This window comes from Corynebacterium sp. HMSC074A09, assembly GCF_001811545.1.
Taxonomy (GTDB): Bacteria; Actinomycetota; Actinomycetes; order Mycobacteriales; family Mycobacteriaceae; genus Corynebacterium; species Corynebacterium hiratae.
In genome coordinates this window covers 57009-169278 of the sequence record NZ_KV805155.1, presented here as the reverse complement: position 1 = coordinate 169278, position 112270 = coordinate 57009, and the positions used below count along the sequence as shown (strand labels likewise).

The following is a 112270-nucleotide window of genomic DNA, read 5'->3' as shown; positions in this document are numbered from 1 at the left end:
CGAACTTCCGCACTAAATTGGCCTAAGTCAGGGGTGGATATGGCGGTGGAGCTGAACAAGGGGCAGCTGCTGGCGTTGAACCTGGGCCGCGCCAAGGATGCGGGCACGCTGGAGCCCCACCAAATCTCGGTGGGCAAGCTAGCCAACTGCCGCACTGCGATCGACATTTGCCGCCAGGCCCGCACCATCCTGGGCGGCAACGGTATCACCGCGGACTACTCGCCGCTGCGCCACGCCGCCAATCTGGAATCAGTGCGCACCTACGAGGGCACCGATGAGATCCACACGCTGATTCTGGGGCGGGTGCTGACGGGGGAGGCGGCGTTTAGCTAACCACGTGGCGTCGTACCGGTGCCGCCGCACGGGCGCTACTGCGCAGATGGTCTTATTCGTTTGGTCTCTCTACTTTGGTCCCTCATCTGGGATGAGGGACCATCTGTGTGCTGAAAACCAGAGAAAGATGGTCCCTTTACTCTGCTAAGAGACCAGAGTAAAGGGACCATCTAAAGAGGAGAGGCTAAGCAGTGCGGGCGCCGTGTTCGGGGCCCGAGCATTGTCTTGCACTCAGGCCTGTTCACAGGCACTGTGTCGCGCTGTTTAGTTTCTGGGTGTCTAGCTTCTGGTGTCCTTCGGCTTCGGGGCGTTCGGATCGATCGGGCGTCCCTCAGCGTCCAGATCGTTGAGCTCAGCCAGCTCGGTGAAGTCCGCTTGGGCGTCGGCGAAGCCCTCTTCCGGATCGATTTCATCGAAGTTGCGGATGGTGCCGTCGCGTTCGTCCTTGAACATGTCCTTGCCGTAGATGACCAGAACCATGATGATGCCGGCGGCGAATCCCCATGCGGCACCCTGGGTGGCCAGCACGCCGGCGGTAACGCCTGCGATACCCAGATCCTTCTGGTTCTTGGCTTCCATGATGCCCACGCGTACAGACACGAAGCCCTGAATGATGAGCGTCAGTGCCAAGCCCACCGGCAGGATGGGCTCCACGAAGGAGGTAATCGGCAGCAGGAGGAGGCCTGTGTTGGTACCCCAACGGAAAGAGCCCGCGCCGCCAAAGATGGTGCGCATGGCGCGCTTGCCCTGCTTGTAGCGTTCAACGATGACCACGTGCATCGCCGCCCACAGCGGGCCACACATGGCGATGTCCGGGCCGATGATGGACATCAGCATGTTGCGGCCGCCGAAGAGCAGGTGCGCGCGCGACGGACTGTAGACCACGGCCTCGTCCGTGCGGACGTGGTCGGCTTCCTTGAGAACGGCGTTAGCCTGCAGGACGTCACCGAAAACAACGATGTACGCAGCCAACACCGTGGGGATAGCGGTGAGGAACATGTGCGCCGGCGGAAGACCGACACCGAAGACGGTGTACTCAGACCACAAGGTCATGAAGTCAGGTTTTGAAAAGCCCCACTCCACGTCCGGCCAGGGAGCCTCGCCAGCCAGCGGTGCGACGAAGACCGCGACGAAGATAGCAGGCAGGATGCCTAGCGAAGCCAGGAAGCGCCAACCGGCGGCCTTCTGTCGCAGGGCTTGGAAGCCACGGGAGTACATGAGGAAGAAGGCCACAGCCACCGCAATGGTGATGGTAATGGGGAAGGAGTGGAAACGCCCGCCTTCCTGGAACACCGAGATGATGGCAGCGATACCAGCGCCAAGGACGATGCCGGAGCGCAAGCCAGAGGGAATGAGTCGGACGACCTTCGATGCCCATCCCGTTATGCCTAGCGTTAATGAGAATATGCCTAGCAAGAGCTGGAAGCTGATGAGCGCCAACACACGCTGCTCACCCTCCGGGAAGGTCTGGATGTAGACCGTCAGCAACGGAATCGCCGGGGTAATCCAGCCCGGGACAACCGGGTCGCCCAAGAGGTGGTGGGTGAGGTAGAGCAGGCCGTTGAGCATAACGACGGCCAGTGCCGCCTCGTAAGGCATGCCGAGGGCCTCAGTCATCAGGGGGATAGCGCCCAAGTCCACCACACACATGAACAAGCCTTGGGCGAAGTCCGGCCACTCCATGCGGTAGTGCACGAAGGGGAGGCGGACATCGAAGGGCCCCATCTTCCAGTGGGGTGAAGCTTGACCGATGCCCTGCTCTTCGGGTTCGGTGGTTTCGGCCATGACGGCCTCCTTTCAAAGAAAAGGGACCAAGCCCAGCGGGCGTGAAGCGCGCGGGGCTTGGTGAGGAAAGGTGAGAGGTTCGTTGAGGTTTAGTGCTTGAAGTTTAGTCGAACCTTGGTTAGTCGAACTCGATGATCTGGCGCAGTGCTACACCGTCGGATAGGCGGTCCATGGCGGTGTTGATGTCCTCGAGCTTGATGTGGTCGGAGATGAGGGCCTCAGCGTTGAGCTTGCCCTCACGCCACAGCTGCTCGTACTTCGGGATGTCCTTCGACGGGACGGAGGAGCCCAGGTAGCAGCCGTGGACGCGGCGCGCCTCGGCAGTCATCACCAGCGGGTCGATGGTGATGGTGGAGCCCGGTGCCGGCAGGCCGACGGTGACGGTCAGGCCACCCGGTGCGGTGACCTTGTAGGCGGTTTCCAGTGCCTTCGGGTGGCCGGCGGCCTCCACGACAGCGGTGAACTTCTTGCCGGACTCCTCAGCTTCCTGTGGGGTCATCGCGGAGGTAGCGCCGATTTCGATGGCTTTCTCGCACTTGTCCTTCTGCATGTCGATGCCCACGATCTCCTTCACGCCGAGCGCAGCGGCGGTAATGATGGCGGCCATGCCAACGCCACCGAGGCCGACGACGGCGATGCTGTCCTCCGGCTTTGGATCGATCTCGTTGAGCACGGCGCCGCCACCGGTGAGGATGGCGCAGCCGAGAATAGCGGCGATGTCCGCCGGGACATCGGAGCCCACTGGCACGACGGAGAGCTCGGAGACCACGGCGTGGGTGGCGAAGCCGGAGACACCGAGGTGGTGCTGGATCGTCTCACCGTTGCGGGTGAGGTGGCGGGTGCCGCGGATGAGGGTGCCCTCGTTGTTGGTCTTGGAGCCAACCTCACACGGCATCTTGCCGTCGGTCTTGCAGCCGGCGCACTCACCGCAGCGCGGGAGGAAGGTCATGACCACGTGGTCGCCGACCTTGACGTTGGTAACACCCGGGCCGATCTCTTCGACGATGCCGGCGGACTCGTGGCCCAGCAGCATCGGCAGCGGACGGGGGCGGTTGTTGTTGACCACGGAAAGGTCAGAGTGGCACAGGCCAGCAGCGGTGATCTTGACCAGGATCTCGCCCTCGCCGGGAGCGGAGAGCTCGAGCTCGCTCACGGTGATCGGCTTGGAGTCGGCGTAGGGGCGCTCGTCGCCGGAGCGCTCCAGAACGGCGCCGCGAATGGTAATCGTGTCAGACATTGATACCTCCAGACATCGGATGGGGTTAATACATCGCAATGTACGCCACGTCACGTCGGGAAGGGCGGGAATGGTGTGGGAAAACCTACACTCAATAGTTGTATGGGTGGGGAATTCTCTACCTGCTGAGGGAGTGGGCGCGCAACGCCACAAAGACATCGAGGCCGCGCTGGCCCACGGCCCACTCCTCACCCATGAGCTCAGCGATCCGATCGAGGCGTTGGCGCACTGTGTTGGGGTGGATGAACATCGCCCGGGCGGTCTGCGGGATGCTGTGCCCGGAGAGCAAGTAGTGGTGCGCGGTAGCAGTCAACTCGGTGGAGTGTTCCTCGTCGTAGTGCACCAGCGGGCCGATGGTGCGCGTAGACAGCGCGTTCAGTGCCTGCGGGTCCGCGCCCAGGATGAGGCCTACCGTGCCCAGGGAGTCCTCGGTGACCAGCTGGCCGCGCAAGCCCAAAGCGAGTGCTGAATCCAGGTAGGCCATGGCGGAATCGTGGGCGCTGCGCGCGGAGCTCAGGCCGTCGAAGCCGATGGCGGAGACTGTCAACTCAGAGAATTCAGACAGCAGTGGGGCCAGCGCCTTATCGATATCCCGATCCGGTTGGTACAGCACGCACACGTGTTGGTCGTGGTGCGTAATGGCGGCGTTACCCGGCAGGAGGTGCTCCAGCTGCGGGCGGGTGGGCAAGTTCTTGGCCGAGTGCAGGCCCACGAAATACAGCTGTGTCGAAGAGTTCAGGCTGATGCCTGTGAGGTGGCGCAGGCGGACGATCTCTTCGCGCCCGGCGTTGCCTAGTGCTACGGCGTAGACGAGGTCATCGACTTTGCGCGCGGTGGCGTCGACAAGCGCTTCGGCAAAGAGCGCAATCGCGGTAAAGGCCGCAGAGGCGTGGCTGATGACGCGCAGTTCGGCGTCGCTGAGCTCCTTGTCCACACCAATCGTGCCCAGCGCCCGCCCGTTAAACTCCACGGGGAACGTGCTGGTTGGGGGAGTGTCCGGGGCATCCTCCGCGGTCCACAGCGTGACCGGCGCATCGAGGCTTTTAGCTAGCACGCGCTCGAGCTCCTCGAAGCTGGGATTGTTCATCAGCACGTGGAGCAGCTGCGTGTTGACGTCGTTGAGCCACTGCAATTCGTCCACGTGGCGGCTCAGCGCAATTTGGGAGCGGGTAAGCTCCGCGACGGATTCGCCCTGGCTCTCAATGACTTGGGCATTCTCCAGCGCCACGGAGGTAATAGAGCCGAGCACCTCGAGCGCTGCGATCTCCTCGTGCGTGTAGTGACGCGGGTGGCGATCCCCCACGAGAAGCGCGCCGATGGTGCGCCCAGAAATGCGGATCGGGGCGCCGAGGATCCCGCGGATTCCTTCGGCTTCTACCGCACGGTCCACGTAATCCACGTGCGTGACGTTGGGATCCACAGAATGGTCATAGGTCCACGCCGGGCGGTTAGTGGCGGCCACGATGCCGAGGATTCCGGAGCCCATCGGCATGTTGATGGTGCGGAATTCCTCAGTTACGACACCGCTGGTGGCCAGCACCTTGGTAAAGCCGGTGTCCTCATCGTTGAGGCTGAGGTAGCCCACCTCCGTGCCGATGGTGGAGCGTGCGTGGCGCACAATCGCCTGGAGGATGTCGGTGGATTCGCGGCCTGAGTTGAGCATCTGGGAGACGTCGAGCAGCTTCGTCGACATCACCCGCCACGTGTGGTTGGCGCGCATGGTTTCCTCAACGGCCCGAAGCGCGCCAAGCTCCTCGGCTGCCAGTTGCTCGCGCAGCTCGTCGGGGACACGGGTGCCAGTGCTTAGGTGGTTCAGAATCTCGCCAAACTCGCTCATGATTACATGCAGTGTAGCTGGGATTGGCGCTACTGTGCTTATCTATTCGCGCAGCTTAGCCCGCAACATCTTGCCAGTTGCAGTCTTGGGGACCTCGTCGATGAATCGCACCGACCTTGGGTATTTGTAGGCCGCCATATTCTCCTTTGCCCAAGAGATGATTTCCTCCTCAGAGGTCACTCCCTTGTATTCAGAACGCAGCACAATGAAGGCTCTGACGGATTCTCCTCGGCGGTCGTCTTGGTAACCCACCGCCACAGCCTGCTGGACGGCTGGATGGTCTTGGAGGTATTTTTCCACTTCTTCTGGGAAGACCGAATAACCATTGGATTTGATCATCTCTTTGAAGCGACCTTCGAAGAAGAGGTAGCCATTCTCGTCCAAATATCCCATGTCGCCTGAGAAGTACCGCTGACCGACCTTTGCAGCGGCCGTGGCTTCTGGCTTTCCCTTATAGCCGAGGAAGACCGCTGGGCTTTCTATACTGATTTCGCCTAACTCGCCGGGGCCAAGCTCACGGCTGCGGTCTTCCGGATCAGTGATCTTGATGTCGGTCTGGAAAGTAGGCCGCCCAGTGCTTCCCCAAACGATCTGCCCAGGAGGGGTCATTGCATCTGCTGTATGAGTCTCACTCATTCCGTAGGCAAACTCAAAGAAGTCTTGACCGGTTTGTTCTTTCCACTGATTGGACAGTGATTCCGTGATTTGTGAGCCAAAGCTCGTGCCCATGCATACACGAAGCTTGTCCATTTGAGAAGCGCGATCCGTAGCTAGGATTTCAGTATTCATCGGTGGCGTTGTGTATGAGACCGTCATCCCGTACCGAGATGCCATAGTTACGAAGTCCTCACCATCGAAGCGCGCTTGAAGAATCATCGAAGCACCCGCAACGAAGACAGCAGACATTCCAACGATTTTTCCAGCCACATGGAAAATCGGCATTGAGGCTGAAACCTTGTCAGACGATGTATATCCAAAGTTAGCTGCGACGCAGTTAGCTTTGAAAGTGCAGTTTGTGTAAGACAGCATTGCGCCTTTGGGCAATCCGCTAGTACCAGAGGTGTAAATGATTAATGCGCAGTCTTCATCCAGATTGATTTCTGGGCTCAGGAAAGACTCTGCTTTGTCCACAAGCTTGCTCTGAGTAGTTGCCCTCTCCCAAGAAATATGGTCGAGAGCAGGAGTGCGCCGGTCCGGCATGCGGAAGTTGAATTCCTTTGAGTGCTCTTCACGTTCCAGAGCATCGTCGAAAGAAGTAACAATTAGAGTACGAACTGAAGTGTCGTCTGCTTTTTCGTATTCAACGAGTAGTTCTTCGCTAGCGATGAGAGCAACTGCTTCTAGGTCATTGAGCTGATACGACAGTTCCTTTGCTTTGAGCATGGGGTTACAAGGACTGACAACCGCGCCTAGCTTCTGAACAGCGAGATAGGAAATTACAAACTGCGGGCAGTTTTGCATGTACAGCGCGACTACGTCTCCAGCCTGGATCCCCTCTTGCGCCAAGGTGGTTGCTAGTGCCAGTGCCTTTTGCTCAAGCCATCCATAAGTGAATTCAGACCCGTAAAAGTAGATTGCGGTCTTCTCTGGGGTATTTTCGGCGTGCTCCGAGAAATACTGAGCCAAAGTTTGTGGCTTAAAGAAGGTCAGTCCTTCATCCGGAACGTATGTGGTCAATGGCTTGGTCATGGCGATCCTTTCTTGTTTAGCGGCCGGTGAAACAGGGGTCTCTTTTTTCTCGGAACGCAGTACGACCCTCGACGTGGTCTTCCGTCAGTGTTGACGAGACCGTGGAGTGGGCCTGCATAAGCCACGCTGCATTTTCGTCGAGATGCTGCGTTGCGCTCATGGTTTGCTTCATGAGCGAGATGGACTTTGTGGGCAGTGACGATAGCTGCTTGGCAAGAGACTTTCCTTCAGAATCCAAGTCTTCGGGCTCGCAGATTGTTGTTACGAGTCCAAAAATTGAGAGTTCAGATACCGGTACAAATTCACCGGTCAGCAATAGCCTGTTTGCGAAAAGCCGGTTAGTTAGCCGTGGGAGCAAGGTTGTTCCTGAAGAGAAACCGCGGAGCACGAAGGGGAGTCCAATCTTGGTGTTCGAAGATGCGACGATGAAATCAGAGGCAAGCGCCAGCTCTAGCCCGGCTCCCATGGCGAATTTGTGTAGTACCGCGACAACAGGCTTCGGACATTCACGAATCGCAGTACAGACTTTAGGGTAACCATCCAGGAATTCTCGGATCTTGTCTTCTGGCACGGGACAGTTGTCTGTGCCCATATCGATGAGGTCATCACCTGCACAGAACGCTTTACCTTCTCCGCGAAGAATAATTGCTCGAATATCGGGATTATCACCCAGTTCCGTGAACGCAATTTCCAGGCCCCGCAGCATTTCAAATGTTAGAGCGTTGAGGGAGTCCGGTCGGTTGAGCGTTATTGAGGCTATAGAACCTTCAGTTTCAACCACCACGCTATCTGTGAAAGATTTAAGCATCGCTGGCTCCTTCTTGATTATATTCGTTTCGTTTGGTGCTAAGGTGCGCGGACAGTTTTTCCCGAACAGGATTGGGTACTGCCTCTGGTCTTCTGGTGCGCGGGTCAACGTTTACATAGGTCACCTCAGAAACAACGCATAGTTCACCTTCTTGGTAGAGCTTTTCATGAAGGGTCACTGAAGTTCTGCCAAGACGGGAAATCGACGTGTGGATTGTGACTTCCGGTACCCAGTTCACTTCTTTTAAGAAGTTCAACTCGTAGCGGACAACGAGAAGCGTCCAGGGATCTGTAGCAAGATCAGGGTCAAACTCGGCGAAGAAATCTCTGCGAGCAGCTTCGAACCAGGCAGGAAACTTCGTATTGTTTATGTGCCCAACCGCGTCAGTTTCGTTGAAGCGCGGCGTGATAGTCGTCTTATACATTGTTTCCCTCTTTTGAGACTGATCCAGAATTCGACGTTTCGAAGGAATTCTCGCTGGCACCGGCGTAGGGCTGTGTTCCATTCAGCTCCGCCATGGCGATGCGATTAAACTCCTCGGCTTCAGCGTCAGTTACCTCACGGCTGTGAGCGATTGTGATGCGTCGAATTTGCTCTGGAGTCGCAGGCTCGAAGATATAGGCGCTAATGATGCAAGCAACAGCGGACAAAGGCAGGGCGAAGGCAATCTCGGATAGCGGTGGAAGATCGAATCCAAAGAGAAGTACAAGGTATGCGATACCACCGACGCTGGCACCTACGAAAGCAGCACTACCGCTAATCCTGCGCCACCAAATTCCGAGAAGTGTCGGGAAGAAGAGGGAGGAAGCGAGGAGGCCCATTGCTGCGGAGTACAAAAGCGTAAGGAATTCCGGCGGATTGAGAGAAAGTACTAGCGTGAGTACTCCAAATCCTAGAATTCCGAACTTGGTAATCTTGCGCTTCGTTGCATCGGACGTGCTCGGCTTAAGCTGCCCGATCAAGTCGTAGGAAAGAGCCGCTGCCAAGGCAAGAAGCATGGCTGACACAGAAGACATAACAGCGGCAAAAATGCCTGCGAATGCTAGACCTCGAAGCCAATTAGGCACCGCCTGGTCTAGGAAGAGGAGGAAAGCACCGTCGCTTTGTTCAATGTCCTGTCCACCAGTGAGGATAATGGTTCCTGCGATGACGAATACACACGTGGCAATAGACGTAATGACATACAGCCCCAGCCCCAGGGCCAATGATGCGCGACCTGTTCGCTCGTTCTTCGCAGCAAAGATACGCATTACAGTGTGAGGGAGAACCGCATTACAAGTTGCCCAAATCAAGAAGGCGCCGATATATGCGATCGGAGGATAGGTCTCAGCACCTGTCCATTCCGGGCGAAGGCCTTGGGCTACCTCATAGACCGAAAAACCGCCGTTTGAGTTAACCGCAATGAACCCAGTCGCAACGACCACACCGATCATCATGACTCCTTGAAGGAAATCAGTTAGTGTGACCGCCTTCATGCCTCCGGCAAACGTGTAAAACACGTAGACAGCACCGATGAGGATAACGGACCAGTTGTACGGGATTCCGAAAATCTGTTCTCCAATCAAGCCGCCAATTTTCATCTGCGCGACGATGTATGCGGTTAATGTACCGATGAGAACAATTGGTACTACTAAGTTCATCGCCCGGTGGTTGTATCGAGCCTTAATAAGTTCTGGAACAGTAGCTACGTTCATATTACGAAGGACTTTTGCTAAGAAGAACGTCGTAATGAGGTAACCCAAAGCGACACCACCGTTATAAGCGGTGATGTAACCCCAGCCTGCTGAATAGGACAGGCCGATGTTTCCGAGCATAGTTCCGCCGGTGGCGAAAGCAGCGAAGATTGCGAAACCATTGATCCAAAGGCCGACACCGCCGCCTCCCGTCAGGAATGACTTTGCGGAAGAGTCTTCGGTTTGGCGGTGGGCATAAATGCCAATACCGACAGTGATGGCCATGTAAAGGATTAGTATGGCCAGAGGCAAGATATTCTCTTTAGGCATTGTTAACACCCCCGTCGTCATTCTTGTTGACGAAAAGATCGACGAGCAGAATGATGAGACTCAGAACCATAATGGCCACGAGTACGAAGTTGACTAGAGCCGTACCACTGATCATCGTGTTAAAGCTCATCGGCAGGAAGGCGACGACGGAAAGCGCGATGATGAAGACCGTCGAACCAAGATGAAATTTCGATGGCTTAAAGAATCCAAGGTCATTGGTGTTTGGACTATTTTGTTGGGGCATGAGATTCTTCCTTTTCAGTTGAGACAGAGACAGAACTGTTGAAATTGGGGGTCCGCTTATCGAGGAATGCAGACAGCCCTTCAGAACTGTCAGGATGGCTGAAGGCCAATCCCTGCGAAAGCTGTTCCTGTTGATGTCCGCCTAGAACACCTGCTTTGATGGACTCTCGGGCAACACGTTGAGCGAGCGGTCCGTTTTCATTAAGTACGTGGCAGATTTCCATCGCTGCGGCGACTGGATCATCACTGATGCGGGTGATGACTCCCCATTGCAGTGCAGCTTCAGCATCGAGTTCTTTGCGCGTCAGAATGAGGTCCAAAGCGATAGCTTTACCGGCGACCTCGCGAAGCCTTTGGGTACCACCTGCACCCGGAATGATTCCCAGTCCTAGCTCTGGAAAGGCGAAACGAGATTCTGGATTCGCAATACGAATGTCACACGATAGAGCTAGTTCGAAACCGCCTCCTAGCGCCAATCCGTTAACTGCTGCAACAGTTGGTTTAGGGTAGCTCTCAATTCGGTTGTAGAGCTTTGCCATCGGATACTCATTGACAACCTCCCAAGGCGTCATCTGAGAAAGCTCCTTGACATCTGCTCCAGCGGCAAATGCCTTTTTGCCAGCGCCGGTGAAGATAACGGCTTGCACTGCGTCGCAAGATTCCCACTTTTCCAGTACCGAGTTAATCGCATTAAGTACTTCAGTGTTTAATGCGTTGAACTGCCGGGGCCGGTTGATAGTGATGATCCCGACTCCGGATTCATGTGAATGCTCGACTACGTTAGCTGGGTTCGTTGTGTTCTCGTTGTCAGACATACTCACTCACTTCTCCTTCTCGTACACGTAGAACCCTTGGCCAGACTTACGTCCAAGGCGTCCTTCCTGATAGAGACGCGTAAGGGTTTGAGAAGGGCCCTTAGAAGGGTCACCGGAGTCCTCAGCTTCTAGAACCTTGATGCCATAATTGACATCGATTCCGGTTAGGTCAAGCAATTCGAAGGGGCCTAGCGGGTGGTTAAGCCCTGCCTTGACAGCAGTGTCGATCTGTTTGAAGTCCGCAATCCCGTTTTCGTATAGGGAGATTGCTTCATCGAAAATTGCTGCAAGGATTCGGTTCGTGATGAAACCGAAAATCTCCTTCTCCAAACGGACCGGCGTTTTGTCGATGCTCTCGACAAATTCGACGGCTCTGTCAACAGTATTCTCTGAGGTGTGGTCGCCTTTGACCACCTCCACAAGAGGCAGAACCAAGGCCGGATTGAAGAAATGAATGTTGCATAGACGAGAAGGATCGTGGACTTCGCTAGCTAACTTCGAAGAGACGATGCTGGACGAGTTAGTGGCCAGAATCGCTTCCTTCGGGGCGTACGATGAAATCTCTGAGAAGAGCTTCTTCTTTGCTTGCAGGTCTTCGATGATTGCTTCAATGATGAGGCTGGCGTTGGAGCAAGTTTCTTCGAGACTGGTTTCGTACTTTAGCCGAGCGAAAGCTTGGTCAACTTCGTCTTGTGTGATTTTTCCCTTAGATAGCTTCTTTTCCATCAGCTCGTGTAGAAGGGAATCGGCACGGTCGAGTTGGTCAGTATCGATGTCGTAAAGCGTTACTGTGTAGCCCTTGAGTGCGCAGTGAAAGGCAATCTGTGCACCCATAGTCCCTGCTCCGCAAATGGCGACTTTAGATTCAGCTGGATTCATTGCTATTTCTCCTCCACGATGATTTCAGTAGCGATTCCTTGACCGCCGCCGATGCAGGCTGAGACGATTGCTCGGCCTCCGCCTCGCTCGGAAAGCTCGGTGATTGTCTTCTGGATTAGGACGGTGCCTGTGGCGGCAATAGGATGTCCATGGGCAATTGCGCCGCCCAGTGGATTTATGTTGTCCACTGTGATGTCAAGCTCTTTTGCACAGGCAAGCGCTTGACTCGCGAATGCCTCATTGATTTCGATGAACTCGTAGTCAGAGATGCTCCGGCCAGCTTGTTTTAGTACTGACTGAATGGCAGGTACCGGTCCAATTCCCATATAGTTCGGGTCAACGCCAACGACAGAACTTTCTCCGATGTGTGCCAAGGGAGTGAGGTCGTGGTGCATTGCCTTATCTGCTGAAACGATGCAGACTGCTGCAGCGCCGTCGTTAATTCCCGAGGCATTCCCTGCAGTAACAGTGCCTGAGGAAATAAAAGCAGGACGTAATGCTGCTAATTTTTCTGCGTTGGTATTAGGCCGAGGGTGTTCATCGTGTTCCACTGTCCCGTGACTAGAAGTCTCAGTCGGAATTAGGAAATGCGAGTATTTCCCTTGTGCTTTCGCTTTTGCATAGTTTTCCTGACTTCGTAGAGCAAAGTCATCCTGCTCTTCGCGTGAGATGGAGTACTTTTCCGCAAGGTTCTCGGCTGTTATTCCCATTGTGGGATCGCCAACTTCTGCTGTAGAGAGCTCGCGACGAAGGAAGCTTGGGGGTGTGGAATCGTATGCCCGTTTAGCGCGTGATAATTGGAATGGTTCGTTAGTCATACTTTCCATTCCTCCTGCAATGTAGACTCCGCCTTCAAAGGCCACGAGCTTTCCAGCAAGCGTTACAGCATTAATTCCTGACCCGCATTGCCGGTCGATCGTAAGTCCCGGAGTATTTACAGGCAGTCCTGCGCTGAGCGCCGCGACGCGAGCAGGATTCCCATAATGGGAAAGCGTGTTTCCCATGATGACGTCGGTTATAGCCTCGTCATTCAAAAGTGCGTTAATGCTTGGATTGTCGATTAAGGCTTTGATGGCACGTGCACCAAGCTGTACGCCATCAAATTCGGCCAGGGTTCCTCCCTTTCTTCCGATAGGGAGGCGTGCGCCGGCGACAATAACTGCATCGTTGGGGCTCGACAAGATTTCTCCTTCCTTGATGTGAGGTAGCACGAATACTCGGGTGATTCGAATCACTTGAGGAAGAGTATCGCAGCATAACTCACACCCGTAAAGTGGTTAATCACACAGTATCGGCCTCGGTATTGTGGGAAAGGACAATCAATGTCGGAATTGGGGATTGAAGGCGTGGTCCAGCTGTGCCGTAAAGCATTGCAGTTGACACCGGTTAGCTTTCGGGAGGAGCTTCAAGATGCTGTTGTTTCATCTAGCTTTCCGGAACTCAAAGAGGTCCTGCTGGAGATTAGTAACCGTGCCGAGTCCTCGCGGAAGCTCCGTTCACTGGTTTCGGAAATTGCAGATCTGTCCTTAGATATCAATGGCGACGAGAATGTAGATGTGGCTTTCGGCAGAATTTTGTCTTTGGCCCGTCAAATGTTGGGGACAGATGCGGCGTTCATTATGGAACTTGATGAGCCTTCCGGCAGCGCAAGCATTATTCTTTCCAGCGGAATCTGGACCACGGAATTGCAAGAAGTTGAGCCCCACGAGAAGGGGTTCTTTTTTGAGATTTATCAGGTCGCTGCGCCATTGCAGGTGGCAAACTACTTGAGAGACGATGGCTTTGAGCATGATCCTGTGTTGGATACTGCAATAAAGCGAGAAGGGATACGGTCCTTATTGGGGATCCCCGTCGAAGCTGAGTCAGGGTTTCAAGTTCTTTTCGTTGCGGATAGGCATGAGCGTATTTATCACACGGGGGACATCTATATTCTTGAGCAGCTAGCAGTCCAAGTGTTAGCGGTAGGGGTCCGTGGGGAAGAGTCGAATCGCCACCACAAGGAGGTGAATAGCCTCAAGACGGTTGCGGAAGAATGCCGTGTAGAGCTGGCGAACTCTGCAAAAGCGCTAGAAACTATAGAAACGGTCATTTCAATGGTCAGTGATTTGCTGACCGAGTCGCGTGTAGCTGCTTTTCTTGCAGAACACATGGGGGTTCAAATCCACATTTCAAGTTTGGAAGACCTCATGCTCGATAGTGTTGGAGGCTGGCTTCCGGTAGATGGTTACGCTCCTATCGAGAGTTATGTCCGGAGGACGTCCTCGCCGGGACGAGGAGAGTCCTTATCGTTGGGTGAGCGCGAGGTTTATGTCTCTCCCGTAATTCGTGGTGGGAAGCCCTGGGGAGTGGTTGTTGCCGACTTGATCATGCCTAGCCCTGAAACCCGGATTATTGACTTGGTAGCACGCGCCTTGAGTATTAAAGACGTCATTGGATTGGAGGCTGATTCACAGCGAGTGGTCGAGTCCTCAAATCTCTTCTTTTCATTGGTGAGTTCTGGAAGAACGCAGCTGACGGCACGCCAACAAGGCTTGCTAACCGAAGCGGAAATCGTAGAGGATGGCTTAAATCGTTTACTTCTTTTTTCTGGCGACGAAGCAGGTCTTCGACTGATTGCACAACGGTGTTCTGAGGTCTCTAAGGGGAAGCTCCTGATTGGTGTATCTACTGATCAGGTTGGCGTCTTAGGGGAGGCGAGCATTCTTGTATCCTTTTTTGAAACCTTTTCAAAACTTGTTGATTTGCGAAGATTAAAAGTGCACGGGTATCTGTCAGACAAATTTACTGGTTTTCGTAGAGCAGCAGAAGTATATCGCTCTTGTATACAGTTTCTTGATGATATCGCTTCCCTGGGTTTATCTAGTGAAACAGGGTGGTATACCGACGCTGCACTTCCGCAGTCTGTGCGTCTATTGGCGCGAATGACTAATGCTCAGCGAAAAGCATTGGTGGACGAATCAATAGGTAATTTGCTTCGCTATGATAGGGAAAATTCAAAAGAGCTAGTGCCTACTATGCAAGCCCTTTTCTCGCACCACTTTTCAGCATCCACCGTAGCCGAAGAACTTGATGTTCACGTCAATACTGTTCGCAACAGGATGAAGAGAATTGATGAAATACTAGGTGAAGGCTGGAACGAGGGGGTGCGGTTGCTAGACGTACAGTTAGCACTCGCAGCACTGCGCATCGAGTCTGGCATGCCGACCGTCTTTAACGATGTCACCTGGACAGGAAACCAATAGCCTAGAATTTTCCAGACACTTCAAAAACGAAATTCCCCGCGCCGTTAACCACTGTTGGCTAACGGCGCGGGGCTAGTCAGAGCGCTACCTACTTCCAGTGGGAAGAGGAACGCTTGGCCATCTGCTCGCGGTACTGCTGGGTGGTGGTGGGCAGGAGCTCACCGGTGGCCCAGTCGAGGATGACGCCGTAGTGGCGGACCAGGTCGAGCTGGTCCAACTCGCCGGCGTTGTAGCGCTCAGCCACGGACTCCGGGGACTCCGCCAGCTTGTCCAGGCGGGTAGAGCGCAGCTCCTCACGCAGCTTCGCGGTTTCCTCCTCGTCGAGCTCGTACTCGTCGATCTCTGGGTCAACGGGGCGGATGACAACGCCGTAGTCCTTGGCGGCACGGCTCACGGAGACGTAGCCATCGATGACGTCCTCCAGCACGGCCTTCGGGTCGCGCTCCAGGGCATCGCCGAAGCCGCCGCCACCGGCGGAGGGGCGCTCGAAGGTATCGCCCGGGCCGACTGGAACATTGGAGAACAGCGCGCCGAGGTACTGCTCATCCGGGGTGCCGCGGTTGAGCCACACGCCCTGCGGGATGGACGGCAGACCACCCTCGATGCCCCAGGTCACGGAACGCGAGCGGTCACAGCAGTAGCTCATGACGGTCTTGTTCGCATCCGTGAGTACACCGCCCTTGGTTACACCCACACCGCCGCGGAACTTGCCGGGGCCCGCCGAGTCAGTCACCAGTGCGTGGTGGCTGGTGATGACAGGGGAGAGACGCTCCTGTCCTTCGACCGGCTGGACCGCCAGGCCCGGGCCGAAGACCGGTGCGGTGGCAGAGGAACCGTCGCGGTCGACGCGGCCGCCCCAGCCGCCAGCCATCCAGTCGTACCACATGAAGAACTCGCCCTTGTCCTCTGGTTTCTTCGCGTCACGGGTGTCCCAACCACCGATGAGCAGGTACTCCAGGTTGAAGGCACAGGCCATGGCGCGCTCTTGCATGAGTTGGGACCACAGCTCGAAGACCGCGTTCATGATCTTCTCGAAGGGGCCGGAACAGAAGCCGGTCACCGCGTGCGGCATTCCGGCGTTGACCACGGTTCCCTCCGGGCCTAGGTCGATGTCCATGGCGCGGTAGAGACCGGAGTTAAGCGGCACGTCGGGGAAGAAGGTCTTGGTGCCGGCGACGATTCCGGAGAACGCGGAACCGTAGCCCGCGTTGAGGAAGCTGGCTACCGCCGGCGCGGAACCGTCCAGCGAGTAGGAGAGGCGTCCGCCCTTGATGCGCATCGTTACCTTGATGGGAACGAGGCCCTCTTCCTTGGCCGGGTCGAGGTCGATGTAGTCGATGGTGGACCACTCGCCGTCGTCAAGCGCGGCCACACGGGAGGTGACGATGTCTTCCACGTAGTCCTGGACCTCACGCAGCGCGGTGCGCACGGTGTCGAAGGAGTACTTGTCCACGAGGCGGTGGATTTCACGCTCACAGACCGCGGTGGCCTCGGCCTGGGCCTTGAGGTCACCCATGACGATCTCGGGGCTGCGGGTGTTGCCAGCCAGGAGCTTGGCGACGTCCCTGAGGAACACGCCCTTGGACCACACGCGCACCGGGGTGATGCGCAGGCCCTCGGTGTAGTAGTCGGTCGCGGAGACATCGAAGGAGCCTGGGACGGAGCCGCCGGCATCGGCCCAGTGGCCTTTGTTTTGCGCGAAGGCCAGCAGGGTGCCCTCGTGGAAGATGGGGCGCAGGAAGGACACGTCATTCATGTGCGTGCCGCCCTGGTAGGGGTCGTTGATGGCGAAGACGTCGCCTTCGTGGATGTCATCGCCGAATTCCTTGAGCACGGCCTGGCACTGGAAGTGCAGGGTGCCGACGTGCACGGCGATGTCCTGGTTTCCCTGCATCACGGTGTTGCCCTCGGCGTCACACAGCGCGGAGGAGAAGTCACGCGAGTAAATGACGAAGGAGTAGCAGGTGCGCAGAATCTGCTCGGACATGAGGTTGACCGAGGTGGCAAAAGCGTTCTTGAGAACCTCGAAGGTCACCGGGTCGAGCGTGCGGCGGCCGGAAGAGGACGGCGACGGTTTCTGTGGCTGTGTATGAGTCGTAGTCATGTCGATTCCTTTCAAAGGAGAGTCTGAAGGCGAGGGTCTTAGGCGTTGGTGGCCTTGCCGATGTGGATACGGATGTTGGACCACTCATCAATTTCTGCACGGTCTCCAGGCGGAATGACGGTGGTGGCATCGAACTGGTCGATGATGGCCGGGCCGTTGAGCTTGGCGCCGGCCTTCAGGTCGGGGCGGTGATAAATCGGGACATCGGCCCAGCCGCCGTGCGCGGAGAAGTAGACGGGGCGGGTGGTCTCCGGGAGCTCTGCTTCGTGCTCTTCGACCTCGTAGTGCTTGAAGGGCGGGTTCTCAAGCTCGCCGATGGCGATGAGGCCAATCTGGTAGAACTCCACCGCGCCGTCGCGGTCGGCGAAGGAGTACTCGCGCTCGTGCTCATCGTGGAACATGGCGACGGCATCATCGAGCGGGTTATCGGACTCGGGGATTTCCACCGTCAGGGAACGCCACTGGCCGCGGTAGCGCATGGACGCGGTCAGCTTGAACTTCATGCGCTCCTCTGGGACGTGCTCCTTCTCCAGGCGCTCGCGGGCCTCGGAGATCAGCGCCTGGAATTCCTTGCGCAGTTCGGTGGTGTCCACCTCGTCCACCGGTGCTTGGTACATCTTGGTGATGTCGTGTCGGATGTCCACGAGCAAGCAGCCCTGGGCGGAGGTCACGCCTGGGTGCGGCGGGACCACGACGGTGGGGATGGACAGATCGCGGGCGACCTCAGCGCCGTGCAGGGCGCCGGCGCCGCCGCCGACGACAAGGACGAAGTCACGCGGGTCGTAGCCACGGCGGATGGACAGCAGGCGAACCGCATCGGCCATGTTGGCGTTGGCGACCTGGATAATGTTCTCGGCTGCGGCTTCGAGCTCAAGGTTGAGCGGCTCTGCAACCGTCTTGTTGACGGCCTCGCGCGCGGCATCCGGGTTCAGCTTCAGTGCACCGCCGATGAGCTCGGTGCCGAGGCGGCCGAGGGTGACGTTGGCATCGGTGTTGGTGGCATCGGTGCCGCCGCGCTCGTAGCAGACCGGTCCCGGATCCGCGCCCGCGGACTGCGGGCCGTTGCGCAGGGAACCTGCCTCATCGATCCAGGCCAGCGAGCCGCCGCCGGCGCCGATGGTGCCGACCTCGATGGACGGGAAGCAGATGGGGAAGCCGTACTCGACCTGCCACTGCTTGGTGATGCGGATATCACCTTCGTAGACCAAGGCGATATCGGTGGAGGTACCGCCCATCTCCAGGCCAATCGCGTTGGAGTAGCCACAGCGAGTGGCGATGTCCTGCACCGCGATGGCGCCGGCCGCAATGCCGGAGGCAGCCAGGCGGACCGGGTAGCGGGTCACCATCTCCGGGGTCATGGAACCGCCGCCGGAGTGGAGGAGGAGCAGGTCTCCGTCGTAGCCGCCTTCCTCGAGCTGGCGGGACAGACGGTTGACGTAGCCGGAGACGAGCGGGGCCAGGACCGCATTGGCGACGGTCGTGGAGAAGCGGTCGTGCTCGAAGATCTCCGGGAGGATTTCGGAGGAGGTGGAGACGGTGGCGTCGGGAAGCTCCTCGCGCAGGATCTCCGCCATGCGCTCCTCGTGGGAGGCATTGGCATGGGAGTTGATGAAGCAGACCGCGACAGTCTCAATCTTCTTTCGGCGCAGGATCCCGGCGATGCGGCGAGCCTCTGCCTCATCCAACGGGGTGATCTCGGCGCCATCGAAGTCGATGCGCTCTTCTACTTCGTAGCGATCACGGCGGCGGATGTAGGGATCCGGAACGTCCTTGTAAGCATCCCATAACTCATCCTTGGTGCCGTCGCGGATTTCCAGAACATCGCGGAAGCCCTTCGTGGTGATGAGCGCTGCCGGTGGGAAGCGGCGCTGGATCAGCGCGTTGGTGGCCACCGTGGTGCCGTGGGAGAACACCTCGACCTGGTTGAGCTGGACGTCGGCCGACTTGAGGCCGTTCATCACCGCCTTCATCGGGTCATCCGGGGTGGAGGGAACCTTGGCCACCGACAACTCGTGGGTCTCGGTGTTAACAATCGCGACATCGGTGAACGTTCCTCCGACGTCGACGGATACGCGAAAAGGTTTATTTCCCGTCATGGTGGGAACCTCTCTTTCAAAGGCTGGTGAATTCGGTTGAGAGGAATCTTGATATGGCACGAGGAGGGGAGCAATGGAGAAACGGTGAATTGAGAGTGAAGAAGGTGGAGGAAACTCCAAACAAGCAGGTTGGGGCATACTAGAATTAGCCGGAGAAAAGTAAGATAGGACACTATTTTCCGGAGGGATAAGTGGCGTCACAGGATAATCCGGTGCTCCGGATCGCCGATCTCGTCGTGATGGAGCCGCGGCTGCGCCGCTTGAGTAAGGCGCTCGAGGATGAGAATTTTGTGGGGCTGTGCGCCGAGGGCGATGGGGACGTGGCAGGTTGGCTTGTCCTTCCCCGGCCGGAGGGAAGCCCGCGCGCCATCCAGCGCCGGCTGGTCGACGCCGCCGGGGTCATCTTCCTCGACTCCGAGTTCGATGAGCAGGAAGTCCTGGACTCGGTGGAGGGAACCGGCGCCGTCCTGTACGGCACCGACGGGATCACGCGCCAAGATATCCGGCGCGCGGTGGATGAGCTTTTGCGGCGCCAACCCAACCTGGCATCCTGGCGCAAGCTCAGCACCATCGGGCAATTAAGCCCCGGGTTGGTCAACCCAGCGCCAGAGTCCGAGATCCTCGCGCGCTTTGCCAGGTTCAGCGGGGATTCCCTGCTGCTGTTGACCGTTGATGGCCGGGTTATTGCCGCCGCCGGCGAGTTGCCCGCGCGGAGTATCGCGCGTTCCCTGTCGGTGGTGATAAACCACAGCACCACGACCATGCACGTGGGGCGTTGGAAGGTCTTTGCCCGGTGGCTCGACATTGCTGGCGAAAGCCCCTCCTTCGACCACGGCTATTGGCTGATCCGGGGGCGGCAGACCAGTCAGGATGCAGACTTCGATGACCCCGCTTTCGCGGCGCTGGAGGAGCTGCTCACCGCTTCTCTGGTGGCGCAGAGAAACATCCAGCGCAACCACGTCGCCGAATCGAGCGCGCTGATGGTGGCGTTGTGCGATGAGAATTCGAATAGGGAAGAAGTGGCCACCACGTTGCGCAGGCGGGGCTTTTCGGAGCATGCCAAGATGCGGCTCATTGTCTCCGATTCCGTCAAGGACTCTTACCGCAGCGATGTGCGCGACAAGGCCTTCGCCTTGGCCCAGGACGCGGGCGTGCCGCTGGTGCTGGGCTACGTGTCCGGCCGCACCTGCGTGTTGACTACCCATTCGGGAGCGGAGGGGAAGATCGCGGACGTGCTCTTCGGCTCCGTCGGGCTTTCTGATCCCTTCGATACCGTTGAGGAAGGCCCGGCAGCGTGGCTCCAGGCCCTGCTTGCCGCCGTGGTGGTAGAACGCACGCATTCCTTGCACCTGCAGAGCCTGGAGTTTGCTCACTGCAGTGCCATCGAGAAGGCAGCGGCCTACCTGGGCCAGCGCGGCTTGGAGGACGCGGTGGGGGAGCTCGACCGCGCGATTGAGGGGATTAAGGATGGCGAAGAGATCTTTCGCGCCTATGAAGCTGAAAGCTTCTCCGTGGCCCGGGCCGCGAAGGCCGTGGGCGTGCACGCCAATACGGTGCGGCACCGGCTGGAAGCTCTGGAGGAACGGATCCGGTTCTCCGATGCGGATCTGGTTTTGTGGGCGCTGTGGAAAGCGCTGCGCCCCCGCATGCAGCGCTAGGCGGCTGGATGCGGGGGCACGGAGAAGGTGTGAGAGTAGAGAGTGAGAGGGGGAGTGGAGAGAACTACACCTTCTTCTTAGTGCGCGGGATGGGCTTGCCGGTGATCAGCGCGTGGAGCTTGCCGTCACCGATCTGCAGCTCTTCCGGAATGTCCTCGGAATCAACCTCGGTCATGATCTCTTTGATGAAGTCAGATTCCGGGATGGAGGAGTTGCGAGCGATGGCCACCAGCTCACGAGCCTCCTCATCGGAGAGGTGGTTGTCATTCTCAAAGCGCTTCTTGAGTAGCTCACGCGCGCGGCGGCGCAGATCGGCCTCAGATTGCAGGTCCTTGCGGTTCTTCAACCATGCGAAGCCGATGATGAACATGATGGCAATGCCCATGTATCCAAGAATCGGGTAGACCCAGCCGATGAGGTTGGAGAAGCCGATGAAGGAAAGCACGAAGCCGATGAGCACGGAGATGACATAGACCTTGTAGAAGTTCTGCGGCTTGCCGCGGGTGAGGCGCTTGGCAAAGGCATAGAACATACCAATCGCGGTGTTATAAATCATGCCGTAGATGGCGACGGACATGGCGATACCGAGCGTCGGGTGAATCTGCTCAATCATGGCCAGCGTTGGCATCTCGGCCTCGGTGATCGGGCCTACGGAGACGTAGAGACCGCCGACCAGGACCGCCAGCAGGAAGAGGAAGCATGCGCCGCCGAGAATGCCGCCGTAGCCGACCTCCTTGGCATCGAGGAAGTTGCCGCCGATGACGATCATCATGGAGACCACCACGATGACGTTCAGTCCCAGGTTATTGATGGCGGAGACCCACCAGTTGGGCAGCGTCGTAGGAAGCTGCTGCGCCTGCTCATTGAGGTGTGACCAATCTGGGTTGGAGGTGAGCACGGTGTAGACCGTGCCGATGGTCAGCAAGACGATGATGAACGGGGTAATGGCGCCAATGGCGATGGTCACCTTGTCCACGTCGAGCAAACCCGTCAGCAGGGTGAGGACGAGCATGAGGACGGCGCCGATCCACACTGGCCAGCCCCATTGCTGGTTGAGGTTGGCGCCGGCACCGGCAAACATGGCGAAGCCGATGCAGAACAGACAGGTTAGCGTGGCGAAGTCGAGGATTTTCGACACGATGGGCGTGGACACGGCGTTAAAAACGGAGGTGTGCTCCTTGGCGCGGTGGTAAGAGCCCAACTGGAGGATCGTGATGCCGGAGATGGTCATGGCCAGTGCGGTGACGATGGCGCCGACGACGCCCATGTTGCCGAAAGCAACGAAGTATTGGAGGGCCTCGCGGCCCGAAGCGAAAGAGGCACCCGCGAGCACGCCGATGAAGGCCATCGCGATGCCGAATGAGCGCTTAAGCATGGTGAACCTAACTTTAGATGGATAGAAAAGTGTACTTATGCAAACGGGGCAGGCGGCCTGTGAAGGGTGCCTGCCCCGTGCGTGATGGAGCGGAAGCTTCTAGTTCGCTGCCGCCTTGATGAACTCGGCGACGACTGCGAGCTCCTCCTCGCCACGGTCAATGACCGCAGCTGAGGTAAACAGCCCGTGGTGGTAGCCCAGAAGGTGCTTGTGCGTGACGTCGACGCCCGCCTTCGCCAGCTTGCCGGCGTATTCGATGCCCTCGTCCGCGAGCGGATCGTTATCTACCGTGATGACGAGCGACGGGGGCAGGCCCTCCGGTAGCTCTTCTAGCAATAGCGGGGAGAGATCCGTTGCCGTGCGCTGTGCCTCCTCCGTGACGAAGGTATCGATGAACCAGCGCATGGTGTCGGCGGCCAACGGGAAGCCCTCCTCGAGGCGCTTGTAGGAGGCGCCGTTCTCGGTGCGTTCGCGGGAGCAATCCGTGATGGGGTAGAGCAGGACCTGGGAGCTGAGCTTGGCGACGTCTTCTTCGCCCACGAACTCGTTCGCCAGGGTGGCGGCGAGCTGGCCGCCGGCCGAGTCACCCGCTACCGCGATGGAGGTCACGGTCAGGCCATGCTCAGCCGAGGAGTCGGACAACCAGCGGTAGGCGGCGCGGCAATCGTCGATAGCCGCCGGGTAGGTGTGCTCCGGGGCAAGACGGTAGTCCACCGCCACAACCGGGAACCCGGTGAGCACCGCGATACGGCGTACCGAGGAGTCGTGGGTCTCCAGGTTACCCATGAGCCAGCCACCGCCGTGCATGTAGAGCACCGCCGGGGTCTCCTGGCCGCGCTCCGCCTCCGGGCGGGGGTCGTAGAGGCGAACCTGAAACTCCTCGACCTGGAAGTCGGTGGTTGTCGGTTCCTTCTCTTCGTGGAGCGGGTTGGCGTGGGCCGAGGCTACGTAGTTCTCACGCACCTGCGGGATGGGGAAGTTATGGAAGGACTTCGCCCCACCATCGCGGAATGGCTTCAGCGCCTTCCACGCATCCTCAGCGACGGGACGCCCGGAGAATTCGTCGTGCAGAGTGTGCATTGTGAAACTGCCTCCTAGACCAGCTCGTAGTCGTTGAGCTCGAGCTTGTCGGTGAGCTCGTAGTACTCGGCGACGTTGCCGGACCAGTTGTTGATGACGCGGCCTTCCTCGTTCTTGTACCAGGAGGAGCAGTCAGCGGAGAACGCAGATTCCTCAAGCTCCTTCTGGATGCGGGTGTTGAACTCGTCGATGACGTTCTTCTTCACGTCGAGGGCTGCCTCCGGGTTCTCGCGCAGGTAAGCAACGGCCTGGGAGATGTAGCGGTCCTGTGCCTCGAGCATGGCCACCACGGAGTGGTGGTTGAGGTTGGTGTTCGGGCCATAGAGCATGAAGAAGTTCGGGAAGCCGTCCACGGTCATGCCCAGGTAAGCCTCCGGGGAGTTACCCCAGCGTTCGCGCAGGTCGACGCCATCGCGGCCAGCAATCGGCAAATCACCCTGGAACTCCTGGGAGTGGAAGCCGGTGGCGTAGATGACCACGTCAAAGTCGTGCTCGGCTCCGTCATCGGTGCGGATGCCGGTCTCGGTGAACTTCTCGATGCCAGCGGTGATGAGCTCTACGTTGTCACGGTTGAAGGTGGGGTAGAAGTTATCGGAGCGCAGGATGCGCTTGCAGCCGAAGGCGAAGTTCGGGGTGAGCTTCTCAACCAGCTCCGGGTCGTTGACCTGGGAGCGCAGGTGCTCCATGGCCTGCTCAACACCCTCGGCAGCGGAATCGGTGCCCTTGCGGGTGCGGTCGAATCCTTCCTCGCGAACCTCGTGGATCTCCTGGCGGATGGCGCGGTAGGAATCCGGGTTCTCCTTGAACTCCTTGAGCTCTTCCTCGGTGAAGATGACCTGGTTGCGCGGCAGGATGTAGTTAGCGGAGCGCTGGAACACGGAGAGCTTCTCCGCAACCTCGGCGACCTCCGGAACCAGCTGAACTGCAGAAGCTGCATTGCCGATGACGGCAACCTTCTTGCCGGCCAGGTCGACGTCGTGGTTCCACTCAGCGGAGTGGAACTGCACGCCCTGGAAAGCCTCGCGGTTCGGGAAGTTCGGGATCTTCGGCTTGGAGAGCTGGCCCCACGCGCCGACGAAGACGCGGCCGTAGTAGGTCTCGCCGTTGGCCTCGATCTCCCATGCCTTGAGGTCTTCCTTCCACTCGGCGCGGGTGATGCGGTGGTTGAACTTGATGTGATCGTAGAGGTTGAATTCCTCGGCGAGAGCCTTGAGGTAGCCCTGCATCTCGTCCTGGCCGGCGAACATGCGGGAGACGCCGAGGTTGAGGAAGTAGGAGTAGCAGTAGATGAGAGCCTGGGTATCGCAAGCAGCACCCGGGTAGGTGTTGTCGCGCCAGACTCCGCCGACCTCATCGGCAGCCTCGAGAATGAGGAAGTCCTTCTGCTCGTCGCGGACCAGCTGGGCGCCCATGCCCAGTCCGCCGTAGCCGGTGCCGAGGATGATGCAATCGTAGATCTTCATGGTGGTGTGTCTCCTTTAAGTCGGTGGTGGTTCGGGTTAGTTTGCGCGGATGGCTTCGGCCAGGACCTGGAGGCCGTCGCGCAGGGTGGACTCGTTGATGACCAGCGGCGGCAGGAGGCGGATGACGTTGCCGTCCAGGCCGCAGGTGAGGATGAGCACGCCCTGCTCGCGGCAGGTCTTGGCCACCTTGGCGGTGAGGTCAGCGTTCGGCTGGTTGTTGTCGTCGACCAGCTCGATGGCGATCATGGCGCCGCGGCCACGGACCTCGGCGACGGTGGTGAGCTCAAGCAGCGGCTCCAGCTCTTCGCGGATGATGGCCTCGATCTCGCGGGCGCGGGAAGCCAGATCCAGCTCCTCCATCTCCTCGAAGGCTGCCAGGGAAGCAGCACAGGCCACCGGGTTACCGGCGTAGGTGCCACCCAGGGAGCCCGGGTCCGGGGCATCCATGATTTCTGCACGACCGGTCACGGCGGACAGCGGCATGCCGCCGCCCACGCCCTTGGCGGTGGTGATGAGGTCCGGGATGATGCCCTCGTCATCGCAGGCGAACCAGGAACCAGTGCGGCAGATGCCGGCCTGGATCTCATCGGCGATGAAGACGACGCCATTGTCGGTGCACCATTCCTGCAGTGCCGGGAGGAAGCCCTTGGCCGGCTCGACGAAGCCGCCCTCGCCCTGCACCGGCTCGATGATGACGGCAGCCAGCTCCTCGGTGCCGACGTACTGCTCGATGTAGCGCAGGGTGCGCGCTGCAGCCTGCTTGCCGTCGAGGCCGTCGCGCAGCGGGTAGGACATCGGCGCGCGGTAGATATCAGCGGCCAGGGTGCCAAAGCCCTGCTTGTAGGGCTTGTTCTTGGCGGTCATGGTCATGGTGAGGTTGGTGCGACCGTGGAAGGCGCCGTCGAAGACTACGACGCGGTTCTTGCCGGTGTAGCGGCGAGCGATTTTGATGGCGTTCTCCACTGCCTCAGCACCGGTGGAGAAGAGGCAGGTCTTCTTCTCGTGGGTGCCCGGGGTCAGCTCGTTGAGCTTCTTGCAGACGTCAATGAAGCCCTGGTACGGAGCGTTGAGGAAGCAGGTGTGGGTGAGGTGGCTGGCGGCCTCGGCGACGGCCTTGGCAACGCGCTGGTTGGAGGCGCCGACGGAGGTCACGGCGATGCCGGACGCGAAGTCGACGATGGTGTTGCCGTCGACGTCGACAAGCACGCCACCGTCACCGTCGGTGATGTAGGAGGGGTAGCCCGGGATGACGCCAGCGGCGACGTCTGCTTCACGGGCGGCATTCAGCTCCTGGCTGCGGGGGCCAGGGATTGCGGTGGAGACATTCCGCTCCTGGGGGAGGCGGTGCTTGAGATCCTGCATGCTGTCTGCTCCTTAATACTCGGAATTTTTTATGACGTGGGTCATTCTGACGGCTAGACTTCAGAAGGGCCATAGACAATCTGGTGAAAGAATGGTGAGAAATTGTCCACATTGGATAAGGGGGTAGCTGCCGGACTAGAAGAAGGAAACGTTTCTCTCAGATGGTTGGCTAGCCAACCCGATCTGGGGATTGACGTGCTGCACGATTGCGAGCGGCCGTTTTCCGTGATGCACCCATGTGAGCTGCGCGATCCCCGCGAGTTTGTGGGCTCGGGGGCTGTCATCCTGCTCACTGGTATGGCCTTTGAGGGGCAACCCGATCAGCTGGTGGAGTACGTTCGCAGGGTGGCCGCGGGGGGAGTGACGGGGGTGGGCTTCGGCGTTGGTTTAGCCTTCGCCGAGGTTCCACCCGGCATGGTGGAGGCCGCCCGGGACTGCGATATTTCACTCTTCACGGTGGCGCGGCGCGTGCCTTTCGTCTCCGTGCTCGCGCGTTTGCACGACGAGTTGCAGCGCCAGCGGGAGGAAGGCTTGGAGCTCTTCATTGCTCAGCAGGGCGCGCTCAACGACGCCGCCGTGTCCGGCCTCGACGCCCTCGTGGACAAAACCAGCCGCCTGCTGGGCGCGCATACCTGCCTAGTGGATAAGGATGGGCGGGTCTTCGCGCAGTCGAGCCACCCCGGGCTCCCACCGGTGGAGTGGGGTCCGGTGATTGCCGATACCCGCGCCCAGAACTTCTATGCCGCTCGCCGCGTGGGCGGGTGGAATGTCTTGGCCCAGCGCTTGGCCGACCACGGTGCGCGCTCCTTCGGGCTGCTGGCGGTGGCGCGTGAGAGTTTCGGTGTGAACGAGCGCGCGCTGCTCAAGCAGGCCGCCGGCCTGGCGGAGCTTACCGTGAAGCGCCCGCAGGAATTACGGCGCACCCAAAACGAACTCAACTCCATGGCGATGGCCATTCAGTTGGGTATGGACCAGCCGGAGGATCCCATGCGCCGCATCTTCCGGCTCGTGGGCGATGCACAGGGCCGCGTGCGTCCGGTACTGGTGAAATCGGAGGGGGAGCGTGCCCACCAGCGCTTCCTCCACGCCTTGGACGCCCGCCTGCAGGACCACGGGCGCTTGCTTTTCGAATACACGCTGGATAAATCCTCTAGCCTCCTGCTTTTCAGAGGAAGCCGCACAATGAAGAACCTGCAGGACTTGTTGCGCGATATCCGCGGTAGCAAGCGCATCGTCGTGGGTCAGCCCATGCCGTGGGCCGAGCTGGGCGTAGGCATTGTCCGCGAACTAGAGTCCTTCGCTTTCGGGCTTCAGCCCGGGATGTTGGCGGGGCCAGAATCGCGGACGTTGAGCTGGACCAGGGATCCCAGGGTCAAGGGCGCGGTGCACAACCGCGCCGAAGAAACCTGGGGCAAGGTGCGCGCATACGACGCGGAGCACGGCACCGAGTTGGCGGAAACCCTGGAGGTCTACCTGCGTGCGGGCGGGCACGTGAGCCGTACCGCTGAGGAGCTGCAGTCGCACCGGCATACCGTGCGCAAGCGCATCGCGGACTTGGAGGATCTCCTCGAGGTAGATCTCAAGGACCCGCTCGTGGCAGCGGAGCTTCTGATTCTCGGAGTGAGTGTTACGGACTGAAGCCCTAAGAGTCGATGCTGAGTAAGAGGAGTTCCGCACGGGTGACGGGATTGCTCAGGTCCACCCCGCAGAGGTTTTCTACCTTGTCTAGCCGGGCGCGCACGGTGTGGCGGTGAACGCCCAGCTCCGCCGCAGCGGTGGCCAAGTTGGCGTTGCCCACGAGGAAGGCGCGCAAGGTAGCGAGCAGCTCGGTGTTGTGCTGCACGTCGTGGGCGGCCAAGCGGCTGACCGTGGCCGCGCGCCGGGCGCCGAGGGCCTCCGAGACGCCGGGTTCCACCAGCCAGGTAGGCGCAGCAGAATCAAAGGCCGCTACGGTGCCAAGGGGCAGGCTGCGCGCATGGCTTTGAAGAGAAGACAGCAGTGCTGGGTTCAGCTCCTGCCACGCAACACCCCGAAGGGCGGAGACGCGAAGGTAGCGCGACTGTTTCTTGAACAGGTGTGAGGTTGCGGTTCCCGGAGGAAGCATGAGAAGTGCAGAATCCTGTTTCGGGCGGACGAAGCTGTGCGGCTCGGCCTTGCCGATCTCACTCACTGTGCGCGCGAGGCGCGACGGGGTCGAGGCCGTGACATAGAGAACATCCACGAGATCGTGGCCATCAATCAAGTGAAAGGCCGCGTGCAGGGCGGGGGAGTCAACGCCGGCGAGCTGGGCATCAAGCGCTAGCGCCCCGAGAATAGCGTGGTTATTGCCATCGGGGTGATCAAGCAGCAGGCTGGCCAGACCCGAAAGATGCCGGATGAGCGCGCGCGAATAAGAATCGAACTTCTCCGAGCGCCTGGCGGCGACGGCCCAACGCCGGCCCGCGGAGCCGAAGGTGCTGGTGATGGTGGCGCCCGTGCTTGTCGACGTCCCCGTACCCCGCCCAGCCTGCTCCGCGGCCTCCACCGCGGCGTCGGCCGCACTGAGCTGGCCGCGATCGCTGCGGCTGAGCACCGCTCCGGAGGAACTGGCTACTGCTACAGCGGCGCTGAGTTGATTGCTCGCCTCATCGATGAGCGCTTGGATGCCCGACACAGCTGCGTGATTGAGGCGCTCTTGTTGGCGGTGGAAGGTGAAGTGCGCATTGTTTTCGAGGCGCGCTTGTTCCTGGGCTACCGCAGTAGTGATGGACACGAAGCGGGTGGCGCGCGGGATCTCAAAAAGGGTGAGGTGGTGCTGGGAACAAGCACGGGTCAGCACGGGTGGTACCTCGGCGAAGGCGAGTCCGGTACCGAAACCAATGCCGTGTACCCCGGCTGCGGCGAGGGCGGCGGCATAGTGCTCGAAGCCTTCCGGATCGTCGCGGAAAACGAGTCCCAGAGTGAGCATGAGCGCGCCGGGGGAGGTGAACTCGGTGGGGTCCGCGAGCTCTGAAGCATGGATGGTGCTGAACGCGGGTTTGCCCTCAACGAGTGGGCGCAGGTTCAGCGAGTGCTGGTTGGTGAGCCAGCGGAAGGAAATCTCACTCATGGTGGACAGGCTACACAGTTGTGGGCTCAAAATTTATACACCCTGTCGATAGTGTCGCAAGGGTGGTAGGGGCCACACTAAGTGGCATCCTATTCATCCCAACACAAAAGGAAGACCATGCAGGAACTTCAGTACCACATTGAGCAGTCCCGCCACCTGGGCCAGCAGGTCCCGGGTCCGAAGAGCGCCGCCCTGGATGAGCGTCGCAAGAATGCTCTCCCCGCGGGCATGGCGCCCTCGCTTCCGGGCTACGTGGTGGACGCGGATGGCGGCATTCTTGCCGACGCCGACGGCAACCGCTTCATCGACCTTGCCTCCGGCATCGCCGTGACCTCCGCTGGTGCTTCTAACCCGGCCGTCGTGGCCGCGGTGCAGGAAGCTGTTGCACACTTCACCCACACCTCCTTCACCATTTCCCCGTACGAGTCCTACGTGGCCGTGGCAGAAAAACTCAACGAGGTCACCCCGGGTGATCACCCGAAAAAGACTGCGCTGTTCAACTCCGGCGCGGAGGCTGTTGAGAATGCCGTGAAGATTGCCCGCAACTACACCGGCAAGCGCGGCGTTGTCGTCATGGACCGCGCCTTCCATGGACGCACCAACCTGACCATGGCGATGACCGCCAAGCAGTCGCCCTACAAGAATGGCTTCGGTCCCTTCGCGCCGGAGATCTACCGCGCCCCGATGTCCTACCCGCTGCGTGACGGCCTGAGCGGCGCCGAGGCTGCCAAGAAGACCATCACCATGATTGAGCAGGAAGTCGGCGCAGCCAACCTGGCCTGCGTTGTCGCTGAGCCGATCCAGGGCGAGGGCGGTTTCGTCGTCCCTGCCGAGGGCTACCTCACAGCAATCCAGAAGTGGTGCAACGACAACGACGTGGTCTTCATCGTCGACGAGATCCAGGCAGGCATGATGCGCACCGGTACGTGGTTCGCCTCTGACCATGAGGGCATCGTTCCGGACATGGTGACCATTGCGAAGGGCATTGCTTCCGGCATGCCGCTGTCTGCGGTAACTGGCCGTGCAGAAATTATGGATGCCCCGCAGCCAGGTGGCCTGGGCGGCACCTACACCGGTAACCCGGTGGCCTGCGCGGCTGCGCTGGCAACCTTCAAGGAATTCGAAGAGAAGGACTTCGGTGCGCGTGCTCAGAACCTGGAAAAGGTTGCCCGCGAGGAGCTGGAGCCGATCCTGGGTGATGAGCGCGTGGCCGAGTTCCGCGGCCGTGGCGCCATGCTTGCCCTCGAATTCGTCACCGCTGAGGGTGAGCCGGACTCCGAGCTGGTGCACAAGATTGCCGACGCCGCAAAGGCCGAAGGCGTCCTGCTGCTGACCTGCGGCCTCGACCACAACGTCATCCGTTTTCTACCTTCCCTGGCTATTCCGGAAGATTTGTGGCGTGAAGCGCTGCAGGTCGTCGTGAAGCAGTTCAACGAATACAAGTAGTTCATTTTGTCGCTCACCCGGATCTTTCCGGGTGAGCTCCTGTTTTATTAGTCCTTAGTTATCGGAGAAGTCTTTGTCCAACAACATTTCCGTGCCGCAGAGGGATGAGTCCACGGCGGAATTCAAACCCGCGCTGTCCTTCGTGCAGGGCATCGCCCTTATTTTCGGCACCAACATCGGTGCTGGAGTCCTTTCCATTCCTTATGCCGCTCGCAACGGAGGATTCCTCGCACTCGTTATCGCCTTGCTCGTGGCCGGTACGCTGACGACCATTTCTATGCTGTACGTGGCGGAGTCTGCCATGCGCACCAAGGCGCCGCTACAGGTTTCCGGATTGGCGGAACATTACCTGGGGCAATGGGGCCGGTGGTTGGTTTTCGTGGCCATCATCGTCAACGGCATCGGCGCGCTCATTGCTTATGCCGCTGGTTCGGGCGACCTGATCAACAATATTTTCGGGTTGTCGCCGGTCCTCGGCACGCTGATCTTCTTTGGGTTCGGTTCCTGGGTGATGTACCGCGGGCTGCACACCACGGGTAAGACTGAAGGAGCCATCACCGCAGGCATGGCCATCATCATCGCTGTCCTGTGCGGATGGACGATCCTAGGCCCGGGAATCAAGATTGAGAACCTTTTGGTTCTTCACCCCTTCTTCATCGTCCCGATTCTGAACCTGGCGGTGTTTTCTTTCTTGGCGCAGTACGTGGTTCCGGAGCTGGTGCAAGGCATGGACCCGGCTAAACCGCAGCAGACCGCGCGGGCAATCGTTATGGGCATGGTCATCACGGGCTTTACCCTGGCGTTGGTTCCTTTTGCTGCCCTGGGTCTGCTCGGCATGGAGGTCACCGAAGTAGTAACCATCGCGTGGGGCGAGGCCCTTGGCCCGGTGGCCTACTACATGGCCAATATCTTTGCCCTGGCGGCTATGTTGACCTCGTTCCTGGCGATTGGTTTTACCACCATGCGCAATGTCTTGGACATCTTCCACTGGGAAGGCGTGAAGGGACAGCGCATCGTGGCAGTAGCACTGACGGTTGTTCCGCCATTGGTGATTTCCATTGCTGGTCTCGGCGGCTTCGTTGCGGCGTTGTCCTATGCTGGTGGTTTCGCGGGCGCCATCATGTCCGTCATCCCGGTGATGCTGTTGCACGCTTCCCGAAAGAAGGGCGACCGCGACCCAGGCTGGAACGTGGGCGGACTCGCACACCCGGTAATCCAGGGCACCATCATCGTGGTCTACGTCTTGGCCTTCATCTACTCGATCATTTCCATCTTTGGGCTGGTGCCGGCAGGCTGGGCGTAGCACCGGCTTTTAGACGCGACACCCGCCTACTTGCCAAAGTTCTGGCCAGATCTTGAGGCTGGGGCGACAACTTTGGCAGATCGGGCAGTTGTGGCTCAGACCTAGTTGCAGATCGTGCCGAAAAGACGGAAAGGCTGGGCAGCTCCAGGAATTTGGAGCGGCCCAGCCTTTCGGCGTGCGGCCTAGGCTATGGCCTAGAGGTGCGTTGGCTTAGAAGATGCCGTGGTCATGAAGTGCCTCGTCATCGGACGGGACCTCAGAAATGGCATCCCACATTTCGACGAGCTTGCCGTCCTCGACGCGCCACAGCTCGCAATAGGAATGGCGCGCACCAGCGATGCTGCCTTCTGAATGGGTCAGAACGAACTGTCCCTGCGCAATCGTGCGGTGGATGCGCTCATACTCCAGCCCCTCGCCATCTTCCTTCAGCTTGGTGAGGAAGTCGACGCAGTTTTCGGCACCATCGGCGATGTCAGGGGAATGTTGGGCAAACTGATCATCGCGGGTGTTTTCGATGAAACCGGAGTAATCAGCGCCGATGAGCGAGCGGGTGAAGAACTCGATGACGAACTCTCGGTTCTGCTCGGTGAGGCTCTCATCACCGATTTCGGTAGCGCCATCGAGCTGCGTGCGGCCGCTTGCGTTCGGTTCTGCCAAGGGAACGAGGTTGTCCCAGTGCTCGACAATCTTGTCGCCCTCGACGCGGTAAATATCGAAACCGACGAAGGGCTCATCCTCGATGCCGTCGAAGCGACCATGCAAAGCAACGAGGCCGTTGGCTTCATCCGTAATCACGCGGGCGTTGGTGTACTTCAGTCCCTCGCCCAGATCCGCGACAAATTTCTTGAGCCCTTCTGCATCATTAGCGATGAGGGGAGAGTGCTCCACAAAGTTATCGGCGAAGTGCTTGTCCAGGACCGAGGTATCGTGGCCGTCGAAAAGCGCGGTGTGAACCTCGAGGACAAAGTTTCCTAGTGAAGTCATGGAATCTCCTTAGTTGGCCACGAAGTAGGTGCGCTTGTTGACGAACTCATCCATGCCATAGGGGCCGAGCTCGCGGCCGTAACCGGAGTTCTTCACGCCACCGAAGGGGACTTCGGCGCCCTCCGCCGCGTAGGTGTTGACGTTGGACATGCCGACCTCCAGGCGCTGGGCAATCTTCTCGGCGCGCTCGACGTCCTTGGAGAAGACGCAACCGCCCAGGCCGTACTGGGTGTCGTTGGCCAGCTCCAGCGCCTCTTCGTCGCTGCTGACCTTGAACACGGTGGCCACCGGGCCGAAGAGCTCTTCGTAGTAGACATCAGAGCCAACCGGAACATCGGTCAGCACGGCGGGGCTGAAGTAGGAAGACTTCTCATCGACGAGCTCGCCGCCGACGTGCAGAGTGGCGCCGGCCGCCACGGTGCGGTCGATCTGATCCTTGAGGTTTTCTGCCGCGCTGCGCGAAGACAACGGGGTGTAGACAGTTTCGGAAGCCTCCTGCGGGGTACCCGGCTTCATGGCCTTCGCGAGCTCGACCAGCTCAGCGACGAACTCGTCGTAGATATCCTCCATCACAATCAGGCGCTTGTTGGAGTTGCACGCCTGGCCGGTGTTGTACATGCGGGTCTCCCACGCATCCTTGGCTGCCTGCTTGACGTCATCGGTGTCGAGGATGACGTAAGGATCGGAGCCACCGAGCTCGAGTACTGCCTTCTTGAGGTTCTTCGCAGCCAGAGAACCCACCGCGGCACCTGCGCGCTCGGAGCCGGTGAGGGACACACCGCGCAGCTCCTTGTGCTCGATGATCTTCTCTGCCTGCTCATGGGTTGCGAAGATGTTGGTGTAGACGCCCTTGGGCACACCGGCGTCATCCATGATCTTCTGGATGGCAAGCGCGGAGCGCGGGCAGATGGTGGCGTGCTTCAAGACGATGGTATTGCCCAACATCAGGTTTGGTGCGGCGAAGCGCGCGACCTGATAGTAAGGGAAGTTCCACGGCATGATGCCCAGCAGAGTGCCGATAGGGAGGCGCTGGATGTAGCCCTTGCCGTCCATCTCGACGGGGATTTCCTCGTCGGCGGCGAACTTCGGGCCGTTGTCGGCGTAGTAGGCAAAGATAGCGCCGCTGAACTCAGCCTCCTCGAGGCCCTCGGAGACCGGCTTGCCCATTTCGGTTGCAATGATCTCAGCGAGCTCATCCTTGCGCTCTTCGAAGAGCTCGGCAACGCGCGTGACTAGCTTGGCGCGCTCCTCGATCGGGGTATCGCGCCAACTGAGGAATGCCTCGTGCGCGCCATCAACGGCGGCCAGGATTTCCTGGTCAGTGGCGTGGTCAAAAGTCTCAAGAACCTCACCGGTAGCGGGGTTTTCTACGCGAAATCCGGACATTGCTTCATCCTCCAATGATTGAAGTGTGTATGGGTTGCACCCCATTATGGGGCGGATTGTGACTTATTGCAAGGGTTCTGCACTTTATGTCATTTGTCTCAGTATTGGCTTATGGGGTACTTGGACTGAGGGGGTGAAAGGAGGCCACTTAGCCCCGCCAGGGCTGAATGCCCGCGCGGCGCCAGGCCTCCAAGAACTGGGTAGTTTCTGCTTCGTCCGTGATGGACACGCGCACGCCCTCATCGAGGTAGCGGCGGATGACCACGCCTTCATCGAGCATTTTCGTCTCCACCTCCGCGGCATCTGCGCGCGGCAGCCACACAAAGTTGCCGTAGGACTTCTCGGCCCCCAGCTCCGCGCAGACGCGGTCGCGTTGTGCTTTGGTGATCTCGACGGCGTCGGCAAGCTCGTCGTGGCGCTTGAGCACTTCCACGGCCGCGGTTTCCGCCATGGCGGTCACCGTCAGCGGCAGGGAGAGCAGACGCAGCGCGTTGATGATCTCTTCGCCCGCCACCGCATAGCCCACGCGCATGCCGGCCAAACCCCACGCCTTAGAGAAGGTGCGCACGCCAAGCAGGTTGGGGTAGCGCTGGTATTCCTCGACTGAATCTGGGGTATCGGGGGCGTCGTTGTACTCCCAATAGGCCTCATCCAGCAGCACGACGACATCTTTGGGCACCTTGTCCATGAAGGCGCGGAATTCACCGCGCGTGATGACGGTGCCCGTCGGGTTATTGGGGTTGCACAGGATGATGAGCTTGGTCTTCTCCGTCAGTGCGCCGAGCACTGCCTCCAGATCGACGCGGTAATCCTCCGTGAGTGGGACCAGAATCGGTTCCGCGCCGGCCATGCGCACGTAGAGGGGGTAAGCCTCAAAGCTGCGCCAGGGCACGATGACCTCATCGCCGGTGTGGCAGGACGCCAAGATGGTGGCCTGCAGGATGGGCGTGGAGCCCGCTGAGACGAAGATGTGATCCGCCGGAACCCCCAGGTAATTGCACAAGGCGTTGGTGAGCTCCAGGCTGCCGGGCTGCTGGTAGCGGTTGGTGGTGCGGGCGGCGTCGGCAACCGCGGCGATGATGTCCTCAGCGGGTGGGAAGGGGACCTCATTGGATGAGAGCTTGAGCGCGTTGGGGAAGTCCTTGCCCACCTTGTACTCGGGGAAGCTTGAGAGATCATTACGAAGCATTTTCACGTCCTTTCTAAATCATGTCCCAGATGGTCACGGCCATAATCAGCAGGCCCATGCCGAAGACGAAGTAGTTCCACGGGTCATTGCGGAATTGCTTGTACACGTCCAGTTTCTTGAACATATACACCGGAACCAGGTAGACGATGAACGCCACGAAGACACCGGAGACAACCGAAATCATGGAAATGATGGAGGGGTTAAAGATCGCCACGAGCGTGGTGCACACGAAGGCGATGAGATAAATGATGTTGAGCAGCGTGCGGTGTGAGACCTTCTCCGCCAGTTTCGGCGCGGCGTTCTTCAGCAGGTACTCCGTGCCTTCTTCGGTACCGAGCATGTGGCCGAAATAGGAAGAAACGATGGCGCAGATAACAACGATGGGGGCCATGTAAGCCATGAACGGAGTGCCAGTGACGTTGGCGAAATAGGAGAGCACCGGAATGTTTTGCTCGAGGGCCTCATTCATACCGTCGGCGCCGAGTGCGAGGACGCAGGACCACACGAAGAACATGGTGAAGACGACGAGCAAGATAGCGGTGTAGAACTCCGTGCGGGAAACGCGCTTTTCGGTCTTCTCGCCGTATTGCGGCTGCATGTCGATGGCGAATTGCGATAGCGCCGCCATGTGGGAGAAGGAGAAGACCAACACCGGCAGAATGAGGAAGATGCCCTTGATGATGCCGCCGTAGCCATTCGAGCCGTCATCGAAATGGATGAAGCTGTGCAGGTCCCAGCGCGGGATGAGGTAGATGGAGGTGACGGCCAGGGCGATAATCAGCGGGTAGACCAGCACCTGGGCCAGCCAGATCATCGGCTTGCGGCCGATGGCGAAGGCACCGGTCATCACGCCCACGCAGAGCATGGCCAGCAGCCACCGGTCGAGCGACGGCCCACCCAGCTGGTTGACAATGAAGCTATCCACCGCGTTGGTGATGGAGACACCATAGATGAGGACGGTGGAAAAGACCGTGATCCAGTACAGCACCGCGAAGACGATTCCTTGGCCCTTGCCCAGATACTGGGAGACCAACTCGAGGATGTCCTTGCCGTGGTCCTTTGTGGGCGCGCCCGCCACAATCCGCGCATAGGTGCGGTGCGAAAAATACACCAACGGGAAGATGAAAACCGTGGCAAAGACCAGCGGCCAGAACCCGAAACCGCCGGCATTCAGCGGTAGGAAGAGGATGCCAGCACCCACGGCGGTGCCGAAGAGCGTAATGATCCACGATGCAGTGGAGGCAGCGGGGCGCTGCTTGGCGACGACCCCATCGCCCACAATGTGCTCGCCTTCCTTCAGCTGGCTAGCGGGTACGGCATTCGAAGTTGGAGGAGTATGTGTCGTGCTCATGGTGAGCCTCCTTTAGCTGGTGGGCGTTTCGTCGGTGTGCAAAACCGGGGAGGGCGGGATAGGCAGGGAATGGGCCTGGTCGGTGATGACGTTGAGAAGCGCTGGTACGCCGTCCTCGGCGATGGCGCGCAGGGCGCGGGCTACTGCCTCTTGTGCCTGCGAGTCGTCGGTAACGAGCTCACCGTGAGCGCCGAAGCCGCGGGCTACCGCCGCGAAATCCGGGTTTATAAGCTGCGTGCCGGAAACGCGATCGGGGAAGTGCTTCTTCTGGTGATCGCGGATGGTTCCGAACTCGCCGTTGGACATCACGATGATGAGGAAGGGGGCGCCGTACTGCAGCGCGGTGGCCAGCTCCTGGCCGTTCATGAGGTATTCGCCATCCCCGGCAACGGTGACGACGGTGCGCTCCGGGAACTGCAGCTTGGTGGCTACTGCGGCCGGGATGGAATAGCCCATCGACCCGTTGCGCACGCTGAACTGGGAGGGGTAGACCTGCGAGCGCAGGAACTGCTGGGCCCAGATGCAGTGGTTGCCGGCGCCGAAGGTGTAGATCGAGTCCTTGGGCAGCTGGTCGTGGAGTGCTGCGAAGACGGCCTCCATGTGGGCGGTGCCTTCTTTACCGGGACGATAGTCCGCGGGCTCGGGGAGGGTGGCGAAGTCGAGGTGGTTCGCGTGCGCGGCGTCGAACCACTCGCCGCGCTTGTCCTTGCCCTCGACGCTCAGGCGGTCCAGGGTGTGAGCGAAGGCCACGGGGCTCGCCACGATGTGCTCTACCAGCGCCACCGAGTGGCCTCGCAGACTGGTATCGGGGTTGATGGCGATGTTGCGTGCCTGCGGTGACTGGCGCAAGGTGTAACCGTCGGTAGGAACATCACCGAGAACGGCACCGACTTCGATGACGAGGGAGGCAGCTTCCAAAAGTTGCGCCGCGCGTGGGTCGCGCCCATAGCCGAGCCAGCCGGCGTTGGCGGGGGAGTCGAAAGGCACGCGGTCAGCGGCGCGGAAGTCTTGAATGATGGGGATGCGGTGCTCTTCGGCGAAGCGGGTGATCGTCTCTGCGGCTTCCGGGGTCCAGCGCGGGCCGCCGGCGAAAATGAGTGGGCGCTCTGCGCGGCTTAGTTCGCGGGAGAGGAGGTCCAGGTGCTCGTCGGAAAGCGCGCCTTCCGACACCGGGATGGGTGGGTGGATGCTGCCGGTGAACTCCTGGTGGAGAATATCCTCCGGCAGGCCCACGATGACGGGGCCGGGGCGGCCCTGCTGGGCTTGGAAGAAGGCTTCGGCCACGACGCGGGAGGCACGCGACGGATCATCGAGGACGAAGACCTGCTTGGCCTGGGTGCCGAACCAGGCCTTGGGATCGAATTCCTGGAAGGACTCGCGGTCACGATCCGAGATGGGGATAAGGCCCACGAAGAGGACGAGCGGGGTGGCATCCTGCCAGGCGGTATGGATACCCACGTAGGCGTTGGCCGCGCCGGGGCCGCGGGTGACCATGGCGACGCCGGGCTGTCCGGTGGCTTTGCCGTGGGCTTCAGCCATGTAGGTGGCACCGCCTTCGTGGCGGCAGACGATGGCCTTCACGGGGGAATCGTAGAGGCCGTCGAGCACGGGCAGGAAGCTTTCGCCGGGCACGAGGAATGCGCGGGTGACGTTGTGCGCGGCGAGGGATTCGGCAATGGCGGCGCCGACGTGTGACATGGAAACCTCCCTGGGGTTGTTGTGGTAGTGGTCTCATTATTCTTTGGTGATGCCATGTTGTCTAATGTCGAAAAAGCTGGAAAGCCATACCCTCAAGGCATTGGTAGTGGTAGAAGTAAGGGAATGGACATGGTGAAGGCCAAATATTTCCTTGCGGTTGCCGAAGCTGGCACGGTGACTGCCGCCGCGGAGCGCCTGGGCATTACCCAGCCGGCGCTGAGCCGGCAGCTGCGGCGCTTTGAAAAGGAGCTGGACCTGGAGCTTTTCGTGCGGGCCGGTTCCGCACTGGCGCTCAGCGACGCGGCACACGCTCTCATTCCGACGTGCCGCCGCCTCCTCGCCGAATCCGCGCGCGCCGGGCAGGCGGTGGAGGCACTCCGCGCGGGCAGTATCCCGGCGCTGCGCGTGGCTGCTACGCCGACGACGATTTCGACTCTGCTTGCGCCCTTTATCGAGGCCGCTGGCTCGACTATCCCACTGCTCACCACGACCCCGGTTACGCACTACGACGTCTTCGACGCGCTGGAAGGCTCCGCCGACGTGGTGATTGCCACCATCCCGCCGGGCAATGACGTGGCCTCATTGGCGTTGGGCACGATTCCGGTGCGCGCCTGGGTGCTGCCGACGCACCCATTGGCGCTGGAGTGCGCGGGTTCGACCAGCGTGGAGGTTAAAAGGTTATTGCAAGAAAAGATGGCTCTGCCTTCGCGGCGCAGCGTGTCCCGTGGGGTGGTGGATTCCTTCGTGGGCACGGCTGGCTGTGCCTTGGGCTCGCATGTCGAGTGCGATGACACCGCAACCTTGAGCGCCTTGGCCCGCTCGGGCCGAGCCGTGGCCTTGATGACAGAACTGCAGCCGGCGCGGCTGGTGGGTTTCGACGTGGTCGATGGTGAACGGACTCTGGGCGGTGTGCCGCTGGTGGCGGCGTGGTCCCCGGGGCACTTCGCGGGGCAGGAAATTGCGCAGATTGCTGAGCGCTTCCGTAGTTTTATTGCGGGGTCGCTTCGCTAGGGTCTGGTTCTTGGCGCTGAGCGGTGTGCGCGCTTGGTGGGCGGTGGATAAATCTGCCCCAGTTGCCAAAGATTTGGTGCAAAAGGGCGGCAGGTTCATCTTTGACGGCTCCTGTGGCTTGGGTGTTCAGGTGCTCGTGCCCGGCCAAGTGAAAACTCGCTCATGCAATCTGGCTAGGGAAGAGTCCCACAAACCCTATAGGGCACCGGCCAAAACCGTTCAATGATCTGTGTAGGAAAGACTCAATTGGCCATTCAGGGGACTCGGCAACTCTTGTAACCGAATGGGCTGAAGGTTATCGCCGGTTCGTATGGTTGGCATTAGTTACCAAATCAGGGGCCAACTCCGGTGAGGGTAGCTTCGCCCATTCACACAGTGACTTGAATACTCGTCAACACTATTTTCTTGGCAAGATGAAGTCAGTGTAAGCTACAGTGCCTTCTCCCGATTTGAAAACCGGTGTGAGGCAATCTCGAAGTGCTCACGCAATTTCTCTTCCCAGCCCGATCCATCAGCAACAGAGTTGAGTAACTCTTCATGAATCTTGACCTCATTTTGAATGTCGTCATCCTGAGCGCGGTTGACCAAGAGCAATGCTTTGAAATTCCTTTCACAGATTTCCCACATGCTCAAAGCGAGTCGACCTTCGGAAGCTGATAAGAACGATTGATGGAATCGAAAGTCTGCATCTCTTGCGCTGTCCAAGTCATTACTGTTCGCTGCCCGGGCAAAAGCATCCAAAGCTTCTGTCGTCGCGGACCAGTCGGCATCTCTTTCCAGCGCTATCTCAATTGCACGGCGCTCCAAAAGAAACCTAAGCTCATACAGCTCTTTGACCACTTCATTAATGCGATCGCTCACTTTGTAGCTTCGCCCATCTTGCTGAATTAAGCCATCGGCTTCAAGCTTTGCAATTGCATCGCGTACCGGCCCCCGGCTCACCTCAAATTCGCGAGAAAGCCAAGGCTCCGTAAGTGGGGTCCCCTCTGGGAGAGCCCCTGAAAAGATCTCGATGCGTAGTGACTCGGCTACCTGAACACCCAGCGATTGTTGCCTTACGATCATTTTTTCTCCTATGACTCTTGACTCAGTTGTAGCACCTCCGTATTGTATCCCACAATTAACTGTTAACAGTAAACAGTTAATTAGCTCTCACAAGACAAGGAAAGGAGGGTTCAGGGTTGCGCATTTCGACCAAGGCCCAAGGCGTCTTAAACACAAGGATTTCTAGGCGTGGATTCCTAGGAGCCATGGGCGCTGCGGCTCTATCCAGCACTTTAAGCTCTTGCTCTGGTTCGCGTGCGGCTGGTTCCTCAGCCAAAGCAGAGTTCGATCTCGTCATTGCTCATGCCACGACGACCGATCACTTTACGCATCGTGCTTACATGCTTTTTGCAGATCACATCAATAAGGGCAGCGAGGGAAGAATCAACGCAAGGGTTTTCCCCAATGGAGTTTTCGGCGGAGACCGACAGCTCATTGAATCCGTCCAGCTCAACAACATTCAGGCGACCGCACCGTCAACCTCTCCGCTCGCCGCGTTTTCCAAGAACATGAACGTCTGGGATTTGCCGTTCAAGTTCGATTCCCGGGACGAAGCATTTACAGTGCTAGACGGTGAATTCGGACAAGCACGGCTGAAGGAACTCGAGGATGTTCAAATTGTGGGGTTGGGTTACTGGGAAAATGGATTCCGGAATCTGACACACAAAGTTAAAGACTTGGAACTCCCCCAAGGACTCAAAGGCCTCAAAGTTAGAACACTGGAGAACCCGACGCAGATCCGAGCATGGAACGCCACCGGTGCCAGTGCAACACCGATGGCTTTCACTGAGGTGTACACAGGACTTCAGCAGGGAACGATTGACGCCCAAGAAAACCCACTGGCTCTCATCGCCTCCCAAAAGTTTTATGAAGTTCAAAAGTATATGGTGATGTCCAACCATGTGTACACCCCCATGCCGCTCCTCTTGAGTAAGAAATTCTTCGATGAACTTCCTTTAGAACTTCAGGAGTTGGTCAAGGAAGCAGGCACGCTTTCCACGCAATACTGCCGAGAAGAAGCAATCAAAGACGAAGAGAAGTCGAAGAACGCCATCCTTGAGGGTGGAGTGGAAATCCGCGATATCTCGAACCATGAACGCGACCAAATGCGCGAGATCATGTCCGCCGCAGCGGAGTCATACCTCCGTGGGTTGCTTGGAGACCAAATTATTGACGATATGAATAAAGCAGTGGAGGCCAGCCGTGCATAGCGAAGAAACACGTGGCACGTCCCACCACAAGCTTTACGTTGATGAATACATTGGCGCCGGAATCCTCGGCATCATGACCATTCTCTTGTTTGTCCAAGTCTTTTCACGATTCATCCTTCAAAATTCGCTCTCGTGGAGCGAGGAGCTTTCTCGATACATGTTCATTTGGATGAATTTCTTGCTCCTGGGAATCGTGACGCTTCGAGGAGAACACATTGCAATTGATGTGCTGACGTCCAAGCTTAAAGGCGGGGTCAAGAAGATTGCCATGCAGTTTGTAATCATCGCCTGCTTCATTGTCAACATCATCCTCCTTGTTTTCGCAATACAGATTGCGACTACCCTCTTTCAACTCGGACAAACGTCTGCAGCACTTCAGCTTCCAATGTGGGTCGTCTACTCGGCTCTGCCGTTCGGCCTCGTGCTGTGTTGCCTCCGCATGTTGCAAACAAGTGGCCAAATCTGGCTAGGAACGTCACCCCTCTTGGATGACAACCTTGAGCTAGAACTTGCCGAAAGGACACAATCATGAGTCTGGCTTGTCTCTTGATAACGCTTTTCGCAGCACTTGCCCTAGGTATTCCGATTGCGTACTCACTGCTTGCAGCAGGATTGCTCACAATCTTCTTGTTCAATCCCGGTATCTCGTACGGAATGATTGCGCAATACCTGACTACTGCAAACGACTCGTTCCCGATTCTCGCCGTTCCTTTCTTTATTCTTGCCGGCCTAATAATGGGTAAGGGCGGCATTTCCCGCCGCCTGTTCAATGTGGCGAATTCCTTCGTGGGGCATATTCCCGGTGGTGTCGGAGTTGCAGCGGTCTTGACCGCAATGTTCTTCTCTGCGATTTCTGGGTCGGGCCCCGCAACCGTAGCTGCAATCGGCGGCATCATGATTCCAGAGATGATCAAGCTAGGGTATTCCAAGCAATTCTCCGCGGCTCTCATCGCCTCGGCTGGAACGATTGGCGTTGTCATTCCCCCGTCCATCCCCCTCGTTATCTTCGGCGTCGTAACAGGCACGAGTATCGGGGATCTCTTCCTTGCAGCGATCGTCCCAGGAATCTTGATGGGTGTAGTGCTTATTGGATGGGCTATCTACTACGCCAAGAAGAACAACGTTGGTCGTACCGAGAAGTCCACATTGAGAGAGCGACTGCACCAAGTAAACGGCGCAAAGGCAGGCCTCTTCCTACCAATTATCATTCTCGGAGGAATCTACGGCGGCATCTTCACGCCTACAGAGGCAGCTGTCATTGCAGTCGTCTATGCAGTCCTCGTCAGCATGGTTATCTACAAGGAACTGGACTTCCGCGGCATCATGGAAACCTTCAACTCCGCTGCGCTGACGTCCAGCGGCCTGATGATTATTGTCGCCGCAGCTGCAGTATTTAGTCTCTTCCTCACCATCGAAGAAGCTCCTCAGGCTATCGTAAATGCCTTGAGTCACCTTTCAGATAACCCACTGGTGATCATTATCATCGTGAACCTGATTCTTGTTTTGCTCGGCACCTTCATGGAGACAATTGCTGCGATCACAATTATCAGCCCCATTCTTGTTCCCGTCTTATCACTGGCAGGAATGGATCCCATTCAAATTGGTGTCATCGTCGTTCTCGTTCTATCGATCGGCTTCATCACCCCGCCCCTTGGCGTTAACTTGTTTATCGCCTCCGGCGTTGCCAAAATTCGACCACAAAAAACAGTGGTCGCAATCATCCCCGGGTTCCTCCTCTTGGTTCTCGTGGGCCTCATCGTAAGTTTCATCCCGGCGCTTTCCGTCGGCCTACTTTAAGGAGTTGTACACAATGACTAACCATCGCGAAAATCTCGCAAACGGCGCAATCTACCACGGCCAGTGGCTGATGACTACCAGCACCGACCTCGCTAGGGCTTCGTCTGCCATTGGATTCGATTACGTCTGTATCGACATGCAGCATGGCTTCGCCCGTAATGAAGACATCCTCCGCCTCAGCGACGCGATTCGCGCCGGCGGTGACTCTCTTGTGACGGCACGAGTCGCTGACAACCGATTCACTGAAATTGGAATGCTCGCCGATGCTGGGATCGAAGCCATTATCGTTCCTCTCGTCTCCAACAAGGAACAGGCGAAGGCAGCTGCAGACGCTCTCCGTTATCCGGATCACGGAGGAAACCGTTCCTTCGGCCCTACCGCTCCGATTGTCAAAGGTGACCCCGTGAACACCTCTGATATCAAGCCTCCCCTTCTTTTCGTCATGATTGAGAACGCTGAAGGATTTTCCAACGCAGAAGAAATCTGTGGTGTCGAAGGAGTCGACGGAATTTACATTGGCCCATCGGACCTAGCGCTAGCTGTCGGCTCGACTCCGGGACCGGAAGAGCAAGTTACAACTGATGCTATCGCCAAAGTCCTCGGAATCATCCAGGACGCTGGTAAAATTCCTGGAATCCATTGCAGCCACGGTACTGAAGCTAACAAACGCCGAGAGCAAGGGTTCCGTTTCATCACCACGTCCAGTGATATCGCAGCAGCACGAGCCGGTTTCATTAACGACTTGAAGAACGGACGTGGCACCAATGACTAACAAGCGTGTAGTAATCACCGATCATGAATTTCCCAACCTAGCTGACGAAGAGCGAATTGCTGCTGAAAACGGCGCAACGCTTGAGGTACATAGCGACGTTCTCCAAGAAGACGAAGTTATCGCAGCTACCAAGGGTGCTGATGTCGTAATCCTCGCTTATGCCCAAATCACCCGTAAGGTACTCGAAAGTCTTGCCCCCGGTGCGACCGTGATTCGATATGGAATGGGCTACGAGACAATCGATATGCAAGCAGCAACCGAACTTGGGGTCCGAGTCTGCAACGTTCCAGATTACGGTGCTGACACAGTCGCAGACCACACTGTAATGCTTGCCTTGGCAGCGGTCAGAAAGGTTTTGACCTACCACTCGAATATTGTTCGTGCGAATGACGGGTGGATTGCTGCTCCAGAAGTTGGGCGGATTCCGGCAGTCTCGGATCTTACTTATGCCACTGTCGGGACTGGACAAATTGGTCTCAAAGTTGCAAAGCGCATGCAAGCTTTTGGAGCGACCACCATTGCCTACGATCCTTTTGTTGACAAAGATCTGTTGTCAAAGGAAAACGTTGAGGTTGTCGAACTAGATGAACTGCTTTCGCGAGCAGATGTTGTTTCAATCCACGCCCCGCTTACTGACAGCACGTATCACATCATTGGTGACGCTGAGATTGGCAAGCTGTCGAACGAAGCAATCATCGTGAACACCGCCCGCGGTGCGCTTCTTGACACTGAGGCGGCAGCACGCGCAGTGTCCGAAGGCCGCTTAGGAGGCCTAGCACTCGACGTCATGGAAAGTGAGCCCCTCGAGGAAGGCCACCCGCTTCGGACCGCTCCGAACACTATCCTCACCCCTCATGCCGCTTATTACTCCGAACGGTCTTTGGCCAATCTTCAGTTGTTCGCAGCTGAGGAAATGGGGCGCGCCTTGAGTGAGCAGCCTCTCCGATGCCAGCTCAACCGCTAACCAAACTGGAGTAACGGACAAAAGCTCGCCTCGAGCCCACGCTAGGGCTTGAGGCGAGTTCTTTGTTTTGTTAGCTAGGGCTGTTGGGAGGGGTGAGCTGCGGTCCTAGCAGTCGAGCAAGAAAACTCACGGCATGTTGCGGATACTAGGCAGCAACCAGCCCCTCAACAATGAGCGCCACAGCCGCGCTGATAGCCACCACAAGGACAATGCGGTTGAGCACCTTGGCGTTGATGAAACGGTTGAGGTAGCCGGCGGCGATGAGGCCCACGATGGCTACCGGCAGGTAGGCCGCGGCGGCGGTGAGCTGCAGGCTGGTGATTTGCCCGCTCAAGCCCAAGATTGCCAGCGAGATGGTGCAACCGATGATGAAGGTCCCCGACAGGGTGCCGCGCACACGGGCGGGGTCGTAGCCCTTGAGCACCAACGCCATGGGCGGGCCACCAATGGAGGTGGATGTGCCCAGAAACCCGGAAGCAGCGCCCGCGACTGCAATGTTGGCGGTGGTGCGCTTGGGAGACCAGCCGAGGCTGGACAAGGTCATGGCAAAGATGACGGCGCAGCCGATGAAAAGGGAGAGCCCGCGGTGGGAGAGGGAAGCAATCGCCCACGCACCCGCGAGTGAGCCGGGTATTCGCGCGATGGAGGAAATAGCCACGATGTCCCAGGACACCGCCGAGCGTGCTTTGAGCATCGTGGTAGTTGAGATGACGAAGGCCAGCAGGAGGATGAGCGTGGGAACCAGCTCCGGCTTAATCAGCGCCAAGATGGGGGTGGCGATGGTGCCCAGCCCAAAGCCGATGGTTCCCTGGCAGATAGTGCCCACGAGGATGAGCACGCCGATGAAGATATAAAGCCAGCTGAACATTGCTCTACTATCTCATGACGGCGTTTAGGAGCGGACGGTGACCTTCTCGTTGTCTGCGATGTCCTCCAAGCGGTCGGCCGAGCACAAGCCCGCCACGATGACGGCGGAGCCGCCCGCAGCCAGTGGTTCGAGGACGGCCCGCTGGAAGGAAGCGCTGTCCGTCCAGCCCTGCGAAAGCACGCGTTCAGCGCCCAACTCCGTGGGGAAAAGCTCTGGTAGCGGGGTAGTGGTGCCGTAGAAGTGATCGCCGTAGAAGCGCACGGTGGGGCCGAAGTCGATGGTGCCCAGCGGCAGCTCGCCGCCGCTTTCGACAACGCCGCGGCCAAAAGGATCCTGCGTGACCAGAACCGTGTCGACCAGTGGGGCCGATGCAGAGCCGGAGCCCGCGTCCGCCGCAGCCTTGAGGTAGGCCTCCGGAGAGGTGAACACCACGGCGATATCGTCGGCGTGCGGCTGCGAGGCAGCCGCACCGTCGGTTATGTCGAAGGGGATTCCGGCGGCGAGTGCGCCGAGAGCGATGACGGCGGCCTGCCACGACACAGGAAGGTCGATGAGTATGCGGGAATCGGTTCCAGGCTCAAGGTCGAGCTCTTCCAGCAGCATGTTGGCAATCTTGGAGGTCCAGTTCTCCAGCGTTTGCGCCGAGAAGTCCATGCGGGTGCCGTCAGCTTCGTTGTAGACGCTGAGGCGGGGAGCGGAGGCATCGGCGGACAAGAGATGCTGAAGGAGTTCCATGTCCGCCCATCGTAGGTGGCGGGCGCCAAGCCCGCCACGGTGTCTTTAGTTCACGCAGCGCGGGCCATCGCCGCCCGCGTCGATCTCAGGCGAAACCTCCGCGGTACCAAAGTCATCGCCCGGGGTGCCGACCTGCTGGGTGTCGCCGCCTTGGTCGGGCTCCGCAGCAGCCTCTTCTTCCTGCGCGGAGTCATCCTTCGGGCCGGAGTAGTCATCCGTAGCCACCACGATGAAGGTGTCCGGCTCGAGCTCTTCGTTAGCCGTGACTGGCAGGCCGCCGAGCTGCTCAGCCAAGGCGTGGGCGCGCTCGTCGTTGGCATCTGCGGCAACAATCTGCGATTCGGTGTATAGACCCGACTGCGCGTTGGCCGTACGTTCCACGGTATAGCCCACGTTCTTCAACCACGCGCCGATTCCGCCGGCCATTCCGTCGACGTTGCCGGCGTTGAGGACGTGCAGGTTGAGGTTCTCAGCCACGGGCTTCTCGCCTTCCTCGGCGGCCTTGTCGGTGGCGGCGTCCTCGGACTTTTCGTCCTCCTCGGCCTTCTCCTGAGACTTGGCCAGATCCTCCATGAAGCGGTGGACCTCTGCGGTATCGATGGTCACCACCGATTCGCCATAGTCGCCCACGCCGGTAATTGAGGTCACCGGGATCGTCGTAAAGGTCACGTTGCCGCCGGCCAGCCCGGCCAGCTGGGTGACAAAACCCATGATGTCCCAACCATCGTCGATGACTACGGAGCGCTCCACGGCATCAGCAATCTTGTTGAGCTTGCCCGGAGAGGTCAGGGTTCCCGAATCCAGAACCTTCGACGTCAGCGATGCCATGTAGGCCTGCTGGCGCACGATGCGGTCAAGGTCACCGCGCGGTAGCTCATAGCGCTGGCGCACGAAGGACAGGCCCTCGGAGCCCTGCAAGGTTTGGCGCCCAGCCGGGAATTTAGCGCCCGACATCGGATCATCGACGGCGTCGTTGAGGCAGACGTCGACGCCCCCGACGGCGTCGGTAAGCAGCACGAAGCCCAAGAGACCCACCTCAGCGTAGTGGTCGACGTTGACATCAGTGAGCTTGTGCACCATCGAAATGAGACCAGCGCGGCCAGCCTCCGTGCTCTCCTTCTCCATCTCTTTCTCGGTGTGGGGAGGGGTGTTTCCTGCGGCTTCAGCCTCCGCGTTTTCCTGCTGCAACTCCTCCATCTTGTCTGCTTTGTGCAGCGCAAAGACGGCGTTTATTTTCGTGTTTCCGAAGTCCTCGTCGTGGACATAGGTATCGCGCGGAATGGATACTGCCGTGGCGCGCGAGCCATCATTGGGGATGCGGATCACCATGATGGTGTCGGTGTTTTCCTCGCCCTCATCCACACCGGCATGCAGGTCCGCCAGCTCCTGCTCGGAAAGCGGATTCCCCTTGGCATCGGTGCGCGAGTCCTTGCCCACGAGCAAGATATCGACCGCGCCATCGAGGCCGTTGTCCTTAAAACCGCCCTGATTGCCGAGTGCCAGATTGGAGGCGGAGGAGATGTCATTTCCCAGCTTGCCCACGGTGAAGTAACCCACGCCGGAGAGCACGAGGACCACTGCGGACAGGAAGGCGACGACGGCCTTGAGTGGCGTCGATCCTCGTTGGGCGGTGGGCGCGGACTGCGAGGGCGCGGCCTGAATGTGGCGGGCGGCGCGCGGGGAATTCGGGGAAGTCACGGGACTAGTTTAAGTGAGCACGCTGCAAAACCGTGAAGCAGTGTCGCGGGCGCGTGCGCACGCCGGCGTTGGGTACTCTCAAGAGCATCGTGAAGAATTTACAGAAACCCCTGGCCGTGGTCACGGTGACCTTTTCGCCTGGCCGCTACCTCAGCGACTTCCTGGAGTCGCTGCGCTTGGCGACGTCCCTTCCTACCCTCACCGTTCTCGCCGACAATGGCTCAACCGATGGGGTGCCGGAAGCCGCCGCGCGGGAGCATGATGACGTGGAATTCCTCGATACTGGAGGAAACATCGGCTACGGCGCTGGAATGAATGCCGGCGCACGCTTCGCCCGTGCGCACGGCGTCGATGACGAGTTCTTCCTCATCGCCAACCCGGATGTGACCTTCAGTGAGGGTTCCCTCGATGAGCTGATTGCGTGCGCGCGCCGCCACCCGGATGCCGCGGCGGTAGGCCCGCGCATCGTGGAGCCGGATGGTAGCAACTACCCCTCGGCGCGCGCCGTACCGACGCTGCTCACGGGTATCGGCCACGCGCTGTTCGGAACTATTTGGCCGTCCAATCCGTGGTCGCGCGCCTATCGCGATGACGCCGATATGAACAGCGAGCGCCCGGCAGGTTGGCTGTCTGGATCCTGCCTTCTGGTGCGGTGGGAGGCCTTCGAGCAGATTGGTGGCTTTGATGAGCGCTACTTCATGTATTTGGAGGACGTGGACTTAGGGGACCGCTTCACTCGCGCCGGCTGGCGCAACATCCTGTGCCCGACGGCGGTGATTACCCACGCTAAGGGTCACTCGACGAAAGCGCATCGTGGCGCGATGCTGCGCGCCCACCACGATTCGGCTTACCGCTTCCAGGCGGATAGGCACCCGCACTGGTACCAGGCGCCGCTGCGCGCGGCCTTGTGGTTGGGGCTGCGGGTGCGCGGGCTGATTTTAAGCGCGTGCCGCGACGGCTCCTGAGTCAGGCGCGCCTATACACTAACGGTGACTTATCTGAAAGAGATTAAGGAACGATATGACTGAATCAGCGCCCCAGTGGGGATCGACGGCCGATGCCGTCATTCTGGTGGGAGGTCGCGGCACCCGCCTGCGCCCGCTGACGATTGGCACGCCGAAGCCGATGTTGCCCACGGCCAACTACCCATTCCTCCAGCACCTGCTCGCCCGTATCAAGGAAGCCGGGATTGAGCACGTGGTGCTCTCCACTTCTTATAAGGCGGAGGTCTTTGAGGAGTACTTCGGGGATGGCTCCGATCTGGGCCTGGAAATTGAGTACGTGGTGGAGGAGACCGCGCTGGGTACCGGCGGCGGTATCCGCAACGTCTATGACAAGCTGCGCCAGGACACGGTCATGGTGTTCAACGGCGACGTTTTGTCCGGCATGGATCTCAACGGCATCCTTGATACGCATCATTCCAAGGACGCCGACGTGACGATGCACCTGCTCAACGTCGCTGATCCCCGTGCCTTTGGCTGCGTTCCTACCGATTCCGAGGGCCGAGTAACGGCCTTCTTGGAAAAGACCGAGGATCCGCCGACGAACCAGATCAACGCCGGTTGCTACGTGTTCAAGAAGGATGTCATCGAGACGATTCCGGCTGGCCGCGTGGTCTCCGTGGAGCGCGAGACCTTCCCGCAGCTGCTGGAGTCCGGCCGCCTGGTGGTAGGCCACGTGGATAACTCCTACTGGCGCGATATGGGCCGCCCGGATGATTTCGTCCGCGGCTCCTCCGACTTGGTGCGCGGTATCGCGCATTCGCCGCTGTTGGTGGGGCGCACGGGTGAGTCTGTCGTGGATGAGTCTGCGGGTATCGCCGGTGGCGTACTGCTGCTGTCCGGCACGGCCGTGGGCCGCGGTTCCGTGATTGGGGCGGGCTGCCGCTTGGACGGCACAGTGGTCTTCGATGGCGTCACTATCGAGCCGGGCGCCATCATTAACAACTCCATCATTGCCTCGGGCGCGCACATTGGTGCCAACGCGCACATCGACAACTGCGTCATCGGCGAAGGTGCCACCATCGGCGCGCGTTGCGAGCTGCAGGGCGGCATGCGCGTCTTCCCAGGTGTGAGCATTCCGGACGCCGGCGTGCGTTTTAGCTCGGATGCCTAAACACCTCAGCTAGCTGGGGCAAAGCCTGGGGATAGGCACAGGTCTTGGCGCTGGGAAGTTATCTTCCCGGCGCCTCTTTTCATGCCGTGACGCATGGTTTTTATGGTGCGAATGAGATCCATGTGTTTTGCCCGACTGGGTGGCGACACGCCGAAGAAACCTTGGAATTGTTCACAGGGTCGGGGGTGGCCACTACATGTAGTACCCCCGATGATCACCCCTTAACTAGGAGATCTGTGACTGATGTGAAAGTTGGGGATGCTGTACAGCGTTTTCGCTGGAGCCCAACAAAAATCTTCCGCGACAGGTTGACGATATTTAGTGATCCGGTGTGAAATGACATCAGTGTAATCAACGGCACGGCGGGCGCGGCACCGAGAAATTGTTTCGGTGTAGGGTCGGTGCCACTGAATCAAGAGAGAAACGACCTCGGAGAAAGGAAGCGGCGTGGACAATACAACGAATAACAGCGCTATTCTCCGTGGCGGTGCTGCTGCAGAGATGTCGCTCGATGAACTCTTTGGTGCCGTCGAGCAGGAGTGGCAAGACCAGGCGCTGTGCGCCCAGACGGACCCGGAAGCTTTCTTCCCAGAAAAGGGAGGATCGACGCGCGAGGCTAAGCGCATTTGCCAGGCCTGTGCAGTGCGGGATGAATGCCTCGAATATGCTTTGGAGCACGATGAGCGCTTTGGAATTTGGGGCGGCTTGTCAGACCGTGAGCGCCGCCGATTAAAGCGTGAGATCGGTTAAGCGCAGCGGATCTAGTAGTGCAGCGTCATCGCTCCCCCTATCGTTTGGGCCCTCAGTCCCAGCGGTGAGGGGGAGCGATGGGTTTTCAGGAGTGGTTTACCAGGTAAAGCGCGGATCGATGTCTCCGGGATCGACGTTCAGGTAATTGGCCACTAGTGCGGTAAGCACGGTCGATAGCAGTTCCTCGCGCTCCTGTGCCGACTGCACGCGCTCCTCAATGGGCATGCGGAAAATAACCAGGCGGGCGCGCGTAGGCTGACCGGCGGAATCCACGCCCGCAGGCACGATGCGCCCTAGTGGAACGGGGCCGTCGGCGATGATCTCATCCGGCATGACTGTCATGTCTACCGACAGGCGCATCCGGGGCACGGTATCAACGGCAAGGTCGAGCCCGGTGAGCTGTTCAGCAAAAGCGTTATGGATGGGGGCGTAGGCCTCGAGCACCGCCATATCGAAGCGCTCGGCGCTGCTGCGATAGCGCGGCGTGTTGTGTGGCAGCAGCGGCCCACGTGCACCGCGGCCGTGGCGGTGGCGGGCCGGGCGGATATGCGGGCGGGGCGTGCTCATGCGGCTTAGTTTAGGCCGGGCTGAAGGAGGGTTGTGGCGAGGCGCGCCGCGTTGGACTATCTAAATCTCAAGTTAGGGTTTAGACTTGGGCGCGTGACTAGCTCTCGCCATTGCTCCCGCCCCGGCTGCGGCCGTCCCGCCGTGGCGACGTTGACCTATGCCTACGCGCAGCAAACCGCCGTCGTGGGTCCGCTCTCCGAAGAAACCGATCCCCACGCTTGGGACCTGTGCGAAAAGCACAGCGCCCGCATCACCGCCCCGCAAGGTTGGGAGATGGTGCGTGTTGATCGCATCGAGCTTGATGAGGATGATGACCTCACAGCGCTCGCCGAAGCCGTCCGGGAGGCCGGGCGAGTGACCACTGGCTTGGTGGATGATTCCACAGCCGGCTCCGGTGCCGATCCCATTGACTACTCCGCTACCTTCGACGGCGCCGATCCGCGGAACTCGAATCACCCTGTGTTCCGTACACGCCGCGTCCACGACGCCCGCCAGCGCCGCCGCGCACACCTGACGGTGGTGCCGGACGCCGAGTAGCCCGTCGGACGCGGATCACCGCGTCCGACCGGGGTATGCTTGTGGGCTATGCGAACTCGTGAACAGCTCAATGCAGTGATCAAGGCCTATGACGTCCGTGGCGTCGTGGGCGAGGATATCGATGACGCCCTCGTGCGCGATACCGGCGCGGCCTTCGCCGCCATCCTCCGTGAAGAAGGGGAGACCACCGTGGCGGTAGGCCACGATATGCGACCGTCCTCCCCGCAGCTGGCCGCCGCTTTTGCGGAGGGCGCTGCCGCGCAGGGCCTCAATGTCATCCAGCTCGGCCTGACGTCGACCGATGAGCTGTATTTTGCTGCTGGCCACCTGAATTGTGCGGGCGCTATGTTCACCGCCTCCCACAACCCAGCTAAGTACAACGGCATCAAGCTGTGCCGCGCGGGTGCTGTTCCGGTGGGCCAGGAGACCGGCCTGGAGCAGATTAAGGACATGCTGATCGACGGCACCCCGGCCTTCGACGGCGAGCCAGGCACCGTGACTGAGCGCGAGGTGCTCGGCGATTATGCTGCCTTCCTGCGCGGCTTGGTGCCGCTGGAGAACTCCCGCCCACTGGTCGTGGCTGTCGACGCCGCAAACGGCATGGGTGGCCACACCGTCCCGGCGGTCTTTGAAGGCCTGCCTTTCGACGTGCGTGACCTCTACTTTGAGCTGGACGGCACCTTCCCCAACCACGAGGCCAACCCACTGGATCCGAAGAACCTAGTGGATCTGCAAAAGTTCACCGTTGAGCAGAAGGCGGATATTGGCCTGGCTTTCGACGGCGATGCCGATCGCTGCTTCGTGGTGGACGAGAAGGGCCAGCCGGTGCCGCCGTCCGCCATCTGTGCGCTGGTGGCGGAGCGCTACCTGGACAAGTTCCCCGGCGCCACCGTCATCCATAACCTGATTACGTCCAAGACCGTTCCGGAGCTCATCGCGGAGAAGGGCGGCAAGGCCGTGCGTACCCGCGTGGGCCATTCCTTCATCAAGGCCCAGATGGCCAAGGAGAAGGCGGTCTTTGGTGGCGAGCACTCCGCGCACTACTACTTCCAGGAGTTCTGGAATGCGGACTCCGGCATGCTCGCTGCCATGCACGTACTGGCTGCTCTGGGTGAGCAGGACAAGCCACTGAGCGAGCTCATGGCGCAGTACTCACGCTACGAGGCCTCGGGGGAGATCAACTCCACCGTGGATGACCAGAAGGCTACAACGCAGCGCGTGCTCGATGAGTTGGCGGACAAGATTGAGTCCGTCGACGAACTCGATGGCGTGACCGTACAGCTGAAGGGCACCGACGCGTGGTTCAACGTCCGCGCCTCCAACACTGAGCCGCTGCTGCGCCTCAACGTTGAGGCCAAGACCGCTGACGAGGTGCAGACCATCGTCGACGAGGTGCTCGCCATCATCCGCGCCTAGCGTGAAGGCACGTGCCTTCACACTAATTCCTTGAAGAAAAACTGCCCTATCTGACGATTTTTCCCGCGTTCATTGCGGCGGGAGCGATAACTTCGTCAGATAGGGCAGTTTTAATTTGGGTCGAGCCGGCTTAGTCGCGCGAGTGGTTGACCATCTCTTCCCACTCGACGAACTTCTTGCGCTCGCGGCCCTCGGCCTCACCCAGGGCGCGCTCGGCGGCGTCGAGCTTCTTCCAGCCCTCCCAGGTCAGGTGCTCAAGGCCCTTGGACTCGAAGAGCTCGACGATGTCCTCGTCACGGGTGTGGGAGAGGTTGCCTGCTTCGGCGTCGGCAAGCAGCATGCCGATGGTCTCCGTGGCATCGGACTTGGTGTTGCCGATAAGCCCCACCGGGCCGCGCTTGATCCAGCCGGTGGTGTACAGGCCCGGCACGACCTCACCGTCGAGGTCAATCACGTGGCCGCCGTCGTTGTTGATGACGTTCTTCTGCTTATTGAAGGGGACACCCTCAATGGCATCGGAGCGGTAGCCCACAGCCAGGTAGACGGCCTGAGCCGGCCACTCGGTGAACTTGCCGGTGCCGGAGACGGAACCATCGCCGTTGAGTGCGGTGCGCTCGGTCTTCACGGCAGTCACCTTGCCGTTTTCGCCGATGAACTCCACCGGCTGCTCGAAGAGGTGGATCTGCAGGGTGTGCGGGGCGTCCTTCGGCTCGCGGATGGCGTAGCCTTCCAGGGTCTGGCACACCAGGTCGCAGGACTTGGCCTCTTCGCGGGCCTTGAGGGAGGCTTCGTCGTAGTCGATATCCTCCGGGTCCACCACCACGTTGATGGTCGGGGAGTGGTCGAGCTCCTTGAGCTCCAGCGGGGTGAACTTGGCCTGAGCCGGGCCGCGGCGGCCGAAGACGCGGACGGTGGTGGCCTGGTTCTTGGCCAGGGACTCGTAGACGTTGTCGGGAATCTCGGTGGATTCCTTGAGTTCATCGCCGGTCTTGGCCAGGATGCGGGCGACGTCGAGGCCGACGTTGCCCACGCCGATTACCGCGACGTCCGTGGCGGAGAGATCCCAGGAGCGCTCGAAGCGTGGGTTGCCGTCGTAGAAGCCGACGAATTCGCCCGCACCGTGGATACCCTCGAGATCAGAGCCTGGGATCTGCATGCCCAAGTCGCCGACGGCGCCGGTGGCGAAGACGATGGCGTCGTAGTACTCCTCGAGTTCGGAGACGGTGACATCGCGGCCCACGTTGATGTTGGACAGAAGGCGAATCTGTTCGGTGTCGAGCACGCGGTGCAGGGAGTTGATGATTCCCTTAATGCGCGGGTGGTCCGGAGCCACGCCGTAGCGGATGAGCCCGAAGGGGGCGGGCATCTGCTCGATGAGATCGATCTGAACGTTGCCGCCGGTCTTCTTCACCAGGATGTCGGAGGCGTAGATGCCGGCTGGGCCGGCGCCGATGACGGCTACTTTCAGGGGCTGCTGGGTCATGATGGCCTTTCGGAATGTTGTGGTAACTAACGAAAGCTTAGTTTTAAAACAAGCGTGGGTTTCATTGAACCGGCTTGTCTGCTGTAGGGCAACTAGGCCTAATTACATTCGGAGAACATTGTGGCATAAACCCAGCGTGCTTTGCATATTCGGAAGAAAATAAAAAAGACCGCTTTGTCTGGTTTAGCTAGACCGGTAGGTTTTCACTAACCGACGAAAGGCAGCAGATTATGACCACCGCGACGAAGCGACCAGCCCGCGCAAAGAAGCCAGAAGGCCAGTGGAAGATTGATGGCACCGCGCCGCTGAACTCCGACGAGGAGATCAAGCAGGCCGACGATGCCCTGGCCGTGCGCCAGCGCGTTATCGATATCTATTCCAAGCAGGGATTTTCTTCCATCCCCGCCGAGGATCTCGCTCCCCGTTTCAAGTGGCTGGGCCTGTACACCCAGCGCAACCAGAACCTGGGCGGGGAGATGACCTCCAAGCTCAGCAATACCGAGCTGCAGGATGAGTACTTCATGATGCGCGTGCGCTTCGACGGAGGCCGCGCGGATCCCGCCAAACTGCGCGCGGTAGGAGAGATTTCGCGCGACTATGCGCGCTCCACCGCGGACTTTACGGACCGCCAGAACATCCAGCTGCACTGGATCCAGATTGAGGATGTCCCCGCCATTTGGGAGAAACTGCGCTCTGTTGGTTTGGATACCTTGCTGGGCTGCGGCGACGTCCCCCGTGTCATCCTGGGCTCACCGGTAGCGGGAGTGGCTGCTGACGAAATTATCGACGCCACCCCGGCCATCGAGGAGATCAAGAATGACTACCTCCCGCGCGAGGAGTTCCACAACCTCCCACGCAAGTTTAAGACCGCTATTTCTGGCAACTCCCGGCAGGACGTGACGCACGAAATCCAGGACATCGCTTTTGTTGGCACCGAGCACCCTGAGTACGGGCCGGGCTTCGACTGCTTCGTGGGCGGAGGCCTGTCCACCAACCCGATGCTCTCGCAATCCCTCGGGGCATGGATTCCGCTTGAGCGTGTTCCAGAAGTATGGGCCGGTGTGGCTCGCATCTTCCGTGACTATGGCTTCCGCCGAAACCGCAACCGCGCGCGCCTGAAATTCTTGGTGGCGCAGTGGGGCATTGAGAAGTTCCGCAGGGTCTTAGAAGAGGAGTATCTGGACGCGCCGCTTCTCGACGGCCTCCCGCTCCCCATCGCCCCTGGCAACCGCGACCACCTCGGCGTGCACCGCCAGCGGGACGGCAAGTTCTACGTGGGCGTCAAGCCCACCGTGGGGCATGCCACCGGTGAGCAGCTCATCGCCATCGCCGACGTGGCCGAGAAATTCGGAATCAACCGCATCCGCACGACTCCGATGAAGGAGCTTCTCTTCCTCGACGTGGAAGAAGAGGATATCCCTGCCCTGTCCCGCGCCTTGGATGAGACCGGCTTGTACTCAAAACCCTCGGAGTTCCGCCGCGGCGTCATCTCCTGCACCGGGCTGGAGTTTTGTAAGCTCGCGCACGTGACCACCAAGGCCCGCGCCATCGAGCTCGTCGACATCCTGGAAGATACCCTCGGCGATCTCGACGTCCCCCTGTCCGTCGCCCTCAACGGCTGCCCCAACGCCTGCGCACGCTCGCAGGTATCGGATATTGGCCTCAAGGGACAGATCGTGACCGATGCCGATGGCAACCGCGTCGAAGGCTTCCAGGTCCACCTGGGCGGTGCCCTCGGCCTATCCCCGGACTGGGGCCGCAAGTTGCGCGGACACAAGGTGGTGGCCGACGAAGTGCCCGACTACGTCATCCGCTTGGTCAATAAATATAAGGAGCAGCGCGAAGACGGCGAACAGTTCCGCCACTGGGTCCTGCGCGCGGACGAGGAGGACCTGCAGTGAATTTCCGCCGCCAGCCCAACCCCAACCGTAACCACCCAGCCTTTTGTCCCTACTGCGCCGGAACAAACCTGTTTCCCGATGAGGAAGATGATTTTGCCTGGAAGTGCGAAGAATGCCTCCGCATCTTTTCCGTACGCTTCCACGGCCAAGACGATGCCCCCGTAGCGCCTGCGCCGGCGGTCTCCTCCGCGGAGGCGCTGCAGCGCTCTCTCGCTCGCCGCGGCCACTCCACCGCGAAAGCTCACACTTAAGGAAACACACCATGACCGCCCCGACCGCTACTACTGCTTTACTAACCCTGTCTCACGGCTCACGCCACCCCGAGGCCGCAGCGAACGTTATGGCCCTGACCCACGCCGCTGGCGAGCTAGCCGGGGTGCCGGCTACCGCCGCACACTTGGAATTCAATGACCCGCCGCTCGATGAGGCGGCGCGCAGCCTAGCAGCGCAAGGGGTACGCGAGGCGGTCGTTGTGCCTCTGCTCTTTACCGAGGGCTACCACCAGCGCATCGACGTTCCTGCCGCTCTGGCCCAGGCCTCTGTGGCGTCCGGAGTGCGCCTTCATCAAGCCCGTGGCCTCGGTACCGGCGAGGACATGGCGCGGTTGCTGGCTGAGCGCGTTCCCGAGGGGACAGACACCGTTGTCGTCTATTCTGTCGGCTCCTCCGATGAGCGTGCCAACGCCGCCGTCGCTGATTTAGCGCGTCGTGTCGGCGAGCTTGCCGGTTGCACGGCGAAGGTCGCCTATGCCACGCGCGGTGAGCGCGAGCCCGTTGGCTCAGATGGCAATCAGGAGGTCGTCGTGCCACTCTTTGTGAGCCCCGGCCTGCTCTTAGATCGCCTCGACGAGGATGCAGGGCACAGGGGCGGGGAGTCCCGGCAGGTTCTCCCTCCGCTGGGTGAGGCGCTCGCCGGCATTGTTTCCCACCGTTATGCGGAGGTGGCCCATGCGTAGCCTCATCCTCATCGCGATTGCGGGTGCTGCCGCGCAGCTTGTCGACGGCGGCATCGGCATGGGCTTCGGCGTCACTTCCACCACCATCCTGCTGCTGGCGGGTTTGGGACCGGCGACGGCCTCCGCCGTGGTGCACACCTCGGAGCTAGGCACCACCTTGGTCTCGGGAATCAGCCACTGGCGTTTTGGCAACGTGCATTGGCCCACGGTGCTCAAGCTCGGCGTGCCGGGAGGTTTGTCGGCCTTCATTGGAGCGACGGTTCTGTCTAACCTCTCGCTCGAGGCTGCCGCGCCCGTGACCTCCGCTATTCTCGTGGTCCTCGGCATCAACCTAGTCTGGCGCTTCTCACGCCCACGGATCAGTACATCGCAGGAGACCCGACAGCACTCCACTCCTTTTCTCGCGGGGCTCGGCGTGGTGGGAGGCTTCGTCGATGCTTCGGGCGGCGGTGGCTGGGGCCCGATTTCCACCTCGACGCTCATGGCGGTCGGCCGCGAGCAGCCGCGGCGCATCGTCGGCACCGTCAACACCGCAGAATTCCTCGTCACTTTTGGCGCCACGGCGGGCTTCATCGTTGGCCTCTGGGAGGAGATCGTGGCTAACGCTGCCGCGGTTGTAGCGTTGCTTATCGGTGGGATGATCACCGCACCGATTGCGGCGTGGCTCATCTCCCGCATTAACCCCACGCTCCTTGGAGGCTTCGTGGGCACGGCTATCGTGACGCTCAACATTCCGAAGGCCCTAGGGTGGGCGCTGGCGCATCAGCAGATCCTTCTTCTGCAGGTCGCTGCGCTGGTCCTCGGTGTTGCTCTCACGGTCTGGGCGAACCAGCGCCGGGCCCGGTCTGCACAGAGCTCGGAGGGGGATGCTGCTTCGCAGCAACGCGGTGGCAGTCGTGTCGTTGAAACGACGGAGCCAACTGGCCGCGAGGGCGCCCATGCAGGCAGCTCCGCGGAATCGGAGGAAGAGCGCGTCGGAGTTGAGTAGAACTCGGGGCTAGAGCCCAGCAACCTCACCGATGACGATGACCGCCGGGGGAGCCACCGAGTGCTCCTCCATGGTGGCCCCCAGCTCCGCGAGCTCGCAGCTGAAGGCCCGCTCGCCATCGAGGGAGCCTTCCTGGATGATGCGCACGGGGGTGTGGGGGGAGAGGGAGGCGTCGATCAGCGCAGCGGCGATGGCGGCCGCGTTTTTGACGCCCATGATGACGGACAAGGTAGCCCCGGACTGCGCCAGTGCTGCCCAATCCACCAAGGACTTGGGGTGGCCGGGCGGCAGGTGCCCGGAGACCACAGTGAAGGCATGAACGACGCCGCGGTGCGTCACCGGAGTGCCCGCCAGGGCGGGCACCGCGACCGCCGAGGTCACCCCGGGGACGACCTCCACCGGGATACCCGCTTCGGTAAGCGCCGTGAGCTCCTCGAAGCCACGCCCAAACACATACGGGTCCCCGCCTTTGAGGCGGACCACGCGGCGCCCCTGGCGGGCGTTCTCAACCAGAATCTCGTTGATACGCTCCTGGGCCACTTGGGCGCGGTAGGGGATCTTGGAGACGTCGATAAGCTCCTTGGCATTAATATCGCACAGCTTATCTAGCTGGGCGGTGGGGCCGAGGTGATCGGCCACGACGACATCGGCTTCCTGCAGTGCTCGCATGCCGCGCACGGTGATGAGATCCCACGCGCCAGGGCCGCCGCCAACAAGGACTACCGGATGAATGCTCATGGCCACTCATCCTAGCTATGCTCGGGCCTATGACTTCCTATGACCCCGAAACCGTGGGCTTCTTTGACATCGCCCACGAAGGCGCCCAAGCGCGCGTGGTGGCTGCATCCGTGCCGGAGCTTGCTCGCGTGCTGGGCGGACTCCGTCCGCGAAGCCTCGTCATCCTTGCCGCCGACCAAGTTTCCCGCGCTGCCGCTCACGTTGCTGTGGGCCTAGCTGAGCCCGCTGAAGTCCCCATCATGGTCAGCGAATCACTGCCGCGCTTTACTGGTGCCCTCGACGTCGTGGTGGTGGCGGGGGATAGCCCGTGGGTGGAGCGCGCGCTGCATACTGCTGCGCGCCGGGGTGCCACGACCGTCCTCCTCAATGAGATTGAGGACGCGCCCGAAGACACCATCGTCATAGACACTTTGCCCACCGCCGAAGGTATCTCCCCGGTGCGCGTGATTACAGCCGTGCACGCGGTGTACGCGGTGCTGAGCGAAGACCCAGTTCTCGTTTCTCGTCGCGTGGAGGACGTCGCCGATGCCGTGGACCGTGAGCTGGAAGCGCTGTCCCCGCAGCGCGATTCCATGACGAATCCTGGCCGCGCTCTGCGTGAGTTCGTGGACGGCGGCCGGGTCATCCACAGCAGCGGGCCCGATCCCTATGCGCTGTCAGAAGAGCGCACGCGCGTACACCTCGGCGCGCTTGTTGCCCGCATGGCCGGCGCGTTGTGGGCGGCCCACGGTCTGGGTGGGACCGTTGTTGATGCGGAAGGCTTAGGGCCAATCTTGCAGACCGCTCCGACGGATATCTTTTATGACCCGTTTGAATCGGAAGACCCTTTGGTACCCTTGAGAGTTGTTTTATGGGGACAGGAAGAGGCGAACCTTCCCCATTCTTTCGCAGCGGCGAGCGCCGACACCTCCTGTGGGGAATTGGCCCGCGCGCTGCAGCTGATTACGCGCAGTTATGCCGCGACCGCCTACGACGTGAAATAGAAACAGAGGAAGTCAATGAAGTTGCTCACCAGCGCTGCCCGCAACTACTCGTGGGGTTCGCGCACGCTGATTCCGACGCTACTCGGCGAGCCGGAAGCTACTAGCCCGGTGGCTGAGCTGTGGTTCGGCGCGCACCCGGCTGATCCCTCGACGGTGGATGGCGAGAAGCTGGATGAGATCATCGCCGCGGATCCACAAGGACAACTGGGGAAGCGGGTAGCGGAAACGTACGGAGCCGGACTGCCCTTCCTGTTGAAGATCCTGGCTGCCGCCGAGCCGCTGTCGCTGCAGGCGCACCCGTCCAAGCAACAGGCCGAGGAAGGCTTTGCCCGCGAGAACGCGGAGGGTATCGAACTCACGGCGGCCAACCGCAACTACAAGGATGACAACCACAAGCCGGAGCTCATCGTGGCACTCACAGAGTTTTACGCCATGGCGGGCTTCCGCCCCCTCTCGCAGACCCGCAGCCTCTTCGCGGCTTTGGACTGCGAAGAGCTCGCGCACTACGAGGGCATGCTCGATCCGGACCCCGCTGCTGAAGGCGACAGCCTCCGCGCGCTGTTTACCACGTGGATCACTATCCCCAGCGCTAAGCGCAAGGAGCTTATCAGCGCGGTGGTAGCCGCGGGCGAGCGCCTGCGCGAAAGCCAAGCCGGTGAGCCGTGGATGTCTACCGTGATGGGGACCGTGTCGAAGATCAACGAGCAGTACCCGGGGGACATCGGCGTGCTGGGCGCGCTGCTGCTGAACCACATCGTCTTGCAGCCGGGTGAGGCGATCTACCTCGACGCCGGACAGCTGCACGCCTATGTGTCTGGTCTGGGCGTGGAGATCATGGCCAACTCGGACAACGTGCTGCGCGGCGGCCTGACCCCGAAGTTCGTTGACGTCCCTGAACTGGTCAAGGTCCTGACGTATCAGGCGGCAGAGGATCCGCGAGTGGAGCAAGTAGCGCACGCAGATGCAGCTGAAAAGGAAGCAACAGGCAGCATTACGGGCGCCACGGCGTGGGCCTACCCGGTGCCGATTGGGGAATTCTTGCTGGACCGCGTGGAGCTTTCGGGTGCGGACTCCGCCGAGGTAGACAGCGATGGCCCGATGATCCTGCTGTGCACCGCTGGCGCGGCCACGGTGAGCAACGACGAGGGGGAGAGCGTGGACTTTAGCGCTGGCCACGCAGCATGGATTCCAGCCAGCGACCCAGCCGTCACGATCCGTGCCGCGAAGGCCGAAGGCGCGGAGGTATTTGTCGCTCGCGTCTAGAGCTTAAGGTGCACCTTTAGAGGTGCACCTTTAAGGATGCACCGCTGCCGGTTCGGCGGCGGGTTCCATGGGTTTCTCGCCCGGCTTAACGGCGGTGGGGGTTTCTGCGGACGGTTCCTCTGCGGCGGGGACGTCATCCGTTGGGGCTGCCGGGGTGGGGGCCGCATTGGTTCGGTGCGCCTCGGATTCACGCGCCAGCGACTCTAGCGCCTCGTTGCCGTGCTGAGCAGACTCGTCCCACTGCTTTTGCTCGGCTTCGGTCGGCTCACGGTGTTCCGTAACGGAGTCAGGCTCGGCCTCAGGCTTCGGGGCTTCTTGGGCGAGCCCGGCCGGCTGCGGTATGAAGGAATCAGAAGCCTTAGGGGAGTCCTCGCCCTGCGGGGATATAGGGGCCTCGGTGGGTTGCTGCTCGGTCAACTGGGGGTTGTGCTCGCGTTCCCCGCGGGATTCCTGTGGGGCCGAATCCTGCGGTGCGGCAGTCTGCGGCTCCAGGGTGGCCGGCGGTGGCGTTGGCTCGGTGTGCTGCGGGGTAGAGCCAGGTGCCACGGATTCGGAGGCCGTGGACGGGTCAGTCGAGGGAGCCGTCGCTGGGGTGGTAGCAACCGGTGCCGGCGGGTTCTGCGGGTTCTGTGCGTTCTGTGTCGCCTGCGGTTGCTGGTTCTGCAGCGAGGAGACGTTATCCGGGCGGTAGACGGCCGTGGGGCCAGCGGGCTCCGTGTTGTTGACAACGGCGTTCGGCGCTAAGTACGGATCCTCTGCCGGCGCAGCAACCGGCGTGTGCGAGTCCTTCGACTGGGTGGTCGTCGGAGAAGCCGTGGTGGTGTAGGAGTGCGTCGCTGATGAGGACGTGGTGGCTGTGCTGGACACCGCGGTGGCGGCCGAGGGCTTAGCCACGACGGATTCGGGTGCGCTCATGCGCCACACCGCGACGCCCACGGCGACGGCACACAGGAGGCCGGCCGCCACGAAGGCGAGGATGCGGCGTGGACTGCTCGTCATGCGGGGCGCTCTCCTAACTGCACAAAGGTCACAAGTCGGTAACAACGATAGCACGAATATAGGGATAGTAAATGGCCTGGGCAATAACCCCTGTTCATACCTCTTTCCACAATGCAGGCAGGTCGGTATTACAGGGAACTGTGGCGCAGCTGTAATAAAACGGGCTCATTGGCCGAAGCCTTGCATAAGGGCGCCTAAAGAATGGTAGAAATTGGATTAGATAGCGGCTTGGCGGTGGGCGCGCCCCACGACGCCACACTGACCCACCGTGGACACAAGAAAATAGACCCCAACATAAACCCCTATTCGCGTAAAGATGAAGGAGAAACAATGAGCTCATGGGATGAGGACATCTTCGCCGACGAAGTCAACGTCGACTTCTTGGATGAACTGGCAGACCTTGAGGACGAAGAGATCGTTGCCGCGGTCGATGATGCCTGCGCCCTGGCGGTCTCCGGTGAGGATCAGACCGAGGACGAGCAACGCAACGCGCTGGCGGCGGCCACGATCGCCGCGATTTGGGCGGGCGCCCCGTTCAGCGCCGGGGAGGTGGTTGAGGACTACCCATTCATTCGTGATCTGGCCGGTTCCGGGAGCGAGAACCTCAACGAGCACGCCCTCGAGCTGCTCGAAGGCGTCGAGGAGGACTACGACCTCGAGCCCTTCATCGAGGCGCTTTCCTAGTACGCCAGCATGCTGATCAGTATTGAAGGAATCGATGGTGCGGGAAAGAACACCATCACCCAGCGTCTGCGGGAAGAGCTCGACTGCGAGGTCTCGGTCTTAAGCTTCCCGCGCTACGAAGACTCCGTGCACGCGCAGCTCGCGCAGGAAGCGCTCTACGGGCGCATGGGAGATCTCACCGATTCGGCCTACGGGATGGCCACGCTCTTTGCCCTAGATCGGTGGGGTGCTAAGGAACAGCTGCTCGCTGCCGCCGAATCCGCAGACTCCTTGCTCATCCTGGATCGCTACGTGGCGTCGAACGCGGCCTACTCCGCCGCAAGGGTGGGCGGGGAGCTCATCGTTGACTGGGTCTACGAGCTCGAATTCGAGCGTTTTGGCCTTCCCGTTCCACAGTTGCAGATCTTCTTGGACACTGACGTCGAAGTCGCCGGCCAGCGCGCCGTAGCCCGGGCGGCGGAGGATGAGGGGCGCCATCGCGATCGCTATGAGCGGGATGCGGGGCTGCAGGCCCGCACGGCCGCTGCTTACCGTCGTCTAGCGCAGCAGCAGTGGGCTGGGCAGTGGATCGCCACCGCGGATGCCGATATGATTATCCAAGCTGTCAAGGAGCTTGTAGGAGAACAATAACGTGGCACCGAAAATCTTGGTCGTGGATGATGACCCGGCAATCGCCGAAATGCTCACCATCGTGCTCGAGGCAGAGGGGCTGGAACCTATTGCCGTCAACGATGGTAACGAGGCCATCCCGGCCTTCCGCGAGCACGACCCAGATCTGATCCTGTTGGATCTCATGCTTCCGGGCATGAACGGCGTCGATATTTGCCGTGCCATCCGCACCGAGTCTTCTGTGCCCATCGTCATGCTCACCGCGAAGACGGACACCGTTGATGTGGTTCTCGGCCTCGAATCGGGGGCGGATGACTACATCACCAAGCCCTTCAAGCCCAAGGAACTCATCGCCCGCATCCGTGCGCGCCTGCGTCGGATCGACGGGGGCTCCGGAGAGATCATCGAGGTAGGGGACCTGCTGATCGACGTTCCTGAGCACACCGTCACCCGCAAGGGCGGCGAGGAAATCTCGTTGACCCCGCTGGAGTTCGACCTCCTTTTGGAAATGGCCCGCAAGCCCGGGCAGGTCCACACCCGTGAGGCGTTGCTCGAATCCGTTTGGGGTTACCGCCATGCCTCGGATACTCGCCTCGTCAACGTGCACGTTCAGCGCTTGCGCGCCAAGATTGAGCACGATCCGGAGGATCCACACATCGTCCTCACCGTGCGCGGTGTGGGGTACAAGACTGGAAAAACCGCCGAGTAAAGGACTGCCGCTATTTTTGGTTGGTTAGCGCGAGCCCGGGATGGCATCGTCGAGCGCTGGCGTACGTCCCTGCAGACACGCGTGCTGGGCATGATGCTGGTGGCCTCCACGGTGGTCATGATCATCCTGGCCTACGCCCTGGTGTCGGTGCTCACGCAGCAGCTGGTGAGCCAGAAAGAGGACACCGCGCTGCAAGAGCTCGACCGCGCCCGCGTAGCCGTGGAGCAACAGATTGACGCGACAGGAACGGCTAACTCAACGCAGGTACGCATCAACTCCGCACGCGCTGCACTGGGGCAGATGTCGGCACAGCAACCCGATGCCCAGGCCGTGTACGAGCCGGTCATCCTTGTGGAGAACTCCGACGGCACAGCCACCACCTCACCGGAGGGTTACCGCATCCCCGATGGCATGCGGGAGCTCGTCGGTCAGGGCCAAGTCGTGCAGCAGTACGCCACGGTGGACCAGCAATCGGGGGCTACCTACAACGCACTGATGGTGGGCACGCCCATTGAAAGCGACATCCCGAATACCCAGGTCTACCTCGTGTTGTCCATGGAATCTGAGGAATCCACGATGGCGCTCATGCGTGGTTTGCTCTCCGCTGCTGGAGTGGTCGTCGTGGTTCTCCTCGTGGGCATCGCGTGGCTGGCTACCCAGCAGGTGATCGTGCCGATTCGCTCTGCCTCGCGTATCGCGCAGCGCTTTGCCGCCGGTCACCTGCGTGAGCGCATGGTGGTCAACTCGGATGATGAGATGGGCCGCCTTGCCTCCTCCTTCAACGACATGGCGGATAAGCTCTCCAAGCAAATCGCCCAGCTGGAAGAGTATGGCGATCTCCAACGGCAGTTCACCTCCGACGTGTCGCACGAGTTGCGCACGCCGCTAACCACGGTGCGCATGGCGGCGGATGTCATCGCGGAGGACGCGGATGAGTTCAACCCTTATACCAAGCGCTCGGCGGAGCTGCTTATCAAGGAGCTGGATCGCTTCGAGGACTTGCTGGCGGATCTGCTGGAGATCTCTCGCCACGATGCGGGCGTGGCGGATCTGTCCACGGCCTCCATCGATATTCGCTCCTGCGTAGACTCCGCGTTGAGTCAGGTAGAACACCTCGCCGCCGAGCTCGACGTGGACGTCATCGTTCATATTCCGGAGGAACCCGTGGCCGTCGAATGCGATTCACGGCGTGTCGAGCGCATCCTGCGCAACCTGCTCGCGAATGCCATCGACCATTCTGAGGGAAACCCCGTCACCGTGGATATCGGGGCGACGGAGGACGCCGTCGGTATCGCAGTCACCGACTCCGGTGTTGGCCTCAAGGAGGGCCAGGAGGAGTTGGTGTTCAACCGATTCTGGCGTGCGGACTCTTCCCGTAAACGCCATTCTGGCGGAACCGGTCTGGGCCTTGCCATCGCCCGCGAGGATGCGGTGCTGCACGGCGGTACGTTGGACGCTATTGGCTACTTTGGCGTGGGCTCGCGCTTCCGCCTTATCCTGCCCCGCACACCAGACCAGAAGGTAGAGTCCGAGCCCATCGCTTTGGAGGTCCCAGGTGCACCGGGGCAGGTCGAGGCAGAAGAACAATCCGCGCTCGAGTTGACCTCGGAGCCGGACATGCCCGTGTTGAAAGGTGATTCGGACACAGGAATCGTGTGGCCTTCAGAGCGCGAATCCCGTGGCGTGGACACGCCTTTCAATCACAACACCGTTCCTGATTTCGAGGAGGAGGCCCAGCGATGATGCCGGCCCGCCGCCCACTCGCAGTTTTCAGCTGCGTTGCGCTCATAGCCCTCGTCGGGTGCTCGACCTTGCCGAACAACACGGATCCGCAAGTGATCGGGACTTTCGAACCGCATGACCGGGCAGACGATGCTGTCGTCGAACCGCGTACAGATAGCGAGCCTGATCTCCTCGTGCGTGACTTCTATTCGGCGGTGGCGATTCCCACCGGTAACTACGCCGCCGCCCGCACCTTCCTTTCGACGAATATAGCTAATTCCTGGGACCCCACGGATACCGTTCTGGTGGTGGATTCCATCGATCTCGTGACGTCCAATATGGAAGACGGCGACCTGGAATACTCGGTCCGCGGCAATATTATTGGCCGTTTGGCCAATGGCGGGGCTTATGTCCCCGATAATTCGCGCATCGAAGCAACCGTCCGACTGCGCCAGTTCAATGGGCAATGGCGCATCACGGATTTGCCCACTGGTGCTGTGATTGAGCGCACCGAACTGCGCAACCGCTACCGGCCGCAGTCGCTGTACTTTTTCGATACAACCCAACGCCTGCTGGTGGCGGACCGTCGTTGGCTCTATTCGGGGAAGGAGTCAATCGCCTCGGAGCTAGTGACCCTGCTGCTGCAGGGGCCGTCCTCCGATATCGCGCCGGCGACGTCCACCTTAAGCCCCAAGGACGCTACCTTCTTGGGAATCAACGATGGCGTCTACGAGTTCAGCGGGATGGCAGGAATGACCCAGGAGGAGCGCCTCAAGTTCGCCGCCCAGTTGGTCTGGACCCTCAACAACGCAGAGATCACGAAATCAGTGCGCGCCACCATCGATGGCAGCCCGCTTGTCGACGGCATGGAGGAAATGACCATCGATGACTTTGCTGAGTTCAACCCAGAGGTGGCTGCCCAGTCCGTGCCTAAGCTCTACGCGGTCAATGACGGCTCACTCCTCGAGGTTAAAGGTGAAGGCAGCACCGAGGTGCAGGGAATGGCCGGGCAGATTCACGATATCCAGTCCGCGGACGTCTCCGATGAGGGCATGGTCGCCGCGGTACGCAAGCGCTCTGAGAAGGAGTCACAGCTGGCGATGGGCGAGCTCGGCCACGAGCTCAAGGATTCGGTCAAGGGTGAAACTTTAGCCCGCCCCACCTTCGAGGTGGGAGGACAGGTGGCGTGGACCGTCGTCGACGGCAAGCACGTGGTCCGCGTGACACGCTCGCCGGCCACCGGCGAGCTGAGCACCGCGGAGGTGGACACCTCCGCATTAGAGAACGTGGAAGGCGAAATCTCCGTCATCCGGCTGTCCCTGACGGGAGCGCGTATCGCCATGATTATCGATGGCAGCATTTATACCGGTGTGGTTGCCCGCGCGACGTCGGGTGAGCGGCGCATCGTCAACGTTCACCAGGTGGGCCCAGAGCTGGCCGGCTCTGCTTTGTCGGTGGAGTGGCAGACAGACGGCTCCCTGCTCGTGGGTACCTCGGCGTCGAGCTCTCCGGTGTGGCGCATCGAGCAAGACGGATCTTCGGCCACCACACTGCCCACCGGAAATATCACCGCACCCGTGGTCGCGGTGGCCTCTTCGCCGTCGACGCTCTACGTCACCGATGCGCATGCACTTCTGCAGCTGCCCACGGGCGGATCCGAGCGTTCTTATTGGCGCGAGGTGGAGGGCCTGCAGGGAGTGCGTTCCTCTCCGATTATCGCGCGCTAGAGGACAGCTCAGGAGTCAGGCTAGAGTTGGGTGCATGCCGAAACATCGGGGGATAGGTGAGGCCACCGCCGCGCTCATGGAGCTGTTCCTGCCGCGCCCGTGCGCCGGGTGCGGGGGTGAGACCTCTGCGGGTGGCGTGCTGTGCGCTGCTTGCCAGCACCACCTGCGCCAGATTCCGCGCCGCGTGGAACGTCCGCAGCCATTAGGGTTTCCGGCGTGGGCGCTCGGACCGTATTCCGATACTCGCCGCGGGGTCATCATCGCGATGAAGGAACGCGGGCACCAGGCGGTGCGCGCGCACTTAGGCGCGGTGCTTGCCGCTGGCATCGACTACCTGCGCGCCCGCGGCGACATTCCGGAGACCGCGCTGTTGGTGCCCGCCCCGACACGGGCGTCGTCGGCCCGCAAGCGTGGTGGTGATCCGGTGACCGCGCTGTGCCAGGCGGCGACTGCTCGGCTTCCTGGTTGGGACGTGGTTAATGCCTTGATGACGGCCGAAGGCAGTGCGGATCAGTCGCAGCTCAACGCAGCGGAGCGCACAGACAATATGCGCAGTGCCGTGCGGTTGCTGCCGGCCGCCCGTACGTTGGCGGGGCGCAGCGTGCTGCTTGTCGACGACGTCATCACGACCGGCGCGACACTCCGCGCCAGCGCAGCTCGCGTGTGGGCCGTCGGGGGTGACGTGGCGGGGGCGATTGCCCTGGCAGACGCGTAGGGTGGAGCGACATCAAGCGTCTGTAGAGGGGGCCAGTAAACCCGTTGGTTATGACCAGTGGTAGCATGAGGGGTGTCACAGGGAAGCGGACACTAAGCCCCGAATCACAGGCTTGAATGAGGTCCGCAGAATGTGCAGTCATTCAGTCCCCACGAGTAAAGGGAGGCATTACATGTCCCAGCAGACCAACGCTCAGGTCACCATCACCGGTCGTAACGTGGAGGTTCCGGAGCACTTCCAGGAACGTGTCACTGAAAAGCTAGCCAAGATCGAGCGCCTCGATCCGACCCTGACCTTCTTCCACGTGGAGCTGCAGCACGAGCCGAACCCGCGCCGCGAGTCTGAGGCAGAGCGCCTGCAGATTACCGCTACCGGCAAGGGGCACATCGCCCGCGCTGAGGCTAAGGAAGATTCGTTCTACGCGGCACTCGAGACCGCTCTGGGCAAGATGGAGCGCTCCCTGCGCAAGGTAAAGGTGCGCCGCGAGAACGTGAAGTCCGGCCACCGCGCTCAGAAGGGTACCGGTCAGATTGCTGCCGAGCTGGTCGCCGAGGCTGAAGCGGCTAAGCCGGGTAAGGAAGAACGCTACATCGATCCGTACGCAGAGACGGTCGAGGACGTTCGCCCGGGCCAGGTTGTGCGCTTCAAGGAGCACCCGGCTACCCCGATGTCCGTGGATGATGCACTCAGCGAGATGGAGCTGGTCGGCCACGACTTCTACCTCTTCATCAACGAGGAGAACAACAAGCCGTCCGTGGTCTACCGCCGCCACGCCTTCGACTACGGCCTTATCTCCCTGACGGACGCTTAAGGGCTAAGCGTCCTAAGGGCTAAGTATTAAGCCCTTCGGGAAAACTATCCCGGCTACAACACGTTTCCCCGCGCTGAACATGCAGCGCGGGGAAACGTGTTTTCGTTTATCGCGACGCAGCTATATTCCGAATTGGCTGGACAGGTGCACTTCGGCCTCAGCTAGCTTTTGCAGTGGCAGCATGAGCAAGGCCACTGGGGCGAACAGAATCAGATCCAGTCCGAAGTCTTCGGTGGGATGCGACCCTGGGCGGTGGGAAGTGGCGATGGCATCCATGGTTCCGGTCATGATCGCGTCATAGGTCCACATGGCGCTACCACCGCGCGGTGCTTCAGAATCATCAGCCACGGCGGCGGGGGCGGTTATGGTGCTCAAAGCTAAAGCTGCGGAGGTAGCGGTAGCTACGGCAATCTTGGAGAACTGCATAGTCATTCCTGTTCTGTCTCGTTCTGCGTCCGGGTGAGTAGGGGACTGCGTGTTGGGGACGTGGGCGCTCTTGTTGTGCCCTTATCTAAACCTTCGTTGTGAGGTGCGCAACTGTTAGCAGTTGGTTGTTAGGAGTTCGTTGCGGCGCCGCGCTCTGTGGTTCTGAGAAAACACAGGATGGGCGCACGAGTGGGCGCGGGTTAAGTATCGGATTTTGCGTTTTGGGTTGGGTGGCGAATCGATACGGAAAAGCTAGTGAGTACAATGGCGACGAGTTAACTTTATTGTCGCGACCAGAAGGACTATCTAGACGTGTTTGGACTTTCCAAGCTGCTCCGTGCCGGTGAGGGACGCACCGTCAAGCGCCTGGCTAAAATTGCTGATGATGTTATTGCCCTAGAAGATAAATTCGCGGCGCTGTCGGACGACGAGCTTAAGGCTAAGACAGACGAGTTTAAGAAGCGTCTGGCGGATGGCGAAAAGATGAATGACATGCTTCTCGAAGCATTCGCCACCGTGCGTGAAGCCGCCTGGCGCGTGCTCGACCAGAAGCACTACAAGGTGCAGATCATGGGCGGTGCTGCCCTGCACTTTGGCAACGTTGCCGAGATGCGCACTGGTGAGGGTAAGACCCTGACCTCACTGCTGCCGGCCTACCTCAACGCCCTCGAAGGCAAAGGCGTCCACATCGTGACCGTCAACGACTACCTGGCTAAGCGTGACGCCGAGATGATGGGCCGTGTTCACCGCTGGCTGGGACTGTCCGTCGGTGTCATCCTCTCCGAGATGCGCCCTGCAGAGCGCAAGGAAGCCTATGCCTGCGACGTTACGTATGGCACGAACAACGAGCTGGGCTTTGACTACCTGCGCGACAACATGGTCCGCTCACTCGATGAAACTGTCCAGCGCGGCCACAACTACTGCATCGTGGATGAGGTTGACTCCATTCTGATCGATGAGGCGCGTACCCCGCTCATCATTTCCGGCCCGGTCGATGGGTCCTCTCAATTCTACGGAGTCTTTTCCAAGCTGGCCCCGAAGATGCGCGAGGGCATCCACTACGAGGTGGACCACAAGAAGCGCACCATTGGTGTGCTTGAGGACGGCGTGGAATTCGTCGAAGACCAGTTGGGCATTGAAAACCTCTACGCACCTGAGCACTCCCAGCTGGTGTCCTACCTCAATAACGCGCTGAAGGCGAAGGAGCTCTTCACCCGCGATAAGGACTACATCGTGCGCAACGGCGAGGTCCTCATCGTGGATGGATTCACCGGCCGCGTGCTGGCTGGTCGCCGTTACAACGAGGGTATGCACCAGGCCATTGAGGCGAAGGAAGAGGTGGAGATCAAGAACGAGAACCAGACGCTGGCGACCGTTACCCTCCAGAACTACTTCCGCCTTTACGATAAGATTTCCGGCATGACCGGTACCGCAGAAACTGAGGCGGCCGAGCTGCACTCCATTTACGGTCTCGACGTGGTGCCAATTCCGACCAACAAGCCGAACCAGCGTACCGACCACTCCGACCGCATCTACAAGACCCAGGAAGCGAAGTTCGCTGCGGTGGTCGATGACATCGAGGAGCACGTGGCTGCCGGTCAGCCGGTGCTCGTTGGTACCACCTCCGTGGAACGCTCCGAGTACCTCTCGCAGCTGCTGAGCAAGCGCGGCGTCAAGCACTCGGTGCTCAACGCCAAGCACCACGAGGAAGAGGGCCAGATCGTCGCCCGTGCTGGCCGCCCTGGCACCGTCACCGTGGCCACCAACATGGCCGGCCGTGGTACCGATATCGTGCTCGGAGGCAACCCCGAGGTCATCCTGGATGAGAAGCTGCGGGACCGCGGCCTCGATCCCTTCGAGGACGAGGAGAAGTACCAGGAAGCCTGGGACGCTGAGATCGAGCAGGAGAGGGAACGCTCCAAGAAGATGGGCGATGAGGTCCGTGAGGCCGGCGGCCTGTACGTGCTGGGCACCGAGCGCCACGAGTCGCGCCGTATTGATAACCAGCTGCGTGGCCGTTCCGGACGTCAGGGTGACCCGGGAGAGACCCGCTTCTACCTGTCCATGCGCGATGAGCTCATGGTGCGCTTCGTGGGCCAGTCCATGGAGAACATGATGAACCGCCTCAACGTGCCGGATGACGTGCCGATTGAGGCCAAGATGGTGTCGAACTCTATCAAGGGTGCGCAGGCACAGGTGGAGAACCAGAACTTCGAGATGCGTAAGAACGTGCTCAAGTACGACGAGGTTCTTAACGAGCAGCGCAAGGTGGTGTACGCCACCCGCCACGACATCCTTGAGGCCAACGACATCAAGGACAACATCCGGACGATGATCAACGACACCGTGTCCGCCTACGTGGCAGGGGCTACTGCTACCGGTTACGTGGAGGACTGGAATCTCGATGAGCTGTGGAATGCGCTGGAGTCCCTGTACGGGCCGACCATGACGCATGAGGAGCTCGTTGACGGCACCGAATACGGCGCCGCCGGCGAACTATCTGCGGAGCAGCTGCGGGATGCCCTCCTGGCTGATGCCAACTCCGAGTACGACAAGCTCGAAGATGCTGTGACTGCCATCGGCGGTGAGAACCAGATGCGCAATACCGAACGCATGATCATTCTGCCGATCATCGACCAGAAGTGGCGCGAGCACCTTTATGAAATGGATTACCTCAAGGAAGGTATTGGCCTGCGTGCTATGGCGCAGCGCGATCCCCTGGTGGAATACCAGAAGGAGGGCGGCGACATGTTTAACGCCATGAACGACGCAGTGAAGGAAGAAACCGTCCGCCAGCTGTTCATGTTACGCAAGCAGTTCAAGGCCCAGGAAGAGGCGAGTGCAGCGGGTGAAGCAAACGCGGAAGCGGAAGCTTAATCTGACGCGGCTTGAAACTGCGTTGACGCGCTGGCGCTAGAAAGCGCGGAAAGTGATGAGGCGCCGTGTGGGAAGAACTCCCCACGGCGCCTTTTTATTGGAAGCAGTTAGGTATATACTGTCAAATTATTAATTGTTCTGCTTCGGAAGGTTGAGTTAGTATGCGCCGCTTGTCTCTGCGAGTAGGTCTCTCCGTGTTCGCATCTGCCACCCTGTTGGGCGGCGGCGCAGCTGCGTCAGCTATCGAGCTTGCTCCCGAGGAGCAGTGCCAGCTCTCTTCCGTCTTGAGCTCGCAGGACGATGAGTCCTCCAAGGACGCCGTGCTCAGCTCCCAGGACACCGTGGCCACTCAGTGCGGCGCTGCGTCTGCTCCGGAAACCTCCGAGGAAGCTGCAAAGAACCTGCCTGTGGTCGGAGCCACCATGTTTGGCGGTATCAGCTTGGCTCTGGTGAGTGCGTCCGCGGCGTTCGCCGGCATCGATTGGACGCCCATCTTGATCAAGCTCGGTTCGCTTTTTTAATCTCCCGCAGTTTCCAGCCAAGGTTGTCCCTTGGCTTCTTGTTTAGCCTCCCGTAGCCTGCCGGTCGCCTCCAGCGATACTGGGGCTGGGGCCGACTGAGAGTAACCGGAAGGAACGTATGTGCCGCCCGGCTGCGGAGCCGGTGAAAGCACGCTGGTGCGAACCTATCAGCACTGAACCGAAGAACTCGCCGTTTGCGCGCGCATGCAAGCTGGTGAGCGCCATGCCCCCGCGGAGCTCTGCCGCTGCATGGGCCTTCCGCCACGCGCGTACATGGGTGATGATTTCTGGGGCAAAGCGCGGGTTGTTGAGATGGCTCATTGGCCGCAAAGCGGCGGCAACTTCTAAAACAATGACGACGAGCCCGTGGATCTCGTCACGCGTGGCGAGGTCACCAGCGGTAGGCTCGCGCTCATAGCGGATACGCTGTGGAGCAACATAGAGCTGCAGATGGCTCATGCCGGGGATGGGGGTATACATGCGGAAACCGGTCCTTATCCGCGATAAGCAGCGCGGAGAAAGGCGCTCAGGCAGGCGAAGGCGAGCGGAGGGAAGGAAGCTGGACGCACGTTCATTGTGCCATGCTGGAGCCATCCGCGGCTAGAAGGCGCTGCGCCTTGGCCTTTGGGAGCAGGCGAGCGGTATGTTCGCTATACTTTCGGACGATAAACACAGCTCAATGCGAAGGGTAGATAATATGCGTGGACTCATCGTCGATTTTGTAGGCGTGCTTGACGGCACCGAAGAAGACGTCAAGCGCTGGCGGGAGCTGTTCGCCGCCGCGAAATCTAACGGAGTCGCCACCGCTATTCTCTCTAACGATCCGGGCGGCCCAGGCGCGGAGCATATTCGCGAGTGGGAATACCGGGGCATCGTTGATGCCGTCGTGCTTTCCGGTGAGGTCGGTGCGGAAAAGCCGGATTGTGCTGCCTTCCAGGCTGCAGCGGACGCTATCGACCTGCCGATTAATGACTGCGTCATGGTAGATGATTCCATCGTCAACGTCCGCGCCGCGGTGGAAAATGGCATGGTGGGCATGCTCTACACGGTCTTTGACCGCACCAGCGTGGAAGTCCAGGCAGTCTTCGACATTGAAGGTGAGTTCTAAGTGTCGAAGGATGTGCGCGTCTTCCTGCCAGCTACTTTTGCCATGCTGACAGAGCTGGAAGAAACCGGCCAGCTTGCTGCCCGCAGTGGTTGGGGATTTACAGTAACCCCGGCGCTGCGCGAGTTCTACACTGAGGGCGACGAAGAAGAGATCGAATACTCTGCCTTCCTCGAAGCTTCCATGGCCTCCCTGCGGCTCTTGGCCATCGGCGATGAGGAGAAGTTCCCGCACCGCCGAGTGGTGATCTCCGTCGATGTTGATGATTCAGTAGTGACCCCGAAGCCGGACATGGGTGAACCAGTCGTGGCGCTCAACCCGGCCACCATCACGAAGGACAACCTGCAAGCCATCCACGTGGACATCGAGGAATCCGAGGCTGCCACCGCCAAGGCTATCGCCGCCATCGACAATGCTGACCTCGGCGACGAAGACGCCGAGCTTGCCGTCGGTGATGCCCTGGATAACTTCATGGCCTTCTATGATCCCACTGAGCTGCCCATCCTCGTAGAACTGCTCTAGGATCACCAGCGTTAACAGCCCTAACGCGAGTGGTGGTGCTACTCTAAGCCCTTATTGGCATTGCTTGAGAAAAGGAGCACCATCATGAAGGCAACTCGCCTTGCTAGCCTTATCACCGCTGCAGCCCTGAGCGTCACAACCCTCGTTTCAGCACCAATTGCCGGGGCAGAGGAAGCAGTAGCGCCGGCAGCGCAGACAAATCAGACCGCGCAGGGGAGCTCTGCTCAGGAAGCGGCTCCCAGCGAACCTGACCCCAACAATCCGGACCCCAACATGGCCGTGATGCCTAAGACTCCGTGGCTGCGCATCGTTGAGGGCTCCTCGCAAGGACCGATGGGGGTTATCGTCGCCATTCTCTTCGGAATTATCAGCATCGGCTTCGCTGTGTACAAGGAGTTCGGTGATTACCTGCCCAAGTTGGGCTAAATGCTGATAGTCTGCTGGAGTAAAACTCAGCTCGATCGAAAGGTCCCCTCAGCATGACTTCCTCTCGTCTTCGCCGCGTAGTTGCTACCTCCACCTTGTCCGTCGCACTTGTTGCTGGCGGAATCGCTGCCCCCACTGCGGGTGCGGTGACCACCTCCATCAAGAATGACAAGTGCACCATCACGTTGAGCGAGGACGAAGCCAGCGACCTCAAGAACGCGGAGTCCAAGGACAACGACGTCGACAGCAGCCTGCTGAAGGATGGCCTTAAGATTTCGCCCAAGGACGCGGAGAAGCGTGCTCGCGACGTAGAGAACCAATCGGACGAGCTCTACCGTGCTCTGGCTGGCTATGAGGCAGAGGTCGAGCTCGGTGACGAGGACGCCGTCAAGCGCGCTAAGAACAACATCAAGGTAGCCGAGACTTTCCGCGACATCGCGCCGGAGTACGTCAAGGCTCTCGATGCGTGTGCCAAGAAGGAAGAGTTCAACAAGAAGGCACCGAGCGGTGATAACACCTCCTCCAACATCGACAAGGGTGGCGCCATCATCCTCGGTGTATCCGGCGCCCTGACGGTGTTCTTTATGGCTCTCCGCGCTGCCAGCCCCTTCCTGAAGACCGTCCTGCCGCCGCAGCTGGCGGCCATGCTTCCGGCCTAAGCCTTAGGGCTTAAGGCCTAAAGAGCCGACGCTTAGGCCCCAATGGGGCCTAAGCCCAATCGACGTTGGTGCGCAGGGAGGCCAAAAGGCCCCGCACTGCGTCGCGACGGCGCGCAGAAGCAGTGCCTTCCTCGATGTTTAAGTCCAGGCCGCACTCAGGGTCCGCGGGCGGCCCAGCATGCGTGCAGCCGCGCGGGCAGTCCTCGATGGCTTCGGCCAGATCATCGAAGACCTCGATGACGTTCTCCGCGTCAATGTGGGCTAAGCCAAAGGAGCGGATGCCGGGGGTATCAATGATCCACCCGCCATTCGGCGTGCTTCCTTCCGCCGGCAGGCGCAATGCCACCGACTGCGTCGAGGTGTGGCGGCCCTTGCCCACGGCGGAAACCTCGCCGGTCTCTCGGTTGGCGTCCGGGACAAGCCGGTTCACCAGGGTGGACTTTCCCACGCCCGAGTGGCCTATGAGGGCCGTGACATGTCCATCAATTGCGGCACAGACCTGCTCCAGCCCATCGTCGACGCCGGCCTCCACCACCGTGACATCCAAGTCCGCAAACTCTTGGGCAAACGGAGTGGGGTCGGTGAGGTCGGTCTTCGTTAGACATAGGACCGGCTGGATATTGCCGGCAAAGGCCGCGATGAGTGCACGTTCCACGAATCCGGAACGCGGCGGGGGATCCGCCACGGCGCTGACGATGAGCAGGCGGTCCGCATTCGCCACCACGATGCGCTCATAAGGATCCGTGTCATCCGCGGTGCGTCGGAGGACGGAGCGGCGTTCCTCGAGCTTCACGATGCGCGCGAGGGTGTCTTTCTTACCCGAGGTATCGCCCACGACGCCGACCCGATCACCGACTTCGACGGGTGTGCGGCCCATCTCGCGGGCACGCATGGCCGTGACGACCGGGCCATCGTTATCTAGAGCGACTCCCCAACGGCCGCGATCCTTGGTGATGACCATGCCAAACTTGGCATCCTTGTGCTTTGGGCGGTCCTTTGTGCGCGGGCGCGAGCCTTTGCCGGGCCGGATGCGGACATCGGATTCGTCATAGCTGCTTGCGCGCCTAGCCACGGATCATGGCCTCCCACATCCCGGCGAAGCCGGGCAGAGTCTTGGACGTGGTATCGATGTCCTCGACCTCGACCCCTTCGACTGCCAGGCCAATGATGGCACCGGCGGTGGCCATGCGGTGGTCGGCGTAGGAGTGCCACTGCCCTCCGTGGAGTGGGGCAGGGGTGATGCGGAGGCCGTCGTCAAGCTCGGTGACGTTGCCTCCCAAGCCGTTGATCTCGGTAGCGAGGGCCGCCAGACGGTCCGTCTCGTGACCGCGCAGGTGCGCGATGCCGGTCAACGTCGAAGGCGTGGAGGCCAGCGCGCACAGCGCAGCCACGGTCGGGGTGAGTTCACCGATATCGCCCATGTCGAGATCGATACCACGCAGACCTGCTAGACCCTCCTCTGGGCCGGTGACCTTCAGGTAGGGATCCTGGCGAGGTGCCTGCGGGACGTACTCAACCTGAGCTCCCATCTGTTCCAGGATGCCGCGGAAAGCATCACCTGGCTGGTCCGTTTCCTCCGGCCAGTTCGGGATGCTCACGCTTCCGCCACAGGTGGCAGCAGCGGCAAGGAAAGGAGTGGCGTTGGAGAGGTCCGGCTCGATATACCACTCGCGGCCTTCAATCTTTCCAGGGCGCACGACCCAATTATCTTCGCCCGCGACCACATGCACGCCGGCATCACGCAGCATGCCGATGGTCAACAGGATGTGGGGCTGGGAAGGTACGGTGCCGCCTTCGTGGCGCACGCTGAGCCCGTAGCGGTAGCGCGCACCGGCCAGGAGCAGGCCAGAGACGAACTGTGAGGAAGCGGAAGCGTCAATGGTGACCTCGGCGCCCTCTGGGACACCATGGGGCGTGATGGTCAGCGGCAGGCTATCGCCCTTGACGTCAACGCCCAGCTCACGCAGGGCCTTCGTCATGGTGGACATGGGGCGCTTGCGCGCATACGGGTCGCCATCGATGATGACGGGGCCATCCGCCAACGCGGCTACCGGTGGCAAGAAGCGCATAATCGTGCCGGCCAGGCCGCAATCGACGGTCGCCCCATGCAGCTGGCCCGGGGTCACACGCAGGTGCGGGCCCCAGTCGGAGATACCTACGCCCATGGCCATCAGAGCTTCTTTCATCAGGTCAGTATCGCGGGAGATCAGTGGGTTGTAGATGATAGAGGGGGAGTCAGCCAGCGCGGCGAGGATGAGGGCGCGGTTGGTCATCGACTTCGATCCGGGGACTTCTTGAGTCCAGGACAGCGGGCCGGTGGGTTGTGGAGCACTCCAGTAAGCAGACATGTAGTCCATAATAAAGGGCATGTGCGGAAGATTTGTTCTGTTCACCGAGTCCCTACTGGAGGAAGTCGGAGCGTGGGAGTCCATTACGGAAGTTCATGCGCCGGAAGGCCTGCCGCCAGCACGCTATAACATTGCTCCGACCCAGCCCATCGCCATCGTGCGGGTTGCGGAGGAGACCGCCCGTGTGGAGCCAGCGCGCTGGGGACTTATTCCGCATTGGAAGAAAGACCTCGACGGCCCGCCCCTGTTTAATGCCCGCGCGGAGACTGTGGCGCAGAAACCTTCCTTTCGCGATGCCTTCAAGGCGCAGCGCTGCGTCATCCCGCTGGATGGCTACTACGAGTGGAAAGCCGGGGAAGATAAGAAGGCCAAGAAACAGCCCTACTATGTGACCGGACCCGATGGCCTGTTGTGGGCGGCTGGTTTGTGGGCCACGGGGATGGAGAGGCTCTCAGCCACGATGGTGACCACGGATGCCACGGAGGAGATGGCGTGGCTGCATCACCGGCTACCCAAGTTTCTGACTACAGATGAGATCGCACCTTGGCTGGCGGGGGAGGCTCTGTTGGAGCCGAGCTCCGTGCGCGGCTTCCAGGCACACCCGGCGGACCCCGCGGTGGGTAACGTCCGCAACGACTACGCAGAGCTTATCGACGAACCACCGGCCGCCACCCTGTTCTAGTACGCGAGCTCTAGACGGCAGAACTAGTCGGCGAGCACGTCGGCGAAGGAGAGCTCCAGGACGCGGGGGAGATCCTCCGGGTTCATCTCGATGTCGAGGCCACGCTTGCCGCCGGAGAAAAAGATGGTGTCGAAGAGTAGCGCCGTCTCGTCAACAACGGTGGGCAGGACATGCTTGTGCCCTAACGGGGAGATGCCGCCGGGGATGTAGCCGGAGGACTTGGAGGCGTCGGCAGGCGCGGCCATTGTGGCCTTGGACGCACCGAAAGCGGCGGCGGCCTTCTTGAGGCTGAGCTGGTGGGTGACCGGAAGGACGCAGACGGCAAGTTGGCGCTTGGGGCCTTTGCCGGCGCTCAGATCAATGACGAGGGTTTTGAAGATGCGTTCAGGCGCAACATCGAGGGCCGCAGCGGCTGCCTCGCCGAAGTTTTCGCGACCGCCGTCGAAGGTGGAGACGCGGTGGTCAATACCTGCCTCTTCGAGGAGTTTGAGAGCGGGGGTAGCGGCACGCGGGGTCTTCTTAGACATATAAACCACCCTAGTCCGGAGCGCTAGGATGGTCGGTATGGCCACAGAAACGACGAGCGAGACGCTTCAGAAACAGCGGTTGTTTGAGGAGCAAGCCTTGCCCTTGCTGGACCAGCTCTACGGCGGAGCGATGCGTCTGACGCGGAACCCGCAAGACGCGGAGGATTTGATCCAAGAGACCTACCTCAAGGCCTTTAGCAACTTCGATTCCTTCAAACAGGGCACGAACTTGAAGGCGTGGCTGTACCGCATCATGACGAATACCTACATCAACTCCTACCGGAAGGCCAAGCGCCGCCCGGTGGAATCCTCCGCGGATGAGCTTAGTGACTTTCAGCTGTATACCACGTCCGGGCATGATTCCACGGGCCTGGAATCAGCGGAGGTCGAAGCACTCAAGCAGATGCCGGATTCGGAGATTTCCGAGGCCATGAATGACCTGCCGGAGGACTACCGCATGGTGGTGTACTACTCGGATGTGGTGGGTTTGGCTTATAAGGAAATCGCAGAAGTGATGGGCACCCCGTTGGGGACGGTCATGAGCCGCCTCCACCGCGGAAGAAAACTACTCCGCGCGGCGTTGAAGGACGTAGCACGAGAAAAAGGCATTGGTCGCAACCACCCAGAGATGGAGGAGAAGTAATGGAACGCGCAACAGGACGCAATTGCGGTGCGTGTAACTCTCCCGAGGTTGAAGCGCTCTTTCGGGAGCTGTTCGATGAATCAACGAGCTATGCGCGAGCACTGGAAATCCGCGAGCACCTCGCGCAGTGCGATGCCTGTCAGCAACGCGTAGAGAGTGAAGAAGTAGTCCGAGCACTTGTGCGCAAATGTTGCGGGGGACAGGCTGCACCGCAGTCACTGCGCCAGCGCATTTGCGTGGAGATTACGCGGACTGAAATCACCTGGGGCTAGGCCTCGGCGTATAAGCAAAGGGCTCGTTCCCGTCCTCGGAATGAGGAAGGAAACGAGCCCTGAATGCTGACGTTATGCGTTAGGACGCTTGCCGTGGTTAGCGGACTTCTTACGGCGATCCTTGCGCTTACGGCCACGCTTGCTCATCGCGTACTCCTTCTGTTAAGGGTAAATGAACTTATTTAACTGTAGCGGCAGGGTATGCCGGAGTGTTAATCGGGGGTGTGCCTTCTGAGGGGTCTTTAGGCGGAAACGCGAGCGCGGGCGCGGCTGCGGTTGCGGCGCTTGATGGCGCGGCGCTCCTCCTCGGAGAGACCGCCCCAGACACCAGCGTCCTGGCCGGATTCCAGGGCCCACTTGAGGCAGGAAGAGGCAACTGGGCAGCGGTTGCAGACCAGCTTGGCCTTAGCGATCTGGGTGAGAGCAGGGCCGGAGTTACCGACAGGGAAGAAGAGCTCCGGGTCTTCGTCGCGGCAAACAGCTTCGTGGCGCCAATCCATGATTGAAATCTCCTAACAAATTTTTGACAGCAGTGGGTGAAAGTAGGCGCACCTAGGACAGTTCACAGCTGTGAACTGTTCCGAGTGCTACGGGGTGAAGTGGACTGGTCTGCGGTCAGTGGGGCCCTGTCTCGAGTTGGGGCCAGCGTCGACGCCGCCGTGGTTCACTTTCTGTTAACTCGAAGTTTGCTCCGAGTTATGAACTGATTTAACAGCTCGTTGTTTTTGCTACCTGAGAATAATGACACGTTTACTCAAAGTCCGCTAGGGGTAAAGGGTAAAAAGTGTCCAAAGTCACTAAAGAAATGTCGTCGGTTTAGGATTTACTAATGGGTTGAAGGCTGTAAGAAGGCTGTCAATAATTCGTCTACCAGCGTTGATGTGGGTAAAACTGTGAGTGTGGTGACCTGGATCGCGTCAAATCCATATTCAGTCCTCTGCCCCCGAAAACCCTGTGTGAGGGAAGGCCTAGCTGAATGCCGAGGACTGTGTCTGCGGGGCGGGGGAGTCTGCGGTGTGGAGATGGCCTAAACCGAAGGGGTAAGAAGTAGACTAAGCGGCCGTGAACAAGAAGAAGAAACAGTCCTCGACTACGTCACCTCGTACCAGTGGGAATGGCGCGCCGGCTTCAGTCATCGCGGCTGCGGGAATCGCGGTGGTTCAGTCCATCGCCGTAATCATCTTTGGCATTTTCCTCATCGTCCGTGAGGTATCTGGTGCTGAAAACGACTCGATGGTTTCGGACTCAGGCGCGACAGGCTTCGTCGGCCTGGGCACGGCCATCTTCATTTTTATCGTCTTCGGCTTTGTCATCGTCGGCTCCTGGGCCTTCGTGAAAGGCAAACGCTGGGGGCGCGGGGCCATCGTGCTCGTGGAATTCATCCTGGGCGCCATCGCCTTCCAGATGTTTAGTGGGGGCTCGGCCCTGCTCGGTGCGCTAACCCTAGCGAGCGCCGGGTTGGTGCTGTACCTGCTCATGGTGCGACCCGAGGCAGCGCAATGGGCTGAAAGCCACTTCTAGGATGCCTTGAGCGCCACGGCCGTGTCCCCGCGCTGTTCAACGATGACCGTGCCAGACAAGGTCAGCGAAATCGGGCCTGAATAGCCATCACGGTCGACGGGGATGGTGCGCTCCGTCTTACCGGTCGACCAATCCACCACGTCGATCCCTTCTTCAGTGGGCACGAGAACGCGTTCGTCAACGGCTACGCCGGTGCCCAGCGCTTGCTCTAAAACGTGGTCAACCTTGAGCTGAGTTGGCGTAAAGAGGTAGAGGCGCTCGCCATCAAACCACGTCATGTGGTGGGGCAGATCGGCTACGGCAGGAGCAAAGGGGGAGGCGGAGTTGGTGATGGACGTCGAAGGTTCCACGTCCGTGGACGACAGCGCTTCACCCTCAAAGTTATAGGACACAATGCGAGGCGTATCGCCCGGCAAGAAGACTGCGGCCGCCTCCTGACCGTAGGCGACGAGGCGCGCGCCCGGATCCTCGATCTTGATGTCTTTGGAAATCTCCGGGGAGCGGGAATCCTCCGGTGTGGCGGTCTGGATACGCAACCACGTGGCATCCGGGGAATCCGGGCAGGATTCGGTCACTGCCATCGTCTCGGTACGGGTCAGCGCTGATGTGATGGCGCAGTCCTCGTGGGGCTGCATGTTGGGTTCCTGCTTGGCATCGACATCGCCGTACTCCACCGTGCGCACGAGGTCGGAGCGCCACAGCTCTACCCGCTCGGCGGAGACCGTTCCCACGCGGTCGTTCGAGACGATGGGGACCACCTCGTCGGAATTGCGGGCGCTGCGGGTATCGGAATACTGGCCGGAGGCAGCATCGATCGCCACCACATCACCGCAGCCGTTGCCCGAATCATAGGAAGCGACAATCTTGTTCCACGCCGTGCCGAGCGAACACAGGTCGGCATCGCGGCGCTCATAGGTCCACACCTCATCGCCGGCAGCATTCGTGGCGCTCAGGGTGTCGCCGTCATGGGTCACCAGCAGACCCTTCGACGACACAGCCCGGGCTTGGCCCGGGACTAAGGCGTTGGGCAGGCTGAAGGATTCGGTGAGGGAGTTCGGGACGGCGGTGAAAAGCGCTGGCTCGGCGTTGGCAGCAGCATCGACTGCCGGGGTGAGCTCAGCTTTGTGGATCGGTGCGGTGATGACCGCACCGCCGATGGCGATGGCGCATACCGCGCTGATCGCGCCCACGGCAATCCAGTCCGCCTTCGTGGAACGCAAAATGGGTGCCTTCTTCGCAGCGGCGTTGTCGACCGGGGATTCTTGGGCGTGCTCGGTGCTCATCGGCGTCCTCCTTGGCGGGGATTGCGTTTACGGGAACGAGTGCGGCGCGAAGCGCGGGCTGAGCGCGTGGATTCGCCACGCGGGGAGCTTCCACGCGGGGAGCCCGAGCGCCGGGGTCCACCCAACACCTTGGTGGGTGGGCCGACCGTATCGGCAACCCCTTCCGGAACATCAAGTGCTTCCATAAGCTCCGGAGAAGTGCTGAACCACTGCGGTGGCTCCGCCTGGCCCAAGTCGAGCTCATCGTTGATGACCTGCCACTTGCCCAGCTCGTCGTAACCGACGAGGGTCACCGCCGTGCCCGTATGGCCGGCGCGGCCGGTACGGCCGATGCGGTGAACAAACGTCATTGGATCGTCCGGAACCTGATAGTTGATGACGTGGGTGACATCATCGATGTCGATGCCGCGGGCAGCGACATCCGTGGCCACTAGAATCTCCACGGTGCCGTCGCGGAAGGCATCGAGCGAGCGCTCGCGTGCTTTTTGATCCATGTCGCCATGAACCGCGCCCACCGCGAACCCGCGCTGCGCCAGCTCCTCCGCGACGGCGGCCGCCGAGCGCTTCGTGCGCGTGAAAATGATGGTGCGCCCGCGGCCGTGGGCCTGCAGGACCTTTCCCAGTACCGCAATCTTGTCCATGCGGTGCGCTTGGAAGGTGACCTTGCGGGTGGAGGCATGGGTCTGCTGGGCGTCGGCAGATTCGGCACGGATATGCACCGGCTGGTCCAGGAATGTGCGAGCCAGCGTCACGATGGGGCCAGGCATAGTGGCGGAAAAGAGCATGGTCTGGTGCGGGTTGCCGTGCAGCAGGGAGAGAATCTTCTCGATGTCCGGAAGGAAGCCCAAGTCCAGCATCTCGTCGGCCTCATCCAATACAAGAACGCTGACCTGATCGAAGGATAAGTGCTTCTTCTGGCAGAGATCGAGGAGGCGGCCCGGGGTGCCCACGACGACGTCCGCGCCTGCGTTGATCTGTTTGATCTGCTCCTCATAGGGGCGGCCGCCGCACAAGGTGATGACGCTGAGCGGCAAATTCGCGGCAGCGACCTGCAAGTCCCCGCTGACCTGGATGGCTAGCTCGCGCGTTGGCGCAATGACCAGCGCGCGGGGGGTTCCGTCAAGCTCTGGGATGTCGGCGTCATCGAAGACGCGATCGAGAAGCGGTACACCGAAGCCGTAGGTCTTTCCCATGCCGGTGCGAGCTTGACCAATGAGGTCCTGGCCATTGAGCGCGATGGGGAGCGTGAGCTCCTGGATGGCGAAGGTGTGCGTAATCCCGTTGTCAGCGAGGGCATCGCAGATCTCTACGGCGACGCCGAGCTCGGCAAAGGTAGGGGATTCGCGGGATTCGCGGGAAGATTTCGGGGCAAGCACACCTTGATAGTAGAGGACGTGGCTATAGTGGGGCCATTAGAGCGCCGGGGGCGCAGGCCTCACGGCACCGATTAATGACAACGATCTAAGGGAGACACACCACATGGACATCAAGTTTGGTTTTGCCGATACCGCCCGCGAACTGGTTATTCATGCCGAAGGCGAGCGCGAAGAACTGACCCAGACCATTAACAATGCCTTGGCGGAGAACTCCACCCTCGAATTGAAGGACACCAAGGGCCGCTCCTACATTGTGCGCACCGAGCGAGTCGTCTACGTAGAAATCGGCACTGCACGCGCCCACACCGTCGGTTTCGCGGGCTAAGTACGCGCGCGCCGTCTCAGCGGGTAGCCTAAATGGCCATGGAGAATCCCGCGGATCTTGGACAGCACCCACAGCGCCTTTCAGCGGTGGAGCGTTTCGCTCGCGAGTATGGCTGGTGGCGCGTGGTGGCGATCCCCGTCATGGTCGTCATCACCGTGTGGGTGCTCGTTGACGTTTTCCGCTCCCCAGCTCAGGAGGCGGACGTGACGGCGGCAGGGGAGACGTCGACAAGCAGCGCTACCGCAACCCCGTCCCTGCCCAAGGGGCCCGATCCTGCCAACGCCAGTGCGGTCGCTGCTGCCAAGGATGGCTTGCCCGCCGGCGGTGCCTTCACGGAGCAAGGTGATGAAACCTACCGCGATGCCGGCCCTTCCACCATGCACGCGGGCAAGGGTGGAAAACAGACCATCCGTTTTTCCGTGGAGATCGAAAATGGCGTGGACACCTCCGCCTACGGTGGGGATGCTGCGGTGGTCGCTCTGGTCGACGCCACCCTGTCCGACCCCCGCGGGTGGACCGCCAACGGAGACTTCGAATTCATCCACGTCAAGGCCGATGACAACCCAGATACGCACATCCGTCTGACCTCGCTGGGGACCACCGCAAAGCTGTGCGGTGCACAGCTGGAATCGGAAACCTCGTGTCACACGACGATTACCGGTGAATCCGCGGTCAACCTCAACGAGTCTCGCTGGGTGCGGGGCGCTGCACCGTTTGAGGGGGATTTGGGCAACTACCGCCAGTACCTGATCAACCATGAGTTCGGCCACGCCATTGGTTACGCGGCCCACCAGCCCTGTGGTGGCGAGGGTAAGCTCGCGCCCGTCATGATGCAGCAGACGCTGAGCCTCAACAACGGGAAGCTCTTTGAGAAGGAACCAAACGAGGTGTATCCGGACGAGGACGTCACCTGCGAGCCGAACCCGTGGCCCTACCCGAATCCGGCTAATTCTGATCACGCCAAGCCCGAGTAAGCCGCTCGAAATTTAAGGACTATTTCCCCCATGCCACTGCCACCTGAGCCCGTTCTTGCCGCCTTCAACGCCGAGTTTCACCCGCGCCGAACGCAGGGAGAGCTCGTGGGGTCTGCCTGGGATAACGGGATTCGCGTCGGGGATATCGTCTTTGCCGAGGCGCGGCCGTGGACTGGTTGGTCCGCTAAGGTACGCGAGAAACTCAGCGTGCCGGGAGCGCGTATCGCCCGCCCGGTTCTGACCGCCGATGGGCGCTACACAGCCGCTGGGTGGAAGGCCACGCAATTCGTGGACGGTCAGTTGCGAGGGCGCATCGATGAAACCGTGCAGTTGGCGCTTCGCCTTGATGACGCCCTCGATGTGGCCCCGCTGCCCACCATGGACCGGCGCGAGGACGTGTTTGCGCGGGCGGAGCGGGCCGCGTGGGAGGAGAGCGGCGAGGCCTATTCTGATGCTGAGCTTGCGCACCTCCCGTTGGTCACCGCTCACATGGATCTTCTGGGAACCACCATTTTTTCCGGGGCCAATCCGCCGGCGTTGATTGATATCGTGCCTTCTGCCGCTCCGCGTCCGGCGGGCTGGACTGCAGCGATAGTCATGGTGGATGGTCTGATCGCGGGGGCGGTCGATGGTGATATTTGCACCCGCTTTGCGTCGGTGCCCGGAATACAGCAGCTCTTGCTGCGTGCGGTGGCGTATCGCCGTTACGTCAATATCCTGCACCCGCGCTCCAAGGCGACCGTGCGTTCGAACATAGAAAGGGTGGAAGAGGCCCTCGTGTCCGCGGCATCTGACAGACTGTAGGGCGTGAAGTACAGCAGCGAATCCCCCACACGTTCCGGCGTCACGCTTCCTCCCTCGCCGGATGTCCGCCTTGTTCCCCGGAACCGCCGGGCCACGTCGCGCACATGGGATGTACCGGTGCCCACGGAAGGCACGTGGCGGGTGCTCGGCGCGGCCGGGTCCGGAGTATCGAGCCTGCTGATCGACGTGGTCTTGGGCCAGCTCAACGCCGGGGCCGATGCCTCCGGCATCCTCGTCGTCGCCCCGTCCAAGGAATCCGGTTCGCTGCTGCGCAGGGAATTAGCAGAAAACCTCGATGATTATGCGGCGCAAGCATCGATGGTGCGCTCGGTGCACTCTTTGGCCTTTGCATTGCTGCGCCAGAGCAGCGAGGAAGAGCTGCGCCTGATTACCGGCGCAGAGCAGGATGCGGTCATCCGCGAGCTGCTCCAAGGCCATGCTGCGGATGGCAGGGGTGCGTGGCCGGAGGAGATGCGGCCGGCCCTGGAGTACGTGGGTTTTGCGCGCCAGTTGCGTGACTTGTTGTTGCGTGCCATCGAACGGGGGCTGGGCCCGACAGAGCTCGAGGAGCTCGGGGAGCGCCATGCTCGGCCCATGTGGACTGCTGCCGGCGAGTTCCTGCGCGAATATGAGCGGACTCAGGCGCTGGCGGGTTCGCATTCCTATTCCGCGGCAGAACTGGTCAGCCAGGTGCTTTTGCGCCCTGAGCTACTGCGCGAGCACCCGTGGCACACCATCGTGGTCGATGACGCCCAGTTGCTCGATCCGACCTCCGGCCAGCTGATCGCGGAGTTGGCGAAGACCGCCCGCCTCACCGTGATTGGTGGTGACCCCGACCAAGCGGTCTTTGCTTTCCGTGGTGCTAATTCGGAATTCCTCACCACGTGGGAGGCGGAGAACGAGCTGTGCTTAGACTCGACGCACCGCACTCCCTCCCCGGCCTGCGTGAGCGTCGTGGAGTCCCGCGGCACCTTGCGCGATGTCCTGGCCAACACGGTTCGCCGCCGGCACCTCGAGGACGGTGTGGACTGGCGTGATATCGCTGTCATCGTGCGCTCTACTGGGGATATCGGCCCCGCCCGGCGCACGCTGCTGTCTGCTGGCGTGCCGGTGCACATCAACCCCACGGACGTGGTGCTCGCTGAGCAGCGCTTGGTCAAGGCGGTGCTTCTGGCTCTGCGCGCCCTGGAGAATGAGCTTGAGCCCGTGGAGCTCGAGGACCTGATTACTGGTCCCGTCGGCGGCGCTGATCCGGTGACGCTGCGCCGACTTATTCGGGGCCTGCGCCGTTGGAAGCCTGAGCAGCGCGGTATGGACACGCTGCGAGAGCTGCTGGATGGTGAGTTGCCGGACTTCAACAACCTCCTGACAGAGCGCGAAGAAGCGATCCTGGCCCGTATTCGCGGGGTGCTATCCGCCGGGCGCGCGGCCCTGCACGTAGGCGCCGCAGTCGAGGAGGTTCTCTGGGAGGTGTGGCAGGCCACCGGTTTGGACACGCGCCTGCAGGCGGCAGCCCTGCGCGGCGGTGCTGCGGGTTCGCAGGCGGACCGAGACCTGGATGCCATGATGGCGCTGTTCGATGCCGCCGGTGACTATGCCGAGCGCCGCCCGGCGGCCTCCCTAGAGTCCTTCATCGTGCACATCACGGAGCAAGAATTGCCCACCGGCGTGCGAGATCGTCGCTCGGCGCTGCCTGATGCGGTAGAGATCCTCACCGCGCACGGCGCGGTGGGCCGTGAGTGGGACACCGTCATCGTGGCGGGCGTTCAGGAAGGAACGTGGCCCTCGGTAGGGGAGACGGGCTCTCTTTTCGGCCAGGAAGACCTCATCGATTTGCTGGATCGCGGCATCACACCCGGCACCCCAGTTAGCCACGTGTCGGGGCGCTTGGCGGAGGAGCGCCGGCTCTTCCACGTGGCCACCACGCGCCACCGATGCCGCCTGCTCGTCCTCGCGGTGGATTCGCCGGAGAGCGATGTGGCTGAGGAGCCGTCGCGCTTCATCGATGAGTTCCTGTCCGCTCGCGGTGTCGATGTTCCGGGAGCACAAGCGCGCCGGGAAGCGGGTAAGCGGCTGGCGCGCCAGGCCTGGCCACGCGAGCTGGGCCTCGAGGTTCCGGAACCGCATCCAGTGACGTTGCCCAGTGCGGCTAGTGGGGAGGAAGAGCTCGATCCCCTTGACGTCTCCGTGCTGTCGGTGCCCGCCTTCGTGGCGCAGCTGCGGCGTTGCGCTACCGATCCGGAGACGGGTGAGGCCGAGCGCTCCCAAGCGGTGCGGCAGGTGGCCCGTCTGGCGGAGGCTGGGGTTCCGGGGGCGCACCCGAATCAGTGGTGGGCCGCCCGCGGCGTGGCCTCGGAGCTGCCGCTGCATGGTTCCAGTACCGTGTCGCCGTCCCGGGTCGATGCCCTGCTCACGTGTCCGCTCAACGCGGTGCTCGGGCAGCTCGTGGAAGATGACTCAGCGGATATCAACCTCCTGCGGGGAAACTTGGCGCATGCTTTCCTAGAGGCGCTGGGCCGGGGAGCAGCCGCAGAACCCGCGAAGCAGCTCGTGGTTGATGCCTTCGCTGCGCTGCTCGATGGCCCCTCATGGCGCCGCGAGGCTGAGCGCGCGGACTTTGAGCGCCTCATCGACCGCACGCACGGCTGGGTGCTCTCGAGCTCGACGTCACTCGAACCCGTCGGCGTTGAGGTCCCCGTCACCGTGGACATCGGCCCCGATGTCACCATTCGTGGGTTCATCGACCGGCTGGCGAAGGCCGGTGAGGACTACGTTGTGGTGGATCTCAAGACCGGAACAACGGTTCCCTCTAAGGCCAGCGCCCAGGACAATACCCAGCTCATGACGTATCAACTGGCCCTGGCACACGGTGAACTCGTCACGGCACCAGCAGACTCTGACGGCGAGCCTCAGTCTGTATCCATCCGGACCGGTGCCGGCCTGCCGCGTGGCGGCGGCGTGCTGGTGTACCCGCGATCCAGCGCTGCCTCCGTGTCCACCCGGGAACAAGCCACCAAGCCCCCGGAGGAACTCGAGGAATTTGCGCAGGCGCTACCTGCACTTGTAGCCGAGCTGCGCGGACCGGGGCTGACCGCGCGTGAAAACGCCGATTGTGATCGGTGCCCGATCCGCCCTATTTGCCCTGTGATGAATGAAGGAGCTCTGGTGACCGATGCCTAAGAACCCTACCCAACACTTCAGTCCTGAGGAGCTGGCCAGCGCGCTGGGGAAGCCTTTTCCTCCCACCGCAGAGCAAGCCGCAGTTATCGATGGTCCACTCGGGCCGAAACTGGTCGTGGCCGGCGCGGGCGCTGGTAAGACGGAGACGATGGCCTCGCGCGTGGTGTCGCTCGTCGCAAACGGGTTGGTGCGGCCCGAGCAAGTCCTGGGCCTGACCTTTACCCGCAAGGCAGCCCAGCAGCTGGAGCAGCGCATCCGCCGCCAGTTGCTGACCCTGCGTTCCTCAGGAATCCTTGCTCCGGGCAGCCCAGCGGCAGAGGCAGTGGAGAATATCGCGCCTAACGTCTCCACCTATGACTCCTACGCGGGTGATCTGGTCCGCGAGTATGGCTTGCTCATGCCGGTGGAGCCGAATGCCCGCATTATCACTGAGGCGGAGCGCTATGCCATCGCCCACGAGGTCGTCAGCAACTACACGGGCTCGCTGAGCACCGATAATGCCGTGGCCACGGTCACCGCCACCTTGCTCAAACTGGCAGAGACCATGGACGGGGAGCTCAAGGATCCCCATGATCTGTATGAGCACGAGGACATCTTCCGCAAGACCGCTGAGGACCTAGAGAAGAGCAAGAGGACCAGCAGTGAGTACAGCCAAAAGCTGCAGGGATACCTGGATACCCAACGCCTGCGCCTGGAGTACCTGCCCTTGGTGGAAGCACTGAAGAAGGAACAGGCGGAGCGGGGCGTCATCACCTTCGGCGAGCAGATGTCCATCGCTGCCACCCTGGCCAAAAACTTCCCCCTCTTGGGCGAGCAACAAAGCGCGCGGTATCGCGTGGTCATGCTGGATGAGTACCAGGACACTTCCCACGCGCAGCGCATCCTGCTGCGTTCCCTCTTCGGTGGTAAGCGCGAGGGGCTCTCGGTTACCGCGGTCGGTGACCCCATGCAGTCCATCTATGGCTGGCGCGGGGCGACGGCGGAAAACCTCGAGGCCTTCGTCACGGACTTCCCGCAGGCTGACGGCACCCCGGCGCCCAAAGACCAGCTGACCACCTCCTGGCGCAACCCCTCGACGGTGCTGGGAATGGCCAATGACGTGGCCTCGAAGCTCTTCTCCGAAAGCCCGGGTGAGCGGCCGGTGAATGAGCTATCGCCGAAGCCCACCGCGCCGGCAGGCACGGTGGAGCTGGGCTATTTCGCCTCCGAAGATGAGGAACGAGACTTCATCGCAGAGCACCTGCGTCAGCTCTATGAGTCCACGCCGGAGGGTGAGGACTTCAGCGCCGCAGTACTCGTGCGCACCAATAAACAGTCGCCGTTGATCGCCGCGGCCCTGGACAAGGCCGGGGTCCCCAACGAAATCTTTGGTCTCGGCGGGCTGCTCTGGCAGCCGGAGATCCAAGACCTCGTAGCGGTGGCCACCTTGCTGGTGCGTCCGCAGGACACCGCGGCGGCGCTGCGCGTGCTGACCGGGCCGATGTGCGGCCTAGGTATCGCCGACATCCAGGCGCTGCATTCGCGTCAGCGCAACCTTGCCGGTGCTGCGGAGGGGCGCACACGCTGGGAGGGCGGTGATCCCCTGGAGCACCTGGCTACCCAAATCGAGGACATCACCGCAGAGGGGCCTGACCAGGTGCTGGGGCTTGCCGACGCCCTCGCAGACCTCGGCGAACGCGAGCGCTACAGTGCCGAAGGCCTAGAGCGCATGGAAGAGGTTTCCTCCAAGCTGCGCTACCTCCGCACCTATTCCCTGGGAAAGTCGCTCAACGACATTGTCGCCGATATTGAGTTGCTCTTTGGTCTGCGTACCGAGGTCTTAGCCTCCGGGAAGCCAGGCGGGGCAACACACCTCGACGCCTTCGCCGACGTCGTCGCTGGTTTCCACGGGGAGGGCCTAGCCGGGCTCCTGGACTATCTTGAGCTGGCTAAGGAGAAGGAAGACGGCCTTGAGTTGGGAGAGGTCCCGCTCGTGCGCAACCGCGTCCACATCATGACGGTGCACAAGGCTAAGGGCTTGGAATGGGAACACCTCTGCGTGGCACACGCGGATTCCACAAGCTATAAGGCGCAGGCGGAGACTTTCCTGACCAAGATCGAAAAAGCACCGGGTGATGAGGATGTCATCGATGTCCCCGAGGACGCGGTGACACGCTCCGACTTCGACAAGGCGTGTGAGGCTTTCAAGGAACAAAACCGCGAGTTCCAAGCAGAGGAAGCAGCCCGCCTGTTCTACGTGGCAATGACCCGCACCGAGTCCACCCTGACGGTGACTGGCTCCGGAACCAATAAGGCGAAGGGCAAGAGCAAGAAGGGCCCGTATTCCTACCTGCAACTGCTGGCGGATAAGCACCCAGAGCTCGTCGTCCACTGGGAGGTCCCCGAGAACCCCGTGGAAGACGAAGAGCGTTCTGTTACGGAGGCCTCCTTCCCTGCACTAACCCCGCAACCGGAAGCGCTCAAGGCCGCAGACGCGGTGCGCGCGGCAATGGAGAACCTGCCACCGCTGCGCGATGGCGAGGTCTTTGGACTCTGGGAGCAGGAGGCGAGCGCGCTCATCGAGGAACACAAAGCCCTCCAAGCCCCGGTGGTCGATGTGGAGCTGCCTGGCGAGTTGACAGCCTCCGACATGGTGGCGATGTCAGCGGATCCCACTCAGTTTGCCCGCCGCCAGCGCCGCCCCATTCCCTTCAAACCTAACTCCTATGCCAAGCGCGGCACCGCCTTCCACGCCTGGCTGGAGGATCGGTTTGGGGCGCCCGCCTTGCTGGGGGAGGACGAGCTGCCCGGCTCCCACGATGAGCCGGACCACGACCTGGAATCACTCAAAGAGTCTTTCCTAGATTCGGAGTGGGCGCAGCGCACACCTGCCTATGTGGAAGCGCCTTTTGAGATCACCATTGGGGACTCGGTCGTCCGCGGCCGCATGGACGCGGTCTTCCAACAACCGGATGGTTCCTGGCTCATCGTGGACTGGAAGACTGGCCGCCGCCCGCAGGGCGCTGCACTGAACTCGGCGCAGATTCAGCTCGCCGTGTATGCGGAGGCATGGCGGCGTATTCACGGCGTGGAGACCGTCCGCGCGGCGTTCTTCTATGTGCATGAGAACTACCTTTTGGAGCCGGATGACTTGCCCACTGGAGCACGGCTGGCTGAGCTTTTAAGCTCTGCAGTTTCCACGCCACCAGGGTTGAGTCTAAGGTAGTCTCACGAGGAAATCCGCATCATCTAGGGAGGTTGGCGCTTCGTGCCCAAGCACTTAAGAAAACGCATTACGTCGCGTTTTTTATCGCAGGTTGAGCTGACCTCGCAGCCTGACCACGCGTTGCTCGATGTCATCACGATTCCGCGCACGCAAAGCACCAGCCCGTGGAAGCAACTGGCGCGCCGCGTGATATGGGCCATGGGGCTGATGGTCTTTGTCACCATCATCGTCTTTTTCGACGGTGACGGGTATAGCGAGGATTTGTCTTTCTTGGATGCGGCTTATTACTCGGCGGTGTCGCTGACCACTGTGGGCTACGGCGATATTGTCCCTGTGACTCCCACCGCGCGCTTCATTAACCTTATTATCGTTACCCCGGCCCGCCTGCTCTTCCTTGTTTTGTTGGTCGGTGCTACCTTGTCGGTTCTGACGGATCGAGCCCGTCGCACGTTTGAAATCCAGAATTGGAGAAAGCAATTGCGTAACCACACCGTCGTCATCGGCTATGGCACCAAGGGCGCCGGTGCGGTCGCCGCGCTGATCGCCGACGACGTCCCCGCCTCCCAGATCGTTGTTGTTGATAACAACCGTGCAGCCTTGGCCAGTGCCGAGCACCACGGCCTCGTCACCATCTATGGCTCCGGAACCAAGCAGGACGTCCTGCGCATCGCCGGCGCGCAGCATGCATCCTCCGTAGTGGTGACTCCGTCCACGGACGATACCGCGGTGCTGTGTACGTTGTCCGTGCGCGAGCTTAACCCTAAGGCCAAGGTGGTCGCGTCTGTGCGTGAATCTGAAAACCGCCACCTTCTCCTTCAATCCGGCGCTGATTCGGTGGTGACCTCGGCGGAGACGGCCGGCCGCCTCCTGGGCCTCGCTACCGTAACGCCAACCGTGGTGGAGATGATGGAGGATCTCCTCTCACCAAATGAGGGTTTCTCCGTGGCGGAGCGCGCGGTGCGCGAATTCGAGGTGGGCTCCAACCCGCGCCACCTCGCTGACATTGTCCTGGCCGTCTTGCGCAACAACGAGCTGCACCGCGTCGACACGGCAGATGCGTACGCGCTCAAGCCCGGTGACCGCCTGCTCTACATCAAGCACGAGATGCAGCAGGCCGCGGAAGATTCCGATGAAGACGAGGACGAAGGCAACTAATGTTCCTTCCTGTCACCGAGACCGGCCGCGTCCCGGTTACGCCACAGGGCCAGCCGGTCTTTCTGGCTGAGCCGGCGGGGGACATCGTGGTCACGGCCGGGGCCATCCATGCTTTCCTACTGGGCACCGAGGCCGCCGAGCGGCTCGGCTCGCTGCGTGATGCCACCTTCTTTAACGGTCAGCGCGACATCCTCAAAGCCCTGCACCTGATCCGTAACCGTCGGGAAGCGCGCTTTGATCCGCGCAGCGGCCGCGAGCTGTCTTATCCTGCGCCCGGGGCGGTGGGGCGCGACGGCGAGCGCCTCGTCTTCCCACGCCTTGATCCCGCCGTCATCGGTATTATCCGTCACGCAGACTCGGACCAAATCCTGTTGGCTCGTAACCGCCACCGTCCTAACTTCTTCTCCTTGATTGCCGGCTATGTGGATCCCGGTGAGACCCTCGAAGAAGCGATGATCCGGGAGGCACTGGAAGAGACCGGCCGCCGCGTGGAGTCAGTCAAGTACTGGGGTTCACAGCCGTGGCCGCCGAGCGGTTCGTTGATGGTGGGCTTTTCCGCGGTCACGGAGGATGTCCAGCCCGTGTGCGATACTGACGACGAGCTCGCTGAGGTGCGGTGGGTGTCCCGCGCCGAGCTTCCAACAATGACCATTGCCCGCCAGGGCTCAATTGCACACACGATGATTATGGAGTGGTTCCACGGTGATGAGACCGGATCTGTCCCTGCTCGATGAAGACCAACGGGCCGCCGCCACGGCGCCGCGCGGCCCGGTCTGCATCCTGGCCGGTGCCGGAACGGGCAAAACTCGCACGATCACCTATCGCATCGCCCACATGGTGGATCAGGGCTTCGTCAACCCGCAGCGTGTTCTGGCCGTCACTTTTACCTCTCGTGCCGCGAGTGAAATGCGCGAGCGTCTCAACCAGATGGGTGTCGGGGGAGTGCAGGCTCAAACCTTCCACGCCGCGGCGCGCCGCCAACTGAAGTACTTCTGGCCGCAGGTCGCCGGGGATCTGCCGTGGCAGCTCATCGATAATAAGTTCAGCCTGGTTGCACGTGCGGTGCGTTCGCTCGGTCTGGACAATAACAAGGACACCATCCGTGACTTCCTGGGGGAAATCGAATGGGCGAAGTCTTCGTTGATTAGCCCCGAGGGCTATCCCGGCGTCATCGAGTCCACGGACCGCGAAGCACCGGGGGATCCGGCCAAGGTGGCAGAGGTCTTCCGCCGCTACGAGGACATGAAGGCCACCCCGGATCTCATGTACCTTGATTTCGATGATTTGCTCATGCACATCGCGGGCGCCATCGAGAACGTACCTGCGGTGGCGGAGGTCTTCCGTGAGCAGTACCGCACCTTTGTCGTCGATGAGTACCAAGACGTGACGCCGCTGCAACAGCGCGTGCTGGAGGCCTGGCTGGGGGAGCGCGATGACCTGACGGTCGTGGGCGATGCTAACCAGACCATTTATTCCTTCAACGGAGCTTCCCCGGAGTACCTGCTGAATTTTTCCCGCACGTATCCGCAGGCCACGGTGGTAAAGCTGCAGCGAGATTACCGCTCCACTCCGCAGGTGACGGATTTGGCCAACGAGGTCATCTCGAAGGCCACGGGCCGCGCGGCGGGGACCCGCCTGGAGCTGCAAGGTATGCGCGAGCCTGGCCCCGAGCCCACTTTTAAGGCCTATGAGTCTGAGGAGATCGAAGCCAAGGAGGTCGCGGGCCAGGTTCTGACTTTGCTCAACCAGGGCGTGAAGGCTTCCGAAATCGCAATTCTCTACCGCATCAACGCGCAATCAGAGCAGTTTGAGCAGGCGCTTGCCGACGCCGGAGTGGTCTACCAAGTCCGCGGCGGCGAGGGATTCTTCCGCCGCCCAGAGATCTTGGAGGCCATCCGCGTGCTCATCGCTGCCACGCGCCGTGATGATCTGCCGAATGATCCTGTGGCCGTGGCACGTGCGGCCTTCGTGGAGCTGGGGCTGTCCGCCACGGAGCCGCAGGGCGCGCAGGCGCGTGAGCGCTGGCAGTCGCTCACGGCGTTGGTGGATCTCATCGCGCAGATCGTGGAGGACCACGAAGGGATCGACCTGCCTGGCGTGCTGGGGGAGCTGCACCGCCGATCCGAAAACAAGCACAACCCCACGATGGAGGGCGTGACCCTAGCGACCATCCACGCTGCCAAGGGCTTGGAGTGGGATGCGGTCTTCCTCGTTGGCCTCACCGAAAAACTCTTGCCCATTAACCACGCCATCAAGGCCGGCGATGAGCACGTGGAGGAGGAGCGCCGGCTGTTCTATGTCGGCATTACCCGTGCGCGCGAGCACCTGGCTTTGTCGTGGGCGTTAGCCAAGACGACCGGTTCGCGGGCTTCGCGTGAGCGAACTCGCTTCCTTGACGGCGTGGTGCCGGGAATCGAGGAGAGCCAGTCATCGAACCGTCGCTATCGCCCGCGCCGCTGCCGCGTGTGCTCGGGCCAGCTCAGCAGTCCCGCCGAAAAGGTTCTGGGGCGCCACGAGTGGTGCGAATATGAGGGCGATGAGGATGTCTTCAACGCGCTGCGCGCCTGGCGCGCGTCCGTTGCTAAGGACTCCCAGGTTCCTGCCTACGTCGTGTTTTCCGATGCCACCCTGCAAGCCATCTCGGAGGCGCTTCCCGCCAGCGAGGCCGAGTTGCTCGACATCTCCGGGGTAGGCCCCTCCAAGCTGGAGCGCTACGGCGCGGAGGTGTTGCAGATCATCGCCTCTACCCGGGGTTAGGCACCGGCGCAGAACGTACAGCGTGGGTGCTCCATCAACAGCCGGTGTTGCTCGATCCCGTAGGGGTCTATCTCCTTAAGCTCCCCGGCTAACGGCTTGCCGCCGGGAGCCCCGGGCGGGGCGGGCCTTCCCAAAAGGCGGCGGATGGTGACCACAGCATGCATCACTATTGCGGTGCGCACGATCGGATCCCCCGGCGGTTCTACCGCGGCGGCGCGGCGCGCCACCTCGTGCCACTGCTCGTCCGCATCGATGCGGTGCAGATGCGCGCACAGTGGGCAAGGCCCCGCGCCGGCTACGCGGACCGGACCGATGATGCCGCGGGCATCCAGCATCGATACCGGTAGCCACGTCGCCGAGGATTTGTGCAGGGCTTGTGCCCATTCCGTCGCGCCGTCCAGCATGTCGACGGCGACAATCGGCAGGTGCCCGGCCACGTTCGCGATGTACTCGGAGGGTGTTTCGCTGTGGAGAGGGGAGCGGGGCTGGAAGGAATCGTTCAGGAGGACGTCGCGTAGCTCGTTAGCGAGGGCCGACGTACCCAGCACGGCCACGCGCTGCGGCTGGGGCGCTGGCCACAGAACGCGGTAACTGATCAGATCATCAACCAGGCTGCGGGCAGCAGACGGGCTGGTGCCGGTATTTTCGATGGATTTTTCAATGGTCTGCCGGGTCAGCGGGGTGCGCAACCGATTGAGCAGGCGTGCCAGTTGTGGGTGGGCCTCGAACACGCCGACGCGCGTGGCATCCATCCCACACTGGAGCATCCCGGGCTCGCGCTCCAGGATTGTGGTTTCCGGCGCCAGCATATACGTCTGTGCAGACATGGTTTCCTCCCCGTTGATGACCCACCCCAGCTGTGCTTAGCCATCATTGCACCACAGGTAGAATGCCCTGTCATGTCGAACAACCCCGAGGTCCGTGTCATTCGCTCCGCCCGGCGCCGTCGCACCGTCCAAGCCCGCGTTGTTGAAGGTGTCCTCGAGGTGCGCATTCCTGCCTGGATGTCGTCAGCAGAAGAACAGAAAGCAGTGGATGAGATCGTGGCGAAGGTGCGCAAGAAGCACACCTCGTCGCAGCGCTCCGATGCCTCTCTCGCCGCCCGCGCACGCACGTTGAACACTCGCTTTTTGGACGACCGCGCCACGGTGGGATCCATTCGGTGGGTCAGCAACCAAAAATCCCGCTGGGGCAGTTGCACTACCTCAACGGGAGATATTCGGATTTCCGACCGGCTGCAGGACGTCCCCGACTATGTGCTCGATGCGGTCATCATCCACGAGCTGACGCACACCTTCATTCCGGGCCATGGCCCGGAATTCTGGGAGTGGGCTGACCGCGCCCCTAAAGCAGAGCGCGCGAAGGGGTACCTCGAGGCCTACCAGCTTTTCCGCTAGTTCTCTTCTTCCGGCCCGTCCTCTTTGTCCTCGCCGCCGTCGGCGTCTGTGTCCTCACCAGCGCTGTCGCTGGTGTTATCGCTGGCATCGTCCCCGGCATCCTGCTGGCGAAGCATCTCCTCCAGCTTGGAGAATTCTGCCTCAAAGCCCTCATCAGGATTGTCATCGAGCAAACCGTCGATGAAGGACGCCGGGTTCTCCAGGTGTTCCGCCGTGGGCAGAAGATCCGGGTGGTCCCAGGCGGAATCGCGCTTATCGGCGCCCACCGCGACGGTGGCGCGGCGCCACAGCTCAGCGGCGGCCTCCACCTTCGGGGCGTTGAGCTCGATGCCGACGACCTGGGAGAAGGCCTTCTCCGCGGAGCCGCCAGTGGAGCGGCGGTGCGCCCACGCCTCAGTCATTGCCTTCGTAGACGGGATGCGCTCTCCCAGCGCCTCGGTCACCACGTGTTCAACCCAGCCCTCGACGAGTGCCAGGAGGGTCTCCAAGCGGGAAGCCGCTCCCGCGTTGCGGGAGGTGATCCGCGGGGACAGGTCCATGCCCTGCAGCTTGTTCATCGCGTCCTGGATGGCCTGCGGGTCACCGGATTCCAGGTTGAGCTCGCGGGTAGCTTCCTCGATATGGGAGGTGTCGATGACCAAGCCCATGGCGTATTCCTCAACGGAGGAGACGAGGCGCTCGACCAACCACGGCACGTGCTTGAACAGGCGCTGGCGGGCGGCCTCACGGGCGCCGATGTAGACGAGTACCTCCTGGCCCGGAACGTTGAGATCGCGCGCGATGGCCTGGATATTGTGCGGCAAGAGTGCGGTGGTGCCTGCGGGGGAGACAGGCAAGCCGAAGTCAGAACCGGTCAACGCCTGGGCAGCCAGATCACCGAGGGCGTGGCCGAGCTTCATCCCGAAGTTCATGCCAGACATCGAGTTCATCATCGAGGTCATCGGGCCCATCATCTCGCGGGCCTCCTCCGGTAGGGATTCCAACTGCGCGGAATTCATGTGTTCGGCTACCGGAGTGACCATGCGCTGCCACATCGGCAGCGTCTCATCCAGCCACTGCGCGGAATTCCACGCGGTCACGGTGCCGGACGCGGTGGGCAGAATCGTGGCATCATCCAGCCACAGTTCTGCCAGCCGCACGGCTTCTTGCACGGCGGTGCGGTCCTGCTCGCTGACCTCTTTATCGCGGGAGATCTGCTGGTGCGCGATGCGCTTGGCCAAGTCATAGTTGACCGGGCCAGCACCCTCCGGGGAGTTCATGGAGGAACCCATGCCGGACAGCATCTGGCCGAACTGATTCAACAGGTCTCCTAGGCCACCGTTGCCCGCGCTGAAGCCGAAGGCGCCGAACGGGTTCTGGTCGCGACGATCGTTATCATCGTCATCGTCGTTATTGGGGAAGGAAAAACCGAATCCGTTGCTCATGGGCCCTAATCTACTAGGTTTCCTAGCACGGATTCTAGGACCACGGCAACGCTGAGAGCGAACAGGCAGCCTAAGGCTGTAGGCTGATCCTCCGTGAAAACCCCGCAGAACCCCCGAGCCCGCCGCCTGTCCACCCTCACGTGGGGAGCCATTCCGGTGGTGTTGACGGGAGCCCTGCTCAGCATCGACCACATTCCCGGCACCGATATCACCTTGTCCGTTCCCTACGCCGCCGAAGGACCAGGGCCCACCGTGGACACTTTGGGCGAGGTGGAAGGTGAGCCGGTGGTCAACGTCGAAGCCCCAGAGACGTTCCAGCCGCAGGGGCATCTCAACATGACCACGGTCTCTGTGCGCACCAACATGACGCTAGCCCAGGCCCTGGGCCGGTGGCTGTTGACGGATGACACCATCGTCCCCATCGAGAATGTTATCCCGCAGGGCAAGACAGATAAGGAGGTCCAGGAGGCCAATCAGCAGGCCTTTACCCAGTCCGAGTCAGCGGCCACGGTCGCCGCCATGGACTATCTGGACAAGCCCGTGCGGATTGAGGTCGCACAAGTCCTCGACGACGGCCCCGCAGCAGGCGCGCTTGACGACGCCGACATCATCACCACCGTCAACGGTGACAAGGTCACGGAGCCTGGCCAAGTGCAAGAGAAGATTCGTGCTCTTCAGCCTGGCGATGAGGTGGAGCTAGGCATCGTTCGCAAGGGCGAGGAAAAGACTGTCGGGGTCACCCTCGGCTCCCACCCAGAGCAGGGGGACGTGGCCCTGCTAGGCATCCTTATGACCTCGGTGCCCACCGAGGACATCACGGTGGACTATAACCTGCAGGACATTGGCGGGCCCTCGGCCGGCATGATGTTTACGCTGGCGGTGATTGACAAGCTTTCCAGTGAGGACCTCACCGGCGGCCGCTTCGTTGCCGGCACCGGCACTATCGGCGAGGACGGAGAGGTCGGCCCCATCGGTGGCATCGTCCATAAGGTAAATGCAGCGCAGGAGGCGGGCGCCGAGCTTTTCCTCGCCCCAGCCGATAATTGCGCGGAGGCGGTTAGCCGCAAAACGGGCGACATGGTGGTGGCCAAGGTCCACACGCTGGATGATGCCATCGAGGCTATGCACAACTTCGCCGAGGGAAGCCCCGTCGAGACCTGCGAAGGCTAGACCTTAAGGAAGTTGCGGCCCTAGACCAAGCCAAGCTCCTTGAGGCGCTCTTCCGGATCGTCCTGGTCCGTGGAAATCATCTGCTGCATGATGAGGCCCTCATCGTTATCCACCACGGTGAGGATGGCCGTGTTACCCAACATGGACCAGCCCACGACGCGGCTTCCGCTGTCCTCGATGACACGGGAGCTGCGCAGCTCGGTGAGCACCTGGGTGGTCTGGGAAGCCTTGGTCTTCGACTTGAAGAACTGGAACTGGCCCACCTCTGAGCCGGAGCAGTTGAAGGAATCCGTCACGCCGTTGGGATCGCAGCGGTCGAATTGAGCGAAGATCTCCTCTGGGACGAGGCCGCCAAAGATCTCATAAGCCTGTTCCACAGAGTCGGTGAACTTGCCGCTGGGCTCAGCGGACTCGCTGGCGTCCTTGTCTTTGTCCTTCCGAGCAGCGGAGCTTCCTGCTGTCGAGGATTCATCCTCCGCTTCCGAGCTGTCTGCAGACTCGGACGCAGCGGGAGTGGTCGTCTCGGATTCCTCGGCGGAGGTGGCCGGGGCCGGCGCGCTGGTCTTCTCCGCGGCGGTGGTTGCTTCGCTCGCAGGAGCCGGCTCAGGGGAGGGAACATCGTCCTTCCCACATGCGGTGAGCAGGCAGCCGGTGGCAAGCACGGCCGAAGCTGCGGCGGTGAAGCGGGATGTCAAGCGCACGAGAGACTCCTCTATCAATTGCGTGCCCAGCCCGGAGAGCTGAGCACTAATGGCCACTGCATTCTGAGTTTAGTCGATTAGAGTATCTCTTCCGGATCCTGCTCCAACCCGTAGCGCAGGGCAGCGATGACGCCCGGTGCCACATTCGGACCACCGCGCAGCTGAATATCATCTTCCGCGAAGGGGCCGGCCTCAGCGAGTTCCTCCTCGGTCGGACGCAATTGCAGCAGGGTGAGCTCGGGGCCGTGGCCATCGACATCCTCGGCGTCGGCCGTGGCGCTACCGTCCATGGCGGTAGCCCGCAGGACTCCGGAGAAGAGGCGGGCGGGGCGGGCGTCGGCAAGCGCGGCGTCCGAGGTGTCCTTAAACATGATCTCCTGGGCCAGGATGACGCCGGCGATCTCCTGTGACCAGGCCAGGCGCGAGACGTAGTCCGCGAGGTGCTCCGATCCCGGTTCGATGCCTTCCGGCAACTCTTGCACCACGAGGGTGAGGGGAGAGGAGTCGTCCACGTCCCCAAGCTGGGCGGCCACCAGCTCAGTGGGGACGAGAGCAAAAAGGGTAGGAGGCGCATCCCAGCCCTCGGCGTGGATGAAGTCCACGGCTTCGCGCATGGCCTTGTTGAGCGCGCGGTGTACAGCGGGCTGGGAGGAAGGTTGGGAACTCATAAGCGTCCTTGTTCGTTGACGGTCATAGTGCTTCTCTAGACTAGAAGCTTGATACCTCTATATTCGCACGACACTTGATTGGAGCTGGAGTTGGCTTCCGGACTCAACCGACCCGCCGCCCCGATGAAACGGCCGCCCAAATTTCTCTCGTGGGTTGTCGCCATCATCGCGGTCCTCTTGTTCATTGGCCCCATGTTGGTGGGCTTCTATACGGATTGGAAGTGGTTCGGCGCGATTGAGTACCGTGGGGTCTTCACCAAGACCTTGATCACGCGCATCGTCCTCTTCATCCTCTTCGGCCTCGTAGCAGCGGCTATTACGTACGTTGCGGGCCTGATTGTGTGGCGGGGGCGCGGTGACTCGATGGACATGGCGGATTTCAATTCCCCCGTCTATCAGTACCGCAAGTCCATTGAGAGCACGATGAGTGTCTTCCTCAAGGTCATCCCGGTGCTCGTTGGCGTCGTTTCCGGCCTGTTGGGGCAAGCCAACTGGCGGACCGTCATGCTCTTCCTCAATTCCCACGATTTTGGGGTGACGGATCCGCAGTTCAATCACGACCTTGGCTTCTACGCTTTCCGCTTGCCGGTGTGGTCAATGCTGGTCAGCGCCGCCTCCATGCTGGTCGCCGTGTGCTTCCTCATCGCACTTGTGGGGCACTACATTCTTGGTGGCATTCGCTTGGGCAATCGCGCCGCCGGCGTGCGTGGTTCGTTGTCGAAGGCGGCCCGCACCCAGCTCGCCGTGACTGGTGGCATTTGGATGCTGCTCCAGGTGGCTGGCTACTGGCTGGGGCGCTACGAGTTGCTGTACAACCAGCACTCGCTGTTTACGGGTGGTTCCTACACGGACATCAATGCCTACCTGCCGGCAAAGATCATTCTCATGATCATCGGCGTGTTCGTGGCCGTGGCAATCTTCTCTGCGGTGGTCATTAAGGACCTGCGTATCCCTGGCCTGGCCGTGGTGCTCATGGTGCTGTCCTCCTTGGTCATTGGCCAGGGCTGGCCGCTCATCATGGAGCGTTTCTCCGTGAACCCGAACCGTCAGGCTAAGGAGGCGGAGTCCATCTCCCGCAACATCGAGTCCACTCGCTTTGCCTATGGCCTCACCGATGAGAAGGTGACTTACGAGGAGAACTGGGGCGCGGAGGACGTCGCCGATGACAAGGTTGCTTCCGATGACTCCACCATTTCCAACCTGCGCCTGCTGGACCCGGATATTTTGGCGCCGACGTTCACCCAGATGCAGCAGCTGAAGAACTTCTACGGCTTCCCAGAGACGCTGGCGATGGATCGCTATGAAATCGATGGCGAACTCCGCGACTTCGTGGTTGCAGCCCGCGAGCTGGATCCGAACGAGCTGCAGGAGAACCAGCAGAACTGGATTAACCGCCACACCGTGTATACCCACGGCAATGGCTTCATTGCGGCGCAGGCCAACACAGTCGATGAGGTAGCTCGTGATGCCGGTTCGGCCCGTGGTGGTTTCCCCATCTTCACGGTGGCTGACTTGCAGACCCAGGCGGGTAAGGACGCCGAAGGTGAGGGCGAAACCCAGAATGCTGAAGAATCCCTCGGTATCAAGGTGGACCAGCCGCGAACCTATTTCGGCCCGGTGATCGCTAGCGCCCAGGATGGAATGGACTACGCCATCGTGGGCAAGACCGGTGATGAGGCCGTCGAGTATGACACCGATACCTCTACCTACACCTATGACGGTAAGGGTGGCGTCGACATCGGCAACATTGTTGACCGCACTGCCTTTGCGCTGAAGTACCAGGAACTCAACTTCCTGCTGTCGGACCGTGTGGGGCCGGAGTCCAAACTGCTCTATGACCGCGACCCGCGCGAGCGCGTGGAGAAGGTTGCTCCCTGGCTGACGACGGATTCCTCCACCTACCCGGCGGTCATCGACGGCCGCATCAAGTGGATTGTCGACGGCTACACCACCTTGGATTCCCTGCCGTATTCGCAGCGCACCTCCCTGACGGAGACCACCCAGGATGCACAGAACCCGACGGGTACGACGCAGCGTTTGGTCAACGATCGGGTGGGCTACATCCGTAACTCGGTCAAGGCGACTGTCGACGCCTACGATGGCACCGTCGATCTCTACGAGTTCGACACCGAAGACCCCGTGCTCAAGGCATGGGAGGGTGTTTTCCCGGGCGTCGTCAAGCCCGAGTCGGAGATTTCCGACGAGCTGCGTCAGCACATGCGTTACCCGGAGGACATGTTCAAGGTGCAGCGCAACCTGCTGGCCAAGTACCACGTGGATGACCCGGGCGTCTTCTTCAACAACGACGCCTTCTGGTCCGTGCCGGAAGACCCGACCGCGGGCGAGGCTCAGGGCCTGAACCAGCCGCCGTACTATGTGCTGGCTTCCGACCCGGAGACCAACAAGCCGAGCTTCCAGCTCATCACCTCCTACCGTGGTTTGAACCGTCAGTTCCTGTCCGCCCACATGGCGGTGTCTTCCGACCCGGACACCTACGGTGACATCACCGTGCGCGTGCTGCCGACGAACACCCAGACCCAGGGCCCGAAGCAGGCGCAGGATGCCATGATGTCTTCTGACCAGGTGGCGCGTGACCGCACCCTGTGGGAAGGCTCGAATGACCTGAAGAACGGTAACCTGTTGGCCCTGCCGGTCGGTGGGGGAGAGATCCTCTACTTGGAGCCGATTTACTCGCAGCGTAAGGGCCAGGAATCCGCGTTCCCGAAGTTGCTTCGCGTGCTCGTTTCCTACAAGGGCCGAGTGGGCTATGCGCCGACGATTGGTGAGGCCCTGGAGCAGGTGGGCATCGACCCGAAGGCTGCCCAGGACATCACCGAGATTGAGGGTGACTCCGGCAATGAGACGGAGAAGGATGGGCAACCTGCCGATGGAGACAAGAAGGACGCAAAGGACTCTAAGGAGTCCGAGGCTGCCGCACCGGCATCCGCTCCGAAGGCATCTAGTGAAGGCGAGGCTATCGACGCCATCAACAAGGCTCTCGATGGCGTGGACAAGGCCAAGAACGGATCCTTCGAGGAGTACGGCAAGGCCTTGGACGAGCTGGACAAGGCAGTGGAGGACTACCGCTCCCTGCAGTCTCAGTAACTCCGAATTGGCGCCGGTGTAAGAGCCTGGCGCCTTACCTTTGAAATGGCGCCTGCCCAGGGGATTTGGGTAGGCGCCAAGGTGTCTGTATAGTTACATCCGTCGCCGGCACACGGGGTGCAACCCTAGTGTTTATATCCAGTGTGCTGAAGCGCTTGATGTATGGAAGTGCATCTCGACGCGGGGTGGAGCAGCTCGGTAGCTCGCTGGGCTCATAACCCAGAGGTCGTAGGTTCGAATCCTGCCCCCGCTACCAACTTCCAAGCCCCTACCAGTGGAAACGCTGGTAGGGGTCTTCTTTGTTTTGTGTTGAAATCGGCATTTGGTGCACTAGATGGTGCACTAGGGCCAAAATCCTGCACCATGTTGAACTGTGACATGTCAACAAAATGGCGCATGTTTTTACGTCTTTTTCACCGCGAACGCCTTAGAAAGTTATCACTACTCCGCTAAGATTGTCTTCGAGCGCGAGTTACCCGGATGCCTGTTTTACAGGCACGAGTCTCGCGCATTTTTAGGATCAAGACTGAATCAATGAGCAAGGTGACATAGACGATGGCGGGCAATACCAACTTAGGCGCAGCCAAGGTCGCGAAAAACGACGAGTTCTACACGCAGTGGAACGACATCGAAATCGAAATGCAGGCGTATCTCGAATACGACCCTGACGTGTTCAGAGGCAAGACAGTGCTGCTGCCGTGTGACGATCCAGGAGCAAGTAACTTCACCAAGTACTTTGCATTGAACTTCGAAAAATTCGGCTTGAAGAAGCTGATCTCAACCTCCTACGCCCCAGCATCAAACCCAGCCGTGACTGAGAAAGGCCAGATGCTGTTGGACTTTGAGTTGGGCGAAGACCTGGACGAAAAGTTCAATGAAGATGACACCTGGCACAGGGGGCGTATTTACGTCCTTGAGCAGGGCACCGACCTCAACGATGACGGGCGACTTAATAAAGAAGATCTCCAGTGGGATTACCTTGAGGGCGACGGAGACTTCCGTTCTGAGGAGGTTACGAAACTCCGCAATGAGGCAGACATCATTGTTACTAACCCGCCGTTCTCACTCTTCCGGGAGTTCCTCGCGTGGCTGATTGAGGGGGACGTCCAGTTCTCCGTTATCGGGAACATGAACTCTGTTACTTATCGAGACGTTTTTCCACTGTTCCAAGAGAATAGGACTTGGTACGGGCCTTCTATCTCTAGCGGCGATCGCGAGTTTCGTGTACCAGATAGTTACCCACTCACCGCCGCGGGTCAGCGTGTGGATGAACAGGGTAATAAATTCGTCCGTGTAAAAGGTGTCCGATGGTTCACAAATATCGAACACGGTCGCCGCCATGAGCCTCTAGCCCTGATGACGATGGAAGACAATCTTATCTATGGATCGAAGAAGGTTCGTAGCTCCAGATACCCCACGTACGGAAACTACGACGCAATTGAAGTTCCAGAAACTAAGGCGATACCCAGCGATTATGACGGTGTGATGGGAGTTCCGATCTCATTTCTTGATAAGTACAGCCCCGAACAATTCGACATTGTTGGTCGCGATGGCGACCTAGATTTAGCAGTTGACTACCCATTCTTCACACCGCCCCCGAAAGAGGAACAGGTGACACACCGGAAGAGAAATGTTACTTGGCGGGTCCAGAACTGCTATCTACTCGATGAAGAAGGCATCGCACACACAATCTACAAGCGTATCTTCATCCGCCACCGCCACCCCGAGACCAAGGAGTCCTAAGTCATGGAAGCAAAACTCAACCCACGCAAGATCCGTGACATCGTTGACGGATTCCATTACAACGAACTCGAAGGCAAGGGCTTATACGGGTTGGCTGGCAACCTCACCATCCAACCGGAGTACCAGCGTAACTACATCTACAACGACGGCAAGAAAGACGTTGCTGTCATTGACTCACTGCTCAAGGGATATCCGCTGGGCTTGATCTACTTCAACCAGCCCAAGCAGGGTGAAGACAAATTCGAGATTCTTGACGGACAGCAGCGCATTACCTCTATCGGTCGCTTCTATAAAGACCTGTTCGTCGTCAAAGACACTGACGGTAATGAGCAGTATTTCTCATCGCTGAGCAAGCACCAGCAAGAATTGATCCTCAATACTGAGTTGCTGATTTACGACTGCCACGGCACCGAGGCTGAGATCAAAGAGTGGTTCAAGACCATCAACCTTGTCGGTGTACCGCTCACAGCCCAAGAGTTACGTAATGCCGTGTACTCAGGCCCGTTCGTTGATGCGGCTAAGAAGATCTTTTCTAACTCAAGCTCAGCCGTTATGTCGAAATGGTCGAACTTCGTAAAAGGCGACCCGGCACGTCAGGAGGTGCTTGAAGTTGCCCTAGGGTGGATCGCCCAGCGTGAGGGCACGTCTATCGACAGCTACATGGCCAAGCACCGCGAAGACAGTGACTGCGCTGAACTGCAGACCTACTTCACTGCCGTTATTGACTGGGCGGCCAGCGTTTTCAAGATGACGGACACTTCCATGCGTGGCATCGCCTGGAACATGCTGTATGAGAAGTACGGCGCTAGGGGCTACAACGCCGCTCAAATGACTGCTGATGCGCAGGATCTGCTGAGTGACTCACAGGTGAAGTCGAATAAGGGCGTCTACGAATATCTTCTTGGCGGGAAGACGGACACCAAACTCCTTAACGTGCGCGTGTTCACTGATGCCGTGAAGAAGCGCGTCTACAGGACGCAGACGGACAAGGCTAAGGCTGAGGGCGTGTCGAACTGTTCGTACTGCGCCATCGGGCATGACGCGAAGAAAGCAAAGATCTGGACGCAAAAGGAGATGGACGCCGACCACGTCACTGCCTGGTCAAAGGGCGGTAGCACTGACGAGAGCAACTGCGAACTGCTCTGCAAGTCGCATAACCGCGCCAAGGGCAACGCTTAAGTAGCAGGTCTACACTCCATCCACGGAACAGCGCCGCTAGCGCTTGTATCCTGCAAGCAAGCACCAGGTGAGCGCTAGCGACGCCCTGAGCACACTGGGGCGTTGTGCGGCAGGGATACGGCGCCGTAGCCCGGCAAAGCTCGGGCCAAATACGGAAATGACCACACATATTCCGTATTTGGCAAAGGAGTACCGCATGTCCACCTACTCTCAAACCCTTACTTCTTACGGCGACATACTCGCCAATATCCCCGGCATACTGGGATTTTATCCGCAGGACTCGCTGGTGCTGGCGTTCTTCAAGCGCAGCGAAGACTCACCTCATCTCGCCCTCAGTCCACTTGCACGGCTTGATCTCGACGATGCTGTTGAGACGCTGGTCAATAATCGAGATCAGTTCACTGCCTGGACAGAGAAGCTTGATACAGACGCCGTTATCGCCTACGTGGTAAGCAGTGATCTTTCTGCTTCAGACGATTTGGCGAAGTTCCTACTCAGTGAGGACTCGCCGTTGCCAACGGTGCTTGCCATCATCCAGGTTCCTGAGGTCACCACCGGGACTGGCTGGTGGACTGTGTATCAGCAGCTGGATCTGTCAGCACCACGCAGCGGTGAAGTCAGCGAAGTCGCAGGCTCCGCTGCACTGCAGCAGATGATTCTTGACACTGGTCAGCTACCGGCGCTGTCTCGCGATGAGCTGGAAGAACGACTTAATAGCACCGAACACGGCATCAGCGAAGTCGAGTACCAAGACATCATCGAGGATGTCGAGAACTACGATGTACCTTTTCTTCGCCATGAGCTGCAGCGTGGGTATGAGCAGGCCATGGTAGGTATTTCAGACCCGACCAATACGCGCGCCATTCGCGCCGGGTTGAAGTGCTTCACCTCATGGTCACTGCGCGATCCGCTGCTTGCCGCGCTGTTGGAAGAGCCGCAGCAGGGACTAGCATTCGCAGAATCGCTTATGCGCGCTGTACCTCGTGATTGGACCCGGATGCGCTCACAGGTAACAGCTACCGTGGCCGTGCTGGCTCAAGCGACAGGACAGACTGGCTTAGCTGGCGTGGCTGCGCATAAAGCCACTGAACTGAGCGGGGCGGAGAAGTTTCCGTCTCAAGTTGCTATGTGCCTCGACCTCGGCCTAGGTAGCAAACTCATCACAAGCGTGCACGAAGGCGCTGTAAAGGCGCGGCACATCTTGTTGGACGCTTAAGGAGGACGGACCAAACTATGTACTCTCCGCAACAAGCATCAGATACTGCTCTAGAGGAGCCTGGGGCCACTGTCATCTGTAAGCATTGCTATACCGCCAGCGGTGTCGATAAAGGCAAATTTATTAGGGTATCTGAATGGGAGGGGATGCCGACCGCTCAAGACGTTCACACATTCACGGGAAATCCCATAACAAATAAGTGCGATACCACGATAATCTCCCGGTCTTCTGATCTACCGGAAGGCTATGAAATTACACCAGAGAATGCTGAATCTTGGGTGGACGCATATGGCCAGGTTGGGCACGCATTATGGCCAGCATTCTGCCGCTGGGCTGAAGATGGCGTTATCGTTGAAGATGCGAACAATGTCCCGGACGTCGCAACATTCAGAGAACAGTTCTGCGGATGGTGGCCAGACTTCGAGGAGTATGCGCTGGGATTTTCCGAAGATACTGGATTAATGGATGGAGTAGATGCCGACTCGCAGCTTAGGATCTACTTCGACTGGAGTTCGTGGATAGAAGACCTAGCCTATGACTACACCGTTTCCGCGACCCGTACCTGTGAAGGCGGCGTGTTCGTCTATCGAAACTTTTAACTGCTAAAACCCGTTGTAGCTGAATGCTACAGCGGGTTTCCTTTTTTTGTTAGCTCTGTGAACAGGGCAGATGTTCAACCTCTGCAAGTAGGGGAGAAGAGTCTAGACAGCAGAGCTGTCTCCAAAGAACGGATTGAATATCCGATTCCAAAACAGGAGGCACACCATGCCGGATTACACGAACACGGACCTAGAGCTGCTCTACATGCTCGCAGACGGCATCGACGGCGAGGACGCTGACCCGGGTTCAACGCAGGAACTGCGCGACCTGGAAGCCGAGGGGCACAGCCTTCCCTGAGCCGTGCTCTAGCACGGCACTGCAGCAGCGGTAAAACCACTGCTCAAACACAAAATTGAAAGACTACACAGTCAACTACTCATTAAGGAGAAATCTAATGTCCAACCCATTCAACGCAGGCGTCATCACCGGCAATGCAGCGCGCGCTCCCAAGCTGTTCGAGCACGCAAACGGCAGCGCAACGGTGAAACTCAATGTCTATGCGCGCAACGCCTTCAAAAACAAGTCCACCGGCGAGGTTGAGTCCGAGATGGTTGAGCTGACCGGCTACGTCAAGGACGCTGATAACCCCGGCGTCTTTAGCTGCATTCATGCCGGAGATCGCATTGCAGTGAGCTACTCGCTGAAAACCGATGTCTTTACCGACAAGGAAGGCGTGAAGCACTACCCGCTGGTCGCACGAATTGATACTGTGCAGCTCATCGACTCTAAGGCTGAGTCTGCGGCGCGTGCTGCCCGTCGAGGCAACGACGCTGCGGCAGCCGCACTGGCAGGCGCTGGCACCAATGAGACACCGTTCTAGTACCGAAACCCCGCAGGGAAACCTGCGGGGTTATCTTTTCTTCAAAATACTGGGGATGCCGGGTCTGTACGGCGCCGGAGCGTCGACGGTAAGGAGTGGGCACCCCTCATCACGTACCGCCATTTCGCTAACCACTACACAGTGCAGTACGCGTGTTGTTTTACCCACTGTGTACATGTCTTTTCGTTAGGTACGGGCCTGTCTCCCGAAAAGTAGACATGTTAGGGGTTAGCTATGCTGCTGTGGTCAGTATAGCCGAAGTCTCGGCTTCAAAGACATCAGGAGCTACGAGATTGCACCAGGAGTGCCGCCTGCGCGTGTTGTAGCGCATGCACCACCGGAAGACCTCTTGACGACAGCTAATTGGGTTGTCAAAGACTTTCCGATCACGCAGCACTTCCCGCTTTAAGGTGGCGTTAAAGGATTCTGCCAG

The 112270-nt window shown here is 60.4% G+C and carries 102 protein-coding genes and 1 tRNA gene; 58 read left to right on the top strand and 45 right to left on the bottom strand.

From position 1 onward, the window contains the following. The coding region (locus HMPREF2807_RS09675; RefSeq protein WP_255365584.1) for an acyl-CoA dehydrogenase family protein at positions 1-333 on the top strand (333 nt) is incomplete at its 5' end. Positions 334-612: 279 nt separating this feature from the next. Here the strand turns inward: HMPREF2807_RS09675 and HMPREF2807_RS09670 are convergent. From HMPREF2807_RS09670 to HMPREF2807_RS09620, 11 genes are all read right to left on the bottom strand, one after another. Then, entirely contained in the window at positions 613-2118 is a 1506-nt protein-coding gene (locus HMPREF2807_RS09670) for a permease family protein (RefSeq protein WP_070512345.1), read from the bottom strand. Between the two features lie 118 nt (positions 2119-2236). Further along, positions 2237-3355 carry an alcohol dehydrogenase catalytic domain-containing protein gene (locus tag HMPREF2807_RS09665; protein WP_070512342.1) on the bottom strand — a complete coding sequence of 373 codons (1119 nt, stop codon included), beginning with the start codon at positions 3353-3355 and terminating at the stop codon, positions 2237-2239. A gap of 118 nt (positions 3356-3473) precedes the next feature. Continuing rightward, complete coding sequence (locus tag HMPREF2807_RS09660; RefSeq protein ID WP_070512339.1) at positions 3474-5192, bottom strand: helix-turn-helix domain-containing protein; 1719 nt, start codon at positions 5190-5192, stop codon at positions 3474-3476. A gap of 42 nt (positions 5193-5234) precedes the next feature. After that, complete coding sequence (locus HMPREF2807_RS09655; protein WP_070512336.1) at positions 5235-6881, bottom strand: AMP-binding protein; 1647 nt, start codon at positions 6879-6881, stop codon at positions 5235-5237. A gap of 16 nt (positions 6882-6897) precedes the next feature. Beyond that, positions 6898-7689: an enoyl-CoA hydratase/isomerase family protein gene (locus tag HMPREF2807_RS09650; RefSeq protein ID WP_049156008.1), complete on the bottom strand. Its 792-nt coding sequence runs from the start codon at positions 7687-7689 to the stop codon at positions 6898-6900. After that, positions 7682-8113: an acyl-CoA thioesterase gene (locus tag HMPREF2807_RS09645; protein ID WP_053089089.1), complete on the bottom strand. Its 432-nt coding sequence runs from the start codon at positions 8111-8113 to the stop codon at positions 7682-7684. The genes HMPREF2807_RS09650 and HMPREF2807_RS09645 overlap by 8 nt, the downstream gene beginning before the upstream one ends. Continuing rightward, positions 8106-9692 carry a sodium:solute symporter family protein gene (locus tag HMPREF2807_RS09640; RefSeq protein WP_049156010.1) on the bottom strand — a complete coding sequence of 529 codons (1587 nt, stop codon included), beginning with the start codon at positions 9690-9692 and terminating at the stop codon, positions 8106-8108. The genes HMPREF2807_RS09645 and HMPREF2807_RS09640 overlap by 8 nt, the downstream gene beginning before the upstream one ends. Beyond that, on the bottom strand, positions 9685-9936 hold the full coding sequence (locus tag HMPREF2807_RS09635; RefSeq protein ID WP_049156011.1) for a hypothetical protein: 252 nt from the start codon (positions 9934-9936) through the stop codon (positions 9685-9687). The genes HMPREF2807_RS09640 and HMPREF2807_RS09635 overlap by 8 nt, the downstream gene beginning before the upstream one ends. Continuing rightward, positions 9920-10750, bottom strand: coding sequence for an enoyl-CoA hydratase/isomerase family protein (locus HMPREF2807_RS09630; protein ID WP_065422040.1), 831 nt, complete (start codon positions 10748-10750; stop codon positions 9920-9922). The genes HMPREF2807_RS09635 and HMPREF2807_RS09630 overlap by 17 nt, the downstream gene beginning before the upstream one ends. Before the next feature lie 6 nt (positions 10751-10756). Then, positions 10757-11629, bottom strand: a complete 873-nt coding sequence (locus HMPREF2807_RS09625; RefSeq protein WP_070512332.1) for a 3-hydroxyacyl-CoA dehydrogenase family protein — start codon at positions 11627-11629, stop codon at positions 10757-10759. A 2-nt stretch (positions 11630-11631) separates the two neighbouring features. Further along, complete coding sequence (locus tag HMPREF2807_RS09620) at positions 11632-12864, bottom strand: thiolase family protein (RefSeq protein ID WP_198531397.1); 1233 nt, start codon at positions 12862-12864, stop codon at positions 11632-11634. Positions 12865-12951: 87 nt separating this feature from the next. Here HMPREF2807_RS09620 and HMPREF2807_RS09615 point away from each other — a divergent pair, with 87 nt between their 5' ends. Beyond that, positions 12952-14871 (top strand): helix-turn-helix domain-containing protein, encoded by a 1920-nt coding sequence (locus HMPREF2807_RS09615; RefSeq protein ID WP_070512326.1) that lies wholly within the window; start codon positions 12952-12954, stop codon positions 14869-14871. Between the two features lie 88 nt (positions 14872-14959). On the opposite strand, the gene HMPREF2807_RS09610 is transcribed toward HMPREF2807_RS09615, so the two are convergent. Together HMPREF2807_RS09610 and HMPREF2807_RS09605 are read right to left on the bottom strand one after the other, a co-directional pair. Continuing rightward, positions 14960-16975: a hydantoinase B/oxoprolinase family protein gene (locus HMPREF2807_RS09610; RefSeq protein WP_070512321.1), complete on the bottom strand. Its 2016-nt coding sequence runs from the start codon at positions 16973-16975 to the stop codon at positions 14960-14962. Positions 16976-17013: 38 nt separating this feature from the next. Further along, positions 17014-19071, bottom strand: a complete 2058-nt coding sequence (locus HMPREF2807_RS09605; RefSeq protein ID WP_049156020.1) for a hydantoinase/oxoprolinase family protein — start codon at positions 19069-19071, stop codon at positions 17014-17016. A 191-nt stretch (positions 19072-19262) separates the two neighbouring features. Here HMPREF2807_RS09605 and HMPREF2807_RS09600 point away from each other — a divergent pair, with 191 nt between their 5' ends. Next, positions 19263-20729, top strand: a complete 1467-nt coding sequence (locus HMPREF2807_RS09600) for a helix-turn-helix domain-containing protein (protein WP_070512318.1) — start codon at positions 19263-19265, stop codon at positions 20727-20729. 64 nt (positions 20730-20793) lie between these two features. Here HMPREF2807_RS09600 and HMPREF2807_RS09595 read toward each other — a convergent pair whose 3' ends face one another. From HMPREF2807_RS09595 to gabT (HMPREF2807_RS09580), 4 genes are all read right to left on the bottom strand, one after another. Then, positions 20794-22104, bottom strand: coding sequence for a YkvI family membrane protein (locus HMPREF2807_RS09595; RefSeq protein ID WP_070512315.1), 1311 nt, complete (start codon positions 22102-22104; stop codon positions 20794-20796). A 99-nt stretch (positions 22105-22203) separates the two neighbouring features. After that, positions 22204-23184 (bottom strand): alpha/beta hydrolase, encoded by a 981-nt coding sequence (locus HMPREF2807_RS09590; protein WP_070512312.1) that lies wholly within the window; start codon positions 23182-23184, stop codon positions 22204-22206. Between the two features lie 14 nt (positions 23185-23198). After that, positions 23199-24647: a flavin-containing monooxygenase gene (locus HMPREF2807_RS09585; protein ID WP_070512309.1), complete on the bottom strand. Its 1449-nt coding sequence runs from the start codon at positions 24645-24647 to the stop codon at positions 23199-23201. A 36-nt stretch (positions 24648-24683) separates the two neighbouring features. Next, positions 24684-26009: a 4-aminobutyrate--2-oxoglutarate transaminase gene (gabT, locus tag HMPREF2807_RS09580; RefSeq protein WP_046647719.1), complete on the bottom strand. Its 1326-nt coding sequence runs from the start codon at positions 26007-26009 to the stop codon at positions 24684-24686. A gap of 225 nt (positions 26010-26234) precedes the next feature. Between gabT (HMPREF2807_RS09580) and HMPREF2807_RS09575 the strand changes: the two genes are divergently transcribed. Beyond that, positions 26235-27647, top strand: coding sequence for a helix-turn-helix domain-containing protein (locus HMPREF2807_RS09575; protein WP_255365583.1), 1413 nt, complete (start codon positions 26235-26237; stop codon positions 27645-27647). A gap of 4 nt (positions 27648-27651) precedes the next feature. Here HMPREF2807_RS09575 and HMPREF2807_RS09570 read toward each other — a convergent pair whose 3' ends face one another. Then, positions 27652-29097: a PucR family transcriptional regulator gene (locus HMPREF2807_RS09570; RefSeq protein ID WP_070512306.1), complete on the bottom strand. Its 1446-nt coding sequence runs from the start codon at positions 29095-29097 to the stop codon at positions 27652-27654. A gap of 117 nt (positions 29098-29214) precedes the next feature. Between HMPREF2807_RS09570 and gabT (HMPREF2807_RS09565) the strand changes: the two genes are divergently transcribed. Both gabT (HMPREF2807_RS09565) and HMPREF2807_RS09560 read left to right on the top strand, forming a co-directional pair. Then, positions 29215-30543 (top strand): 4-aminobutyrate--2-oxoglutarate transaminase, encoded by a 1329-nt coding sequence (gabT, locus tag HMPREF2807_RS09565; protein ID WP_070512302.1) that lies wholly within the window; start codon positions 29215-29217, stop codon positions 30541-30543. A gap of 73 nt (positions 30544-30616) precedes the next feature. Beyond that, a complete protein-coding gene (locus HMPREF2807_RS09560; RefSeq protein WP_070512299.1) occupies positions 30617-31846 on the top strand; it encodes an aromatic amino acid transport family protein in 1230 nt (409 codons plus the stop codon). Between the two features lie 210 nt (positions 31847-32056). Here HMPREF2807_RS09560 and HMPREF2807_RS09555 read toward each other — a convergent pair whose 3' ends face one another. From HMPREF2807_RS09555 to HMPREF2807_RS09535, 5 genes are all read right to left on the bottom strand, one after another. Beyond that, entirely contained in the window at positions 32057-32830 is a 774-nt protein-coding gene (locus HMPREF2807_RS09555; protein ID WP_070512296.1) for a nuclear transport factor 2 family protein, read from the bottom strand. A 9-nt stretch (positions 32831-32839) separates the two neighbouring features. Beyond that, entirely contained in the window at positions 32840-34216 is a 1377-nt protein-coding gene (locus HMPREF2807_RS09550; RefSeq protein ID WP_070512293.1) for an NAD-dependent succinate-semialdehyde dehydrogenase, read from the bottom strand. Between the two features lie 148 nt (positions 34217-34364). Continuing rightward, positions 34365-35405 carry a histidinol-phosphate transaminase gene (locus HMPREF2807_RS09545; RefSeq protein WP_070512288.1) on the bottom strand — a complete coding sequence of 347 codons (1041 nt, stop codon included), beginning with the start codon at positions 35403-35405 and terminating at the stop codon, positions 34365-34367. A gap of 13 nt (positions 35406-35418) precedes the next feature. Further along, positions 35419-36756, bottom strand: a complete 1338-nt coding sequence (locus HMPREF2807_RS09540; RefSeq protein ID WP_070512285.1) for an aromatic amino acid transport family protein — start codon at positions 36754-36756, stop codon at positions 35419-35421. Positions 36757-36768: 12 nt separating this feature from the next. Beyond that, positions 36769-38454 (bottom strand): thiamine pyrophosphate-dependent enzyme, encoded by a 1686-nt coding sequence (locus HMPREF2807_RS09535; RefSeq protein WP_070512282.1) that lies wholly within the window; start codon positions 38452-38454, stop codon positions 36769-36771. A 129-nt stretch (positions 38455-38583) separates the two neighbouring features. Here HMPREF2807_RS09535 and HMPREF2807_RS09530 point away from each other — a divergent pair, with 129 nt between their 5' ends. Next, on the top strand, positions 38584-39465 hold the full coding sequence (locus tag HMPREF2807_RS09530; protein ID WP_232745467.1) for a LysR family transcriptional regulator: 882 nt from the start codon (positions 38584-38586) through the stop codon (positions 39463-39465). Between the two features lie 429 nt (positions 39466-39894). Here the strand turns inward: HMPREF2807_RS09530 and HMPREF2807_RS09525 are convergent, their stop codons facing one another. Then, positions 39895-40530 (bottom strand): GntR family transcriptional regulator, encoded by a 636-nt coding sequence (locus HMPREF2807_RS09525; protein ID WP_070512278.1) that lies wholly within the window; start codon positions 40528-40530, stop codon positions 39895-39897. Positions 40531-40715: 185 nt separating this feature from the next. Here HMPREF2807_RS09525 and HMPREF2807_RS09520 point away from each other — a divergent pair, with 185 nt between their 5' ends. From HMPREF2807_RS09520 to HMPREF2807_RS09500, 5 genes are read left to right on the top strand one after another with little or no spacing between them, the layout of a single operon-like run. Beyond that, a complete protein-coding gene (locus HMPREF2807_RS09520; RefSeq protein ID WP_070512275.1) occupies positions 40716-41720 on the top strand; it encodes a TRAP transporter substrate-binding protein in 1005 nt (334 codons plus the stop codon). Beyond that, a complete protein-coding gene (locus HMPREF2807_RS09515) occupies positions 41713-42252 on the top strand; it encodes a TRAP transporter small permease (protein ID WP_070512270.1) in 540 nt (179 codons plus the stop codon). Before HMPREF2807_RS09520 ends, HMPREF2807_RS09515 begins: the two co-directional genes overlap by 8 nt. Continuing rightward, positions 42249-43517 carry a TRAP transporter large permease gene (locus HMPREF2807_RS09510; protein WP_070512267.1) on the top strand — a complete coding sequence of 423 codons (1269 nt, stop codon included), beginning with the start codon at positions 42249-42251 and terminating at the stop codon, positions 43515-43517. Before HMPREF2807_RS09515 ends, HMPREF2807_RS09510 begins: the two co-directional genes overlap by 4 nt. Before the next feature lie 13 nt (positions 43518-43530). Then, positions 43531-44289, top strand: coding sequence for an HpcH/HpaI aldolase family protein (locus tag HMPREF2807_RS09505; RefSeq protein ID WP_070512263.1), 759 nt, complete (start codon positions 43531-43533; stop codon positions 44287-44289). Beyond that, positions 44282-45253, top strand: a complete 972-nt coding sequence (locus HMPREF2807_RS09500) for a C-terminal binding protein (RefSeq protein ID WP_070512259.1) — start codon at positions 44282-44284, stop codon at positions 45251-45253. The genes HMPREF2807_RS09505 and HMPREF2807_RS09500 overlap by 8 nt, the downstream gene beginning before the upstream one ends. 145 nt (positions 45254-45398) lie before the next feature. Here HMPREF2807_RS09500 and HMPREF2807_RS09495 read toward each other — a convergent pair whose 3' ends face one another. The 3 genes from HMPREF2807_RS09495 to HMPREF2807_RS09485 are packed head-to-tail and all read right to left on the bottom strand — an operon-like array spanning position 45399 to position 48554. Further along, positions 45399-46121 (bottom strand): sulfite exporter TauE/SafE family protein, encoded by a 723-nt coding sequence (locus HMPREF2807_RS09495; protein ID WP_070512256.1) that lies wholly within the window; start codon positions 46119-46121, stop codon positions 45399-45401. Between the two features lie 24 nt (positions 46122-46145). Beyond that, positions 46146-46856 (bottom strand): TIGR03089 family protein, encoded by a 711-nt coding sequence (locus tag HMPREF2807_RS09490; RefSeq protein ID WP_070512253.1) that lies wholly within the window; start codon positions 46854-46856, stop codon positions 46146-46148. Positions 46857-46901: 45 nt separating this feature from the next. Then, entirely contained in the window at positions 46902-48554 is a 1653-nt protein-coding gene (locus tag HMPREF2807_RS09485) for an LCP family protein (protein WP_232751660.1), read from the bottom strand. An 89-nt stretch (positions 48555-48643) separates the two neighbouring features. Between HMPREF2807_RS09485 and HMPREF2807_RS09480 the strand changes: the two genes are divergently transcribed. The 3 genes from HMPREF2807_RS09480 (at position 48644) to HMPREF2807_RS09470 (ending at position 51419) form a co-directional block, all read left to right on the top strand. Beyond that, positions 48644-49519: a glycosyltransferase family 2 protein gene (locus tag HMPREF2807_RS09480; RefSeq protein ID WP_369816151.1), complete on the top strand. Its 876-nt coding sequence runs from the start codon at positions 48644-48646 to the stop codon at positions 49517-49519. A gap of 55 nt (positions 49520-49574) precedes the next feature. Then, on the top strand, positions 49575-50669 hold the full coding sequence (locus tag HMPREF2807_RS09475) for a mannose-1-phosphate guanylyltransferase (protein WP_049156050.1): 1095 nt from the start codon (positions 49575-49577) through the stop codon (positions 50667-50669). 501 nt (positions 50670-51170) lie between these two features. Then, the gene (locus HMPREF2807_RS09470; RefSeq protein ID WP_005528147.1) at positions 51171-51419 is read left to right on the top strand and encodes a WhiB family transcriptional regulator; all 249 of its coding nucleotides are present in this window, start codon (positions 51171-51173) and stop codon (positions 51417-51419) included. 96 nt (positions 51420-51515) lie between these two features. On the opposite strand, the gene HMPREF2807_RS09465 is transcribed toward HMPREF2807_RS09470, so the two are convergent. Continuing rightward, positions 51516-51986 (bottom strand): metallopeptidase family protein, encoded by a 471-nt coding sequence (locus HMPREF2807_RS09465; RefSeq protein WP_070512251.1) that lies wholly within the window; start codon positions 51984-51986, stop codon positions 51516-51518. 93 nt (positions 51987-52079) lie between these two features. On the opposite strand from HMPREF2807_RS09465, the gene HMPREF2807_RS09460 reads away from it, so the two are divergent. Both HMPREF2807_RS09460 and HMPREF2807_RS09455 read left to right on the top strand, forming a co-directional pair. Beyond that, positions 52080-52523 (top strand): DUF3499 domain-containing protein, encoded by a 444-nt coding sequence (locus tag HMPREF2807_RS09460; protein ID WP_080975101.1) that lies wholly within the window; start codon positions 52080-52082, stop codon positions 52521-52523. A gap of 48 nt (positions 52524-52571) precedes the next feature. Further along, positions 52572-53939 (top strand): phosphomannomutase/phosphoglucomutase, encoded by a 1368-nt coding sequence (locus HMPREF2807_RS09455; protein ID WP_070512248.1) that lies wholly within the window; start codon positions 52572-52574, stop codon positions 53937-53939. Positions 53940-54069: 130 nt separating this feature from the next. Here the strand turns inward: HMPREF2807_RS09455 and HMPREF2807_RS09450 are convergent, their stop codons facing one another. Then, positions 54070-55422 (bottom strand): FAD-dependent oxidoreductase, encoded by a 1353-nt coding sequence (locus HMPREF2807_RS09450; RefSeq protein WP_070512245.1) that lies wholly within the window; start codon positions 55420-55422, stop codon positions 54070-54072. Between the two features lie 230 nt (positions 55423-55652). On the opposite strand from HMPREF2807_RS09450, the gene HMPREF2807_RS09445 reads away from it, so the two are divergent. The 4 genes from HMPREF2807_RS09445 to HMPREF2807_RS09430 are packed head-to-tail and all read left to right on the top strand — an operon-like array spanning position 55653 to position 59266. Then, positions 55653-57323, top strand: a complete 1671-nt coding sequence (locus tag HMPREF2807_RS09445) for a nitrite/sulfite reductase (RefSeq protein ID WP_070512244.1) — start codon at positions 55653-55655, stop codon at positions 57321-57323. Further along, positions 57320-57574, top strand: a complete 255-nt coding sequence (locus tag HMPREF2807_RS09440; protein WP_049156060.1) for a hypothetical protein — start codon at positions 57320-57322, stop codon at positions 57572-57574. Before HMPREF2807_RS09445 ends, HMPREF2807_RS09440 begins: the two co-directional genes overlap by 4 nt. A gap of 11 nt (positions 57575-57585) precedes the next feature. Continuing rightward, a complete protein-coding gene (locus tag HMPREF2807_RS09435; RefSeq protein ID WP_070512241.1) occupies positions 57586-58278 on the top strand; it encodes a sirohydrochlorin chelatase in 693 nt (230 codons plus the stop codon). Beyond that, on the top strand, positions 58271-59266 hold the full coding sequence (locus HMPREF2807_RS09430) for a sulfite exporter TauE/SafE family protein (RefSeq protein ID WP_070512237.1): 996 nt from the start codon (positions 58271-58273) through the stop codon (positions 59264-59266). Before HMPREF2807_RS09435 ends, HMPREF2807_RS09430 begins: the two co-directional genes overlap by 8 nt. Before the next feature lie 9 nt (positions 59267-59275). Here HMPREF2807_RS09430 and cobA read toward each other — a convergent pair whose 3' ends face one another. Next, positions 59276-60004 carry a uroporphyrinogen-III C-methyltransferase gene (gene cobA / locus HMPREF2807_RS09425; RefSeq protein ID WP_070512234.1) on the bottom strand — a complete coding sequence of 243 codons (729 nt, stop codon included), beginning with the start codon at positions 60002-60004 and terminating at the stop codon, positions 59276-59278. 29 nt (positions 60005-60033) lie between these two features. Between cobA and HMPREF2807_RS09420 the strand changes: the two genes are divergently transcribed. Continuing rightward, on the top strand, positions 60034-60987 hold the full coding sequence (locus HMPREF2807_RS09420) for an exopolyphosphatase (RefSeq protein ID WP_232751659.1): 954 nt from the start codon (positions 60034-60036) through the stop codon (positions 60985-60987). A 15-nt stretch (positions 60988-61002) separates the two neighbouring features. After that, positions 61003-62250, top strand: coding sequence for a mannose-6-phosphate isomerase, class I (gene manA / locus HMPREF2807_RS09415; RefSeq protein WP_070512226.1), 1248 nt, complete (start codon positions 61003-61005; stop codon positions 62248-62250). Between the two features lie 30 nt (positions 62251-62280). Here manA and HMPREF2807_RS09410 read toward each other — a convergent pair whose 3' ends face one another. Beyond that, positions 62281-63249: a DNA-directed RNA polymerase II gene (locus tag HMPREF2807_RS09410; protein WP_070512223.1), complete on the bottom strand. Its 969-nt coding sequence runs from the start codon at positions 63247-63249 to the stop codon at positions 62281-62283. A gap of 330 nt (positions 63250-63579) precedes the next feature. Between HMPREF2807_RS09410 and HMPREF2807_RS09405 the strand changes: the two genes are divergently transcribed. The 7 genes from HMPREF2807_RS09405 (at position 63580) to hpf (ending at position 70226) form a co-directional block, all read left to right on the top strand. After that, on the top strand, positions 63580-63933 hold the full coding sequence (locus HMPREF2807_RS09405; protein ID WP_046647442.1) for a DUF4259 domain-containing protein: 354 nt from the start codon (positions 63580-63582) through the stop codon (positions 63931-63933). A 9-nt stretch (positions 63934-63942) separates the two neighbouring features. Beyond that, positions 63943-64563 carry a dTMP kinase gene (locus HMPREF2807_RS09400; RefSeq protein ID WP_070512220.1) on the top strand — a complete coding sequence of 207 codons (621 nt, stop codon included), beginning with the start codon at positions 63943-63945 and terminating at the stop codon, positions 64561-64563. Position 64564: 1 nt separating this feature from the next. After that, complete coding sequence (gene mtrA, locus HMPREF2807_RS09395) at positions 64565-65251, top strand: MtrAB system response regulator MtrA (protein WP_046647444.1); 687 nt, start codon at positions 64565-64567, stop codon at positions 65249-65251. 69 nt (positions 65252-65320) lie between these two features. Then, positions 65321-66994 (top strand): MtrAB system histidine kinase MtrB, encoded by a 1674-nt coding sequence (gene mtrB / locus HMPREF2807_RS09390; RefSeq protein WP_304440002.1) that lies wholly within the window; start codon positions 65321-65323, stop codon positions 66992-66994. Then, positions 66991-68700, top strand: a complete 1710-nt coding sequence (lpqB, locus tag HMPREF2807_RS09385) for an MtrAB system accessory lipoprotein LpqB (RefSeq protein WP_070512217.1) — start codon at positions 66991-66993, stop codon at positions 68698-68700. The genes mtrB and lpqB overlap by 4 nt, the downstream gene beginning before the upstream one ends. A 34-nt stretch (positions 68701-68734) precedes the next feature. Beyond that, positions 68735-69415, top strand: coding sequence for a ComF family protein (locus HMPREF2807_RS14220; RefSeq protein WP_070512214.1), 681 nt, complete (start codon positions 68735-68737; stop codon positions 69413-69415). Between the two features lie 172 nt (positions 69416-69587). Further along, positions 69588-70226, top strand: coding sequence for a ribosome hibernation-promoting factor, HPF/YfiA family (hpf, locus tag HMPREF2807_RS09375; RefSeq protein ID WP_046647448.1), 639 nt, complete (start codon positions 69588-69590; stop codon positions 70224-70226). Positions 70227-70346: 120 nt separating this feature from the next. Here hpf and HMPREF2807_RS09370 read toward each other — a convergent pair whose 3' ends face one another. After that, on the bottom strand, positions 70347-70658 hold the full coding sequence (locus tag HMPREF2807_RS09370; protein ID WP_141761697.1) for a hypothetical protein: 312 nt from the start codon (positions 70656-70658) through the stop codon (positions 70347-70349). Positions 70659-70964: 306 nt separating this feature from the next. Here HMPREF2807_RS09370 and secA point away from each other — a divergent pair, with 306 nt between their 5' ends. Together secA and HMPREF2807_RS09360 are read left to right on the top strand one after the other, a co-directional pair. Then, a complete protein-coding gene (gene secA, locus HMPREF2807_RS09365) occupies positions 70965-73529 on the top strand; it encodes a preprotein translocase subunit SecA (protein ID WP_070512207.1) in 2565 nt (854 codons plus the stop codon). Between the two features lie 161 nt (positions 73530-73690). Beyond that, positions 73691-74050: a hypothetical protein gene (locus HMPREF2807_RS09360; protein WP_070512202.1), complete on the top strand. Its 360-nt coding sequence runs from the start codon at positions 73691-73693 to the stop codon at positions 74048-74050. Positions 74051-74092: 42 nt separating this feature from the next. Here the strand turns inward: HMPREF2807_RS09360 and HMPREF2807_RS09355 are convergent, their stop codons facing one another. Then, a complete protein-coding gene (locus HMPREF2807_RS09355) occupies positions 74093-74530 on the bottom strand; it encodes a hypothetical protein (RefSeq protein ID WP_070512198.1) in 438 nt (145 codons plus the stop codon). 217 nt (positions 74531-74747) lie between these two features. On the opposite strand from HMPREF2807_RS09355, the gene HMPREF2807_RS09350 reads away from it, so the two are divergent. The 4 genes from HMPREF2807_RS09350 to HMPREF2807_RS09335 all read left to right on the top strand — a co-directional run bounded on the left by HMPREF2807_RS09350 (position 74748) and on the right by HMPREF2807_RS09335 (position 76762). Then, on the top strand, positions 74748-75158 hold the full coding sequence (locus HMPREF2807_RS09350; protein WP_070512193.1) for an HAD-IA family hydrolase: 411 nt from the start codon (positions 74748-74750) through the stop codon (positions 75156-75158). Between the two features lie 12 nt (positions 75159-75170). Beyond that, the gene (locus tag HMPREF2807_RS09345) at positions 75171-75677 is read left to right on the top strand and encodes a DUF6912 family protein (protein ID WP_185963766.1); all 507 of its coding nucleotides are present in this window, start codon (positions 75171-75173) and stop codon (positions 75675-75677) included. A gap of 84 nt (positions 75678-75761) precedes the next feature. Further along, positions 75762-76103 (top strand): hypothetical protein, encoded by a 342-nt coding sequence (locus HMPREF2807_RS09340; protein ID WP_070512189.1) that lies wholly within the window; start codon positions 75762-75764, stop codon positions 76101-76103. 53 nt (positions 76104-76156) lie between these two features. After that, positions 76157-76762 (top strand): hypothetical protein, encoded by a 606-nt coding sequence (locus HMPREF2807_RS09335; RefSeq protein ID WP_070512186.1) that lies wholly within the window; start codon positions 76157-76159, stop codon positions 76760-76762. 49 nt (positions 76763-76811) lie between these two features. Here the strand turns inward: HMPREF2807_RS09335 and rsgA are convergent, their stop codons facing one another. Both rsgA and aroA read right to left on the bottom strand, forming a co-directional pair. Continuing rightward, positions 76812-77834, bottom strand: coding sequence for a ribosome small subunit-dependent GTPase A (rsgA, locus tag HMPREF2807_RS09330; protein WP_070512182.1), 1023 nt, complete (start codon positions 77832-77834; stop codon positions 76812-76814). Then, positions 77827-79131 (bottom strand): 3-phosphoshikimate 1-carboxyvinyltransferase, encoded by a 1305-nt coding sequence (aroA, locus tag HMPREF2807_RS09325; RefSeq protein WP_070512178.1) that lies wholly within the window; start codon positions 79129-79131, stop codon positions 77827-77829. The genes rsgA and aroA overlap by 8 nt, the downstream gene beginning before the upstream one ends. Here aroA and HMPREF2807_RS09320 point away from each other — a divergent pair. Then, positions 79130-79792: an SOS response-associated peptidase gene (locus HMPREF2807_RS09320; protein ID WP_046647459.1), complete on the top strand. Its 663-nt coding sequence runs from the start codon at positions 79130-79132 to the stop codon at positions 79790-79792. The genes aroA and HMPREF2807_RS09320 overlap by 2 nt on opposite strands. A gap of 23 nt (positions 79793-79815) precedes the next feature. Here the strand turns inward: HMPREF2807_RS09320 and ybaK are convergent, their stop codons facing one another. Next, positions 79816-80319 carry a Cys-tRNA(Pro) deacylase gene (gene ybaK / locus HMPREF2807_RS09315; protein ID WP_049156088.1) on the bottom strand — a complete coding sequence of 168 codons (504 nt, stop codon included), beginning with the start codon at positions 80317-80319 and terminating at the stop codon, positions 79816-79818. 37 nt (positions 80320-80356) lie between these two features. On the opposite strand from ybaK, the gene HMPREF2807_RS09310 reads away from it, so the two are divergent. Both HMPREF2807_RS09310 and rsrA read left to right on the top strand, forming a co-directional pair. Next, positions 80357-80962 carry a sigma-70 family RNA polymerase sigma factor gene (locus tag HMPREF2807_RS09310; protein WP_049156090.1) on the top strand — a complete coding sequence of 202 codons (606 nt, stop codon included), beginning with the start codon at positions 80357-80359 and terminating at the stop codon, positions 80960-80962. Further along, the gene (rsrA, locus tag HMPREF2807_RS13555; RefSeq protein ID WP_080975102.1) at positions 80962-81234 is read left to right on the top strand and encodes a mycothiol system anti-sigma-R factor; all 273 of its coding nucleotides are present in this window, start codon (positions 80962-80964) and stop codon (positions 81232-81234) included. Before HMPREF2807_RS09310 ends, rsrA begins: the two co-directional genes overlap by 1 nt. Positions 81235-81306: 72 nt before the next feature. Here the strand turns inward: rsrA and HMPREF2807_RS14385 are convergent, their stop codons facing one another. Then, positions 81307-81381, bottom strand: coding sequence for a 50S ribosomal protein bL37 (locus HMPREF2807_RS14385; RefSeq protein ID WP_012714902.1), 75 nt, complete (start codon positions 81379-81381; stop codon positions 81307-81309). A gap of 95 nt (positions 81382-81476) precedes the next feature. Further along, entirely contained in the window at positions 81477-81734 is a 258-nt protein-coding gene (locus HMPREF2807_RS09305) for a WhiB family transcriptional regulator (RefSeq protein WP_042529827.1), read from the bottom strand. Positions 81735-82296: 562 nt separating this feature from the next. Between HMPREF2807_RS09305 and HMPREF2807_RS09300 the strand changes: the two genes are divergently transcribed. Next, positions 82297-82755 carry a hypothetical protein gene (locus tag HMPREF2807_RS09300; protein ID WP_046647461.1) on the top strand — a complete coding sequence of 153 codons (459 nt, stop codon included), beginning with the start codon at positions 82297-82299 and terminating at the stop codon, positions 82753-82755. Here HMPREF2807_RS09300 and HMPREF2807_RS09295 read toward each other — a convergent pair. Further along, positions 82752-84038, bottom strand: coding sequence for an Rv3212 family protein (locus HMPREF2807_RS09295; RefSeq protein ID WP_046647463.1), 1287 nt, complete (start codon positions 84036-84038; stop codon positions 82752-82754). The two genes, HMPREF2807_RS09300 and HMPREF2807_RS09295, sit on opposite strands and share 4 nt — an antisense overlap. Then, a complete protein-coding gene (locus tag HMPREF2807_RS09290; protein ID WP_046647464.1) occupies positions 84035-85414 on the bottom strand; it encodes a DEAD/DEAH box helicase in 1380 nt (459 codons plus the stop codon). The genes HMPREF2807_RS09295 and HMPREF2807_RS09290 overlap by 4 nt, the downstream gene beginning before the upstream one ends. Positions 85415-85517: 103 nt before the next feature. On the opposite strand from HMPREF2807_RS09290, the gene HMPREF2807_RS09285 reads away from it, so the two are divergent. The 8 genes from HMPREF2807_RS09285 to HMPREF2807_RS09250 are packed head-to-tail and all read left to right on the top strand — an operon-like array spanning position 85518 to position 97814. Then, positions 85518-85739, top strand: coding sequence for a DUF3107 domain-containing protein (locus HMPREF2807_RS09285; protein WP_046647465.1), 222 nt, complete (start codon positions 85518-85520; stop codon positions 85737-85739). Between the two features lie 32 nt (positions 85740-85771). After that, positions 85772-86713 (top strand): DUF3152 domain-containing protein, encoded by a 942-nt coding sequence (locus HMPREF2807_RS09280; RefSeq protein WP_049156095.1) that lies wholly within the window; start codon positions 85772-85774, stop codon positions 86711-86713. A gap of 30 nt (positions 86714-86743) precedes the next feature. Continuing rightward, a complete protein-coding gene (locus HMPREF2807_RS09275; RefSeq protein WP_049156097.1) occupies positions 86744-87517 on the top strand; it encodes a hypothetical protein in 774 nt (257 codons plus the stop codon). A 3-nt stretch (positions 87518-87520) separates the two neighbouring features. Then, a complete protein-coding gene (locus HMPREF2807_RS09270; protein ID WP_083306712.1) occupies positions 87521-90697 on the top strand; it encodes an ATP-dependent DNA helicase in 3177 nt (1058 codons plus the stop codon). Next, positions 90690-93902 carry an ATP-dependent helicase gene (locus HMPREF2807_RS09265; protein WP_070512170.1) on the top strand — a complete coding sequence of 1071 codons (3213 nt, stop codon included), beginning with the start codon at positions 90690-90692 and terminating at the stop codon, positions 93900-93902. Before HMPREF2807_RS09270 ends, HMPREF2807_RS09265 begins: the two co-directional genes overlap by 8 nt. 42 nt (positions 93903-93944) lie before the next feature. Further along, a complete protein-coding gene (locus tag HMPREF2807_RS09260; RefSeq protein ID WP_049156104.1) occupies positions 93945-95057 on the top strand; it encodes a potassium channel family protein in 1113 nt (370 codons plus the stop codon). Continuing rightward, complete coding sequence (locus HMPREF2807_RS09255) at positions 95057-95791, top strand: NAD(+) diphosphatase (RefSeq protein ID WP_046647468.1); 735 nt, start codon at positions 95057-95059, stop codon at positions 95789-95791. Before HMPREF2807_RS09260 ends, HMPREF2807_RS09255 begins: the two co-directional genes overlap by 1 nt. After that, entirely contained in the window at positions 95763-97814 is a 2052-nt protein-coding gene (locus tag HMPREF2807_RS09250) for an ATP-dependent DNA helicase UvrD2 (RefSeq protein WP_158397690.1), read from the top strand. Before HMPREF2807_RS09255 ends, HMPREF2807_RS09250 begins: the two co-directional genes overlap by 29 nt. On the opposite strand, the gene HMPREF2807_RS09245 is transcribed toward HMPREF2807_RS09250, so the two are convergent. Beyond that, on the bottom strand, positions 97811-98641 hold the full coding sequence (locus tag HMPREF2807_RS09245; RefSeq protein ID WP_070512163.1) for a hypothetical protein: 831 nt from the start codon (positions 98639-98641) through the stop codon (positions 97811-97813). The two genes, HMPREF2807_RS09250 and HMPREF2807_RS09245, sit on opposite strands and share 4 nt — an antisense overlap. A 72-nt stretch (positions 98642-98713) precedes the next feature. Between HMPREF2807_RS09245 and HMPREF2807_RS09240 the strand changes: the two genes are divergently transcribed. Further along, complete coding sequence (locus HMPREF2807_RS09240; RefSeq protein WP_070512160.1) at positions 98714-99211, top strand: M48 metallopeptidase family protein; 498 nt, start codon at positions 98714-98716, stop codon at positions 99209-99211. Here HMPREF2807_RS09240 and HMPREF2807_RS09235 read toward each other — a convergent pair. Beyond that, the gene (locus HMPREF2807_RS09235) at positions 99208-100635 is read right to left on the bottom strand and encodes a zinc-dependent metalloprotease (RefSeq protein WP_070512156.1); all 1428 of its coding nucleotides are present in this window, start codon (positions 100633-100635) and stop codon (positions 99208-99210) included. The genes HMPREF2807_RS09240 and HMPREF2807_RS09235 overlap by 4 nt on opposite strands. A 93-nt stretch (positions 100636-100728) precedes the next feature. Between HMPREF2807_RS09235 and HMPREF2807_RS09230 the strand changes: the two genes are divergently transcribed. After that, a complete protein-coding gene (locus HMPREF2807_RS09230) occupies positions 100729-101805 on the top strand; it encodes a YlbL family protein (protein WP_070512151.1) in 1077 nt (358 codons plus the stop codon). Between the two features lie 20 nt (positions 101806-101825). Here the strand turns inward: HMPREF2807_RS09230 and HMPREF2807_RS09225 are convergent, their stop codons facing one another. Both HMPREF2807_RS09225 and HMPREF2807_RS09220 read right to left on the bottom strand, forming a co-directional pair. After that, the gene (locus HMPREF2807_RS09225) at positions 101826-102506 is read right to left on the bottom strand and encodes a hypothetical protein (RefSeq protein WP_049156211.1); all 681 of its coding nucleotides are present in this window, start codon (positions 102504-102506) and stop codon (positions 101826-101828) included. Between the two features lie 77 nt (positions 102507-102583). Next, positions 102584-103174 (bottom strand): PPA1309 family protein, encoded by a 591-nt coding sequence (locus tag HMPREF2807_RS09220; protein ID WP_070512147.1) that lies wholly within the window; start codon positions 103172-103174, stop codon positions 102584-102586. Positions 103175-103297: 123 nt separating this feature from the next. Here HMPREF2807_RS09220 and HMPREF2807_RS09215 point away from each other — a divergent pair, with 123 nt between their 5' ends. The 8 genes from HMPREF2807_RS09215 to HMPREF2807_RS09185 all read left to right on the top strand — a co-directional run bounded on the left by HMPREF2807_RS09215 (position 103298) and on the right by HMPREF2807_RS09185 (position 111837). Further along, positions 103298-106279 carry a UPF0182 family protein gene (locus tag HMPREF2807_RS09215; RefSeq protein WP_070512144.1) on the top strand — a complete coding sequence of 994 codons (2982 nt, stop codon included), beginning with the start codon at positions 103298-103300 and terminating at the stop codon, positions 106277-106279. A 179-nt stretch (positions 106280-106458) separates the two neighbouring features. After that, a tRNA-Met gene (locus HMPREF2807_RS09210) sits at positions 106459-106535 on the top strand. Between the two features lie 299 nt (positions 106536-106834). Next, positions 106835-108022 (top strand): adenine-specific methyltransferase EcoRI family protein, encoded by a 1188-nt coding sequence (locus HMPREF2807_RS09205; RefSeq protein WP_070512139.1) that lies wholly within the window; start codon positions 106835-106837, stop codon positions 108020-108022. A 3-nt stretch (positions 108023-108025) separates the two neighbouring features. Next, a complete protein-coding gene (locus HMPREF2807_RS09200; RefSeq protein WP_070512135.1) occupies positions 108026-109201 on the top strand; it encodes an HNH endonuclease family protein in 1176 nt (391 codons plus the stop codon). A 196-nt stretch (positions 109202-109397) separates the two neighbouring features. Further along, entirely contained in the window at positions 109398-110417 is a 1020-nt protein-coding gene (locus tag HMPREF2807_RS09195; protein WP_070512131.1) for a DUF4192 family protein, read from the top strand. Between the two features lie 17 nt (positions 110418-110434). After that, entirely contained in the window at positions 110435-111016 is a 582-nt protein-coding gene (locus tag HMPREF2807_RS09190; RefSeq protein ID WP_070512128.1) for an antirestriction protein ArdA, read from the top strand. A gap of 166 nt (positions 111017-111182) precedes the next feature. Then, positions 111183-111314, top strand: coding sequence for a hypothetical protein (locus tag HMPREF2807_RS14300; protein WP_255365582.1), 132 nt, complete (start codon positions 111183-111185; stop codon positions 111312-111314). A 97-nt stretch (positions 111315-111411) separates the two neighbouring features. Then, on the top strand, positions 111412-111837 hold the full coding sequence (locus HMPREF2807_RS09185; RefSeq protein ID WP_068801519.1) for a single-stranded DNA-binding protein: 426 nt from the start codon (positions 111412-111414) through the stop codon (positions 111835-111837). A gap of 232 nt (positions 111838-112069) precedes the next feature. Here the strand turns inward: HMPREF2807_RS09185 and HMPREF2807_RS13550 are convergent. Continuing rightward, on the bottom strand, positions 112070-112270 hold a 201-nt coding region (locus tag HMPREF2807_RS13550; protein ID WP_083306711.1), incomplete at its 5' end, for an integrase core domain-containing protein.

Bases quoted from the DNA above. Each gene is read 5' to 3' on its own strand.
- HMPREF2807_RS09670 (WP_070512345.1), bottom strand. From the start codon at position 2,118: ATGGCCGAAACCACCGAACCCGAAGAGCAGGGCATCGGTCAAGCTTCA.
- HMPREF2807_RS09665 (WP_070512342.1), bottom strand. From the start codon at position 3,355: ATGTCTGACACGATTACCATTCGCGGCGCCGTTCTGGAGCGCTCCGGC.
- HMPREF2807_RS09660 (WP_070512339.1), bottom strand. From the start codon at position 5,192: ATGAGCGAGTTTGGCGAGATTCTGAACCACCTAAGCACTGGCACCCGT.
- HMPREF2807_RS09655 (WP_070512336.1), bottom strand. From the start codon at position 6,881: ATGACCAAGCCATTGACCACATACGTTCCGGATGAAGGACTGACCTTC.
- HMPREF2807_RS09650 (WP_049156008.1), bottom strand. From the start codon at position 7,689: ATGCTTAAATCTTTCACAGATAGCGTGGTGGTTGAAACTGAAGGTTCT.
- HMPREF2807_RS09645 (WP_053089089.1), bottom strand. From the start codon at position 8,113: ATGTATAAGACGACTATCACGCCGCGCTTCAACGAAACTGACGCGGTT.
- HMPREF2807_RS09640 (WP_049156010.1), bottom strand. From the start codon at position 9,692: ATGCCTAAAGAGAATATCTTGCCTCTGGCCATACTAATCCTTTACATG.
- HMPREF2807_RS09635 (WP_049156011.1), bottom strand. From the start codon at position 9,936: ATGCCCCAACAAAATAGTCCAAACACCAATGACCTTGGATTCTTTAAG.
- HMPREF2807_RS09630 (WP_065422040.1), bottom strand. From the start codon at position 10,750: ATGTCTGACAACGAGAACACAACGAACCCAGCTAACGTAGTCGAGCAT.
- HMPREF2807_RS09625 (WP_070512332.1), bottom strand. From the start codon at position 11,629: ATGAATCCAGCTGAATCTAAAGTCGCCATTTGCGGAGCAGGGACTATG.
- HMPREF2807_RS09615 (WP_070512326.1), top strand. From the start codon at position 12,952: ATGTCGGAATTGGGGATTGAAGGCGTGGTCCAGCTGTGCCGTAAAGCA.
- HMPREF2807_RS09610 (WP_070512321.1), bottom strand. From the start codon at position 16,975: ATGACTACGACTCATACACAGCCACAGAAACCGTCGCCGTCCTCTTCC.
- HMPREF2807_RS09605 (WP_049156020.1), bottom strand. From the start codon at position 19,071: ATGACGGGAAATAAACCTTTTCGCGTATCCGTCGACGTCGGAGGAACG.
- HMPREF2807_RS09595 (WP_070512315.1), bottom strand. From the start codon at position 22,104: ATGCTTAAGCGCTCATTCGGCATCGCGATGGCCTTCATCGGCGTGCTC.
- HMPREF2807_RS09590 (WP_070512312.1), bottom strand. From the start codon at position 23,184: ATGCACACTCTGCACGACGAATTCTCCGGGCGTCCCGTCGCTGAGGAT.
- HMPREF2807_RS09585 (WP_070512309.1), bottom strand. From the start codon at position 24,647: ATGAAGATCTACGATTGCATCATCCTCGGCACCGGCTACGGCGGACTG.
- gabT (WP_046647719.1), bottom strand. From the start codon at position 26,009: ATGCAGGATCTCAAGCACCGCCTCCCCCAGGAGCGGAATGTCTCCACC.
- HMPREF2807_RS09570 (WP_070512306.1), bottom strand. From the start codon at position 29,097: ATGAGTGAGATTTCCTTCCGCTGGCTCACCAACCAGCACTCGCTGAAC.
- gabT (WP_070512302.1), top strand. From the start codon at position 29,215: ATGCAGGAACTTCAGTACCACATTGAGCAGTCCCGCCACCTGGGCCAG.
- HMPREF2807_RS09555 (WP_070512296.1), bottom strand. From the start codon at position 32,830: ATGACTTCACTAGGAAACTTTGTCCTCGAGGTTCACACCGCGCTTTTC.
- HMPREF2807_RS09550 (WP_070512293.1), bottom strand. From the start codon at position 34,216: ATGTCCGGATTTCGCGTAGAAAACCCCGCTACCGGTGAGGTTCTTGAG.
- HMPREF2807_RS09545 (WP_070512288.1), bottom strand. From the start codon at position 35,405: ATGCTTCGTAATGATCTCTCAAGCTTCCCCGAGTACAAGGTGGGCAAG.
- HMPREF2807_RS09540 (WP_070512285.1), bottom strand. From the start codon at position 36,756: ATGAGCACGACACATACTCCTCCAACTTCGAATGCCGTACCCGCTAGC.
- HMPREF2807_RS09535 (WP_070512282.1), bottom strand. From the start codon at position 38,454: ATGTCACACGTCGGCGCCGCCATTGCCGAATCCCTCGCCGCGCACAAC.
- HMPREF2807_RS09530 (WP_232745467.1), top strand. From the start codon at position 38,584: ATGGTGAAGGCCAAATATTTCCTTGCGGTTGCCGAAGCTGGCACGGTG.
- HMPREF2807_RS09525 (WP_070512278.1), bottom strand. From the start codon at position 40,530: ATGATCGTAAGGCAACAATCGCTGGGTGTTCAGGTAGCCGAGTCACTA.
- HMPREF2807_RS09520 (WP_070512275.1), top strand. From the start codon at position 40,716: ATGGGCGCTGCGGCTCTATCCAGCACTTTAAGCTCTTGCTCTGGTTCG.
- HMPREF2807_RS09510 (WP_070512267.1), top strand. From the start codon at position 42,249: ATGAGTCTGGCTTGTCTCTTGATAACGCTTTTCGCAGCACTTGCCCTA.
- HMPREF2807_RS09505 (WP_070512263.1), top strand. From the start codon at position 43,531: ATGACTAACCATCGCGAAAATCTCGCAAACGGCGCAATCTACCACGGC.
- HMPREF2807_RS09500 (WP_070512259.1), top strand. From the start codon at position 44,282: ATGACTAACAAGCGTGTAGTAATCACCGATCATGAATTTCCCAACCTA.
- HMPREF2807_RS09495 (WP_070512256.1), bottom strand. From the start codon at position 46,121: ATGTTCAGCTGGCTTTATATCTTCATCGGCGTGCTCATCCTCGTGGGC.
- HMPREF2807_RS09490 (WP_070512253.1), bottom strand. From the start codon at position 46,856: ATGGAACTCCTTCAGCATCTCTTGTCCGCCGATGCCTCCGCTCCCCGC.
- HMPREF2807_RS09475 (WP_049156050.1), top strand. From the start codon at position 49,575: ATGACTGAATCAGCGCCCCAGTGGGGATCGACGGCCGATGCCGTCATT.
- HMPREF2807_RS09470 (WP_005528147.1), top strand. From the start codon at position 51,171: ATGTCGCTCGATGAACTCTTTGGTGCCGTCGAGCAGGAGTGGCAAGAC.
- HMPREF2807_RS09465 (WP_070512251.1), bottom strand. From the start codon at position 51,986: ATGAGCACGCCCCGCCCGCATATCCGCCCGGCCCGCCACCGCCACGGC.
- HMPREF2807_RS09455 (WP_070512248.1), top strand. From the start codon at position 52,572: ATGCGAACTCGTGAACAGCTCAATGCAGTGATCAAGGCCTATGACGTC.
- HMPREF2807_RS09450 (WP_070512245.1), bottom strand. From the start codon at position 55,422: ATGACCCAGCAGCCCCTGAAAGTAGCCGTCATCGGCGCCGGCCCAGCC.
- HMPREF2807_RS09445 (WP_070512244.1), top strand. From the start codon at position 55,653: ATGACCACCGCGACGAAGCGACCAGCCCGCGCAAAGAAGCCAGAAGGC.
- HMPREF2807_RS09435 (WP_070512241.1), top strand. From the start codon at position 57,586: ATGACCGCCCCGACCGCTACTACTGCTTTACTAACCCTGTCTCACGGC.
- HMPREF2807_RS09430 (WP_070512237.1), top strand. From the start codon at position 58,271: ATGCGTAGCCTCATCCTCATCGCGATTGCGGGTGCTGCCGCGCAGCTT.
- cobA (WP_070512234.1), bottom strand. From the start codon at position 60,004: ATGAGCATTCATCCGGTAGTCCTTGTTGGCGGCGGCCCTGGCGCGTGG.
- HMPREF2807_RS09420 (WP_232751659.1), top strand. From the start codon at position 60,034: ATGACTTCCTATGACCCCGAAACCGTGGGCTTCTTTGACATCGCCCAC.
- manA (WP_070512226.1), top strand. From the start codon at position 61,003: ATGAAGTTGCTCACCAGCGCTGCCCGCAACTACTCGTGGGGTTCGCGC.
- HMPREF2807_RS09410 (WP_070512223.1), bottom strand. From the start codon at position 63,249: ATGACGAGCAGTCCACGCCGCATCCTCGCCTTCGTGGCGGCCGGCCTC.
- HMPREF2807_RS09405 (WP_046647442.1), top strand. From the start codon at position 63,580: ATGAGCTCATGGGATGAGGACATCTTCGCCGACGAAGTCAACGTCGAC.
- HMPREF2807_RS09400 (WP_070512220.1), top strand. From the start codon at position 63,943: ATGCTGATCAGTATTGAAGGAATCGATGGTGCGGGAAAGAACACCATC.
- lpqB (WP_070512217.1), top strand. From the start codon at position 66,991: ATGATGCCGGCCCGCCGCCCACTCGCAGTTTTCAGCTGCGTTGCGCTC.
- HMPREF2807_RS14220 (WP_070512214.1), top strand. From the start codon at position 68,735: ATGCCGAAACATCGGGGGATAGGTGAGGCCACCGCCGCGCTCATGGAG.
- hpf (WP_046647448.1), top strand. From the start codon at position 69,588: ATGTCCCAGCAGACCAACGCTCAGGTCACCATCACCGGTCGTAACGTG.
- HMPREF2807_RS09370 (WP_141761697.1), bottom strand. From the start codon at position 70,658: ATGACTATGCAGTTCTCCAAGATTGCCGTAGCTACCGCTACCTCCGCA.
- HMPREF2807_RS09360 (WP_070512202.1), top strand. From the start codon at position 73,691: ATGCGCCGCTTGTCTCTGCGAGTAGGTCTCTCCGTGTTCGCATCTGCC.
- HMPREF2807_RS09355 (WP_070512198.1), bottom strand. From the start codon at position 74,530: ATGTATACCCCCATCCCCGGCATGAGCCATCTGCAGCTCTATGTTGCT.
- HMPREF2807_RS09350 (WP_070512193.1), top strand. From the start codon at position 74,748: ATGCGTGGACTCATCGTCGATTTTGTAGGCGTGCTTGACGGCACCGAA.
- HMPREF2807_RS09340 (WP_070512189.1), top strand. From the start codon at position 75,762: ATGAAGGCAACTCGCCTTGCTAGCCTTATCACCGCTGCAGCCCTGAGC.
- HMPREF2807_RS09335 (WP_070512186.1), top strand. From the start codon at position 76,157: ATGACTTCCTCTCGTCTTCGCCGCGTAGTTGCTACCTCCACCTTGTCC.
- HMPREF2807_RS09320 (WP_046647459.1), top strand. From the start codon at position 79,130: ATGTGCGGAAGATTTGTTCTGTTCACCGAGTCCCTACTGGAGGAAGTC.
- aroA (WP_070512178.1), bottom strand. From the start codon at position 79,131: ATGCCCTTTATTATGGACTACATGTCTGCTTACTGGAGTGCTCCACAA.
- ybaK (WP_049156088.1), bottom strand. From the start codon at position 80,319: ATGTCTAAGAAGACCCCGCGTGCCGCTACCCCCGCTCTCAAACTCCTC.
- HMPREF2807_RS09310 (WP_049156090.1), top strand. From the start codon at position 80,357: ATGGCCACAGAAACGACGAGCGAGACGCTTCAGAAACAGCGGTTGTTT.
- rsrA (WP_080975102.1), top strand. From the start codon at position 80,962: ATGGAACGCGCAACAGGACGCAATTGCGGTGCGTGTAACTCTCCCGAG.
- HMPREF2807_RS09305 (WP_042529827.1), bottom strand. From the start codon at position 81,734: ATGGATTGGCGCCACGAAGCTGTTTGCCGCGACGAAGACCCGGAGCTC.
- HMPREF2807_RS09295 (WP_046647463.1), bottom strand. From the start codon at position 84,038: ATGAGCACCGAGCACGCCCAAGAATCCCCGGTCGACAACGCCGCTGCG.
- HMPREF2807_RS09285 (WP_046647465.1), top strand. From the start codon at position 85,518: ATGGACATCAAGTTTGGTTTTGCCGATACCGCCCGCGAACTGGTTATT.
- HMPREF2807_RS09280 (WP_049156095.1), top strand. From the start codon at position 85,772: ATGGCCATGGAGAATCCCGCGGATCTTGGACAGCACCCACAGCGCCTT.
- HMPREF2807_RS09275 (WP_049156097.1), top strand. From the start codon at position 86,744: ATGCCACTGCCACCTGAGCCCGTTCTTGCCGCCTTCAACGCCGAGTTT.
- HMPREF2807_RS09265 (WP_070512170.1), top strand. From the start codon at position 90,690: ATGCCTAAGAACCCTACCCAACACTTCAGTCCTGAGGAGCTGGCCAGC.
- HMPREF2807_RS09255 (WP_046647468.1), top strand. From the start codon at position 95,057: ATGTTCCTTCCTGTCACCGAGACCGGCCGCGTCCCGGTTACGCCACAG.
- HMPREF2807_RS09250 (WP_158397690.1), top strand. From the start codon at position 95,763: ATGAGACCGGATCTGTCCCTGCTCGATGAAGACCAACGGGCCGCCGCC.
- HMPREF2807_RS09245 (WP_070512163.1), bottom strand. From the start codon at position 98,641: ATGTCTGCACAGACGTATATGCTGGCGCCGGAAACCACAATCCTGGAG.
- HMPREF2807_RS09240 (WP_070512160.1), top strand. From the start codon at position 98,714: ATGTCGAACAACCCCGAGGTCCGTGTCATTCGCTCCGCCCGGCGCCGT.
- HMPREF2807_RS09235 (WP_070512156.1), bottom strand. From the start codon at position 100,635: ATGAGCAACGGATTCGGTTTTTCCTTCCCCAATAACGACGATGACGAT.
- HMPREF2807_RS09220 (WP_070512147.1), bottom strand. From the start codon at position 103,174: ATGAGTTCCCAACCTTCCTCCCAGCCCGCTGTACACCGCGCGCTCAAC.
- HMPREF2807_RS09215 (WP_070512144.1), top strand. From the start codon at position 103,298: ATGAAACGGCCGCCCAAATTTCTCTCGTGGGTTGTCGCCATCATCGCG.
- HMPREF2807_RS09205 (WP_070512139.1), top strand. From the start codon at position 106,835: ATGGCGGGCAATACCAACTTAGGCGCAGCCAAGGTCGCGAAAAACGAC.
- HMPREF2807_RS09200 (WP_070512135.1), top strand. From the start codon at position 108,026: ATGGAAGCAAAACTCAACCCACGCAAGATCCGTGACATCGTTGACGGA.
- HMPREF2807_RS09195 (WP_070512131.1), top strand. From the start codon at position 109,398: ATGTCCACCTACTCTCAAACCCTTACTTCTTACGGCGACATACTCGCC.
- HMPREF2807_RS09190 (WP_070512128.1), top strand. From the start codon at position 110,435: ATGTACTCTCCGCAACAAGCATCAGATACTGCTCTAGAGGAGCCTGGG.
- HMPREF2807_RS14300 (WP_255365582.1), top strand. From the start codon at position 111,183: ATGCCGGATTACACGAACACGGACCTAGAGCTGCTCTACATGCTCGCA.
- HMPREF2807_RS09185 (WP_068801519.1), top strand. From the start codon at position 111,412: ATGTCCAACCCATTCAACGCAGGCGTCATCACCGGCAATGCAGCGCGC.